Genomic DNA, 115,343 nt, shown 5'->3' on the forward strand with positions numbered 1-115,343 from the left:
CTTGAGTGTATTACAACCGGTATCTATAGTCCCCTCAATGGCTTTGTCACTGAACAAGAATATCAAACAATCATCAACGATATGCGATTAACGAATGGTTTAGCGTGGTCTATTCCTGTCACTTTACAGGTTTCTAAAGCTGATTCTGAAAAATATCATCTAGATAATGATATTGCTTTAGTTCATCCCAATGGTAATATCTTAGCCGTAATGACTATTACCAGCAAATTCAAACCAAATCAACACAATGAAGCTCTAAATGTCTATCGCACCGCTGACGAGAATCATCCTGGGGTGAAAGCAATACGGGCTGAGGGAGAAATTTACCTCGGTGGGCCTATCAACCTTATTAACACTATCCCTCAAGGAAATTTCCCTGAACACAACTTTACCCCAAAAATGACTAGAGAAGAGTTTGCAAAGCGTGGATGGAAAACTATAGTTGCTTTTCAAACCCGTAATCCTATCCATCGTGCCCACGAATACATTACCAAAATTGCTCTTGAGTTAGTTGATGGATTATTCATTAATCCCTTAGTTGGAATAACTAAATCTGATGATATCCCAGCCGACGTACGGATGCAGTGTTATTTAACTTTAATTGATAAATACTATCCCAAAAATCGTGTCTTCTTAGGCGTTTTTCCTGCTGCTATGCGTTACGCAGGTCCACGAGAAGCCATTATGCATGCAATTGCTCGTCAAAATTATGGCTGCAGCCATTTTATCGTTGGACGAGATCATGCAGGGGTTGGAGACTATTATGGCACCTATGATGCTCAACACATTTTTGAAGAGTTTCAAGAAGATGAACTGAAGATTCAAGCCATGAAATTTGAGCATGCTTTTTATTGTACTCGCACCAAAACTATGGCAACTGCTAAAACTAGTCCTAGCACTCCTGAAGAAAGAATAAATTTATCTGGGACTAAAGTTCGCAAGATGCTCAAAGAGGGTAAGACACCTCCTCCTGAGTTTAGCCGTCCAGAAATTGCTCAAATTTTAGTAGCATCAATGAAAGAAGAAGAAGCTCGTCCCGTCTCGTGAATCCTAGCCTGTAGAGAATTTTTGAAAAATCCAATTTTGTAAACCAAGTATTATAAATTGGTGAACAATAATGTTTAAAACTTTTATTCTGACTGTATCATTATATTTTCCAAATTCAAAAAACTCCATAAAACTTAGTTTTTTGAATTTGGAAACCCTAACAAAGTAAAGATTTTAATTCTTGCTTATTACAATTCTGTTATAAATAATGTAAAAAAACAGGAAGAAACTTTTATATTTTTTTCGATAAAATAAATTTAATTATATTTTATCGAATGAATAATTGATGGTTTTTAGTAGATATCAACAACTTTAACCCCAACTTTAATGTTTAGAGTAGTTCATGAACTTGATATGATTAGCAACGGTTGGCTGTTTGAATAACAAAAAAGTCTGAGCTATGCCAACCTGTAACTTTGAACCTCTGACTTGACGAATCTACTTTGACTACCTCTACTTTATTCCGAAAAGTCCGACTTTTAGATCCTTTCTCTAATACTGACACTATTGCTGATGTTCGGTTAACTGAAGGAAAAATCGAGGCTATTGACTCCCATATTGACTCTGTAAGCGCAGATACGACTGTCATTGAAGGACAAAGGTTGATTCTAGGCCCAGGTTTAGTCGAACTTTATAGTTATAGTGGCGAACCTGGATTTGAATATAGAGAGACTTTGGCTTCGCTTGCTGCTTCGGCAATTGCAGGAGGATTTACTCGTTTAGCTATCTTACCCGACACAATTCCTGCAATTGATACATTAGCTACTCTATCTTTTCTGCAACAAAAATCTACAACCCTGCAAACTGCTCCTAAACTTTATTTTTGGGGAAATTTAACTGTAGGAGGAAAAGGAAGAAAAATGACGGAAATAGCAGAATTGGCGAGAGGAGGGGCTTTGGGTTTTACTGATAATTATGGTATCGAAAATTTAGGGTTATTGCGACGTATTTTAGAATATACTAAACCAACAAAAAAACCAGTAGCCCTAGTTCCTGAATCTCACTCTCTTAAAAGAAATGGAGTGATGCGTGAAGGACCTTTATCTATTCACTATGGACTTGTAGGAAACCCTCAAATTAGTGAAACAACAGCTATTGCCGCTATTTTAGAGATGTTGACTATCGTTAATACCCCTGTCCATCTTAGGGGAATTTCGACCCATCGAGGAGTGGAATTAATTGCCTGGGGGAAGGCAAGAGGCATACCCATAACTGCCAGTACCTCTTGGCTAAACTTATTGCTAGATACCAAAGATCTCGCTAGTTATGATCCAAACTTACGATTGGAACCACCGTTAGGCTGTATTAAAGACCGTCAATCGCTTATAAATGGGGTAAAAATGGGGATTATTGATGCAATTTCTGTTAATCATCGATCTTATTCTTATGAAGAAAAAATGGTCCCTTTTGCACAAGCTCCCCCAGGAGCAATCGGACTAGAATTAGCCTTGCCACTTTTATGGGAAAATCTAGTCGCTAGTAAAGAATTAACTCCTTTACAATTGTGGAGAGCCTTAAGTAATAATCCTCAAAAGTGTTTAGGACAAGATTTAACTTCTTTAAAGGTTGGAAACTCCGCAGAATTAATTCTTTTTAATCCCCAAGAATTATGGACAGTAAACTCATCTAGTCTTCATTGTTTGGGTAAAAATACTCTCTGGTGGGGTCGTAAAATTAGAGGACGAGTTGTCATGTCAGTAAATTCACTGACTCAAGATTTTGATAAACATCATAGGCAACATCGGTGACGTAGGTTATCTATAAGAGCTACACAATCATATGTACAACACACAATTGTAACTGGCAAATAGGGCTTCAGAAAAATAAGACATTATTTAATGCTTTTTCCCATATACATGGGGAAGTGTGATATTAACCTTAAAAAGCATCAACATAAATTGACAAATTACTCTAATGGTAGATATAGTAGTTGTTTGTATCTTATAGGTCTGCGGTTTTATCTTTTCTGTTACCTAAGCTTTATTGGGAAAGTTGTTCGAAGTAAGTATCATCGGAAATTTTTACGAAGGTGTATCGATTAGTTATCAAATCCATTCAACATCTGAATCAAAGGGTCAGTCTAAATCCTGAACAACAGCACTATTTAAGACGAGTGTTGAGATTGAACGATGGTGATAACTTTGTAGCAATGAACGGCCAAGGTCAATCCTACTTGGCACAACTAACAGAAAACTCGGCTCAAATTTTAGAAATCTTTAGGGAATCAACAGAACTCCCCATTGCAGTTACCTTAATAATTGCTCTTCCTAAAGGTAATGGTTTCAATGAAATTGTTCGTTGTTGTACTGAATTAGGAGTGACGACCTTAATCCCCATCATCAGTAAACGCACTTTGCTTAAACCTAGTTCTTACAAACTTGAAAGATGGCGTAAAATCGCTACTGAAGCAGCAGAACAGTCAGAACGTCAAATTGTCCCAACAATAACCGAACCCATTCCGTTTGACAAGATTTTAACGAGAATAAATAAAACTGCTATTGATTACTATATTTGTGTTCCCCGTAAAGGAGCAAGACACTTATTGACATATCTAGCTAATTCACCTCAAAAACCTATAGTAATTGCTACAGGATGTGAGGGAGGTTGGACACAAGAAGAAGTAGAAAAAGCAGTTATTTCCGGATTTCAACCAGTTACATTAGGTCGCCGTATTCTCCGTGCTATAACTGCTCCCGTTGTCGCCTTATCTTTAGTCACTTCTGCTATTGAACGAGAGCTTATGACAACTGAAACATAACTCAAATTTAATAATTTCTAAGTTTTGAAAATTTGTTAACAGATTAATTTAACCTTAAATTTATCGTTTGTTAATTATTATGCCAACACCTGTTGCGCTCTAGTTTTCTAGGTTTTTATACTCGAGCTTATCGTCGAAATGACTAATCATCAAAAATACTCTAAACCACACTAACTACAAGAAAAATTTAATTTTCATGTTTAACAACTTCAATAAACAGACATTTCCTGGATTTATCAAGTAATTCTAAATTCATATACAAAAAAAGTTCACTAGTCGGCCTTAATGTTTGGCTTATCTGACGTTGGTTAACTGGCGGAAGAAATGCTTTCAAGTTTTGGAAACTATGTAAAGATAGAAGTTAAGAAACAAGTTGCGAAGAAAACTCATAATTCCAGACTGTGATGAATATAATAATCTTCAGTTTATTTAAGACAAAAAATAATTTTCCCTAGTGATACTTGAGGAGTGACTAGTCAGAGAAGAACAGTCCATCTATAGTTAATTTAGTTTGGTGAATTTGATGAATAGACGATCACAATCTATTCTCTATGGAAAATCAATCTTTAACTTTAAAAACCCCTTCAAGTTCATATGTTCTAATGTAGATTTACTCCATCATAAATATCCTTCTAAAGATGCCGCTTCTCAGCTGTTTAGTGAATTAACCTTTGTTAAGAAGATGTCCTGAAAATAAGTCACTCAATTCAGTGCTATGATAAGTTGGATCGTGACGGTAACTTCAAATTACTTCCTGGTCTTGACGAAATAAGCAAAAACCAACTTTGAGACTTGTTAGTGGAGAAAGAAATGGAAATTCCCTGTTATCGCTCTGTAAAAAACATAGAGAAGTAGCTTAAAAATACTGATAGCTTATCGTTCCATGCCTGTGGACTAGTAAAGAGCTAACTTCCCAGGATAAAATGAAAGTTGAACAGCGTACTGTCTAGTATTGCGTAGGTATAACGGCCTATCCTAACAACTATGCACGACGACGACCTTAGCGTAATTGAGACGGCAGATCAATTTGGTGAACCATTAGATTTCTTAGACTCTGCTCGTTCTGAACTGCCGCCTCCTAACCCAGAGTTAATACTACCTTTGCTAACCGATCCAGATCCGTCAAAACGGATGTTGGCAGCGCGTGTATTCTGTGAACTACAAGATGAACGGGCAATCGCTCCTCTAATTGATCTGTTGCATGACATTTGTCCTCTAGTAAGAGTTAGTGCAGCCTATGCATTGGGAAAAAATACTAGTCCTGACGCAGTAGAAGCATTAATTGAATTATTAAAACAAGATTGGAATGGATATGTCCGTAAAGGCATTGTCTGGGCTTTAGGGAATGGAGGTGATCGCCGTGCATTAAATCCTCTAATTCATGCTGTTAAAACGGATATTTCGGCAGTACGTTTGTGGGCTGCCAGTAGTTTAGTCCAAATAGCTAAGCTAGAATATGAAGATGCTGTTGCAACTATTGCCCCTTTAATTGAAGGGTTAAGAGAAGATTCTGTGGCTGCAGTCCGTGGCAATTGTGCTTGGTCCATTGGTCAATTATGTCGAGAGATACCTTCTAACGTGGTTTATGCAAAGGCAATAGACGCTTTAATTGAAGCATTAACCGAGGATGAAGATTTAGGAGTTAAAGACGATGCTAGAAGTGCGTTGCTTAAGGTTGGCGATCCTAGGGGACTACAAATGATTGAAGAACTCGAACTTGAAGGACTAATTTGATTCATTTAAGTTATCGAATATAGATTGAACAGTAAGTAGTAAGGCTCAGGTTCATATTCAGTTTGAATATGAATTACAGTAGTCATATTCTATTGATGATACTCTGAATGTATTAATATTTGTTAACATAGAATTATTTATTATTGATTAATCCCAAACTGAAGTAGTAGGGGTCATCCTCGAGCATTTTGCAATGAAAAAACCTTTGATTTTAGGTATTAGTGGCGCATCGGGATTGATTTACGCTGTTCGTGCTTTGAAGTTCCTACTCGAAGCGAATAATGTAGTTGAAATAGTAGCCTCAAAAGCAGCCTATATGGTGTGGCAGGCGGAACAGGGAGTTAGAATGCCCACTGAACCGGAAGAACAAGCACGATTTTGGCGAGAAAAAACTGAAGTCCCCGAAAAAGGTAAAATTAACTGTCATCGTTGGAGCGATGTAGGAGCGACTATTGCTAGTGGTTCTTTTCAGACACTCGGAATGTTGATCGTACCATGTAGCATGGGTACAGTGGCTAAATTAGCAATGGGGTTAAGTTCAGATCTGCTAGAACGAGCGGCTGATGTTCAAATTAAAGAGGGTCGCTTTTTAGTGATTGTTCCTCGCGAGACCCCTTTTAGTTTAATTCATCTCAGAAATTTAACAGCTTTAGCCGAAGCTGGAGTCAAGATAGTTCCTGCCATTCCGGCTTGGTATCATAATCCAAAAACTATTGAAGATTTAGTAGATTTTGTAGTAGCTCGAACTTTAGATCAGTTAGACATTGATTGTGTTCCTATTACTCGTTGGCAAGGTTATTGATAAATCAACATCTTTACAAAAATATGAAAATAAGTATGGCGGAAAAAATAATTTAAAAATTGTATTTAAAGTATTTAATACATATTAGATGTTTCAGGAAAGATATATCATAGTTTATTTATAATCTTGTTTGTTAGACTATTAAAAATGTTTATTTGAGTGGTTAGCTAGCTTTATTCTTCTATTAAATTATTTTTTAACTTTTATGTTGAGCTAAGCGACAATAGTAACATATAAATAAATATTTATTTTAAAAGAAATAGAGATTTCACTTTATGCTAATTTTGTTATAAAAAATAAAGTGTTTACAACTACTATTTATTATGTATATCATATATAGTATTTTATATTTTTTTATATATATAAAATAGTAAATCACTATCTAAAGCTACCTATTTTTTATTAATCTGTTATTTAAATCTAAAATATACAAAAATAAATTTAATATATGACTATCAAAATATTCCAATAAACTTTCATTGTGTGTATTGTGCTAAATACTAGTTTTTATATATTAATTAAAACTATTTAATTTTAACATGAATTAGATTATATATTGTTATATGCAGTTTTTTATAAATAAAAGTCTAATAAACATAATATATTTATTAAGCGAGTCAAATAATTAATCTAAACAAATAGATATTTAAATTTAAAAATTAGAAAAATTAAATATAAGCAACTTATATAAATCTAACTATAAAAATTTTTATCAATAAATAAACTTATATAGAATTAATTAAGTATATAAATTAATTGTTAATTATTCAAGATTGACAATAATTATATCTATTTTATATAATAAATCTGGTTTAGTTGGAGTAATTAAGCTGTGTAGATAAATTTTTATCAATACGTATAAGTTGACTGTTGTTGGTTAATTAAAATTTTATAAGAAAATAAAAATATAATTAAAGTTAATTTATGATTACAAAAGATATAACGATTTTACATGACTATAGTTGATTGATTTATTTTAGTGTTTTTAACACCCTGGACTTTAATCTAATAATTATTAGATAATTGTGTTTATTGTACATATTTTTTTCTTATGTTAGAGAGCACTATATAGTGTTTAATTTACAATTTATAGGTTTAATACTTCTACTTTAGAATGTTTATTCCTTTACTATGAATCGTTAAAATCGAATAGCTATTTCTTGCTTGTGGTTTTATGAAGTAATCTATTCTATAGTAAAAAATTTTCGTTTACAATAGAGTGTCTTTATCATTACTTTATTTTTAGATAGACTAAATTTATGAGAATAAAATTGGAAACTATTTATGACTGATTTAGTTGAACAACTTCATATTATCAATGAACTTGCCGATGTTTCAGGAGAAGTTATTAATCAATATTTTAGAGAATCTAATATTGAGACTGAAACAAAAAAATTTGAACGTTCTTCTATAGTAACTATTGCTGATCGTGCTGCTGAAGAAGCAATGGTCAAAATTTTGCGGCAAAAAGCTTCAAACGATGGTGTTATCCGAGAGGAAGGAAAAAATATTCCCTCTCAGAACGGTCGTTATTGGGTACTTGATCCTATCGACGGGACTTCATCTTTTGTAAAAGGACTGCCTGTTTTTGGGACATTAATAGGGTTAGTGGATGAGGACTATGATGCTCCTCTGCTCGGTTGTATGAATCAACCTGTTTTACAAGAAAGATGGTTGGGAATACATGGAAAATTACCTACTTTAAATGGAAAAGTAGTAAACAATACATATAGTCAACAAACTGATGTCCACCTGGAAAATGTTTGTTTAGCCTCAACGACTCCTATGATGTTCGTCACTGAAAGACAACAGGAGATAGCGACTAGATTGCAAAATACTTGCAAAAGAATAGCCTTTGGTGGAGACTGCTACAATTATGTATCGTTAGCCAGTGGGTGGAGTTCTATGCCAATGGTCATCTTAGAGTCAGATCTTAAATACTACGATTTTTGTGCCTTAATTCCCATTATTGAGGGGGCTGGATGTGTTCTAACTGACTGGTCAGGAAATCCGCTAAATCGTCAATCTACAGAGGTTTTAGCAACATCTAATAAAACATTGCATGAAAAGGCTTTAAAGGTCATGAATTGTCAATACTAAAGTCTTTAATTTAATTCAAAATCTACCTGGCTATCTTCATAAAGGATAGAAGTCTATGGAAATACCCCAACCGATTTTTAACGGACTAGTTAATAGTAATAAAAGCATAGTATTTAAGACTTAATAGAATCAGTGTTTTATTTCTCTACTGTAAGTAGATTTCAATTTACTTACAGCAGGGTAACTTGTCGCAGACATAGAGGGGAGAACAACAAGCTTTATAAAAATTTTGATGTGAGATGCTCCATACACATAAATACTAAGAGTAGATTATAATCAGTACGTACTAATCAAATTTCTAAAAGAGTATGAGACATTTACAAAGTCCTGATATATTCCCATTTTAAGAATAAAAATTATTTGCAAAGGTTCCATTAGTAAACAGATGATAATAGTGAATGAAACACAAAATATTTATTAATATAAATATTTTGTGTTTGTGTCCTGCTTAAAAAAAAAGAGTATGTTTTTACATAAAAGCCACTGTCATATTTTGTAAATATTACGACCCTAATTTTAATCTAAATCTTGATTATCATATTTTGTAATATACTATTTTTTCACTAAATAGTAATTGAATAAACAGTAAAAGTCATTAATAATCAAATGCGGTCAAATGAAAGCACAGCTTGTATATTTAAAATATATAAATTTTTACTTATTGTATGTAAACAGTTTATGTGTTACTACTTCATTATTCATTGTCATTGCCACTAATAATAATTAGTCGTAATGACTCAGTCTGCATAGGTGTTTTATACAATTTTTAAACTTAATTATATTAAGAATAAAAGCTATAAATTTTTATTTAAAAACTATATAACTGCAAAACAAATTAAATAAAGAATAGTATTTTTAAATTAAATAATATTGGTTAAAGTAATTTAACTTTAACCAATAGTTTATTGGATCTATGTATATCTATTTAAACCCCTATAATAACTCTCTTATATCACTTTAGTTCTCAAGACCTTATACAAGAAAGTATTATGCATTACTTGTGTTTAATTTAACTTTTTAAGTTATACTCTACCTGTTAATTAATATATACACTGCTAAATAGCAAGCAAAAATTAGTGTCAACTTCTACGCCAGAAAAATATGTATTGAATTCTACTGTTATGTATTTAACCATGGATAAGCATGATATAAAGAGCAAGTTCTTATGGGTTTACGTAATCTGCGACTTTATAAAAGTGTATTAGGACATCCTAAGGACTTCTTTTAATATTTGACTTTAACATTCAGTAAAAATCAATAGGGTGTTCTTAAGTTCTGACTTGAATGTAACTATCCAACATAAACCGCTAATATTGGTTTATAACCTTAGAGTATTATCAACAGAATATGAATACCGTAGTTCCTCTTCAAACTGAATATGAAGCCGTTATCGGTTTAGAGACCCATTGTCAACTTAACACTAGTAGTAAAATTTTCTGCGCCTGTTCAACCGAGTTTGACAGTCCTCCCAACACGAATGTATGCCCGGTATGTTTGGGTTATCCAGGTGTTTTGCCTGTTCTCAACAAAGAAGTTTTAGCCTCTGCAGTTAGGTTAGGACTATCAATTAATGGAAAAATCGCTTCATATAGTAAATTTGATCGTAAACAATACTTTTATGCAGATCTTCCTAAGAATTACCAAATTTCTCAATATGATCTCCCCATCGTTGAACACGGTTCCCTTGAAATTGAATTAGTGGACAAAAAAAACAAAAAAGTAACCCGTAAAATTATTGGGATTACGCGTCTACATATGGAAGAAGATGCTGGTAAGTTAGTTCATGTAGGGAGTGATCGCCTATCAGGATCAACTCACTCCCTAGTAGATTTTAACCGGACAGGTGTTCCTCTACTCGAAATTGTTTCAGAGCCTGACTTACGTTCAGGACAAGAGGCAGCAGAATATGCCCAAGAGTTACGCCGTTTAGTTCGTTACTTAGGCATTAGTGATGGTAATATGCAAGAAGGCTCCTTACGCTGTGATGTTAATATTTCCGTCCGTCCTGTGGGACAAAAAGAGTTTGGAACTAAGATAGAAATCAAGAATATGAACTCTTTTAGTGCCATACAAAAAGCTATCGAATACGAGATTGAACGACAAATTAAAACCTTAGAAAGAGGTAAATCTCTATTCCAAGAAACCCGTCTTTGGGAAGAGAAAAATCAATGCACCGTTAGCATGAGAAAAAAGGAAGGCTCTAGTGACTATCGTTATTTTCCTGAACCTGACATCCCTCCTTTAGAAATATCTCTAGAGCAATTAGAAAATTGGCGGAAAACTATTCCTGAACTTCCTGCAAAAAAACGGAAACGTTATGAGAAAGAATTAGGTATTTCTGCTTATGATGCTCGTGTTTTAACCGATGATCGAGATATAGCTAATTTTTATGAAAAAGCCTTAGAGACAGGGGCTGATGCCAAGCTAGTTGCTAATTGGTTAACCCAGGATATTGCAGCTTGTTTGAATAGTAGCAAGTTAGATATAACTGAAATTTCCTTGAGTCCAGTTAATCTAGGAGAGTTAGTTCTACTTATTGAAAAAGGTACCATTAGTGGCAAGATTGCCAAAGAGATTCTTCCAGAACTATTAGAAAAGGGTGGATCACCAGAGAAAATAGTTAAATCCAAAGGGATGACCCAAATTTCTGATACGAAAGAAATTGAAAAAATCATTGACGAAGTCTTGGTTACTAATCCTAAGGAACTGGAAAAGTACCGTAATGGAAAAACTAAATTAAAAGGTTTTTTTGTGGGTCAGGTAATGAAAAAAACAGGTGGGCGAGCTGATCCTAAACTAACAAATCAATTGGTAGAAAAAAAACTGAAAGGTTAGATGTTGTAATATTTCCTATTTATAAATTGGGAGGACTATAAACTTTACCTTTTTAAAAAGTTATACAAATGTCCAGCTTAAATGCTTATTAGTTGATTCGTTAACTAAACATATATTCACGTAAGTTACATCAAAGTTTATATCTCTTCTTGCGGTTATATCCTGTTCCCAAAACAAGAACTCAAATCTTCATTAGGAAAGTATCAAAACTAAATAGTGTAGTTTAGCCTCTTAATCTGTTTTCTAATCTCCTTCTTAGTTTATTCAAAAGTACTTCACTTTAGATGAAACGTCTTAGATTGACATATAAACTTGGTACGGTGTCTGAATGTGTTATGCTAACTAATTTCTTCTGTTAGCAAACTCAGAACAAACTGAAAAATAGCTAGACTACATTATGTTGAGCCAAAATAAGAAGCAAGATTAGTATTTAAACTAGTCTGTTGTTCACATTATAGGGCTGGATTTTTTTTAGTAAAAAGTATATTTTATCGCTTGACAAAAGGCTATATCTTTGGAGTAAAGTTGACCACTATACCGAGTGTAAATGCTTAACGTCATTAAGTCTACCGGCTAGTCAAGAGTATTACAAATGGAGAAATATTTGCACTAAGGAATAGTGTATTTGAAAGTGTCTGTTTATTTACAATCCTCGTCTTCGGCTCTGTTGATAGGAGATATGTCAAAATAAAAAAATAAAATCAAATTCTAACCTGATATTTTGAACATAGTTCTATGAATAATTCTTTCCTTAACCATCTTCGAAGTCCTAAACGACCTGTTCTTGTCTTTGACGGTGCAACGGGGACTTCATTACAATCTCAAAATTTAACTGCAAAGGACTTTGGAGGGACTGAATATGAGGGGTGCAACGAATACCTAGTCCACACTAAACCAGAAGCAGTTAGAAAGGTACATAAAGGTTTTTTGGAAGTTGGTGCAGATATTATTGAAACAAACTCCTTTGGAGGGACTTCTATTGTCCTTGCTGAGTATAATTTAGCAGATAAAGCCTATTACCTCAACAGAAAAGCGGCTAAACTAGCAAAAAGTATTGCAGTTGAATATTCTACTCCTGAAAAACCTCGTTTTGTAGCAGGTTCAATCGGACCAGGAACTAAACTCCCTACCTTAGGACATATTGAGTTCGATACTCTTAAAAACTCATATGTTGAACAAGTAGAAGGCTTATATGATGGTGGAGCAGATTTATTAGTCATCGAAACTTGTCAAGATGTATTACAAATTAAAGCGGCTTTAAACGCTGTCGAAGAGGTTTTTTCCAAAAAATGTGGCCGTTTACCAATCATGGTTTCGATCACAATGGAAGTAATGGGAACAATGTTAATAGGAACAGAAATAAGCGCTGCGCTAGCTATTCTAGAACCCTATAAAATAGATATTTTGGGACTGAATTGTGCTACTGGTCCCGAACAGATGAAAAAACATATTAAATATTTGTCCGAACATTCTCCTTTTATAATTTCTTGTATACCCAATGCTGGACTACCTGAAAATATTGGTGGACAAGCACATTATCGTTTAACTCCAATAGCATTAAAAATGGCGTTAATGCACTTTATTGAAGATTTAGGGGTACAAATTATCGGAGGATGTTGTGGAACTCGCCCTGATCATATTAAAGCATTAGCAGAACTTTCTCATAGTCTTCTACCTAAAGAACGTCATCCCCATTATGAGGCTTCTGCTACATCAATTTATAGTGCACAACCTTATCTTCAAGATAATTCTTTTTTAATTATAGGAGAAAAATTAAACGCTAGTGGCTCTAAGAAGTGTCGTACTTTACTTAACCAAGAAGACTGGGACAGTCTCGTGTCTTTAGCAAAATCTCAAGTGAAAGAAGGAGCACATATTCTCGATGTTAACGTAGACTATGTGGGAAGGGATGGAGCTAAGGATATGCGCACATTAGTGTCCTGTCTTATTAAGAATATAACCTTACCTTTAATGCTTGATTCAACGGAATGGCAGAAAATGGAAGCGGGTTTAAAGGTGACCGGGGGTAAATGTATACTTAACTCCACTAACTATGAGGATGGGGAGGGACGCTTTCTCAAAGTATTAGAATTAGCGAAGAATTATGGCGCAGGAGTTGTAATAGGAACCATTGATGAAGAAGGAATGGGACGTACAGCAGATAAAAAATTTGAGATTGCAAAACGGGCTTATAATGCAGCAATAGAGTATGGAGTACCTGCCCATGAACTTTTCTTCGATACGTTAGCATTACCTATTTCTACGGGGATAGAAGAAGATAGGGGGAATGGAAAAGCAACCATTGAATCTATCAAACTTATCCGAGAAGAATTACCAGGTTGTCATATTTTACTAGGAATTTCCAATATTTCCTTTGGATTAAATCCTGCAGCTCGACAAGTGCTAAACTCTATATTTTTATATGAAGCAATGCAGGTAGGATTAGATGGAGCAATTGTTAGCGTAAATAAGATATTACCTCTCACTAAAATTGAGCAAGAACATCAAAAAGTATGTCGAGATTTAATTTATGACTTACGAGAGTTTGACGGAGATATATGCACCTATGATCCTTTGACTAGACTAACAGAAATATTTATAGGTAAAACCACCAAAAAGGATATCACCAAAATAGCTAATTTATCTATAGAAGAGCGATTAAAACAGCATATTATTGATGGAGAAAGATTAGGTTTAGAAGAAACTTTAAAACAAGCATTGAAGCAATATAATCCTATCGATATTATTAACGTGTTTCTTCTTGATGGAATGAAAATAGTGGGTGAGTTATTTGGTTCAGGACAAATGCAGTTGCCCTTTGTGTTACAGTCCGCCCAAACTATGAAAGTAGCAGTGGCTTACCTAGAACCTCTCATGGATAAAGAAGAAAATAATAACGATAGTGGAAAAGGCAAATTTATTATTGCAACTGTTAAAGGGGATGTTCATGATATTGGAAAAAATTTAGTTGACATTATTCTTTCCAATAACGGCTATAAAGTGATTAATCTGGGGATTAAACAACCAGTTGAAAATATTATTCAAGCTTATGAGAAGCATAATCCTGATTGTATTGCAATGAGCGGTCTCTTAGTAAAATCAACAGCGTTTATGAAAGATAATTTGGAAATATTTAATGAACATGGAATTAGTGTTCCTGTAATTTTAGGTGGAGCTGCTTTAACTCCAAAGTTTGTTTATGAAGACTGTCAAAATACTTATAATGGTAAGGTTATTTATGGTAAAGATGCCTTTGCTGATTTAGCATTTATGGATACATTAATGCCAGCAAAGTTAGTTAATAGCTGGAATAATTTACAAGGCTTTTTAGGAAAATTCGAAGAAAAGAATAGTCTATTTCAGAAGGAACGAGGAGAAAAAACAGCAGAAAAGATTGTTGGTAAAAATAGTAAATATGCCTCCCAGAAAACCTCACAAATTATTGATACAAAACGATCAGAAGCCGTAGAAATAATAGAACCTGTCACCCCTCCTTTTTGGGGAACTAAAATTTTAAAACCAGAAGATTTAAACTTAAGTGAAATCTTCTGGTTTTTAGATTTACAAGCATTAATTGCAGGTCAATGGCAATTTCGCAAGCCTAAAGAACAATCACGGGAAGAATATCATCAATTCTTAGCCAAGAAAGTTTATCCAATTTTAGAAGAGTGGAAACAAAAAATTATTACAGAACACTTATTGCATCCTACAGTAGTATATGGTTACTTTCCCTGTCAGTCTGAAGGGAATAAATTGTTGGTTTATGATTCGAAGATCGTACAAAACCTAAATAATAAAATTCCTGAGAATATAGATCCTATTTGGATAATTGAATTTCCCCGCCAAAAATCTGGTCGCCGTTTATGTCTTGCAGATTTCTTTGCCCCTAAGGAATTGGGGTTAGCTGATGTATTATCAATGCAAGCAGTTACCGTAGGGCAAATTGCAACAGAATACGCACAGAAACTCTTTGCTAACAATGATTATACAGATTATCTTTACTTTCATGGTATGGCCGTTCAAACTGCTGAAGGATTAGCCGAATGGACACACGCCAAAATTCGTCAAGAATTGGGTTTTAGAGAGAAAGAGCCTGATAATATTCGAGAAATATTACAACAGCATTATCAAGGTTCACGTTATAGCTTTGGGTATCCTGCCTGTCCCAATATTCAAGATCAATATAAACAATTAGACGTGTTAGGATGCAAGCGTATTGATATGTATATGGATGAAAGCGAACAAATTTATCCTGAACAGTCTACAACTGCAATCATTACTTATCATCCTGTTGCCAAATATTTTAGTGCATAAGTTAAATATTTGACTGTGAATCACTTAAAACGTATACCGCTTTATCATCGTAATTCAAAAAATTTGTAGATCATCGATTTAGTGTGCAATAAACTGAAAAAATTTCCAAGTTTAGGACAATATCCTATCTAAAAGTTAATGGCTATCAGATGGAATAAACACCAATTAAGGAATAAAGGATTGAATATCTATTATGATGATCAATTTTTGGATTAATTGTTAACTCATTGAGTCAAAAAAATAGGACAAGTAGTTAGGTTAAACTTTTATAGAGAATAATGGGCGATCACTTATCAATAATCTATTTGTAGACTACCATTATAATTAATATTAATAAAGAGGAAGATACTTTAAATTTACTATCTGAATATTTAAAAATTAACTGCGCCGCCATTGTATCGCGATATTTCGTTCTTAAAAACATAAATATAAAAGATAGTTGCTTGCATGTTTTTTAGTCATTTTCAATATATTATTTTAATATAAATACTTATAAAACCTAATTTTTTTAATAAAATAAAAACATTATACTAAACATAAATATACTTATGTTAGTCTAAGTTTAAAATATTTATTATCCTAACTTGGTAGTTTAAATAGCTCATAGTGATAGAGAAAAAATAGAAAATTAACACTAATTTTTTAGATTATAATTTTTCTAGATAAACTATATTACCTAATAAAATTTTTGAATGGACTATCTTTATTAAACTTAGGGTAACTATTATTTAATAATATATTTAGCCCGAAAACTAATAAACCTAAATAACAATATATTGTTATTTAGGTTTTAAAAAAATAATCAAAATAAATAAAAGCAATTATTCTGTTTTTATTGCTAAGCATATTGTTGATTGATATAACACTGTCTATTAAAATATGATACAGATAATTAAGGTTAACTATTTTTCAGTGATTGAGTAAGCCTTAAAAATATTAAATAAATTTAATTTATACAATATAAATACTCTAAATATTTATGCTAAATATAAAAAATTATATATAACTACTTCAACAAGCTTAAAATTTTACCTGATTTAATTTAAATGACATTATTAGTTGGACACAAAATCAAATCTATTTTAGATATGATGTCTTGTAGCATACTTTATTTACATTTTAAACAGTCAAAATTAAAACTATATGATATTTATTTAATTAATACATAGATACATTATTGTCTTTGACAATAATGTATCTATGTATTATGGCTAAGTTTCATTGAATATTATCTTTAATATAAAAATAATTATTGTGTCTGTTTATTTATATACCAGCAATATTTTTTAAATTTTTTATAGATTTCTTGATCAATTAATCTTTCTTTCATCTACTTATTCTAAATAAATATCAGTACCAAAGAATAGAGAATATTCTTTAAAGAATGGAGAATATACTTTTCATCCATTAAAATAAATTTGTAAAGTAGTCCTTCTCTACTTAATTCATAGCAAAATAAGACAATGCAAACTTTGGAAAACTACCAGTTTCGTACATCTCCTAATTCTGGCTTCGATACGATTATTCACCGTCGCAAAACTCGTCCCATCTCTGTAGGAAACATTATTATCGGGGGGGGTCATCCCGTTGTGGTGCAATCAATGATTAATGAGGATACCCTAAATGTTGAAGGAGCAGTCGCCGCTATTAGGCGTTTACATGAGATAGGCTGTGAAATCGTCAGAGTCACTGTTCCCAGTATAGTCCACGCAAAAGCTTTAGAACATATTAATAAAAAACTTATTCAAGTTTATCAGAGAGTTCCTCTAGTAGCTGATGTACATCATAATGGCATGAAAATTGCCCTAGAAGTTGCTAAACATGTAGACAAAGTTCGTATTAACCCTGGATTATATGTTTTTGAGAAACCAAATCCTACCCGTGGAGAATACACTCAGACTGAATTTGATGAAATTGGCGATAAAATTGCTAATACATTGAATCCCTTGGTTACTTATTTAAAAGATCAAGGAAAAGCTCTGCGAATTGGGGTCAATCATGGCTCTTTGGCTGAAAGAATGTTATTTACCTATGGAGACACCCCTGAAGGAATGGTAGAATCTGCCCTAGAATTTATCCATATTTGTGAATCTCTAGGTTTTTATAATATGGTTATTTCTCTCAAATCATCCCGTGTTCCCGTGATGTTAGCTGCCTATCGCTTGATGGTTAAACGGATGGACGATTTAGGAATGGATTATCCTCTACATTTAGGCGTTACAGAAGCGGGAGATGGTGAGTATGGACGAATAAAATCTACTGCCGGAATTGGAACTCTCTTAGCTGAAGGTATTGGGGACACTATTCGCATTTCTTTAACTGAGGCTCCTGAGAAAGAAATTCCTGTTTGCTACAATGTTCTCCAAGCCCTAGGACTACGTAAAACTATGGTAGAGTACGTTGCTTGTCCTTCGTGTGGAAGAACTCTATTTAATCTGGAGGAAGTTCTTCATAAAGTACGAGAAGCAACCAAACATTTAATAGGGTTGGATATTGCAGTAATGGGTTGTATTGTTAATGGACCTGGAGAAATGGCTGATGCAGACTATGGTTATGTTGGAAAACAAGCCGGGTACATTTCTTTATATAGAGGACGAGAAGAAATTAAGAAAGTTCCTGAATGTCGAGGCGTTCAAGAATTAATTGAATTAATAAAAAATGATGGCCGCTGGTTTGAGCCTTAAGCAAAATACCTCTAATAATCTTGGAGACTGATGAGAATAATAACACTGGAAATTAAGTGATTAAACAGTGACCATAATCAGTTCCTCGAGCTAATGGCTTTGATGAGTAAGTAGGAAAATTAAAATCTCTGAGATTCTTACCTTGTAATTTTTATATAAGAAGTGTTATCATGTTCTTCCGTGTTAAAAGTTAGCATTAATTAGACACTAAGCAATCTGTTGTAGGAAACGACCGTGGCCAACTCGAAGTCTGCACTTAAGCGTATTAATATTGCCGAACGAAATCGACTGCGTAACAAAGCGTATCGCTCGGCACTGAGAACTTTGATGAAGAAACACTTTAAAGCTGTAGAGGAATACGCGGCAAACCCCACCTCTGATAATCAAACAGTTGCTGATGAGTCCTTATCAGCAGCCTATAGCAAAATAGACAAAGCCGTTAAACGGAGAGTTTTACATAAAAATAATGGGGCTAGGAAAAAAGCTCGCTTAGCCAAGGCTCTCAAGGAAGTTGCTACAGTTTCTTGAATGGGTTGTTGGGTTCAAACAATCGATAAAAGATAAGACAAGAGGGTTAGGATAAATCAAAACCTGCACTTCCTTACTAGGCTGAAAATAACTGTTTTTTCTAGTCTAGGAGACTTAACTGAGCAGCCGACTTACAATTAACCAGATGCAACTTATTGATACCCATGTTCATATCAACTTCGAAGTTTTTAAGCAAGACCTCGATTTACTCCAGTCCCGTTGGCAAAAAGCTGGGGTGGTTCATCTGATCCATTCTTGTGTTGAGCCCAATGAGTTTAAGGGAATCCAATCTTTAGCAGATCGTTTTCGAGATGAACTGTCCCTCAGCATAGGGTTACATCCACTGGATGCTCATAAATGGACGGTAACAACCGGCGAAGAGATTCTTGCGACAGCCCGGTCAGACCCAAGAGTGGTAGCCATTGGAGAAATAGGGCTGGACTTTTATAAAGCAAATAATCAGGACTGGCAAAAGCAAGTGTTGGAAGCTCAACTGGCTATTGCTCACCAGCTCGATAAACCAGTTATTATTCACTGTCGGAATGCTGCTGCTGATCTTCGAGAAATCTTGGAGTCATTTTCTAGCAATCAAGGTCCGTTACAAGGAGTAATCCACTGTTGGAGTGGAACTCCAGAAGAGACCAAATGGTTTTTAGATTTAGGATTTTACATCAGTTTCAGTGGCATTGTTACATTTAAGAACGCTGTACAACTGCAAGAGAGTGTATTAGTTGTGCCAAGTAATCGCCTTCTAGTCGAAACTGACTGTCCCTTCCTTGCTCCCGTACCCAAACGGGGTAAGCGTAATGAACCATCCTACGTCCGTTATGTCGCCGAATTTTTAGCCCAATGGCGGAGGGTATCCTTAGAAAGTCTAGCTCAAAGAACCACCCAGAATGCCTGCCAACTATTCCAATTATCGATAGCTCACTAAGTGTTGATAATAAATAATTAACTCGGTGATAAAGCGCAATGACTAATTCAATTCATAACTATGATTTACTCCCAGACTTGATCGAAATTCAAAGATCAAGTTTTATGTGGTTTTTAGAAGAGGGGTTGATCGAAGAGCTCAACAGCTTCTCTCCTATTACAGATTATACTGGGAAATTGGAATTGCATTTTTTAGGAGAAAACTATAAACTTAAACAGCCAAAATATGATGTTGATGAAGCAAAACGACGTGATAGCACTTACTCGGTGCAGATGTATGTGCCAACTCGTTTGATCAACAAAGAGACTGGAGAAATTAAAGAGCAAGAAGTATTTATTGGGGACTTACCCTTAATGACCGAGCGGGGGACCTTCATTATAAATGGAGCTGAACGGGTAATTGTTAACCAGATTGTACGGTCTCCAGGAGTTTATTACAAAGCAGAAACAGATAAGAACGGACGGCGCACCTATTCGGCTTCCTTAATCCCTAACCGTGGAGCTTGGTTGAAGTTTGAAACCGATAAAAATGGTTTGGTATGGGTTCGGATCGATAAAACACGCAAACTGTCAGCTCAAGTGTTACTTAAAGCCATTGGACTAAGCGATTCAGAAATTTTGGACTCTCTACGTCATCCTGATTTTTATCAGCAAACTTTAGATAAAGAAGGAAATCCTAGCGAAGAAGAAGCCCTGTTAGAATTGTACCGCAAATTACGTCCTGGAGAACCTCCAACCGTAAGTGGAGGGCAGCAACTACTTGATTCACGCTTTTTTGACAGCAAGCGGTATGATTTAGGACGAGTGGGGCGCTATAAACTAAATAAGAAGCTACGTCTAAATACGGCTGACACTATTCGTGTTTTGAGGGCGGAGGATATTCTGTCTGCGATCGATTACTTAATAAACCTAGAATTTGACGTTGGCAGCACAGATGATATCGATCACTTAGGTAATCGTAGAGTCCGCTCTGTGGGAGAATTGCTACAAAATCAGGTGAGAGTTGGGTTGAATCGTCTAGAAAGGATTATCCGAGAACGGATGACGGTTAGTGAGTCTGATAGTCTCACTCCTGCTTCTTTAGTTAATCCTAAACCTTTGGTAGCTGCTATTAAAGAGTTTTTTGGCTCTTCCCAACTGTCTCAATTTATGGATCAAACTAATCCTCTAGCGGAATTAACTCATAAACGCCGGATATCTGCCCTAGGTCCAGGGGGATTAACCAGGGAACGAGCAGGCTTTGCTGTACGAGATATTCATCCATCCCACCACGGTAGAATATGTCCTGTAGAAACGCCTGAAGGGCCAAATGCTGGGCTGATTGGCTCTCTAGCAACCTATGCTAGAGTCAACTCCTACGGATTTATCGAAACCCCTTATTATAGGGTAGAAAATAGTCGAGTACGACGTGACTTAGACCCAGTGTACTTGACCGCTGACGAGGAAGACGATCTGAGAGTCTGTCCTGGAGATGCAGCCACTGATGAAGATGGCAATATTTTAGGTGATACGGTCCCAATTCGTTACCGTCAAGAATTTTCTACTACTAACCCAGCTCAAGTAGATTATATCGCCGTCTCTCCAGTACAGATTGTCTCAGTAGCAACTTCTATGATCCCTTTTCTCGAACATGACGATGCAAACCGAGCTCTGATGGGGTCAAATATGCAACGTCAAGCGGTTCCTTTGCTACGGCCAGAACGTCCTCTAGTAGGAACTGGATTAGAAGCCCAAGCAGCGCGGGATTCAGGAATGGTGATCGTCAGTCGCACCAATGGAATTGTCACCTATGTAGATGCTTCAGAAATTAGAGTTAGAGTAACAGGACCGGAGAACCACGATAAATTAGGAGATGAAATTATTTATCTTCTGCAAAAATATCAACGGTCCAATCAGGATACATGTTTAAATCAACGTCCATTGGTTTATGTTGATGAGGATGTTGTCCCAGGACAGGTGTTGGCTGATGGCTCAGCTACAGAGGGGGGAGAGTTAGCTCTTGGACAAAATATTCTTGTCGCTTATATGCCTTGGGAGGGCTATAACTATGAGGATGCCATCCTAATTAGTGAGCGACTGGTATATGACGATGTTTACACTAGTATTCACGTTGAAAAGTACGAGATTGAAGCTCGACAGACTAAGTTAGGTCCGGAAGAGATTACTCGAGAAATTCCCAACGTAGGGGAAGATGCCCTAAGAAGTCTTGACGAACAAGGAATCATTCGTGTAGGGGCTTGGACAGAGGCTGGAGATATTTTAGTGGGGAAAGTGACACCTAAAGGAGAATCAGACCAACCACCAGAAGAAAAACTTCTACGTGCAATTTTTGGAGAAAAAGCTAGAGATGTGCGGGATAATTCTTTACGAGTTCCTAACGGAGAGAAAGGCCGCGTAGTTGATGTACGGGTATTTACCCGTGAACAGGGAGATGAATTACCCCCCGGTGCCAATATGGTTGTTAGGGTTTACGTAGCTCAAAAACGGAAAATTCAAGTTGGGGATAAAATGGCAGGTCGTCACGGAAATAAAGGAATTATTTCCAGAATTATGCCTGTTGAAGATATGCCCTATCTTCCCAATGGTCGCCCTGTAGATATTGTGCTTAATCCTCTAGGAGTTCCCTCAAGAATGAATGTTGGTCAAGTTTTTGAATGTCTACTAGGTTGGGCCGGGGAAAATTTAGGAGTTAGGTCTAAAATTATCCCCTTTGACGAAATGTATGGAGCCGAAGCATCACGAAATACCGTTCATGGTTTGTTAAAAAAAGCCTCACAAAAACATAAGCGAAGTTGGATTTACCAACCAGAAAATCCAGGAAAAATACAGGTATTTGATGGACGAACAGGAGAACCCTTTGATCGTCCAGTTACTGTTGGTCAAGCCTATATGTTGAAACTGGTTCACCTGGTTGACGATAAGATTCATGCTCGCTCAACTGGTCCTTATTCCTTAGTGACTCAACAGCCTCTCGGAGGAAAAGCCCAACAGGGAGGGCAGCGATTTGGAGAAATGGAAGTATGGGCTTTAGAAGCCTACGGTGCGGCTTATACTCTTCAAGAATTATTAACTGTTAAGTCTGATGACATGCAAGGACGGAATGAAGCCCTCAATGCAATCGTAAAAGGGAAGCCTATTCCTGAACCAGGAACCCCTGAATCCTTTAAAGTATTGATGCGTGAATTACAATCCTTAGGACTAGATATTGCCGTTCATAAGGTGGAAACTTCGGCTGACGGGACTAGCCGAGACGTTGAAGTGGACTTAATGGTAGATGCTCAGCGTCGTACCCCGAATCGTCCTACCTATGAATCATTAAGCACCGAAGATCTTGACCTTAAAGAAGAAGAAGCCTAAACAGTGAATAGTAAGTGAAAATTGACTAACAGGGCAATCTAACACTTAACTATCAACTATCAACTATTAACACATCAAAAAATATGACATTCTATAATCACATCGTTGATAAAGGTCGTTTGAAAAAGTTAATTGCCTGGGCTTACCGGAATTATGGGTCTGCGCGAAGCTCTCAAATGGCTGACAATTTGAAAGATCTAGGATTTCGCTATGCTACTAAAGCTGGAGTGTCGATTAGTATTGATGATTTAACGATTCCTCCTACCAAAAGAGGGTTATTGGATAATGCGGAACAATCAATACGTATTACCCAGGATCGCTATGCAAAGGGAGAGATTACTGAAGTTGAACGCTTTACCAAAGTAATTGATACTTGGAATAGTACTTCAGAAGAACTTAAAAATGAAGTAATTAAAAACTTCCAAGAAACAGATTCCCTAAATTCAGTGTATATGATGGCATTTTCCGGCGCACGAGGAAATATGAGCCAAGTACGTCAATTAGTGGGGATGCGAGGCTTAATGGCTGATCCTCAGGGAGAAATTATTGACTTACCTATCAAAACAAATTTCCGAGAAGGGTTAACTGTAACAGAATACGTTATCTCTTCTTATGGGGCACGTAAAGGCTTAGTAGACACGGCATTACGAACAGCTGACTCAGGTTATTTGACTCGTCGTTTAGTAGATGTTTCCCAAGATGTGATTGTGCGGGAAGTAGACTGTGGAACTAAACGAGGACTGAAAGTGGTTGCGATGAAAGATGGTGATCGCGTTAAGATCCCCCTAGTAGACCGTCTATTGGGACGGGTGTTGGCTGAAGATGTTATCGTAAAGGGCCAAGTATTAGCAAGGCGCAATCAGAGTATTGACCCCGAGCTTGCAGCATTGATTAGTGAGCATACTGACGAGGTTATGGTAAGGTCACCTTTGACATGTGAAGCAGCTCGCTCAGTCTGCCAACATTGCTATGGTTGGAGTCTAGCAGTTGGTCGTCTTGTGGATTTAGGAGAAGCAGTGGGCATTATTGCCGCACAATCCATTGGAGAACCAGGAACGCAACTGACCATGCGGACATTTCACACTGGAGGTGTCTTTACGGGAGAAGTTGCCAGAGTAATTAAAGCTCCTGACAAAGGAACCGTAACTTGGGGAAAAGGATTGAGCACCCGTAAAGTACGGACTCGTCATGGAGACGAAGCCTTTCAAGTGGAAATTGCAGGGGATATCATCTGGACTGCAGAAGATTCTGGTAGAACAGTAGTCAACTCCATTACCCCAGGCTCTTTTATCTTTGTAGCTGATGGAACAGAAGTTGGCTCAGATCAGCTATTAGCAGAAGTAACTAATGCACGGATACAAAAGTCAACTGAACGGGCAACTAAAGATGTAACTACTGATTTGGCAGGAGAAGTACTTTTTGCCAAATTGATGCCAGAAGAGAAGACAGATCGCCAGGGTAATAGCACTCGTATTGCTCAACGGGGGGGGTTGTTGTGGGTACTGTCAGGACAAGTCTATAATTTACCGCCAGCGGCAGAACCTGTTGTTGCCAATGGAGATAAAGTCAAACCGGGAACAATTTTAGCAGAAACAAGATTAGTCTCAGCTAGCGGAGGCGTAGTGCGCACCGCTACTGGTAGTCGCGAAATTGAGATTATCACGGCCTCAGTTCTATTAGATCAAGCCGAAGTAAAAATAGAAGGTTCCGGAGGCCGAGAACAATATGTTATTCATACAGCTGATGGACAACAATTTTTATTGTTGGCAGCTCCTCAAACTAAAGTACAAAATCATGCCATTATTGCTGAACTGATTGATGATCGTTATCAGACCAACACTGGTGGAATTTTACGCTATGGTGGCATTGAAGTATCCAAAGGAAATCGGAAGACAGGGTATGAAGTCACTAAAGGAGGAAGTTTGTTATGGATTCCTGAAGAAACTCATGAAGTTAATAAAGATATTTCATTACTCTTATCTAAAGATGGACAGTTTGTTGAAGCAGGCACTGAAGTCGTCAAAGATATTTTCTGTGCCAGCAGCGGGGTAGTCGAAGTAGTTCAAAAGAATGATATTCTCCGAGAAATTATTATTAAGCCGGGAGACTTTTATTTTGATGTTGACCCAGATAAGGTTGGCATTGAAAATGGCACATTAATTCCTCCAGGCACTCAGGTGTTACCTGATGTTACTACTGAAAGATTATGTCAAGGAGAATGGATTGAAAGCCCTGATGGATTGGGATTACTGCTACGTCCAGTTGAAGAATATTTTGTTTCAGACGAACCACTAGCTCCTTCTCAAGGTTCTATTAATGATGATCAGGGACGGACTATTGAGTTACTTCCCTGTCAAAAACTATTTTTTAAAGATGGAGAACGAGTTAAGTCGGTTGATGGCACCCAGTTGTTAAGTACTCAGCTAGTCTTAGAAATTGATCGGAAAGAATTAGAACATGGAACAAATCTCGTCGCTGATATTGAACTAAAGCCTGATGAAAATGCTGACTGTCAACGATTACAGTTAGTTATTTTGGAATCTTTGGTGTTACGTCGAGATCTTGATAGTGATCCTCATGGAGGCAAGATTCAAACCAATGTACTGGTATCCAACGGAGAGCAAATCCCCCCTGGGGCCGTAGTGGCCAAGACAGAAATTCAATGTACCTCTGTTGGTGAGGTCAGAGGAATAAAACAAGGAATTGAAGCGATTCGTAGGATTTTGGTAGTCCGCGATGAAGACTTAGAAACCATTGTCATTAAGGAAAAACCTGTCGTTAAGGTAGAAGACCTAGTTGTGGCTGATGCAGAGTTAGCTAGCGATGTTACCGTACATTCATCTGGACGGGTAGTAGCTATTTCCCAAATTAAGGATGGTCCTGGCTTCGAAGTTGTTTTACGTAAGGCTCGGCCCTATAGGGTTTCTCCTGGAGCTATTTTACATATTGACGATGGAGATTTAGTACAACGGGGCGATAATTTAGTCCTATTGGTGTTTGAACGTTCTAAAACTGGGGATATTATTCAGGGGCTACCTCGAATTGAGGAATTATTGGAAGCTCGTAAGCCGAAAGAAAGCTGTGTACTAGCTCGGAAACCGGGGATTACTCAAGTTGAGTATTCAGATGATGAAATGGTGGACGTAAAGATTATTGAAGATGATGGAACGATCAGTGAATACCCAATTCTTCCTCCCCAGAATGTGATGGTATCTGATGGAACTCGTGTAGAGGTCGGTGATCAGTTAACCGATGGACCAGCGAATCCCCATGAAATCTTAGAAGTATTTTTTAATTATTATGTGGACTTACTGGGAGTTTATGAAGCGGCCCTTAAAGGATTACGAGCTGCTCAAAAATTCCTAGTAAATCAGGTACAAATGGTTTATCAGTCTCAAGGAATTGATATTTCTGACAAGCATATTGAAGTTATTGTTCGTCAGATGACTGCTAAGGTTCGAGTAGACGACGGAGGAGATACCACTATGTTACCTGGAGAGCTGGTTGAATTGCGTCAGATTGAACAAGTAAATGAAGCAATGGCTATCACAGGAGGTGCACCCGCCAGATATACTCCAATTCTCTTGGGAATTACCAAGGCCTCGTTAAATACAGACTCGTTCATTAGTGCTGCTTCTTTCCAAGAGACAACGAGAGTCTTAACCGAAGCAGCAATAGAAGGTAAATCTGACTGGTTAAGAGGACTCAAAGAGAATGTGATTATAGGTCGTTTAATTCCAGCTGGAACAGGTTTTCATACCCATGAGGGTCTTTCCATGAGAGATATAGAAATCGATTCAGAACGATTATCTCGTTCCACTTCATATGACAATTGTGAGGCAGAAAAACCTTGCTCATGGGATTCCGTATCTTTCTCCTCGGACTCTAGCTATAACGAATCGAGTCATTTATTAAAGCCTAATTTAGAGGAAGTAGACGAGCATATGGTTCTTGATGATAATATTGCCCGTGCTTACACTAAATCTGAGACCCCCTGGGAACTTGATTCTGATATTTCTGATACTCCTTGGGAGCTTGATTCTAATCCTACAGAGTAGGGATACTTTAATTTACATGAATTAAACCTATAGATTTTGTTAAATCCCCAATTTTAACCTTCAGAAAAATTAAGGTTCCGAATTGGGGAGTTTCTTCTTATAAAAGCTAGATCAAAATAAAATATTATCGTGAATTTTAAAAATAGAAAAATTAGGGAATTACCAACTTTTCAGTTAGTAATTAGTGTTTAGACAAAAAATATAAAATCAAGTAAAACACTAATGTGATTTTAATGTAGCATTAAAGGTTAAGTTAAAATGTAAAGGATCAAAAATAGAAAATCATCAAGATAAAACAATCGATCATTATCAGGCAGTTGTTCTTAAAGAGGTGGAAAAGATTATGACGAATCCTGGAAAGATATTATTAGTCGATGATGAGCCTGGAATCCGTGAATCAACACAAGCTTACCTGGAATATGATGGAAACTTTAAAGTTAAAGTTGCTAGTAATGCAAATCAAGCCTGGGAACTGATTGAGGAAGATATCCCAGATTTGGTCATTTCTGATATTATGATGCCGCAAGTGGATGGCTATCAATTTTTGCAAAAACTACGCGAAGACACTAGGTATCAGTCTCTGCCCGTCATTTTTTTGACAGCTAGGGGAATGACTTCAGATCGCATTCAGGGATATCAGTCTGGTTGTGATGCTTATTTATCTAAACCCTTTGATCCCGAAGAATTAGAAGCCATTATTAAAAACTTGATTGAGCGTCGAAAAGTCAGTATTCAATCAAATAGTGAGATGACAAAACTAGAAGAAATTGCTCAGGAGATTCGGGAACTTAAAGCGCAAATTATTCAAAAACCTCATTTAGTAACTACTCCTTCTCCCCTTAAAATTGAATTAACACCACGAGAACAAAGTGTTTTAGATCTTGTAGCGGAAGGATTAATGAATAAAGAGATTGCTGTTCGTTTAAATACAAGTGTAAGGAATGTAGAAAAATACGTTAGCCGTTTATTTAGTAAAACAGAAACCAATGGTCGAACAGAATTGGTTCGTTTTGCCCTTAAACATGGTTTAACTAATTGAGGTTCAATTATTCATTAAAATTGAACTCATCCATAGCTTTTTTAAAATTTTATACTTTCTATTTACCCAGAAAAGTTTTATTAATTGATGATTACCCTTTTTTTAAAGGAGATACTTATTTGAGTGTGAGATATTTATCATTGAATGTTATCATTTCATACAATCGTAAACTTCATCGATTTATGTTGTTTTAACGTTAATAACAAATAACTAGTCGAAATAAAAGTGAAAAGTGCCAGGAGGCGGATTTGAACCGCCGACACGAGGATTTTCAGTCCACTGCTCTACCAACTGAGCTATCCCGGCAACTAACTTCGTTGACCTTTTACAGGCTAACAAAAACCTGAGCTAATTGCAAGAGGAAAGATAAAATTTTTTGCATTCAATCCTTCAAGCTTATCCGTGCCTAATTATATTTTATGTTCCAAGAAGCACACGATAACAAATCGGTCCAAGTCTTTTTTATTTATCTAGGATAAAACAACCGCCATTATTTCATGGTTCAGATTGAAATTATCCATTAATCTTTTAATGACTTAATAAATTATTTTTGATGAAATATAATAGACTATTACTAGAAAAAGTATTTCGACCTAGCGATTAAAAATAAAGTATCAATACAAAATATTCAAGAATTTACTATTGACAACTCGAACAACTAAAAAATAATGTTCATAAACAGTACCTGTGAACATTATTTTTTATAAGCCAACCAACTTATAGTGAAATTAATTTTATGAAATCAAATTCTATAGATGGATGTAAAATAGCTATATTACCCTAGAATATAGGGCGAGCCAATAAAAAATTTGTGAATTTATTTTTACATTTGGATAATCTTGTCTGTGACACTCAACATATTAATTGTTAAAAACAAGAGGTAGATTCTCGTCATCTTTTTTACTCTTTATTATATAGCTTATTGCTAACCAATATATGTACATATTGTTGATATTTTTCTTTACATAAATAGTAAATCAACTAGTATTTTGCTAAAAAATACTAGTTGATTTACTATTTATGTGCTAGTTAATACTCGGTTATTTAGGCTAATAAGATATCCCTTATAAAGGGTATTAAAAAAGTTGTAGGTATTTATAGACAAAAATATTTCATGCTAAAAAATATGCTACAACTATATCATTATATATGATAAATTTTGACATACCTATTTTTAATAACTATGTCCTCTGTAGGAATTAGTTATTAAAAACCATTACACTTTAGCATACGGTATGTTATGAGATAATTAATTATTGTGAGTTGTAATTAATTATCTCATAATTAGCTAATTAAAATTACTTTATTCTTAAAAATTACTTAGTAAAGTCAATTATAATATCCTAGTTTTATAAAAACAACAAAAGATAAAATGAAACTTTTATTACTCAACGGCATTAAGTACCTATTTTTATAACTTAAATAATTTACGGTATTTTATATTATTAATTGAAATAATAATTAAGTTTATTAGTTTTTATAAACGCATTAGTTATACTCAACTTATCTAAACTACAAAATCAAGATGAAATATACAGTAAATTCTCAAAATATTAAACAAAACAACCATTTTTATAGCCTAGATAATCGTGAAGTTTTCAAGGCTTATCCAGTGCTAAAATGGGCAGGAGGAAAAATGCAGTTACTACCACAAATCCAAAAGCAATATCCTTTAAAGCTACAACAAGGTTTGCTTACAACTTATATAGAATCTTTTGTTGGAGGAGGATCAGTTTTTTTTGATGTATACCATAAGTTTAATATTAAAAAAGCTTATCTTTTTGATCAAAATATTGAGTTGGTTATTTTATATAAAGTTATTAAAAGTAATGTTGAATCTCTCATTGAGAGATTATCAAAAATTGAGAAAAATTATTTAAACTTGACGGAAAAAAAAAGAAAAGATTTTTACTATCAGTCTAGAAATGATTATAATACTTTTGATAAAGAAGTTGATACCAACATTTATAATAAAGATTGGGTAGAACGCGCAGCTCTAACAATTTTCCTTAACCATACTTGTTTTAATGGATTATATCGAGTAAATCGGAAAGGTTTATTTAACGTTCCAATGGGAAAATATAAAAGACCTAATATACTTAATACCAGTAATATTAGGGCTGTCAGTCAAGCATTTAAGGTTGCAGAAATTAAACAATGTGATTTTTCTGAAGTACTAAAATATGCAGATAAAACTACTTTTATTTATTATGATCCTCCGTATCGTTCCATTAGTAAAACTGCTACTTTTAATGCTTATAATTCCTTGGACTTTAATGATAATGAACAACAACGCTTAAGAGATACTTTTATGGAAGTATCTCGGCAAGGAGCTTACCAAATGTTGAGTAACTCTGATCCAACTAATTATGCTGAAGATTTTTTTTTCGATGAGTTGTATCAAAAATTTAATATTCAACGTATTTTTGCCTCACGGAGGATTAATTCAAAGGGGGATAGGCGTGGCAGAATCAGAGAGATACTTGTTACAAATTATTCAGACTATATCAATAAAACTTGATTCTCATAAATATTGAATCTGGAAATCTTATACAAACTGTTCTAAATAAACTCAGTTAGGATCTTAAATTTAGTAAAAAAGTAGCAATTGACTCAGTAAATTAGATACCAAACTAATTATAGTTAGCAATAATTTAGTAAATAACTTTGTGAATTTATTTTTTTAAATTTTTACTCAAACGTAAAGGTTAATAGAAAATTAAAGTGACTGTCTAAAACTAGAATAATGTAAAAAATAAAGTGTCATTAATTCCAATAGTAATTACACTGAATATCTTACTTTTAAATTTTAAAAAAGAAATAAGAATAGATAAAGTATAGCTTTCATTTTATTAGAAGACCTATTTTTTTTGACTATTTAACTTAATCATGAATATTTTGAATTCATGAGAATATTCGAGATGACTTGTAAACGCCACTCAGTCAAAATTTATGATCCTAGCTACAAAATAACTTTTACAGAGGAACATAAACTTCTCGAGGTAACAATTCAGTTTGCCACTAGTTTAAATCCTTACCAAATTTGTAAATAATTTAGTTTGGTAATAATTACAATAAAATTATAAATACTCCCTTGTTGACTCTATTTGCAACAGACATGAAAATTTAACAGAAAAAGTCCTGAATTTATTAGTCTAATACTCCTTAAGAAGTAACAAATTTATTAGTTAATTGGATGGGTATAGTTACAATCATATAAGGGTCAGCGTTCAATTTATATGGTAGTATAGGCATACTCTAATGTTAACAGCTAAAGTGGTTATTTATTCTCGATATTTACTAATATTTGTATATCTGCTGCTCTTAATTTTAATTTCGAGATAATAGTATGAGTTATTATTCAGTGAATAATAACTCATACTATTATCTCGACTTAAGAGAATTTTTAAAATTGTTCTCTTTCCAAATATTGCAGAGTTCAATAAAATTTAAGAAACACTATTTTTGCCTAAGTTACTTTTATATCAGTATATTCATAAGTGTCTTTTTATAACTAGATTGGGTGTAATTTTTTTTAACGTTAAATTAAATTTACGTTTAGAATAATTAATTTTTATATCCTATAAATCTTGGGGCTAATTATTGAGTGACAACACAATTATTGTTTGATGAACGCAATTCTAAATATACCAACAAAGCATTAATATCAGCAGGATTAACTCCTCCAATACGAGAAGCTTGTCCTAAAGTTAAAGGTTTATATTTAGCTAGTTTTTCCCTAGATTCCATTGACAATGTTTCAATACTCATGTAGTCCAAGTTAGTTGGTAATTGACGATTACTATGACGACTAACTTGATCAATTTGGTTTTGTTGGCGCTTTAAATAACCTGAGTATTTAATATCTATTTCTGCTCCTTGTTTTTCTATTAAATTAAGTTGAGAATTCCCTAAACCATAGCGATCTAAATCAACATAATGAAACCCAGGACGGCGTAACAAATCTGCTAACGTGATTGAGCCCTTAATCTTTTGCTTAGTTTCTTTCTCAATAGTTATGCCAATCTCATCTGTTTCTTTAATTCTTGTTTTTTGGAGGCGTTTTTTTTCTATGACAATACTATCCTGCTTTGTTTGAAAAAGTTGCCAACGACGATCATTGATTAATCCAATTTCTCTACCTAATGGTGTTAATCGTTGATCTGCATTATCCGATCTTAAAATCAAACGATATTCAGAACGAGAGGTCAGCATTCTATAGGGTTCTCGTAGATCTTTTGTACATAAATCATCAATTAAAGTCCCTAGATAACTTTTCTCTCTTGGGAAGATGATCATCTCCTCATTTTTAACCAACTTAACAGCGTTAATTCCTGCTACGATGCCTTGGGCAGCCGCTTCTTCATATCCCGTTGTTCCATTAACTTGACCAGCACAAAATAATCCTTCAACTTTCTTTGTCATCAAAGTCGGATAACATTGGGTAGCAGGAATATAATCATATTCCACCGCATAAGCAGGTCGCAATATCTCGCATTTTTCTAACCCTGGAAGGGTTCTTAACATCGCTAGTTGAATATTTTCAGGAAGTCCAGTAGAAAGTCCTTGAATATACAATTCAGGAATATTTCGTCCTTCGGGTTCAATGAAAATTTGATGACTCTTCTTATCTGCAAACCGAACAATTTTATCTTCAATAGAAGGACAATAGCGAGGTCCTTTAGAGTCAATAAATCCACCGTAGATTGGAGACAAGTGTAAATTATCGTTAATGAGCTGATGAGTTTTGACTGTGGTTCGAGTCAAATAACAGTTCATTTGTTCACGTTCGATCCAAACTTCAGGATCAAAACTGAACCAGTGTACTTCCTTATCAGGAGGCTGAGATTCCAAATTATCATAATCTACTGAGCGTTTATCCACTCTGGCGGGGGTTCCGGTTTTAAGTCTTCCAGTTTCAAACCCCAATTTATTCAAAGTTTCAGAAAGTCTTACTGCTGCAAATTCTCCGGCTCTTCCTGCCTCCATAGATTTATTACCAATCCAAATACGGCCTCTTAAAAAGGTTCCGGTAGCTAAAATAACTGCTTGTGCGCCAAAACAAGTTCCAAAATAGGTTTCAACGCCAATAACTTGATCATTTTTTCCTAGAATTAAATCTGTCACTATTCCTTCACGAATAGTTAAATTATCTTGATTCTCAACAATTTCTTTCATTAATGCTGAATATTCCCGTTTATCTGTTTGGGCGCGCAATGCCCATACTGCAGGACCTCTTGAGCTATTCAGAATTCGTTTTTGTAAATAAGTGCGGTCTGCCATTTTGCCTATTTCTCCCCCTAGTGCGTCTACCTCATGAGTAAGTTGAGACTTTGCCAATCCTCCCACTGCAGGATTACAAGGTTGCCAAGCGATCTTATCTAAGTTGAGAGTTAGCATTAGGGTACGACATCCACAACGTGCACTGGCTAAAGCTGCTTCGCATCCTGCATGTCCAGCGCCAACAATAATGATGTCAAAGATGTCTTGGAAGTCAATAGTCATTAGATTTACGAAAAAATACGGTCTCTTTCTCCTTGACCTATAGAATAACAAACTTTAAGATTTATATTATCCATTAGTAGTTAATTAATAATCGTTAAATCTATTTTCTGCTAATAATATCTATAAAAGTATGATTAAACTATTTTTATAAATACTATTTTAGTATGTAATGAGATAAGTTTATAAGTTGAATTTTGGAATATTTTATGAAATTAATTAGGTTTTGAATCTAATTAATTTAGCTTGTAATTATTTTTTGTCCTTCGTATTAAGGATAAGACTTGGCAAAATTTATATCTAAGGTTAAGCTCTAAACGGAATCCAAAATATGACCTAATTTTTTTATGTGGTGTTGAGAACTTGATGAAAGCACAGACTTCCCAATTTCAAGCCCTTCCCTGGGGACTACTCTGGGAATTTTTGTTAATAACTAGTGCCTTAGGCACTTCTGCTGGACTAGGTTTTGGGGCTGCTATAACGTTAAATCGCCCTGCTGAACCTGGGGGGACTGTTTTACATTCAGAACAGTCTTTTCCTCCTCGCCAGGATTGGCCAATTGGCCAATCTATAGAACCTAAGCCTATTTCACAACGTTAGATTAAAAGTCAATAATGGTCAACAGTCGTTTATCCCTACGCTGTGTAAACAATTTAGATTTTTATCGAAAATGAGCTGATCAGTAGACAAAAATTCAAAAATCCAACTAAATTTTGAGAATTAATGAGGTCCTCTAACGATTTTCTACTCTCAAAATTTTTCTGATAAGCTTAAAGTAACTGAAAAGCTCTAAAAGGTAAAGCAGTAATTGCATCCCGACTCACTTGTTTGTTTGTATACGATATTTTATTAAGTAAAAATAAGTTATTTATCCTCAGGATTTCTTTTGCAAGGTCGGACAATGATGTAGTCTAATCCACTTTTATGTACTATCTTTTTTCCTAGTCATTTCCCTGTCAAAACATTGTAAGGTCAAGTATTTATACTGGTAAGAGAAGGTATTAATTTCAATTAATATTTAGCCTATATAGATATATAAAATATCTTAAATCAGACTAGGATAAGTTTAGGTATTTAGTTTTAATAAAAATGGAATTTGATAGATGTATACTTTAGATATAAAAACCTCATAAAGATCCAAGATGTAATATTGATTATCCCCAAAATAGCTTCACATATTTTTGTCTTACTATATATTATTTTATAAGATATTTTATTTGCCTTTTTAAAAATATCATTTATTTTAGATTATTTAATGCCTGGAAATAAAAATATAAATTTATCTAAAATCCAGATTTATATTCTATTTCTTGACAACAATTTATAGTTAATATTTTTATAATCCAGAAAATGTATTGACTTCTAAGTAGATATTTTATCTTTTTTTAGCATGTTTAACTTATGTTTAAATAATACAAAAAAGAGAATTATTTTAGTCTACAATAGAAATACAAACTACATTTTTTTAGCTTAATTTTCAATATACAATATATTGAAAATTAGAGAAAACCTGAATGGTTAATTGATGAGAAAATAATTATGTGCTAATTAGTTAGTTACCAAAAAAATTTAACAATAGTTCAGTTTAGATACTATATAGCTGTTAAAAAGATAAATCGATTATTTTTACAACTAAAAATAATACTCCTTGATTAATTTACTAAGATTACCGTTCACTCACGGTAAAAGTTATGTCTATTCTGGTTAATTTCATTATTGCTCCATGTTTTGTTTGTAATATAGTTTCTTTTGAAAAAAATATAGTATATTTCAATTTTTATATTAGTAATAGACTATTGCTCACTATAATTCATTTATTATTTGTGATTTATAACTATTAATTCTAATACTTTAAATATAGAAAAGTTATAATAAACGGAACATAAAAATTTATGTCTTGTTCTTAGTTAGAGATTAAATAAAAATATTAGTTTCTTCTAAACTAGCTATATTTGTTATTGAAATATTCTTTCACTAGAATAAGTGATAATAGAATATAGAAATTTATGACCAATTATATTATGGCTAGAGATCTACGAAAATTTATTAATCAACTTGAACAACGAGGACAATTACGCAGAATCAAGGCATCAGTTAATCCCGACTTAGAGATTGCAGAAATATCTAATCGAATACTGCAAGCAGGAGGACCTGGACTCTTATTTGAAAATGTTAAGGGCTCCGATTTCCCTGTGGCTATTAACTTGATGGGAACTGTAGAACGCGTCTGTTGGGCTATGAATATGGAAACCCCTCAAGATTTAGAAAATATGGGTAAAAAATTAGCTATGTTACAACAACCAAAACCACCAAAAAAAATTGCCGAAGCGATTGATTTTGGTAAAATTCTTTTTGATGTAATTAAGGCGAAACCAGTTAAAAGTTTCTTTCCTCCCTGTCAACAGATAGTAATTGATGGGGAGAATCTAGACCTAAATAGATTGCCTCTAATTCGTCCTTATTGTGGGGATGCAGGCAAAATTATTACGTTTGGACTAGTTGTTACTAAGGACTGTGAGACTGGAACTCCTAATGTAGGAGTTTATCGTTTACAGTTACAATCTAAAACCACAATGACGGTGCATTGGTTGTCTGTCAGAGGTGGGGCGAGACATCTTCGAAAAGCAGCAGAAAATGGTAAAAAATTAGAAATTGCGATAGCTATAGGAGTTGATCCCCTAATTATCATGGCTGCAGCTACTCCTATTCCTATAGAGCTCTCAGAATGGTTATTTGCAGGACTATATGGAGGATCAGGCGTAAGGTTGACAAAATGTAAAACCCTAAACTTAGAAGTTCCAGCAGATGCAGAATTTATTCTAGAGGGAACTATTACTCCAGGTGAAGTTTTACCTGATGGGCCTTTTGGAGATCATATGGGGTATTACGGTGGAGTCGAAGACTCCCCATTAGTTCGTTTTCATACTATAACCCATCGTAAGGATCCCATTTATTTAACAACGTTTAGTGGTCGCCCACCTAAAGAAGAGGCAATGATGGCCATTGCATTAAATCGTATTTATACCCCAATTTTACGGCAACAAGTCTCAGAAATTACAGACTTTTTCTTGCCTATGGAATCATTAAGTTATAAAGCAGCAATTATATCCATTGACAAAGCTTATCCTGGACAAGCAAGAAGAGCGGCTTTAGCTTTTTGGAGTGTATTACCTCAGTTTACTTACACTAAGTTTGTAATTATTGTAGACAAAGACATTAATATCCGAGATCCTCGTCAAGTAGTTTGGGCAATTAGTTCTAAAGTTGACCCCTCAAGAGATGTTTTTATCCTTCCAGCGACTCCTTTTGATACTTTAGATTTTGCGAGTGAAAAACTGGGGTTAGGAGGCAGAATGGGGATTGATGCTACCACAAAAATGTATCCTGAAATTGATCATGAATGGGGAGAACCTTTAGAGTCTGATGGAGAGGTATCTGAAATAGTCAATCATCGTTGGATTGAATATGGCTTAGAGGATATTATCCTAGATAAAGTTAATGACAACCTATTTGGTTATGACATTAAATAAGTAGGAGATTTTGAACAACCATAAATATAGTATCAATTGTTACTTATGTCTATTTGTAATAAATTAAAGCAAGAATTATAGTATCTTAATTTATATTTTTTATACCGAACGTTTATTTAGATATAAACGTTCGGTATAAAAATTTTAGCACTTACTAATATAATAGTATCAATATATGCATTAAGTAACTATCAAAACTAATTATATATATTTAATTTTATGGAAATTATTTTGTTTTTTTTCAGATTTATTAAAGTATTTATATAGCCATAAAAAAAATAGATATAAAATTAAAATATTTTTTTAATTTTATAAATACTAATTAATGAAATTATTATCTCTATAGAACATTAACTGAATATCAAATATTTAAATACAGAAATAGGAAAAATTAAAGTTAATAAGAATCTATAAAGAATTAACACTAAAGTTAGTGGTCATAAGAGTATTAGTCGTGGTTATAAAGCCTCTAATATTACTCAGTACAAAGCTAATCTTAGCTTAAAAAATATATGCAAACCTATTACTAGATATGATGGAGATAGCTTGGAGTTTGGTGGAAGAATAAAAATTTTAGAAAAATAAATTTTCAGTAAAATTATACGAACAATTATTCCGTCTTTTTAGACTAGTTGTTTCAATACTTTACTAGGTAAAAGTCAAAAGTATTAACCTAAAAATACAAAGTTTTTAGATATTTATTGGCTATCAATTTATAATATATAGTTTAGAATAGCAATTAAATACTTAAAAAATCTAAGTTAATATCTACTATAAAATACTACCAAATAGGTTTTCCTGAACGATCATAAACCATGATATCCCATTGACCACCCTGAGCAATCTCAAAAGCAATACGGTCACCATTTGCATTAATTATAGGATTACGAACTTCTACTTGCAGGTTTTTAGTGAGACTACGTTTTTGTTGATTTTGGCGATCATAAAGATAAATATTTGATTGTCCCTGACGACTAGTTGCAAAAACAATATAGCGGCCATCTTCAGAAATTGAAGGGTGAGAAGCCACTTCATCGAAAGAATTTAGTCCTGGTAAATCAATCAAATGTCGTTTTTGCGCATTAAATAAATAAACATCCTGAGAGCCATTACGATCAGACACAAAGATGATGTAGGAAGAAATTACTTGGGGCGTTAATTCTGAGGCCCGACTATTTAATCCTTGTCCCCCCATATCAATACTAAAATGCAGGAAACGGGGATAACCACCACAACCTTTTAAAAAAGTGGCTAAAATTGCACTTAGGATTAGAATAAAATACTTCACTATTTAAGGGACAACAACTGAAGCACCATCAGGAATATCTAACTCTATCAAAGGACCGCGATCAAATACTTCAATGTCCCACTGGCCGCGCTTTGCCGTTTCAAAAACAATGTAGCGTCCATCAGGGCTAATATGAGGATTTCTTACCCAACTCTGATATCCTTGGGTCAACAATTCAGCATGTCGGGTAGCACGATCATATAAAGCAACATCTGGCTGTCCTCGAATACTAGAAACGTACACGAGATAACGCCCCGTTCGGCTCAAACTGGGACTATCGAGAACAACATTTTTGGGGTTTAGTCTAGGTAGATTAACTAACTGTTTTCCCCACAAATCATAAAGTAAAATTTGATTAGTACCATCACGATTAGAGACTAAAGCTAACCAACGTCCATCACCACTTAGAGCTGGTTGGACATCATTATAGCGGCTATTCAGCTTACCCAAAGCTTGGGAATGGTTAACAAGATTACAAGAATTCAGTAGAATCGTTGAAACCAATAGAATCAAGTAATACAAAAGAAAATATAGACCAAACCTTTTATTTGCTAGGAGTTTGGACTGATTCTCCAGGGCCACTTTTATTGGTCTACTTTTCACTCAAACTAACCGGGATTAACGATAGGAATAGGAAAGAATAGAATACTAATTATGATCATGATGATCACTTTTTGATTCTTGATTGGTATTCGATTGCTTTATTTCCTCTTCTGATCGGTGTTGTGATTGATCAATGGGATGATAATCTACATAGTCATCTGGCGCAGTTTTCTCGGATGGATAATTAGAATAATAGTTTCGCTCAGATGAAGAATCTAGAGGAGGTTGTCCAGGAGGTATAGGAGGAGTTTTTGGCGATTGACTGTTCGGACGAGGACGACGGGAGATATTCCGTTCTTCCCACATGTCAGAGGAATCATTCCAGGCGTCATATGATTGAGAGGAAGGTGAGCTGGTGCGACGGGGACGACGTTGACGAGTTGGTTCACGATCACTATAGGACTGACTTGAACGACGAGTCCCTCTAGAACTACGAGGTTCTTCATACCCTCTTAACCGGCGGTTACTAGTGTATTTTGTCTCTTCTTCGTATGGTTCGAGTCGATCTAATTCAGCTTCTGTGTAGACGCGAGTTTTACTCACCCGACGCTCATTATCCACAATTGGAAAATTTCGTTTAGCTTGTTCTGTTGTTGCACCTCGTAGTCGAATAGTTTCTACTGCAAAAAATATTGCTGAACCGGTCAAGAGAAATTGCCCAAACTGCAAAATAGGATCAAGTCGCCATCCCTGAAACAACAAAATCAAGCCACATAACAAACCTACTGCCGCAAAAAATATATCATGATCTCTCGATAATTCAGGGCGGACGGATCTTAGAAAATATAAGCCAGCCCCTGCCACTGCCAGGAATATACCAAGAATACTAGCCGAATTTAACCCAAAATTTACCATTACCCCTCTCTATTTTCCATCTCTATAGTAGCGATTTTTGATAAAGGATTTCCACTTCCCATTTTTAGGACATCTAGAGAATACCCCTATCTTTAAAAAGCTAATATTTTGATTGGGACAAATGTTTTTTATAAAAACCTAATCTTGCTACTTTAGCTGATAAAAATTGAACCAGCTGTGATAAGAACAACAACGATGATATTTCTCAAAACCACACTCCACAAGAAGTCTTTTAACAGAATACCATATAGTCTTATGCTTTTTGCCAGTTTGAATACATTCTTTATTTATCTTAAAAGGCTTCCAAGTAATTATATTAAGGAATTTACTGCGCAAAGACTACTTAAATTAGAAGGGAATACGAAGTTAGCACAAATTTTTTTAGAGACAATTGTTGATTAGATTATCTCTCGGCGATGGGAGACCATTTTTGTTCACTCGGCCCTGTGTATATGGATTTAGGACGAATAATGCGGTCTTGTTCAAGTTGTTCAAAACAATGAGCCAGCCAGCCCACCACCCGGCTAATTGTAAATGTACTAGTAAATAGGGGCGTAGGAATATCAAGTCCATGCAAAACTAACGCGGTATGATATTCAACATTTGTTTTGATACTTCGATGGGGTTTGTATTCTTTGAGTAGCCTTAAAGCGATTCTCTCAACATCAATCGCAAGAGTCCAGAATTCTGAGAGATCTTTATGGTGCCAAAGATCTTCAGCTACTTCTGAAAGGAGTACAGCACGCGGATCTTTGACTCGATAAATACGATGACCAAAACCCATTAGACGCTCTCTACTTTCAAACTTATGGCGTAAGTATGATTCTATCTCCGAAAATGTTTTAATTTCTAGTAACATGTCAATGACTGGACCTGGCGCACCACCGTGAAGGATTCCCTTTAAAGCACCAATAGCTGCAGTTATGGCAGAGACAAAATCTGAGCGAGTTGACATCACTACTCGTGCCGAAAAAGTAGATGCATTGAGTCCGTGTTCCACCACTGTATTTAGATAGATTTCTAACCCCCGAATATGTTCAAGAGAAGGCTCCTCTCCCGTAAGCATATAGAGGTAATTGGCTGCATGACCTAATGCAGGATGAGGATCAATTATAGTTTTATTATTAATTAATCTCCAATAAGTAGCAGTAATTACAGGAATTGAGGCGATTATCTTAAGTGCACCACTAATTCCCTCTTTATCCATACGATGTGAATGCATATCCATTGAGAGGCAACTTACTCCAATACGTAAAGCTTCTGTTGGCTCAATCTCATTTTCAGCTGCACTCTTGAGAACATCTAATATTTTGGGATCAAGATCTCGATAATCTAACAACTTCTTAGTTAGTAGATTCAATTCACCTTGAGTAGGGAGATGGCTATGCAGCAATAAAAAAACAATCTCTTCAAAGGAAGCATTTATAGCAAGTTCTTCGAACGGAAACCCTAATATAATTAACTTACCTAACTGCCCATCGATCTTACTAAGGTGATTGGGAATATTGTCCATATACTTCAAAAATCTGACTAACTGAAATAGACATTATATACATCACAAACCTCCATACAGTTTAGCATAGTCAAATTATATATCCATCACCTTGGATCAAAAGCTTCGAAAAGCTTACTTGTTGTATATCAATAATCTTTGCTTTAGTTAATTAAGATTCGCTATTAGAGTAGTTTATACATCCTTGGCAAATAGTTTTTTAAGACGACAAAAGCAGCGGCGCATGATTGTAATTTCTTTACAAATCACCTTTTAACTTGAATATTAAAAATAATAGTTACTGTGGATCTAATTTTAAGACAGCCATAAATGCTTCTTGGGGAACGTCAACTGTTCCAATAGACTTCATCCGCTTCTTTCCTTTGGCTTGTTTTTGTAATAGTTTCTTTTTGCGAGAAATATCTCCTCCATAACATTTTGCCAACACATCTTTTCGAAGTGCAGGAATATGCTCGCTAGCAATAACTTTTGTCCCAATCGCCGCCTGAATAGGAACTTTAAACTGATGACGAGGAATCAACTCTTTGAGCTTTTCTGTTAAAGCACGACCTACAAAATAGGCTTTATCTCGGTGGACAATCATAGCCAAAGCATCTACTCCATCTCCGTTCACAAGAATATCTAATTTAACTAAGGGGTTTTCTCTATAGCCAATTAAACAATATTCCATACTTGCGTAACCTCGTGAGCGCGACTTTAACTGATCAAAAAAGTCAGTGACTACTTCAGCTAAAGGTAACTCATAAGTCAAGGCAGTTCTTGATAGAGTAAAGTAGCGCATATCCTTAAATACCCCACGACGACTTTGACATAATTCCATCAATGTTCCTACATAAGTTTCAGGGGTAATCATTTCTACTTGAATATAAGGTTCTTCAATTTTCTCTTGTTTTTGAGGTGAAGGAAGTAAACTGGGATTGTCAATTTCAATAATTTCTCCATCAATAGTGGTAATACGATAAATTACTGATGGTGCGGTAGTAATTAGGTCAAGATTGTATTCTCTTTCGAGTCTTTCTTGAACAATTTCCATATGAAGCAATCCCAAAAAACCACAGCGAAAACCAAACCCCATCGCACTGGAGGTTTCAGGTTCATAAGACAAAGCCGCGTCATTAAGTTTAAGTTTATTTAAGGCTTCACGCAGATCCTCATACTGATCTGCATCGGTAGGAAATAGTCCACAAAAAACCATTGGTTTAGCCTCAGTATAGCCTGGAAGAGGTTTTTCTGCGAGTTTTGTAGCTAAAGTAATCGTATCTCCAACTCGTGCATCTTCTACTGTCTTAATAGCTGCCGCCAAATAACCTACTTCTCCAGCGTGCAGACTATCCACTTGCACCTGGCTAGGAGAAAGGACTCCTAACTCGTCGATATTGTACTCTTTACCAGAAGCCATCAACCGAATGCAATCACCATTTTTAACAGTTCCATCCATAACGCGGAAATAAACAATAACTCCCCGATAAGGATCATAATAACTATCAAATATTAAAGCCCTTAAAGGCTCGTCTACCATATCTTCTGGAGATGGAACTAGATGAACAATAGATTCTAAAATCTCATCAACACCCACCCCATTTTTGGCAGAGGCTCTTACTATATTACTGCAATCAAGACCAACTACTTCTTCAATTTCGTTAGCCACCCGTTCAGGTTCAGAGCCTGGCAAATCAATTTTATTTAAAATAGGAATAATCTCTAAGTTATTCTCCAAAGCTAAATAAACATTAGCCAAAGTTTGGGCTTCTACCCCTTGGGAGGAATCTACTACCAGTAAAGCCCCCTCACAAGCTGCTAAAGAGCGAGACACCTCATAAGAAAAGTCCACATGACCAGGAGTATCAATAAGGTTCAGAATATATTTTTCTCCATTCCTGGCCGTATAACTCATTCGAGCTGTTTGTAATTTAATCGTAATTCCTCGTTCCCGTTCTAGATCCATATTGTCAAGGAATTGCTCTTTCATTTGCCGTTGTTCCACCGTTCCAGTGTCTTGCAACATGCGGTCAGCTAGGGTCGACTTACCATGGTCGATGTGGGCGATGATAGAGAAGTTACGAATATGAGAAACAGGAACGTCGGTCATATAGTTAGTTTTTAGTGGGAATGAATTTAGTAAAATCGAGAGCTTCTTCATTATTTATTGTAATAGTGATTTTGCTAAATGTAGCTAGGTTTTTAGACACAATTCTGTTTATGTTGCTGTGCTGAGAAACCTCTTTTTGCCTTTCAGATGGCTTTTAGGGTCTAAATATGGATTTATTATTAGTTAAGGACAGATATCAATCGACTGAATGATTGAATCCAATATTCTAAGCTAGGGTGAGCATTATGATTGTTTGGTTTGTTGAAGATCTTAAGCGAAGGCAATTTGATTTTTACTATTTTGTGTTTGGTGAGTTTTAAGTGCCTATTTGTATTGACAAATCTGAGAATAATTAGAATAGGATAAGAGATGTTGATTATAAAAAATCAATTATCTTTGGAATGGAATAAAATAAAAACAGTCGAGATAATTAAAATTTATTTATAATGAAAAATAAAATAAACATAAAGTCATAAGTTTTAATATTTAAATTTTTATATAAACAATATGAATTCACGTCAAATATCTATAAACTAGTTTTTCTAAAAAAACGAAAGTATTTTAATGAATCAGTACATGGTATAATAATAAGAGTTCAACAATTTTTTTATTACAATCCTAATTTTATATTAATTTGACTCATTTATCCTGTTTGTTTTTTACACTATCGCTATTTAGTAATAAGCAAATAAAAACATAAAATATAAGAGTAATAAAATATACTTTGCTTTTATACCTTAACTATATGCTTAGGAAGATGATTTAAGAAAAAATATAATATGATGAGAGTGGTAATTAATCGAGATTGTAAAAAAGTAATAACAAAGCTTTATTTAAGCCAAACGTTGAAGATAAGTAATGGTTTTTGAGGTTACCATAGCTTAATCAGGAATTGAATAAATAGAAGTATAGATAAGGTGTTTGAAAAATTTAGGTAAAAAAACTTTTTAAAAGTTTGTGCTGGACTTAATTGTTTAGTAAAATCCAAGTTTTATAAGTCCCAAAATTAGTTTGAGTATATAGGAATAATCTCAAATTAGTTTTTGTATGTGTCATCAGACTTGATATTAATCTACAAAAATTATCATACTTTTGGAGTAGTCTTAGATAATTAGGGACCGAACTAGTAGAGTTTTGCAGATTAGTTTCATAAAAAAAAATATATCTTAAGTATATTTTAAAATATGTTGTTGGGCGAAATTAAAGTATTATTGTTAATATCCAATCAACTGGCTTTAATTCGAGTGTCTAAGCAAATAAAATAGATGCTATTAAGCATTGATTTTTTTCGAATAAATTGAATAAAGTTGATTTAGTAACGGTCTTTCTAATATCCCCGGGAAAAGAGCAAGTGACTTTAGAATAATCGCTTGATTGTTCGGTGTTATTATAAATAATAAAGGATAAAATTTGATGGCTTTTAATTCCCTCAATCACTTAGTAATTGTTTTAACTCAACAACCTGAATGGGCGCGATATAAGCGATATTATCTCCTATACAAATATTGGAATGAAGTGATTGATCCCAAGATTGTTTCCCATGCTCGACCTTTATACATTCAGAGAGATTTACTATGGGTGGCTACTTCAAGTGCAGTTTGGGCTCAACATTTATCATTACAACGTCACCTTTTCCTCAAAAATATTAATGCTAAGTTTCCTGAAGAACCTCTGATAGATATTCGTTTCTCATCGGCTAGGTGGCATGACTCTCAGCTAATTGCAGATACTTTCATCGAATCATCTCATCCGAGCCATATTGATTTCCAGGTGTCTTTGTCTCACACTAATTCTCATAACTTAATAACTCCAGCAGTAGCTTTCCAACGTTGGACTGAGTTAATAAAAATGAGAGCACAGGGCATGCCATTATGTCCTCAATGTCGTTGTCCAACACCTCCTGGTGAAATAAAACGCTGGTCGCTCTGTATGCATTGTGCTACCCAAAAGTGGCAGACTAATTATCCTTATTCTCAGTAGTTTCACTTAAGTTTAAGAATTATTGTTCAAAAGTTTATTAAAGATAAACTTACAAATATGATATTGTCGATTACTCTTGATTTCTTTTTTTATACTTATTATCTATTAGTCTATCGAAGTAAGGAACTATATTATTCAATTGTAAAGATTAATATATTATTGAGTTTTAGAAATTACTAAAACTCAATAATATACAGAAGGCTTACACTCTAGTAAAATGCTTAATAAATTGTGAAGTAAAAACTTTTACTAAATATAAACAGATATTATTTCCATCTAAGAATGATATCTGTTCAGATTAAACATAAATTTTAAGCATAATAACTTTGGCTTATTAAAGGATACGATCCTTGGCTTTATCAGGATGCATTTTTAAGTTAGATTAATAGCCAAAGGTTAAACATTAACTTATAAAGATAGGATATGATATGACTTTTATATTGACTAATGATGATGGGATCGATTCCCCAGGGATTCGTGCTTTGTATAATGCCCTGGGAAGACAAGGAATTATTGTTGCCCCTAAAGAACAACAATCAGGCTGTGGTCACCGCGTCACGACTAATAAACCTATTCATCTCAAAAAACGGTCTGAGAGCGAATATGTTGTTGATGGAACCCCTGCAGACTGCACTCGCCTAGCCTTGACTCAAGTGTCTAAGAAAACAAAATGGGTGCTATCAGGGATCAATTCTGGAGGAAATTTAGGGGTAGACATTTACATATCAGGAACAGTAGCTGCAGTTAGGGAAGCAGCAATGCACGGTATCCCAGGAATTGCAATTTCCCATTGGATTAAGCGACCTTTAGCCATTGATTGGGACTTGGCGACAAAATGGACAGCTAAGGTGCTAGAGAAACTGTGGAGTTATCCTCTATCTTCTGGCAGTTTTTGGAATGTCAATTTACCCCATTTAGAGATTGGTTCTCCAGAACCGGAAATTGTATTTTGTGAAAGGAGCACTCATCCTTTACCGGTAGACTATTGGGTTAAAGGGGAATTTTATCATTATCAAGGGGAATACATTAAAAGACAGCGATCGCAAGGTACAGACGTAGATGTTTGTTTTTCTGGCAACATTACAGTAACATTGGTTAACATTTGACTTTGAAGTTAACCATCGTAAAAACCTCTCTATCCCACTCAGTATTATTGATATTGTCAATTCTGCCATAAAGAATTCTTGAAATTATAGATTGTTAAGCATTTTCTGTTTTATCTTTTCAAATCTTATTTTAGAAGAATCGTACTTGCCAAAAATCACTATAAGTGGATTCGCCCCTAAAAATAGAATCCTAGTAGTTTTTGCTGATTAAATAGGGATACCAGTAAAAAATTTATTTACTAATCATGTTAGTAGGTATTTTCTGTTGTAGAAAATATATTATGTATATATAATTTGTATATATTTTTTATATCTTAATATTATTATCTATTAAGTGTAAATACTTTAAGAGTAGTTTTTGCTGTTATTAAATTGCTTATAATTTATTTAACTTAATTTAATTTAATTAGAATATCTTCTTTTGTTTAAGCCTGTAAAAGGCTAGGAATTTATTTGTTTCAACTATACTAATAAGTATACAATTGCTATACTATAAATTTATAGTATAGCAATTGTTATTGTGTGCTAACTCTAAATATTAGTTGACAATTAATATATACTATGTTTATAGTTATGTTCTAAATAGATTAAATTATTTATTGAGAATCTAAAAAATATTTGCTTTTAGATAAACAGAATTTAAATTAAATAGCAAAAATTTTTTTCTAAAATTATGATAAATAAATTACTATAATTCTATATTTTGTTATTTATATAAAATAATTAAGAAATTAATGTAAATCAATAGTATTACTATTGCAATACTATGACTATAATTATGTTTAGAATTTATTATTTATAAAGATAAATATAATTTTTCAAGTCACAATTTTTCCAAATTGAGATCTCCACTAGCAAGTTAAAGAAATAGGAAATATGTTTTGGCTTAACAGTTTTTTAAATTTTGATTGAACTATTGAGATAAATATTAAAAATAGTCAGACTTAATAAACCTGACTATTATACAATAACAGCCTTGCCGTTAACCTTATCTAGGGTAGGTAATCAATCTACACCAGTTTTTTAAGTAAATTACTGAAATATTATGTATACATTATTTTAATTATTGTTGATATATTCTTTTACTTACTATGTAAAATAAAACAAAACAAGCTAGGATTAACGTATTCATAAAAATCATCGTTTATGAAGATGGGGTGGGCTATGCCCACCCCATAAGGCTAAATTGCTACATCTGCTCGTTTAAATGCTTCATCGAGAACTTCTGACAAAGTAGGATGAGGATGAATATTAAACGCTAAATTTTGTACAGACTGATGTTGAGCAATCGCATTTGCTGCCTCTTGAATTAAATCTGAGGCATGGGGACCAATAATGTGAACTCCCAAGACTTCTCCTGTACCTTGATGATATACTACTTTAGCGATACCATCAGTTTCTCCTTCTGCTAAAGCTTTAGAATTACCTTTGAAATGAGTTTTAACAGAAGCTATTTTAAAGCCTTCTCTTTCCCCCAATTTTCTTGCTGCGGGTTCAGTTAATCCAACATAACTAATTTCAGGATGAGTAAAAGTAGCAGCCGGAATGCTACGGTAATTGACTGTTCTATCTCGCCCACAAATATTTTCTACCGCAATCATTCCTTGTCCTGAAGCAGCATGGGCTAACATCATCTTGCCTGTTACATCTCCTACAGCCCACAAATGAGGGACAACTTTCCCGTCTAATAAAACTTCTAAGCGATCATTAACGGGAATAAATCCTTGTTGAGTTTCAATACCGATATTTTCTAATCCTAAGTATTTCGTTGCAGGAATACGTCCAGTCGCTACTAAACAAGCATCCACTTCTAGAAAATCTATAACTTCTTTTGTCTTTGCATCAGTTAACTCAATTGTAACAGGAGAACCTGGGATAACTTTGCTGGCAAATACACCAGAATATATTTCAATATCACGGGGTTTAATTAATATCCGTTCAGCAATTTTTGAAATCTCTGGATCGAATCCTGGCATCAAATCATCTAATGCTTCAATCATGGTTACTTCACACCCAAGAGCCGTATAGATATCAGAAAATTCTAACCCAATATAACCACTACCAATAATTGCTATCCACTGAGGTAAACTTTCTAATTTAACGGCTTCATCACTAGTGAAAACAGTTTTGTGATCAATTTCAATACCGCGAGGGGTGAAAGGAATTGATCCAGGACACAACACAATATCTCTTGCAGTGATAAATTTTTCTTCATCATCAGCTAACACACTAATTTTTTGGTTGTCAATAATTTTCCCCCATCCTCTGATGACGTCAACCTTGAGACGTTTTAAAGTCTTGGTGAGATCACCCTGAATTTTATTGACTAAATTAGTAGCATGATCTGCAATTGCTTCTCGTTGAAAAACCACTCCATCAACTTGAATTCCCAAACTACTGAGATGATGATGATTTTGTAACTCTCTTACTCTTCCTGATGCGGCAAGTAGGGCTTTAGATGGGATACACCCCCGATTAACACAGGTTCCTCCGATATCTTTTGCCTCGACAATAGCAGTTTTTAGTCCACAGTTAACGGCATGAAGAGCTGTTCCATGACCTCCTACTCCTGCGCCAATAATGACTAGATCGTAATCAAACTGATCACTCATAAATATATTCCCCTTGAAATACTATTGATTTTTAGTCTAGAGTAGTTCGGGTAAAAGTGACACAGATTTAATAGTTTTACCTCTACAACTAATTCTATAAAATGAAATGTTAGTGTAATTAAAGTCAATAATAATCTTTATAATTTATTTGAATATTTTTACTATATAAGTTTACTTATATAGTAAAAATATTCAAATAATACTTAAGTATAAAATATAGATTTAGATAGAACTAAAGTATATAAGATATGAAATTAAAATTAAAATACTAAATACTATTTCTGGATAAAATATTAACTGTAATACCTAGAATTACTTACAGCTTTATAAAGAATTATTTTACAAACAATCTTTTAAGCTTATAAGACAAGGTGTATTTTTAATATATAAAGACTACTAAAATATAGCAAAAACAGCGTATACTAGTTAATATAATATTATTATTTTATTCAAACAATATATTGTTTGAATTTACCATTTTACTTGATTATCAAATTGATATTATTTGTGCTAAGAATATTAATTTATATTAAAAATATTAATTTGTGTTAACCTATCAATAGACTGCATAACTATAAATTATTTTGAAAAAAAGTTTATAGTATAGTTCTGCGATATATTAGTCTTTATTTATTCATGTCTTGTATCTGTCTTATATTTTATTTTTATATTAGGTTGATCTCTGCTCTTTCTAAAATATTTTAGAAAGAGCAGAGATCATAGATCGTGTTTTACAAGTCATTAGTTATTATTGATAGTAGTTCTAGTCTTAAATACTGATTTATGAAAATAGGAATTATCGGACTGGGTTTAATTGGGGGATCATTAGGGTTAGAATTACGTGATCACGGACATACCATTCTAGGAGTTTCCCGCAAAGAAAGTACCTGTCAACAAGCTATAGAAAGGGGAATAGTTGATGAGTCCAATATTAGTCTGCAATTACTCAGTAATGCAGACATCGTTTTTATTTGTACTCCCATTGGACTAATTATTCCTATATTGGAACAGTTAATTTATCATTTGAAGCCAGAGACTATTGTTACTGACGTTGGTTCAGTTAAAATGCCAATTGTAGAACAAGGTTCTAGGTTATGGGATAAATTTATTGGAGGACATCCCATGGCTGGAAGTGCAGAACAGGGTATAGACGCAGCACAAAAGAATTTATTTAAAGATAGTCCCTATGTTATTACACCAACCCAAAACAATCTTTCTAAAGATGTTGAGACACTTAAAACTATAGTGAATGAACTGGGAGCAAAAATTTACACTTGTACATCAGAAAATCATGATTATGCGACTGCTTGGATCTCTCATTTACCAGTTATGATTAGTGCTAGTTTAATCAATGCCTGTTTAGCAGAAGAAGAAAATTTGACTTTTAAATTAGCTCAAGCTTTGGCTAGTTCAGGATTTAGAGATACCAGTAGAGTTGGTGGGGGAAACCCTGAATTGGGAATCATGATGGCACAATACAATCAAAAAGCATTATTGCGGTCACTCTCAGAATACCGTAAACAGTTAGATCAGATTATTAATCTAGTTGAAAATAAAGATTGGAAAAGATTAGGCTATCTATTAGAAAAAACTAAGCAAGGAAGAATTGATTTTTTATAAACAAGCTCGGACAAAAATGAAATAAAAATAATACACTATAAGAATTTAATTATTTTTAGCTGATTAGTATTTACCTTTATGAAATATTTGCTGTTATCATCAATAACTAACAAAATATATTATTGTTATAAATGTAGATCAAAAATCATAATTGCTCATAAAAATCTCTTGATAGCTTTAAACAGTAATTAATAATAATTAAAGATTTCAAACTAATTAATCTTTCTGGTATCCTATAAAAATAAATCCAGCAAAGTAGTTAGAAAAAAAATCAGAGCTCTTTCAAGGAAACCTGTACAGTAGATCAAAGTTATTTTTGCCGATATCATAACTGACATAAACGATTTGGATGAGTACACTAACTTTGACATTATCTCTACTTGACTTTGCCTCTAAGTTCCCTCTGTTAACCACAGTGACTGAAAGTGAGGCTGATGGCGCATTAGTTTTAGCAAGTGCTCTTTTGAGTTTAGTGGTTATTTATTTTGCCAGTAAACTCGGAGGGGAAATCTGTTTCCGGATAAATCTTCCCCCTGTATTAGGGGAGCTCGTTGGAGGTGTGGCTGTCGGAGTTTCAGCTCTAGGTTTATTAGTCTTTCCTGAAGGGGGGACAACTGCCAACGACTCAGTCCTCATGCAATTTTTGCAGCTAGCTGTGGATTTAACCCCTGAAGGCGTACAAGCCATATTTTCGGCTCAAGGAGAATTCATTTCTATCTTGTCTGAATTAGGGGTCATAATTCTACTATTTGAAATCGGTTTAGAATCGGACTTAAAAGAATTAATTCGTGTTGGACCCCAAGCAGTGATTATCGCCATTGTCGGTGTTGTTACTCCGTTTATTTTGGGGACATTAGGGTTAGTTTATCTATTCAACGTTCCCGTAATTCCTTCTGTTTTTGCTGGGGCTGCTTTAACTGCTACTAGTATTGGAATTACAGCAAAGGTGTTAGCCGAAATTGGACGTTTAAGTTCCTCAGAAGGACAAATCATTATTGGAGCGGCTGTTTTAGACGATATCCTAGGAATTATCATTCTGGCAGTTGTGGGTAGTTTAGTTAAAACTGGTGAAATTCAAGTAGTCAACCTTATTTATCTTGTTCTCAGTGCCGCGGCCTTTTTAATAGGAGCTATTTTAATTGGCCGATTATTAAGTCCTCTCTATGTTAGATTAATTAACGAGATGAAGACTAGGGGGCGACTTCTGTTAGTTTCTTTAAGTTTTGCTTTTGTTTTATCTTACATCGCCCAAGTGATTCAACTTGAAGGAATTCTTGGTTCTTTTGCAGCCGGCTTGATCCTTGCAGAAACGGAAAAACGTAAAGAACTTGAAGAACAGATTGTTGCAGTCTCTGATATTTTTGTGCCGATTTTCTTTGTCTGTGTGGGGGCAAAAACAGATTTAAGTGTCTTAAATCCAACTATTCCTAGTAATAGAGAAGGGTTAATTATCGCAGCTTTCCTAGTTACTGTGGCGATTATTGGTAAAGTGGTCACTGGATTTACTATTTTTGGACAACCTCACCTGAACAAACTCGCCATTGGTGTTGGTATGATTCCGCGAGGCGAAGTAGGATTGGTGTTTGCTGGAGTAGGGTCTGCGAGTGGAGCACTAACTCAGTCCACCGAAGCAGCTATCATTATGATGGTTATCCTAACAACATTTATTGCTCCTCCTTGGTTACGAATTGCTTTTAAAGAGCTAGTTCCCACAGCCAAAGAAAAAGAACTCAGTTCCTAACAAAGACTATCAAGGTTTGTTAACAATATATTTAAGTTATCCGAAACCTAAATAAGAGATTTTACGTCCTTTGGATTTGGTGGAGCAAGCCTTTACAACAATAAATGGCACCTTTGATTATTAATGGGACAGCTTAAACCGCTAACTGGAGTAAGTGAGGAGAATCTCTTTTCTTGATCACTTAGATCTATGTGATGTATGTCGTCAGTGTTAAAAAATTAGGTAAAACAAAGTCAAACTACTAAAACTTCTAATTTATCTGTTGTTCAACTCTATAAATCTCTTTAACCGACGTTCAGTACCACCCCCAGACTCAACGAGAGAATCGTTATAATCTCTTAAACCCGTCCGACAGCCACCTTTGTGTCACAGGAGCAATCATTGTGAGATTTCACTGGCTATTACTGAGTATCCTAAGTACATTACTGTTTGCCCTCCCAGCACAAGCAGGAAGGCTTTTATATTGGCGTTTTGAGTCAAACGATAATCGCTTAGTTTTTACCACTGACTCTCAAGTTCAACCTAGAGCTCAATTGATTCCTAATCCAACTCGTGTTGTTCTTGACTTACCTGGAATTATTTTAGAGCGTCCTAGTGTTAACCAAACTATTGGGGGAACGATCAAAAGTGTTCGAATAGGACAGTTCAATACTCAAACTACCCGATTAGTAATTGAACTAGCCTCAGGATATACTCTCGATCCTCAAAAGGTTACAGTCAAAGGAATTTCTCCTACTCAATGGACTGTAGATCTTCCTACACCCCAACGAATTGCTCGTCCATCAACTTCTACCTCTTTACCTTCTGGTTCTAACCCCGCGCCTCTTCGTCCTCTCTCTAGTCCTTCAATTCGGACTTCTAATGATTTTCAAGTGACTCGTAGTGGACTCTTCATTAGGCTAGAACGCAATGGAAGTAACAGTCAAATTCAAGTGAATCGTAGTGATGATCGAAAAACTATTGAATTTATTTTGCCAGAAGCGTCCCTTCCCCAATCACTGCTTAACCAAACTCAGTCAATCAATAAGTATGGAGTCAGTGAAATTCGATTTGAGCAAACTAGAACTTCACCCCCAGAAGCTCGCATTACGATGTGGGTGGCTGAAGATAGTCCCAACTGGCAAGGCTATTATTCCAGGTTAGGGGGATTAGTTCTTCTACCTAAAGGAGGTATTTCTCAAGTCAGAAATTTAACTTCTCCTGATCTGCCGACTAACGATAATCCTAGTAACTCGGTTTCTCTGAGTCAACTGCCAACTATTTCTGCAATTAAACTGACTAACAACAATACTCAACTGTTAATTCAGTCTAATAAACCTATTAAAGGAAATGGTAATCTTAACCGGCTTACAGGAGTGTACACTATTAATATTCCAAATGCCCAACTAGCTGAACCGGTAGTCGACCCACAGTTGGGGAGAGACAGTCCCATTTACGAGTTAAAAGTTCGTCAACTCGATCCTAAATCGGTAGAAATTTTAGTCAAGCCATCTTTAGGGATTCGCTTTGGGAGGCTTAATCAGCTTAATCAGCAGATATTAACTTTAGATGTTCATTCCTTGCGGGACCTAACTGTTAGCCCTGGGACTAAGCCTATTAACATTCTACCTCCTGCAAATGCATCCGTACCTCCAATCACCTCTTACCCTTCTAATTCCCTTTCCAGGGTTCCTAAGGGACAGGTTCTTGTTGTTATTGACCCCGGCCACGGAGGGAAAGATCCAGGAGCAGTAGGAATCAGGGGATTACAGGAAAAAAACATTATTCTTCCCATTTCTTTAGATGTTTCTCGTTTATTACAAGAGCAAGGGATTCAAGTTGAATTGACCCGCAGTGCAGATTATTTTGTCAGTTTACGAGGACGGGCTGATTTAGCTAATCGAGTAGGAGCTGATATTTTTGTGAGCATCCACGCTAATGCGGTTGGTGGTGGTCGTTCTCACGTTAACGGCATAGAAGTTTTTTATCATGGACATCGAGATTTATCAGAAGCTATCCACAACAGTATCGTCCGTAATGTTAATGTTGATGATCGTGGGGTGAAAAAGGGGCGGTTTTATGTTCTAAGAAAGTCAATGATGCCAGCTTCCTTAGTTGAAGTCGGCTTTGTCACGGGGACTGAAGACAATCGTAAATTGAGTGATCCTGCTTATCGTCTGAAAATGGCTAAGGCAATTGCCCAAGGAATTTTGGATTATATCCAACGAAAAAGACTTTAAGATATATTTATCTTACCAAAATATATTTACTTCTCTGAAGATTCTGTGTTTCAATTATGAACAACTCAAAGTGTGGTGTGTTAAATTGTCTATGAATAACGTTCAAGATAGTCCCATTGGCGTTTTCGATAGTGGCGTAGGGGGACTGACTGTTTTGCGGGAACTTTACCAACAGTTACCCCGAGAATCAATTATTTATTTTGCAGATACCGCTCGCTTGCCTTATGGAAATCGTCCTGGAACAGAGATTTTAAAATTTGTTCGGGAAATTCTCATCTGGATGGCTCAACAAAATGTTAAGATGGTCATCATGGCTTGTAATACTAGTTCGGCCTTAGCATTAGAGACCGTTCGCAGTGAATTCAGTTTTCCAATTTTAGGAGTTATTCTGCCAGGAGCAAGAGCCGCAGTCAAAATAGGTCAACGTATTGGGGTAATTTCTACCCCGGCAACGGCTAAGAGTGGTGCTTACCGCCAGGCAATTCAAGAAATTAATCCTAACGCTCAAGTATGGCAAGTAGGGTGTCCTGAATTTGTTCCTTTGATTGAACAAAATCGGATTTATGATCCTTACACGAAACAGGTGACTCTACGGTATGTAAGCCCACTACTGGATCGTAACATTGATACCTTAATTTACGGATGTACCCATTATCGCCATCTTGCTCCCATTTTTCATGAGATTATTCCTCCAACTGTTAACCTTGTCGATCCTGCAAGTTTTGTAATACAGTCGGCTGAAAAAGAGTTGAAATTAATGGGTTTATACCGTAATCGCAGTGCTCACCCCACCCGTTTTTATGTCAGTGGTTGTCCTAACACTTTTTCGAAAATTTCTCAACAATGGTTAGGTTACTGCCCAGTTGTTGAGCCAGTTTCTCTTCCAAAAATAGTAAGGTCTTCTTGGGCTCGGGAAGAAACGGAAGTTCTTGAATAAAAAAGGATTGGCTTATGAAAATACCTTTATATACACTTACCAATCCTAGACAGATTAGTCAATCTTCTTACTCGACATTCATCACTCGATTGATTAATTATTGTTTATAAATCTATTTATCCTAAATCACGACGAGGTGGAAACATCCACTTTTCCGTCCGCTTAGCAAGGATGAGTAATCCGTAAATCATCAATAAATAGAGAGCAGCGAGAAGCACAGTAATCACAGGCATTTTTCGTTATTGGTCTTTTGTTGCTAAGGTGGACATGGAAGTAAAGTCAATGACGTCAGTGGTCATGATAGAGTCGTCTGGATATTTAACGCCTTAAGGGTACTACCGTTAAGCGATAGCAGGACAAAAACAAACATTCCCTCTTTTCTCTTTGAGGATATTTGCCTCCGAGAGTAAACGGGTTTAAAGATTTATTTAGGATAAACTTAGGTCAATCTCCCCCAATTGCTCGACACTCCATAAACCATTCGAGTCAACATGTCTAAGTAACTAGTTGGACAAGGAATTCAGCTGAATCATACTGACATGAACTTCCTCAGTTAAGGAGATACTTCTGAGGAGTTTGACAATTGAGAAGAGAGGAAATCCTTAAAAACCCTTATTATTTAGGCTAACATAAGAGATTAGGTTAGGTTAGTTTTTTTAAGGGATTTTACTGAATTAGCTAAGGTATTTAGTCAAAAAAGTAGACGACTTCGTTTCCTTGTCTGGAAAGGTTGGCTTATTATGAATATAAGGATATGTAAACTTTCGTAACTGATACGCCAGGTTTGGCTGACCCATGATAACAAGTACCTCTCTCTTTGCTACTGTTGACGACGATCTACGCCTCCTAACCGATAATCTTAAACAGTTGGTCGGAGCCCGCCATCCAATCCTAGGGGCAGCAGCTGAACATTTGTTTGATGCTGGGGGAAAACGTATTCGTCCGGCTATTGTTCTTTTAGTTTCACGGGCGACTTTGTTGGATCAAGATCTGACTCCTCGTCATCGTCGGCTAGCGGAAATTACTGAGATGATCCACACGGCAAGTTTAGTTCATGACGACGTGGTCGACGAAGCCGAATTACGTCGTAACGTCCCCACTGTTAATAGCTTATTTGATAATCGCATTGCTGTCTTAGCTGGCGATTTTTTGTTTGCTCAGTCTTCTTGGTATTTAGCTAATTTAGATAACTTAGATGTGGTTAAACTATTATCTAAAGTTATTCGTGATTTTGCTGAAGGAGAAATTCTCCAAGGAATTAATCGCTTTGACACCAGTCTTACCCTAGAAGCTTATTTGGAAAAAAGCTTCTATAAAACAGCTTCACTAATAGCCAATAGTGCTAAGGCAGCTGCGGTGTTAAGCGAGACTTCACCTAGTGTTAGGGAACATCTTTATGCTTACGGACGAAACCTAGGACTAGCCTTTCAAATTGTCGATGACATTCTAGATTTTACAACTCCAACAGAGGTTTTAGGAAAACCAGCAGGTTCCGATTTGATTAGTGGTAATCTTACTGCTCCTGCTTTATTTGCTATGGAGGAAAATCCATATTTAGGAACTTTGATTGAACGAAAATTCAGTGAAAGAGAAGATATGGAAAAAGCCTTATCTATTATTAATCAAAGTCGAGGAATTGAACGGTCACGGGAGTTAGCGTCCCGTCATGGATACCTAGCAGTTCAACATCTTTCCTGTCTCAAAGATTCTCCCTCTTACCAGATTTTAAAAGACTTGATAGACTATGTGTTGAGTCGTCTTTACTGATTTTCTTAACCTATTGAAAGTAAACCTCTTCTCTTGGTTCTTTGATTATCATTTAGGTCAAATTTAGGTCGAATATTTTCTAAGAGTGGACCCGCAAAATTAATTAAAGACGGCTTGTTGATGGAGCCATGGCTACTTCCTTCTCGTGATAACCTAATATTATAATTATGTATTAATCCTTCTATGTTATGTTTGAATTCTAAGTCTACAAAAGTTAAATTTTAGTGGATTCAACAAAAGAATTGTGGGTGATAACTAGCTAATTGGTTCAAGGTTAAAGATCTAAGTCAAAGTCTATAACAACGTATTTTGCCCTTATCCTAAGAGCATGAGTTTAGTTCTAATAATTATTCCACTTTTTAATATTTGTTTAGGGCTATCTATTTAGTTCCATTAATTAGTGCAAGGAAGTGATTTAGGGATCGATTAGAAACCTAAAAATTGCTGGCAAGACTCGTCCCCGATGCTATTATATCAACCACTCCCTTCAGATTTTCTTTAAGAAAGTACTAGTTAACTAGTTGGAGAACCACCGTCATCTATTGGCGCAGACTCTTCTGGAGCTACAGTAGACTCTCCTATCGGAGCTGCTACTTTGACCATGGCATGGCGTAATACCTGTTCCCCTACAAGGTATCCCCGCACCAACTGTTCGATTACTGTTCCTTCAGGATAATCATTAGTACATTCTCTTAACATAGCTTCGTGATATAAAGGATTAAAGGGTTCTCCTTCAGGACGCATAGGGGCTACACCTAAACGTTTAAGACTCTCTACAAGATTTTTATAAACTCCTTGATAGCTTTTATGAATTCCTAACTCTCCATCGTTAGCAGGTTGGATTTGTCCTCTTGCCCGTTCAAAGTTATCAACTACCGATAGTAATTCACTGATAGTACGGCACTTAACTTGGATTTCCAATTCTTTTTTCTCTTTTTCAGTTCTTTTGCGGAAATTATCAAATTCTGCTGCTAACGTGACGTAACGTTTCTTCAGAACCTCGGACTGTTGATCTTCTTTTGTTAGTTTTTCTTGTAGGACTTCCACTTCCTTAGTTAGAGTGGCTATAATCTGTTCTGAAGTAGGTTCTTCCTGAACAGATTTAAGTTCAGATGTTACCGATTCTGCTGTTACTGATTCTAAATCAGCAATCTCGGAGGTTATTGTTGATTTTAGTTTGTTAGTCGCTTCGGTTTGGGTTTCTACGGAATAACCACCAATATTTTTTGATGATTCAGAAGTTTCTAAAGTTTTTCCTAGCTGCTGTTGCTCGTTGTTCATAGTAAGTTTTCTAAATTCCTATAGAGAAGATCAGACTCAATGGTCTCTTGTCTTCTTTTAAGGATCATATTTTTTTGAGGTATCTTCTTACCAGTATAAAGGACTCATTGTGACATTCTTGAGAAGTTACTATCTCAAGTGTAAACTCGAGATAGTAACCTCTTTGTCCTTATAAGTTTTTATTAATAGAATGACGCATTATCAAGTAATTAAGACAACAAAAGCTCCTACCCCTGTTGGTCCTTATAATCAAGCGATTGCTGCTAATGGTAAGTTTTTGTTTCTGGCTGGGCAAATTGCCTTAAGTCCTGAAACAGGAGATATTGTTGGGCAAGGAGATATTGTTCTACAAACTCAACAAGTTATGGCTAATATTAAGGCAATTTTAACTTCAGCTAAAGTAAATTTGAGTAATGTAGTTAAAACAACTGTTTTTATGAGTGATTTAAGTGAATTTAATTCTATGAATCAAATTTATGCTCAATATTTTGATGAGTTGACTGCTCCAGCTCGTTCTTGTGTGGAAGTTTCTCGTTTACCAAAAGATGTATTGATAGAAATTGAATGTATTGCAGTTATTGATTAAAATCTATTCAAGATATTATGAAAAAAAAAAATTAAAAAAATCATATTATTCTAACAAAATTTTCCTATAAATTTGAGTACAAATATGAAGATTTATAATTAATTGAGAGATATCATTATTTTTGTTTTGTAACATAAACAATAACAACATAAAAGTAGAAACTTAAGACTCAATTAAAATACCAGTAATTTAAGTAAAAGTATTAGTAGAGATGTACGGATAATACTTCAATTGACAAAAAACTTCTCTACTAGCTATGATTACTTTTAATATTTAACTGTTTTGAATATATATATTTACTTGGGTAGTATCATGCTAAAAATAAGCATTGTTTATCAAAAATATAAAAAATTATAAAATAGATTCTAATTAACAACATTAATTATTAATGCACTTAAGAACTAATTTTGCGTAATTATTATCTATTACAGACTCATAAAAATTCAAATTATAAATTTTTTAAGAAGTCTAAACAGCCATTCTATGTCAATTTCGTGTAAGATCAAACTTTGGAGATAAAATTTCTGTCAGTAATAATTATGCCAGCTAAAGTCAAAAAAGGATCTTTTGTTCGTACCGTACGTGACAAACTTGAAGATAGTTTGGAAGCAAAATCCAGCGATTCACGGAACCTTCCTTCCTATATTTTTAAAAGTAAAGGGGAAATTCTTGAGTTAGACGATGAATATGCACTTGTTAAATTTTATACCCCAGTTCCGAATATTTGGTTGCGTCTCGATCAACTAGAATTGGTAGATTAGGGTTTATTTACCTGAAATATAATATAAATCCCTCTTGTTTTTTCGTATCTTGATATAGGCAATATCGGCGGAACTTTAGCCTGACTTACTTGTAAAAAAAGCCCGCTGATGTTGTCTCTATTAATATTATCAAAATCATCGAAAGTTGACTTCAAAAAATAGCCCTTAGTGTTGTGGTTGTCTAAAGTCTTAAATGACACGATAGTTAAAATATCAATAAGTATAAAATTATGGTTATCAACATATAGTTATTAATTTTCAAAAACAACGGTAATATCTTTGATTGTTTGAATACATTTTGTAGAAATACAAAATGTATTCAAACAATCAATTACAAGTAAGAAAAACTTACATTACATTTATGATTTTCGTCTCTATTTAATCTTTTTAAAAAATATTGAAAATAAAATTAGGACTCACTCCCAATTCCTATTTATGGGGTATCATAATGTTTAATTAGTTTTAAATATTACTTTGATGAAGTAATAAAAAACTCCAAATATCATAAATAATTATGTCCGTATATAAAAAATAACTATATCTCTTAAGATTGGAATTCGATAAACTATAATCAGTGTATAACAGAGGACTAATCGTGAATAATATATATTTACCGTTTACATATTACAACGAGAAAATCTTCATTCCAGTAAGTCTCCTATCCTTGACTTGAATAATTTAATTAATGAGAAATGTAATTATGTTATCTTCAATCCTCCTCCTGAAATAAACAATCTCCATCCTCTTTATGAGTAGTAGGAGGAACTATTGGAATAGTTCCATCAACTACTTTTTTGATAGCTGTTTTAGGATCAGTTTCACTGGTAATATAAACTGTAATTCCCCGACGACTTAAACGTTCTGTCAATCCTTCTCCTGCTTCTCTGGTAATTAACACCATCTCATTAACTCGATGGGGGGTAATATCATCAGTATGAAGATCATGAAAAGTTGGTTCTGTATCAGGAATTTCTAACTTTTCTAGTAAAGTTATTTCACCCTCCTTATCAATTTCATATACCAAAAATCTGCGAGCACGCCCAGTCTTACCTGTAATAGTCTGAAAATTTTGACTAACAACAGCAATCTTCATTAGATTTTTTCTCCAGAGTCTATAGTGGTTGACATCTTAACATAAAATTCTAATGAAGATTCAATAAGAAAGATAATGTATAATAAGAGATTATGGAAAAGATTATCCTTGTAATTAATTAAGCAAAGACAGATTATTAAGGGTGATACTAATAATTTAAATAGTTATACTTTATTTATTAAACTAGGTTGATATTTAGTTGAACAACTGAAGCTATTAGCTATGTAAATTACTTTTTGATATAGCTCAAATATTTAAATTATTAGTATCAATTATTTTTCCTAGTAGAAATCAGTCTTTTTTGTCAAAAAACTATCTATTAGTGTACTAGCTGCGATAATATAGTTTCTTTAAAAAGGGATTATATTATATTTTTGTAGAGTAATTAGATTCTTATATCAATAACTAGTTATTGTAATTATCGCTATAAATCAATAATTAAATATCAGATTTTTTGGTAATTTTATAACCACCTAATTGGGAAAAAAGTTTCTATAATATTGATATGTTAGCTAAACTAAAAAATGTTATCATTTAATATATTAAGCTTGACTATCACTATCAAGGTTTAAACATTCTATTCCTAGTTATGATTATAAATATCAACAGGTTGTTGTGATTTTAAATATCTTTATATTTTATAAATTTAATTGTCAGATAAATGCTAAATAAGTATTGATTGATACCAGTATATTTAAAAATTAAACTTCTATAATTAAACAACAGTTATAATTAAACAATAGTAACTCTTAAAGTGAAATAATAACTAAAAATTTTATCTATTCTAGAAATGAAAGTAAGAATGACATATAAAAACAGAATAATAAATAATAAATAGCTTAGATTAATTTTTTAAAAAATATAGAAATATTGAACTAATTTAATATAGAATAAAATATATTTAAATAAAAGCTTTAACCTCAACAATGACAATTAAAAGTAAATATTTTTTAAATTATTGAATAAATATTATACAAAGTACTTAGAAAAATAAAGTCTAAGATTAACAGTATCTAATTGCAAGCAATCAAGAAAAAATAGGTGCTATAAAAAACTAACTTCTTGACAAAAGTATTAATCAGGGGGCATTTTTATCCTTAAAATATAAAAATTATAGATATTCGACATATTAAATCAATTACTATCTCTACAGACTTTACAATAAATTATTAAGAATGTAAACAATAACAATATAACTTCTAGTAAGAATACTTAAGTAAATAACGTTAATTTAACGATAATTGATGGCTATTTGTTTACAATTAATTAATTGATTTTTTATGATATGATTAATATTATCTAATAATAATTTTAAAAAAACTAATATTATCTAAATAAAAATTAGGTAGATATGATAAAAATTATTCACTTATCTGACATTCACCTTGGTAGTGGACTTACCTATGGACATCTCAACCCTAAAACAGGTTTAAATACCCGTTTTGAAGATTTTATACAAACATTAAGTCTATGTATTGATCGAGCATTAGAAGAAAAAGTTGATCTTGTGCTATTTGGAGGAGATGCATTTCCCAATGCTACTCCTCCTCCTTATGTTCAAGAAGCTTTTGCCTTTCAATTTCATCGTCTGGCTGATGCAGATATTCCTACAGTATTATTAGTCGGAAATCATGATCAACATTCTCAAGGCGATGGAGGTGCAAGTCTTTGTATTTATCGAACATTAGAGGTTCCAGGTTTTATTGTAGGGGATAGTCTTAAAACAAGTAAAATATTGACTAAAAATGGAACAATTCAGGTAATAACTCTACCTTGGCTAACCCATTCTACTCTGGTGACTCGTCGCAAAACTGATGGCTTATCTTTTGAAGAAATTCAGCGTTTATTAATTGAGAGTTTGACTTTAGCTTTGGAAGGAGAAATTCGTAAACTTGATTCAAAATTTCCGACTATTTTATTGGGTCATCTAATGGCAGATCGCGCTAATGTTGGAGCAGAAAAGTTTCTCGCTGTTGGCAAAGGATTTACCATTCCTATGTCTTTATTGATTCGTCCTGAATTTGATTATGTTGCTCTTGGCCATGTCCATAAACATCAAAATTTAAATCCTACTAATGATCCTCCAGTAATCTATTCAGGTAGTATTGAACGGGTGGATTTTAGTGAAGAAAAAGAGAACAAAGGTTATATACTTTTAAAAGTAACTAAAGAACAAGTTGATTGGCAATTTATCCCTCTCCCTAGTCGTAATTTTTATTCTATCAATCTTAATGTTTCCGAAGAATCTGATCCTCAACTGGCCATAATTAAAGCTATTCGAAAAAAAACTATAAAAGATTCAGTAGTACGATTAATTTATAAACTTCGTTCTGAACAATTAGAATTAATTAATACAAGAGAGATTTATGAAGCATTAAAAGAGTCTCATAGTTATACCATTAGACCAGAATTAATAAGTCAACTATCCCGTTCTCGTTTACCAGAATTAGGAGCAGGAAACACGCTAGATCCCATATCTGCTCTACAAGCTTATCTAGATAATAAAGAAGATCTCAAAGATATCGTTAAAGATATGTTAGAAGCAGCTGAACCTTTATTAAATAATGACGATCCCAATTTAGGTTTATCAGTCAAACAGACAATTTTACCATTGAGTGAACAATAGGTATTTAAATTCAGTTAACGGTAATTTAATTGATATCTAACTAGTCATAAATACTAAGCTCAATAAGTATCAAAAGGCTCAATTCCCCTTTTTTTGTACTTTAGGACGGGGAAATTTAGAAGTGGTGGAGAAGTGTTTTATTGGTTCATTAGCCATTGCTTGTTTCATAAAGTCTCGCCAAATAGGAGCGGCATTACCACCTCCTGTTACTCCTCGCCCTAAAGTACGGTTAGCATCATCTCCTACCCAAACTGCTGTAGCCAGTTGAGGAACATAGCCTACAAACCAAACATTACGTTCTGAATCTGTAGTTCCTGTTTTACCTGCGGCAGGACGATCAATCTTAGCGGCTCTTCCTGTTCCACTTGTAATAACTCCCTGTAAAACTGCCGTTAAGTTAGCCGTCGCCCAGGGATCTAGAACTAATTGGGGTTTTGGAGTGTTGTCTAATAAAACATTACCGAGACTATCTGTAATTCGAACAATAGCCGTGGGCTTAGAGTACCAACCATTATTAGCAAAGGTGGCATAGGCTCCTGCCATTTCTAAGGGAGTGACATCTCCAGCCCCTAAGGGAAGAGAAGTCACTGCTTGTAACGGACTTTTAATACCTATACGACGACAGATTTCAATAACTTTACTGACTCCAACCTTACTCCCTATAATTACTGCTGGAACGTTACGCGATTGTATCAAGGCTGTTCTAATTGGCATAGGTCCCTTATAATTCCCTCCATAGTTTTTAGGGCTATAAGTATTTTTTCCATCACGGAAACTTACAGGATTATCATTGACAATGGAGTCGGGAGTAAATTTACCACTAGCAAAGGCAGTATAGTAGACAAATGGTTTAAAAGAAGACCCAGGTTGGCGGCGAGACTGTGTAGCACGATTTAATTGACTTTTGTTGTAATCAACTCCTCCCACAATCGCTTTAATAAAATGAGTACGAGGATCAACGGCAACTAAAGCAACCTGTAGATCTTTGGCAGAAATTCCCCATTGCCGTAGGTTACGATAACCCTTTTCCACACTCTCTTTAGCTTTAAGCTGAAGATAATAGTCAACGCTAGTTTGAATTCGCATCCCCCCTTTTAATGTAACTTCCTGTCCGAATTTATCTTCCAACTCTTCCATAACAGTGTCAGTCACGTAGGGCAGTTTGCTGTTCTGCCATGCCGTGGGCTTACCTATTCCTAAAGGTTCTTTTTTAGCGGCTTCAGCTTTTTGAGCAGAAATCCATCCTAGATCCCGCATTCTGTCTAACACCATTGCTTGTCTTTGTTTGGACTTGGAGTAGTTAACGAAAGGGCTGTAGGTCTCTGGAGCTTGAATAAGTCCAGCCATCAAAGCTGATTCAGCTAAGTTTAACTCAGATGCTGGTTTATTAAAATAACTTTCGGCTGCAGTTTGCGCCCCATAGTTATTGTGACCCCAATAGATGTTATTGAGATACATTTCTAGAATTTTATCCTTGTCAAAAACCTGTTCTACCCGAAGAGAAAGAACTGCCTCAGAAAGTTTGCGGTTAAAGGTCCTGTCTGTTGACAAAAAGATATTTTTGACTAACTGCATAGTGATGGTAGATGCTCCTTCTACTACACCACCACTTTTATAGTTCACCCAAAGTGCACGAGCAATACTTGTAAGGTTAATTCCGTGGTGATAATAAAAGTGACTATCTTCAATCGCTAATACAGCTCTTTTTAATTCAGGAGACATATAGTCCAGGGTGATCACTTCTCGGTTAGCTTCCTCGTGAAGTCTTGACAGGAGCCGTCCTTTGATATCGTAGATATAAGTGGTTTCTGGTGGGGCATAATTATTTAGACTCCGAACGTCTGGGAGGTTACGAAAGCTAATAGCAAGTCCAACAAGCCCTCCTGCAACTATAGAACTAGTCAATAAAGAGAGGCTGAGGACAGTCCCTCCAGCCACCTTTATCACCCCTTGCCTAAAGGAGGCTTTAGGCGAGGGGGGCCTGTTTGGATTGGTTTGTTGTCGAATAGTGCTAGACGACACGATAGTTTTACTTCCTCACTCCGAGTATAAGTTTATGATATTAGCGGGAGACCTGGCATAAACAAGGTTTTTTATAAGTGGCTTATAGGAATTTGGCCGAGATTCAATCCCCTAGTCTCATTTATTATGCCCTATACCCGAAATAAATTCCTAGTATTGTGTCTGCATACAAAATTTTCTACCATGTCAAGCAAGTTTTTTTAATGGGGGGTTTAATCATGTCCACTGTGACAATTTCAGTTCCGGCAACGACAGCTAATTTGGGACCAGGGTTCGATTGTATCGGAGCTGCTGTCAACCAATATAATTGCTTTAAGTTTAGTCCTATTGAGACGGAGACCTCTGATTTGGTTATTACTATAACGGGGAAGGAAGCCTCAAGAGTGACTTGTGATCACACCAATTTAGTTTATAAATCTTTCCTTAAATTCTATCAATATCTGGGACAAACACCTCCTAAGATTGCTATCAACATTGAATTAGGGGTTCCTTTAGCTAGAGGGTTGGGGAGTTCGGCCACGGCTATCATTGGTGGTTTAATGGGAGGAAATCAGCTAGCTGGTGAACCTCTTTCTTTATCCGAGATTATGAAATTAGCAATCACTATTGAAGGTCATCCTGATAATGTGGTTCCTGCTTTACTAGGAAATTGTCAATTATCCGTAGGGAAAGCAGAAAATTGGCAAATTTGTCCTATTGCTTGGCATCCTGATTTAATTCCTGTAGTAGCTATTCCGGATTTTGAACTATCTACTAAGGAGGCAAGAGCTGTTTTACCTGCCCATTTAAACCGCGATGATGCCATCTTTAATATTGCCCATCTGGGATTATTGATTAAAGCATTGGAGACAGGAAATCAAGACTGGTTAACGATGGCGTTGAATGATAAACTCCATCAACCTTATCGTCAAACCTTGATCAAAGGCTTTAATTCTGTAAAGACAGCAGCTCTATCTGTGGGAGCTTACGGGGTTGTTATTAGTGGAGCAGGACCTACAGTCATTGCCCTAACTTCCGCTGATTACGCCGATAGAGTATCCTCCGCTATGACTGATGCATGGATGCGTATAGGGATTAAGTCCAAAGCGCAACCACTATCGATCGATCTAGATGGTACTAGGGTTATTATCTAAGACAATGCGGATGGCGAGACTTGAACTCGCATGGCTAAAGCCACACGCCCCTCAAGCGTGCGTGTCTACCGATTCCACCACATCCGCATAATGATAGCTTATATATACTATCATGATCAAGGGCTAAAATACAAGAGCATCTTAAACCATTTCTCAAATCTTCTAATTAGTTATCAGGGAAAAGAAGAAAAATCAAGAAAATGTTAAAAGAAGAGGCTAAGGTTGACCCTCTATCAAAGAACCCTGTCATAATCTTTACACAGGGGACCTTGTATTTATCTCAAACCAAAGAATCATGAGCATTTCCATCAAACAATTATGTGTCTATGTTGCATTCCTTACTGTAGGTGGCAGTCTCGGATTGTGGAGAAGTCATTACACAAATCAACCTTTGAGCACCCAGACGGTTCAAAGCTCTCCAGTGGTTCCCAAAAACCTAACCCCTTTATATTTTCCCTCTAGATCTTCGGGATTAAATAATCTTAATTTTATTGCTAAAGCTGCCCAAAAAGTCGGACCAGCAGTAGTTCGTATTGACTCGGCTAGATCAGTATCCAGTAGTATTCCAGACTCTTTTGAGAATCCTTTATTTCGTCGTTTTTTTGGAAAGGAGATTCCGATTCCAAAGGAACATATTGAACGGGGAACGGGCTCAGGATTTATTCTTAGCGAAAATGGACAACTATTGACAAACGCCCACGTAGTTGATGGAACAAAACAAGTTAAAGTGACTTTGAAAAATGGTCAAATCTATCGGGGACAAGTATTAGGAATTGATAAGATGACTGATCTGGCTGTAATAAAAATTGGAGCTACGGATCTGCCAACAGTTAAATTGGGAACGGCTGAGAATTTACAACCTGGAGAATGGGCAATCGCTATTGGAAATCCCTTGGGATTAGATAATACTGTGACAGTAGGAATTATAAGTGCTTTGGGGCGTTCAAGTTCGGAAGTTGGAGTTCCCGATAAGCGATTAAGATTTATTCAAACTGACGCAGCCATTAACCCAGGAAACTCAGGAGGTCCTCTTCTTAACTCTCATGGGGAAGTAGTGGGGATTAATACAGCAATTCGTGCAGATGCTCAAGGATTAGGGTTTGCTATTCCCATTGAAACAGCCCAACGGGTAGCCCAACAATTGTTTGTTAAAGGGAAAGCTGATCATCCTTATTTAGGTATCCATATGGTTACTTTAGATAAAGAGTTACAAAAAGAACTTAATCAAGAGAATAAATTGGATTTCGAAGTTACTGAAACTAAAGGAATTTTAGTAGTTCGTGTAGTGAGTAATTCTCCCGCTGCTGATGCAGGTTTTCAGCCTGGAGATATCATTTTAAAAGTTGGAGGTCAATCAGTAGAAACTGCGACAGATGTCCAGGAACAAGTCGAGTTAAGTTCTATCGGAAAAATTCTTAACATAGAGGTAATTCGTCAAGGAAACCCTCATCCTGAAACTTTAGTCGTATACCCAGAATCTTTCCCCATCAATAATTAATATTCAATATTTTCACTATTATTTAATGGTGGATTGTGGTAATTTAAAATATTCCAGTTTATTGTTTATACTTGCCTAGTCCACCTTATGGTATTTAGATTTGATATTTAAGCAAAATATAGTTAGATTTACAATTATCGTAGATAACAAACACTAATAATTAAACAACGACAATCACTTAATAGGTAAGTATAATATGATACTTACTCATTTCTTAACTTTAAATTCCAAAGGAGTAATTAGAGTAAATAAGTATAAGCAATCAGTTAATTCGTCAGATTAATTAGATAAGTACACTTTATTATTCATTAATCGCTTCAAAAATAAATACTGACTACTTGAATATTTTATATATTATTTCCAATAACATTAAATTTTATATTAATAAATATAACTAGTTAAAAGTATTATCCACAAAGCTTTAAAAATATTTTTTAACGTATATTAGTCTATAAATAATTAGTACTAAATCTTTAAAAATTAGTGTTACTATAAGATTGATAACAAGTTTTGATATAAAAAATTTATTAGGAGTCTAATTTAATAAACTATGAGGAGTAATCACTATAGAAATGTTTTTACCAATTCAAATTTTTAGTAAGGTAATTCGAAGAAAAAAATACATTTTTAAGATTTAGACTGGGGTTTATATTTACAGTACAGCTCTCAATAAATACTGCTGAATCCTCTGCTTATCTTTTCATATAACTTATACTTTAAATCAATCAATAAACTAAACATATTGTAGTGGTTTATAAAGTGGATATAAATCAGATTAAATTCAGCAGTTCAAAAGCCTCCAAGATATTGAGTTTGCAGTCAAGAACTTTAAATTTTTCAAAAAATTTTTCAAAGTCTTTAATTTAACCCAGATGATTACTATTATTTTTTTATTTACTTGTCTTAGTTGATGAAGTTTTTTTATTTGTTTTGCAAGGAGTGGTTTTGAGAAAAATAGGAACCGTAAAATGAAATTGACTTCCAAGATCTTTCCCCTCTGATTCTGCCCAAATTTTGCCACCCCATCCTTGGACAATCTGGCGGCAAATAGCTAAACCTAATCCAGTTCCTCCTGTACTACGTCGTAATGCCCCTTCTTCTTGATAAAATCGATCAAAGACTGTTTCTAAACAATTGGGCTCGATCCCTCTCCCCGTATCGGCTACAGTAACTTCTAAACTATTAGAATCTGTGCTATTGACTTCGATGGTCACGTTTCCTTTAGAACTGGTAAATTTACAAGCATTGTCGAGTAATTTAGCTAACAATTCCACTAGCCATTCCCCATCTACTTGAATTAAGGGAAGTTCAGAAGTTACTAAATTTTTAATATTAGGTAAATTGCTATTTCGGTTACGGGACCTAACATTACTTAGAGATAGTTCAACACATTCAGCTAAATTTAAGGGTTCAGTATGCCATTTCACTCGTCCACTTTCTAATTGGGAAAGAGTCAGAAAATCTTGGACTAGCTTGCACATGCGTTCAGTATCTTGTAAGGCGGTATTGAGCATTACTTGACGCAATTCGGGGGACATATCAGGCTCTGTAGCTAAGCTTTCTAAACAAATTTGAATAGTAGATAAAGGAGTACGTAATTCGTGTCCAGTAATAGCTACTAAATTAGAACGGGTGTGATCAAGAGCTTCAAGTTGTTTATTAAGGTCTTGTAGATTAGCATAAGCTTCTGCTTGAATTAGAGCAACACCAATTTGAGTAGTAATTGCATTAACCAAAGCCACATCTTCATCTCTCCAGTCCGCAGGATTCGGTCCACAGTGATGTAACTCTAACATTCCTAATAGTCTTCCTCTATAAAGAATAGGAACTAGTAACCAAGATGAAATTGAACACTTAATGATAAGGTTTTGAAGAGATTTTAAATCCGAATTAGACTTTATTTTATTGAAAATTCGTGGATCATTATTTGCATCCTCAACCATCAAAGCGTCACGTAACTCTATTACTTCTTGAAATAAGGGATTATTGTGTAAAGGCCAAGTTTTTCCTTTAAGGGAAGTAATACCAGCACTTAAAAATTCATGTTGAATTGTTACTGTAGAATCAGTTTCTTGACAACGGTAGACAAGACAACGACAACCCCCCAAACCTTCCCCTAGTTTCTGAACAGCTAAGTGTAGAATTTCTTCAGGATCCAGTGAACGTCGAATAGCACTTGTAACCGAGTTAATCAGACGTTCTTTATGTTCTTTAGAAGCTAGAGAACGGTTGGCCTTGAGTAGTTCATATTGACCAGCTTGTAGATAGCTAACTAGACGTTGTACAAAGGGCTCAGGGTATCTATCAGGACAATCCCATGTCGAATTATTAATCTCTTTTTGCTTAAGATTTTCCTCTCTTTGTTTCAAGATGGTTACTGGTAAATACTCCTGACGAGCTTGCTTGATTTTTGTTTTTAACTCTGGTCTATAGGTAAGAATACGCCGTAATAAAGTGTCTGCAGCATGTTGACTAACTTGACGATCAAATGTCCAAATTCCGTCAAAACGTCGGCTATTATCCATAGCTGAATCAACATTATTATAAGTATCATTATGATTTATTCCAATACGTTCTTGACACACTAAACAGCTTGCATAATCCTGAGCAATAACGATTAAATTCCATTCTTGAACCAAACTATCAGTTGATTCAAAGGCGATCTTTTCATAAAGCTCAGAACTATTTTTAAAGTCAATTTCAGGGACAGTCAATACATAAACCTGATTTGTTTTTTGAGCAATTCGCCGATACCGTTGGGCTTCTTGCCGATAAAATCGTTCTTTTTGAAAACTAGCAATAACTAGAGGATAACCTGAGCCGGCTAAGATTTGATCTTCTATAGCATGAGATAAAGCTGTCAAGGAAGCCTTGAAATACATTTGAGGTCGCCAATAGGGAAAAATTTGCAACAGTTCTGTTAAAACTGATATTGAGTTGCTCATCGATGTCTTTTTGATATCTCCTGGCAAAATCGATGTCATACTGCCCTTATCGCCTTTATATTGCAATTAAAGGGCTTTAAAGAATGGTATTAAACTATAAACAGGAAGTCTATATTTACAGTTACCCCTCATTGTAACTGGATTACTATAGTGGCTAACAATCATATCACTAGGATTCACTGAACTCTATGTCCATAACCTAGATCAATTATTTTGTCCTTAAGCTTTATTTAGAGACTATTCTTTTAAAGAGAATTAAAATATTCTCGTTGTTAAATCTATGAGTAGTCCTAATTTAGGAGGATTTTTCATTTAGCCTAGAAGATATATAATTACTCTTCAATTAAATACAAATTCCAGTATGGCTTTCTATCTTTCTACTCCAAGAACTTTTTCTGCACACTTTTGCTTTTAACACACTCTCAAAATAGCTAAATCTTCTTAAAATTTTTTCGAGACGATAATACTTGTTGAATTGATACTTTCATGACTTTAATATTGAAATTTTAAAAAAGTTGTCATTATTTTTTAATTTTTTATGTGAAATCAGATAATTCATCAGTAGTGATCATAAATATCAAGAAAAACTGACAGAATAACTTCCCAAAGCCTGATAAATTCGTCAATGACCTTGCAAATTAACGATCTTACCCCTTGACTATTTCCCCTAGTGTTTTGTTACATGAAATTGAACAAACGACCCCTATAGTATGAATTTTATGAGTCAACCGTTATTTACATATAATTCTTCAGACTTTACTAAGAACTATATATAGTCCAAATTATAGGAGAATATATCTCATGGCACAAGAGCAACTACTGTTAGAGAAGATGACCTTTAGACAGCTACGTAGAGCAGCTAGTAAATATAATATTCCTCGTTATGGCAGAATGCGCAAAGCACAACTATTATCTGCCCTAAAACAACAACTTCAAGAACAAACTGTTCAACAACCAAAAATAAAAAAAACAATAATAAATCCAACACTTGTTAAGGAGAAACAAAGAATGGAAGCATCTAAATTTGAAATAGGTCAAGATAACATTGTAGAAAGAATTTTATCATCTGTGGATAACGAACTTAGTGATCCATTATCACCTGCAGATGACGAACTTGGTGATCCATTATCATCTGTGGATAACGAACTTAGTGATCTATTGTCACCTGTAGATGACGAACTTAGTGATCCATTATCATCTGTAGATGACGAACTTAGTGATTTACCTGACGGTTATGGAGAAAGCCGTATTGTCATTTTGCCCCGTGATCCACAATGGGCTTATGCATACTGGGATGCCCCCAACAGTTCTAAAGAAGAATTACGTCGCCAGGGAGGACAGCAGTTAGCTTTACGTCTTTACGATGTAACTGATATTGATCTTAATTCTCAAAGTCCCCATAGTGTCCAAGAATACCTCTGTGATGAATTAACACGGGAATGGTACTTATCGATTCCGGTAAGTGATCGTGATTATGTTCTCGATATTGGTTATCGTTGCTTCGATGGACGCTGGTTAATTCTCGCTCGTTCAGCGTCTGTTCATATCCCCCCTATTTACCCTTCTGATTGGGTAGAAGACATATTTGTTACCGTCAATTCCAATCAAGAACTCCAAGACAAGATGGTTTACAATTTGGTGTCTCCTGCTCACCCTAAAATGACACTAGGTAACAGCCTTGTCTATAACGAAACTTTTGACACAGCAAAAGGAGTGAACAAAACTTTTGATACAAAAAAAGGAGTGAACAAAACTTTTGATACAACAAAAGGAGTGAACAAAACTTTTGATACAACAAAAGGAGTGAACAAAACTTTTGATACAACAAAAGGAGTGAACAAAACTTTTAATACAGCAAAAAGAGTAGAAGATAAGTGCATAGAAGATTACGTGTTCGGTTCTATACAACACGTCGCAGGATCGGAGGTTAACTCCTATGTTCATCAAGAAGTAGTTAGTTCTTATGTCTTTCCCCCTGGCATCGGAACGTGGGCAGTTCCCTCTGCTTCCGGACTGAATCCTTCTAACATGTCTGGTGTAGGATTAGGAGTTTCTGTTTCTGCATCGTCTGAAAATCCTCGTAAGTTTTGGTTAGTGGCTGATGCTGAGTTGATTGTTTATGGGGCTACTGAACCTGATGCCACTGTTACCATTGGAGGCCGACCTATTGAACTAAATCCTGATGGGACTTTCCGCTTTCAAATGTCTTTCCAAGACGGTTTGATTGACTACCCTATAATGGCTGTAGCTGTTGATGGAAAACAAACCCGTTCTATTCAGATGAAGTTTAATCGTGAAACCCCAGAAAATATTACTAACACAAGGGAAAAGTCCGTCTTGGATTGGTTTTCAATTTAGTCAATAGTCCGAGACGATAATTAATCACTTTGTTTATTTGTCTATTTGTCTATATTCTTACAAGTTAGCCAACTTGACTGCTCCTGGTAAGTTTATCAGGGGCCTATTATTGAATAATAAAGAAACTAAGAATTTCTTTAAAAGAAGACTATCTACTCAAAATTCTATATTAAGATGGAGACAATATTAATTTTTTTTAAGAAATGTCGATTCCAATTTTAGTATTTGATGTGGCTTTAGTTGCCTGGTCACTTCACTTGATGCAAGAGGCAGTTGACCAACAAGAATTCTCTTTAATGCTTGCAGGAATTTTAGTAGCTATGTCCGCTGTGGCAATGCTGGTAGTGTATTTTCTAATGGGGAATTGTTTAAGTTATCTAATTCAAACTCATTGAGACATCCGAAAAATTAGGACACAACTACATATTGCTTTTGAATATGACAAATATAATATATGATAATTCATTTTCTACTCTAGCAAAAGTCTGTTATTTAACACGTCTATCATATTTAATTTAGTTATGGTGTTATATTTTAATCAAGTTACTAAATACAATATCTAAAGTATTTTCTAGTAGGGGGTAATTTTGTCTGGCTCAAATCTCAGGAAGTTTGCATAAACCTTAAATTAATAATCTCAAATAATTAATATTAGAGCCAGATGAAATTACCCCATCAACGATGGCAAGTTGCTGCTCCTAGTCCCAAACGAGTTATGCAGCTGGTCCAAACAACAGGGCTATCTCCTCTAATCGCCCAAGTCATCATTAATCGGGGTATTGAGACTCCCGGTGCTGCCGAAATATATCTTAATCCTGAAGTCCAAACTCTTCCTTTACCTTGGGAAGAATTTCCTGATTTAGAAATCAGTGTGAAACTCTTAAAAGATGCGATCGTCACAAAGAAAAAAATTACCATTTGTGGGGACTATGACGCCGACGGAATGACTAGTACCGCCCTGTTATTACGCGCGTTAAAACACTTAGGGGCTGATGTTGACTATAAAATTCCTAATCGAATGAAAGATGGTTATGGCATTAATGAACGTATTGTGGAAACTTGTGCCCATGAAGGAGTGGGGTTAATTTTAACGGTAGATAATGGGATTACAGCGTATGAACCAATTCAACTAGCAGTAAAATTGGGGCTAAATGTGATCATTACTGATCACCATAATCTTCCTAAAAAATTACCTCCAGCCAATGCGATTTTGAATCCTAAATTGTTAAGAGAAACTTCTCCTTATTATGGATTAGCAGGAGTTGGTGTGGCTTATATTCTAGCAGTGACAACAGCTCAAAATTTAGGGTTACTCAAAGGCTTAGTAGACCCATTATTAGAACTATTCACCTTAGGAACCATAGCAGACCTAGCCCCCCTCGTTGGGGTTAATCGACGTTGGTTAAAACGGGGTTTACGTAAGCTTTCTCAGTCAAAATTAGCAGGAGTTCAGTCCCTTATGCAAGTTGTCGGAATCAGTGAGGAACAAAAACAACTTAAACCTGATGATATTGGGTTTCGCTTAGGTCCAAGAATTAATGCAGTTGGACGTATTGGTGAGCCTCAAATAGCAATTGAGTTATTAACTACTGATGATTGTGAAACCGCACTAAAAAGAGCAATGCAATGTGAACAAATTAACAGTAAACGTAAGTTTATGTGTGAAAAAATTGAACTAGAAGCCATTAATTTAGTAGAAAATACCCCAATCTGTTGGAAACGTGATCGCATTTTAGTGGTAATTAAATCTCAATGGCATCATGGAGTTATCGGCATTGTAGCCTCCCGTTTGGTGGAACGTTACGGAGTTCCAGTTTTCATTGGAACTTATGAACAAGATTCGAGTAAAATCAGAGGGTCTGCACGAGGGATTAAAGAGTTTAACGTAATTGAAGGATTGAATTTTTGTCAAGACATTTTAGAAAAATATGGAGGACACAAAGCCGCAGGTGGATTCAGCTTGTCAGCCGGCAAATTAGAAACTTTTAAACAGAGATTGAGCACTTTCGCTCATCAATGCGTAAAAGAACAACATCTCAAACCTTTAGTGATGATTGACTCTCAAGCTGATTTTAAACAATTAACTATTAACTTATATCAGTCTATAGATCAACTACAACCCTGGGGAATTGGAAACAGTACTCCTGTTTTTTGGACTCCTGATGTTTATATTGTTGAACAGAGAATAATAGGCAAAAATCATCTTAAATTAGGTATTTCTCAGGAAGATTGTAATCAAGTAGAGATGAGAGGTATTGCTTGGCGCTGGGGTGAGTATTTTCCATTACCTAAACGAGTTGATATTGCCTATAAGTTAACGGAAAATCGCTGGTATGGTAATTCTAAAATTGAATTAGAAATCGTAGGAATACGGTTGCCTTTATCTCCTTTATATACTCTGAATCATGAACTAGAAATCTTTCAATATCAAGGACGAAACTACCAATGTAGTTTTTCAGCCCATGAGAAAGAATTAAGAATCAAGAATAGTCAAGGAAAGATATTATCTGTTAAAAAAGGGCAACGAAAAGGATGGTTAGGAACGGAGAGAGAAAACTCTCAGCAAGTTGATATTACCCAACCAGCTTACTTTAATCTAATTAAAACAGCTATGGAAGTTTTAGGTTTATGATTTCTCAATTTATTCCAATTATGTTGCGTTAGGCAACTCAATTATCATTTGATACGATTCAGAGTTCAGGTTGAATTGCGGAAATAAAATATATAGTCTTTTAAGTTAATACCTAATATTTTTTAATAAAGTATAAAGAAAAAAGATTAAAGAACAGTATTTAGTTATAATCTTCATCAAGTGGTTGATTTCACAGTTTTTAAGGAACACTTATCTATCAAGAAGTGAGTTAACTAATTTTCAAAGGTAAGTGGGTGAGGATACACAAAACTATTTCGGATTATTATTCCTGATACATTATTTTAGATTCCTGTATTTGTAGTTTCCTTAAAAAATTGCTTGTTTTTAAACTCTTATAAAGAGATCATATCCATGTCCATAACCTTAAATGATGCTAATATCAAAGCTGCTTTAGCTGTCATTGACTCTGATGGAGCTACCCTAAATGAAAAAATTGAGATGTTGATTGAAATGGCTGGAGGGCTACAGAAAAAGCCTAAAAGTCCTCAACAACTCGAGAATGCAATTTTCCTTTACAATCGGGGCTTAGAACTATGCACTCCCGATTATCCTTTACTGCAGGCAAGATGTTTATCTGGGATGGGAACTGCATTACGAACAATTCCCACAGAAGGAGAAATACTACTCTTGGAAGCGAAAAATGCTTATGAAACTGCTCTTCCTATACTTGAAAAACATGCATCTCTTGAAGAAGTTGCTGAGCTACACATGAACATGGGAGTCGTGCTACAAGAATTAGTCCCCTTTCAAAAAGCAACTATGCAAGATGCTATAAAAGCTTATCAGAAAGCAGCTAAAATATTTACTGGAGAGAATTATCCTCAAGAATTCTCTGTATTACAAAATAACATTGCAATTGCATATCTCTCAATGCCTCTAGCCCTAAACAAAGAAGAAATGCGTCAGGCTATTGCAGTTCAATCTTTTGAAGAGGCCTTGAAATGGGTTACGTTAGTCAATTATCCTAACGAGTATGCAATGTTAAAAAATAATCTTGCTAATGCTCTACATCATCTTCCGACTGCTCATCCAATAGAAAACAACTTGAAGTCTCTAGCTGCCTACGATGAAGCTTTAAAAGTTCGTAACCTTCAAGATACCCCTATTGAATGGGCTAACACAATCTCAAATAAGGCAAGCGTTCTATCTAATTTACCTGACGATGTTGAACATGTCGAAATAGGTAATTATAACAATCTAATGCAGGCTAAGAGTTACTATCAAGAAGCCAAAAAAGTGTTTAGTAAACATGGACAATGGAAACAAGTGGAAGTTGTAAAAAATGCGTTAGAAGGTTTAGAAATGCGACTTGAGAGTCAATACAGTAGTTCAACTTGTTCAAAGGAGCTTAATTCACATGACTGAGATTTTGAGTAACTTGGGAGTTAATCCAACCTTTTATAGTCTTTTCGTGAACCTAAAAATAGGAGAGATAAACCTCGAAACAGGATTACTTTGGTTGGCAATATCTATGATAATTTCTATCATTGGTGGAGCTATTGGCGGAATGTTATTGGCAGGGAAAGATATTGGCTATCAACTGTCGGCTATGCTAGGGAGTTTATTAGGTCCTGCTGGAGTTATTCCAGTTGTTACTGTTGGACTTGTTTTTTTGAAATATCACATTATATAAGGATAAATAACAATGTTAAAACTAGTTTGGCATTCTACACAGCTATTTTTTAAGGGAAGGTTAATCCGCAACTCTCAGTATGTTTACAAACAAATGGTTTCTGCTTTTTTTATTGGAAGCTTATTGTTTATCGGGCTAAGTAAAATGGAGATCAGTTTAGCTTTTACTATTATGGTATCTAGCCTATTGACGGGGATGCTCATGCCTTTCTTACTTAAAGATATAAAAATGCAGTAATTTTTTATGTCTAGTTTTTTGGACTCCATATTGAATAGTAAAGAATCATTCTATATAGATTATTAGGTGTTGCCCGTAAATAGATCTACCCCTGTATATAGAATAATCTCCGTGAACGAACAATACCTGAAATAGAACAGCGCAGCGTGGTCGTTATTCTATTTCAGGTATTGTTGATTATAAAATATTAACACTATCATAAGTTGATTCAATCTTTAACTCTACTCTTAGACGAGTGTATTTAACAAATATTAAAAACCACCTAACCAGAATTAAGGATTCATAATGGGGACATAGAATTGGTAGCAATTGACTCACCTGATATAGTTAATTATAAAAATAATATTTATTTTAGTTGTTTACTGTCTTACTCCAAAAGATAGGTTAGATATATTCAGTAATTGTCAATAAAATATCCAATAGAAGAATCTTACTAATGACAATTGACTAATTAAAGTTTATTTAAACCAGATAAGATAATAAAAAATAATCGTTGCAATCATTTGGCAATATCTTTAGATACTAGAAAGGATGTAGACGGATTGAACAATATAGTATGTTAGTCTGATTTACATCAAAAGAGTTTTTAATGATAATTAAACTTTTAAGTCATATCATAATTGATGTTATGGGATTATCCAGCGAATTGTACTGTTAACTTTATAAGTTTTTGGAGTTAAAAATTAATTAAATTATTAATTCAATCAATTTTCTTTTCAATCAATTTTCTTTTCAATCAACTTTCTTTTTAATTAACTTTTGCTTATTCTCAATATCTTGTACTTTAATTTATGCAAATACAGTATTAAAAACACAATAAAACTAGATAAATATAATATTTTATCTAGTTTTATTGTGTTTAAATTCCAAATATTTTGTCCTTATAAGTATAAGTTGTTTGCAGTAGAAAAGATAACTTATAACGTGTCAGATAAGTCGTGTTAATGATATTGATATCTACTCCGTCGAAAATTTGTAGCCACTCACCCGCTTCCCCTTATCATAAAAATAATTGGGAAAAAGATTCAAGGAGCAAGAATGACGCAACCAGTAGAACCACATAAGGTACACTATTTGTCTAATCAGGAAAATCGTTCACTGTCCCAACGTTTTCAGGAAATAGTGGCTATCGTCGAAACCATAGCTTCTGATTGCAACGGCAATACTCATGATTTGCTGTCTTTATTACGTATTTTAGAAACTTTACACCGAAAAATCCGATCAGATTTGTTTGAACCTTCCTTACCCGATACTCGTAAAAACTTTTATGAAGTTCTAAAAGATATTGAAGAAACAGGAGGTTGGCCCTATATTGAACGAATGGAACTAAAAAAATTTCTTGAACATTGGTACAATTCGACCTCTTCCTAAATTTCGATGAAGGGAAGATTTCGAGACCAGCCCATTGACATTTCACTAAATGACTTGTTTTCCCTTATCTTGGCAAAGAAGTCTTTACAAGGGACAATAGATCGCAGTTACCATCTCAATTAAATTTAAGTCTCTTTTGTGGATAAAGTTCGCACTGTTTCCGATACTAAACGGGATTTCTACACCCATCACACCCGACCCATAAACTCTATTTACCGTCGTTTTATTGAAGAGTTATTGGTAGAGATGCATCTGCTCTCAGTTAATGTAGATTTTCGTTACGATCCTATTTTTGCTCTAGGGGTTGTCACTTCTTTCGAGCGTTTTATTCAAGGATATCAACCTGAAAAAGACAAAGATTCTATTTTTTCAGCTTTATGTCATTCAGTTGGAGGTAATGCTGAACAATATCAGCAAGAAGCTCAATCTCTCTTGACTCAGGTTCAAGGGATGTCGATTTTAGAGTTCATGGAGATTCTCAAAGTTGCCAGTTCACGAATGCCTGGTGATGGAATACTAAGTGAAATATTTCAAGCGATTGCCCAGAATGCTCAATTTAAATATAGCCGTCTATTTACAGTAGGCTTATATACTCTAGTAGTGAAAATCGCTCCCAATCTAGTTGAAAATAAGGAACAACGCAACCAGATTTTTGACTTAATATCTGAAGTATTTCATTTGTCTTCAGAAAAAATAGAAAAAGACTTGGAGCTCTACCGTAGTAATCTAGATAAAATGGAACAGTTACTTGCTGTTACTGAAGATATGCTCGAAGCGGAACGAAAAAAACAAAGAAAAGCTATACAACAAACACAGATAACTGATTCTTATATTAATTTAACTAATGATCATCAGGATGATTCAACTAATTCATAATGGATGGATTCGTCCAAAAGTTAAGTTCAGCTTAACTTAGGAAAAGGGAAAAGGGAAGAGTTTAGAGAATTTGATAATCTTATCATCGTTAGATTTTTAATATAAAACTGCGATTATTAGTTTAGATTTTTACTTTTTTCTAATCCCTAATTCTTATATATCTGTTTCTCAACTATAGTTAATACTAAAACTTGGTTAAAAAAATCGTCTTTTTCGAATTGCACTCCTAACTTTACTAATAAATTGTTGCTTCTCTTATCACCTATTTTCTATTAATTACTAGGGCAATTTAACCCCTTCATCATATTCTATAAAGTAGATTAGGATTTTGTAAAAATTTAGTTTTTCAAAAAATAATTTATTTGATATTGTATTGGAAAAGTTTTAGAGAACCAATTTATATTGTTCCTGACAACTTGTAGTGACTATTTATTCTGGTAACAGGTATAAGTTCTTAATTTAAAATTTTTACGTATTAGTTGATTGATAAGTAAAACACTCAGAAAATATAAGATGTGAATACTAAATTGATACTAGTTAGTCCAAATCATAGTTTTTACATTGAAGAGTATGTGACTATTTTTCTTAAAACTTATCTTCTATTATGATAGTGAATGATAATAAATTAGAATTGTTAAGTTCTTTTGAAGAAAAAGCAAATCAGACTTTAGCTGACAGTCAATTTTATTACAATAAACAGTGATTACGTGATAAGCCTAAAAACTGAAGATATAATCTTTTGGTTCAAAGGATGTGAGGAGATTAATTGAGGATTTTATTATTCATGAATGCCACTCAAATTATCCATTTTAGTGTACTGGCTTACAGTTTATATCAATGGTTTCCAAAATTGTTTTCTGAAAATCAATTTTGGTTGTTTTTTGTTATTCCCATTATTGTAAGCCTGCCATCGATCAGTTCTGCCCAAAGTTTAGGAACTTTACCTCCTCCCCCTCCTCTCCGAGTTCCTGAAAATGCACTTCCTCACATTTCTAATGAACCGGCTCCTAAATTCAGTAGTTTCATTCCGACTACAGTCACTCCAGCTAAACTTATACCCCCGGACAGTGTCCTTGAATATACTTTTCAATCTCCTACTAGTCCTCGGTCTTCTTTCTCTATTACTCCTAGAGGCTCGGTTTTGCCTTTCCAATATAACAAGACTTCTAGTCTCTATCGGGTAGAGGTTATTGGGAAGAATATATCGGTGTTATCTCAAGTTAAAACTGTGGAACCTCTAGCGTTTATCCGTCAAAATGAGGGAGTTATCCATGCAGGTATATTTAAACAGTCTCAACAAGCTCAAAAAAGAGTTGTTGAATTGCAACGTAAAGGGCTATCTGCAAGTGTTGTTCAGGTTTATAAAAGTCAAGAAGGGCCTAATTAGATAGGCAAAATTGCAAAACGGCATTTAGTGCATTGTCAGATTGACTATACCGGAGGTCAATGTATATTGACCCCTCCTTTTTTTGTTTTTGTCTTAGGAACTATGTCCTGTTCACTTGCGTGACTTATCTGGAGAAATTTTGCCGAAAAAATAAATTTTTAGTAAATTTAGGTCTATTAAATTTCTAGAAACTTTAACAAAAAATATATTAACTATAATGTTTTTATCTTAATCTTTGTGACAATTATCTACTATATGCTTATTCATATAAGTTGACAAAAATCATGTTAATCTTACTTTCATCTAATTTAATTGTCACCGCAATAATCAAGATCTCAGTTCATTTCCGTGATAAACAAACTGAACCTATCCACGAAATAAGCTTGCACTCCAAATTCTTCTAGACTTTGTCTAAAAGAATTTGGAGTGGTAATTGTCTTTTCGTCTTTAATACTGAATTATTGGGGTAGTTCAAATCTATAGTAGCTAATAGCTTTCAACTTTTATCAACCTTTTCAAGAGAAGTTTATTGTTTCTCTTCAATTCTGGCTAGTAATTTGATAGCCTCGTTACATATAAGTTCATGACAGTGAGCGTTACTAGCTATTAGTCCTCCCCACTTCCTAACATCTCCCTCGTTATAAGTCAAAAGTGTACCATCAAAGTTGGTGATTTTTCCTCCTGCTTCTACCAAAATTAGTTCTGGAGCAGCAAAGTCCCAATCTTTAGGCGCAGACTTACCAGATAAAGAGACGTAAACATCAGACTTTTGTTCAAGAATAGTAGCAATTTTGTACCCAATACTTCCCATGTAATTACAACTTTTTATTGGTAAACTATCGATTAGTTTCTGAAAACGATCATCACGATGGTTCCGACTCACTACTAGGAATAAGTCTTCCATTTGATTGCGTTCCGAAACCCTAAGAGGTTTAACTGTTCCATCAAGAGTTTCTACAAAAGTCCCCTGATTTTTTGCTGCAAAATATAGTTTTTCAGCCTCAGGGACGCTAACTACAGCAACAATAGGACGACCTTTATAGGCTAAGGCAATATGTAAAGCATATTCTCCAGTTTTATCGACAAAATCTCTAGTTCCATCGAGAGGATCAATGATCCATACCCAGTCTTGACGAATAGGCTCGGTTCCCTGATAAGTTTCTTCACTAAGATAACCGAAGCTGTCAGTATTAAAAATTCTTTGTAGTTTCTCCAAAATATAATAGTTAGCAGCTAAGTCAGCAGAAGTAACTAGATCGCCTTGTTTATCTTCATTAATGTCTAAATTTCCTTGGTTAACTTCTCCTCGGTAGTAAGAACGAAGGAGCTTGGCAGCGCCCCAACCAACATAGCGAACAATCTTTACAATTTCTTCTAAATTTTTTACTTGTATATTTTTCAATATAACCTCAACTGTACTTTTTGTAGTTCTTAATCGTGGGAAGATGCTGTATTTGTCTTAAAATTTTTTTAGTTTCTTGATAAAGAAAATAATTTACCTGTTTTTTAAATAATTTTGCCGCAATTTTCAGGTCTTTAATAGCTTCGGATTGATTATTCAAAACTAGGTAAACTTTAGCGCGTTCAAAGTATACTTCAGCTAATTCATTTTCCAGACTTAAGGCATAGTTAAAATCAGCAATTGCTTGAGAATAGTTGTATACTTTAATATAGGCAATGCCTCGATTGTAGTAGGCTTCTGCATTATAAGCATTAAGGCGAATCACTTGAGTGAAATCGGCGATCGCTCCTTGATAATCCCTTTTAATCCCTTTTTCCATGCCTCGAATCATAATTTCTTCAAGGTTGTGAAAATCGTTGGACTGTTGACTCAGAAAATAAACTTCCTGGAGGAAGCTGTTGGGAATACTGTATTCTTGCATGATGGATAAACCAATTAAAATTCTAATACAGTTCAAATAACATAAACTCATTATCACCAGGGTATAAAAGATAGTTTTTCATAGGCAATACTAACCACTTATGATTTTTAGCACACCTGAGAGTTCGTAGAAAGGGCAACTCATTGACTGTAGTCAGACTACACTAACTTAACTCAAATGTAATAAGTTGAGTGTTGATTAAATTACAAAATTTAAGCCACTTATTGATAATAGTTCTTAAATGGGTTCTCATTTGATCTGTTTTATCTGACTTGATGTAAAAAAGGTTGAAATTTAATTCAGGAGTAAACTTTTATTTAGTAGTGGACATAGCAAAATTCAGCAATCTTAATATTCATTAATATTTAAGATTACTGAATTTATTCTAGAAATTAGCCCTTATTAGAGAAAGATAAAGATTGATTAAAATAATTACGACAAATTATGGGGATTTAATACCCATAATATAAATGTTAATATATTTATATTTTTTAGAGGTAAACTTCTACTATACAAAATTAGTAAAAAACGTCTCTATTGGAGACTAATATTTAACAAAAAAAGTTCAACTCAGTATCATAACCATCTTTAATTATTTTCAAGACAATTAACTTTAGCTAGTTAATTGTCTTGAAGTATATTTATACTAATACATATTTTAATGATTAGAAAAATAAGCATCTATTTTTATTGAAAGTTACTAACTTTATTAGTCTTTTCTTCAAAGTATAACCCCGAGAATAATTTAATCATAGCATTGAAGCTGAAGAAAAAATAAGTTTTACTAAATGTCTAATTTATATTGAGCTTAGTATATAAAAAAGTTAGATTTTGTATCTATAAATAAGGGGAATTATTTCCAATTTCTAAAGGTTACAGTTTATATATTGACTAGTTTAAGAGATTGATAATTACTTAGCTAAAAACTCTAATTTATCTAAAAAATTATTCTGGACAGTTTTCTAGATAAAATTTAAAATTTAAAATTTAATAAATAATTAACAATCAAATCTTTCTCAAAGAAAAAAAGAAAATTTGTAAAATATATTTTGATCTTAGTTTTTATTAAAATATGGATAAAATAAGTTTAGCGTATTACAAAAGTAACGAAAATAAATTATATAAAAACTATAGTTATCCCAACATATTATGATCATAAATTGATCATAATATGTTGGCAAATATTCATAAAACGATCTTGTTCTCTCCACTAGATAAAAACTAAGGAGTAGGTCTTTTCGTGCAAAAGGGATCATGTTCTTCATTAAAAAAATAATATACTGTCAATTATTGACTATAAACTGCAGATGATTATAGGTTTACAATAAAATATTGTATACTATGCTACAGATTAAAATATTTATCTCAAAATTTGTAACAATAATTCTATTTCCTTCAGCATTAGCGGTGTTAAACTTACGTTTGCTGTGAATTTGAGAATGAACAATGGATTTAGAATATCCCGACGATCTAAGATACTTAGATTCCCATGAATACGTTCGTTTGGATGGGGAAATTGCTACTATTGGTATTAGTGCTTATGCGCTCGAACAACTTGGAGATATAGTATTTTTAGAGTTACCTGAAGTAGGTGATGCTATAGAGGTTGGTGAGGTTTTTGGGGCAATTGAATCAGTAAAAGCAGCTGAGGATCTTTATCCTCCTGTATCAGGAACCGTGGTAGATTGCAACGAACAAATGCTTGAGACTCCTGAACAGATTACTGATGATCCGTATGGAGACGGATGGTTACTTAAAGTTCGAGTTGAAAATCTTGATGATGACTTAGAAAACACTTTATCCGCTAGTGAATACCAAGCTCAAGTAGAAGGAGGAGAATAACATCATGGACATGTTGCTTTACTACAAATGAACCAATACAAAGGTGTTCTCCTTAACAAGAGCACCTTTAAACCAACTCAAATTGAAGTGTTGGCTATAAATAATAGAGGCTGTAAAAGCTACTGGGGTTTGACTACTACTAGCTAATATTGTGAGCTTAAATTAAAAGTCATAATGCTTACTTTTCTTGCCGTTAACCAGATATCAGTTGTAAATCAAGCCCCTGATAAAATATATGTAAACCACGGTTATCATTTAAAGATTAAACGACCAGAATAACTGTGAATAGCTATAATACTGTTAAGTTTTTTCCTATCTGAATTTATAATTGTTGATCTAAGACTTGGCTTATTAGTTTCCTGTACTAAGTGAAAAATGACTAAGCTTTCATATATGGCAGAAAATACTGTAATATCCAAAATACATCCACAACTCCTAGTATATTAAATTGGTGTATAAATTATGTTTTCTTCTACTTAAAAAATAAATATATAACTGTAGGTTCTACTGATTGCTAGAAGCATTCTGTCAGATAAATATTTTTAATTAATATTGTAATAGCTATGTCATTTTGCTTCATATATTAAATATATTTAGTTTCTCAACATATTAGGAACTATTCACTATAATTTTGTAGAAATTCATTTAATTTTCATAGATTTTAAAATCTATGAATTTATTATATCTACTTTGATTTTATTAAAAATTGAAGTAATCTTTATCATAAGATCACTTTCTAAGCTAGAAATAATAGACTGTTATTTTATTTTACCTCTGTCAATTATTGTCTGTTTGTTTTAAGATATCTTCGGCTGACAGACCACTTCCTTGATAGCCAAAATACCATAATGCAGCTGCGGCTTGAGCGCGAGTTACAGTCTTTTTCGGTTGAAATAAAATTGTATAACCAAAAACACGGCGGACGTTTCCCCATTCTCCATTTTGAAAATCAGCATATAACCCCCGTAATCCTATAGGCTCAATTTGAGTAGTATCCTGAAAACCCCAAGTTTCTCTAATCCCATCAATAGAAGCTTTAGGTAGACTTTTTCCTATATCTAAAGTAACTTTCCAGATGATTAAATCAGACCGTGTTAACAACGCGTCAGGACGAAATAAGAAAATGTTATTGTCTCCTGTAAGATGTGAAGAAATTAATCCTGCCTCGGCTAATCCTTGAATTATGAGAAAATCAGCGTCATTTGAAGGAACGTCAGTAAAAGCCGGTTGAGCATTTTTTAATCCTAGACGGATTTGTTGTTCGGGGTAATTTTGATAAAATCTATTTTTGGCGCTGACCAACCATCGTGCATATTCTCGACGGGTAATCGGTTCATTAGGCTTAAATTGATCATTTTCTTTAGCAGTCAAAAGACCTAAGTTTGCTAAATCTTGAACGTAAGAACGCAAAGCTTCAGGAATTTGATTAAAGTCAGAAAAATTAGTAAGTTTACTAATAGTAGTTGAAGTCTGTTTAGAAGGACTGTTATCTGATTTAGTTGTATTAACTTGTTTATATTCTAGGGTAAATTCCGTCGTTGATTTTCCAGGGAATATAGACAATCTAATTTTTAGATTATCGATTTGAGCAACTAATGAATTTTCTTGAGATTCAGAGGAAAAATGCTGAATAATTTTCCATTTTTGTGATTTTAATTGCTGTAGATAAAAATTCTTGATTTTTTCAGTAGAGTCATCAGTTTTCCATCGAACTGCTCCATTTGCTTGTGTAATTTCTTGAGTGATTTCTTCTAAAGTGGCTTGAGGATATTGGGGGATTTTTGAGGGAAAATTGTCAAAAAGTTGAATAGTTGATTTTTGGGAAGATTCTAAATTTTTTGTAAACCTAGGATTGGCAGAAAATCTACCTTCCAACCCTTCAATTCCACTACATGCTGTTAATAATCCTATTAAGGTAACTAAAATACTATAATGTATCACAATCATAAGCTTAAACAATATGTCAATATGTCTGAAATTTAAGAGTTTATTTATCTAGATTAACGCATTACAGCCACAGTAGAAAAAGTATATATCATATTACTTATAAGTATCTAAAATATATTTTTTGTCTCGAGTCTTAATGTTTTATAAAGTAGCTTAAACAAGAAGCAAACAACTTTAAGTACAATTTATTAGAATGAATATATTGCACATTTAGCTCTACAGTTCTATATTAAAAGTCGTTACTCATATAATGACATATACATTTTTTTCTATTTAAAACATCTACATATAAATCTAACTTTAATTTAAATCAATCCAATATATCTTAATTTTATTCTGCTGTATTAAAAATTTAACTGATTGGAACTAGAAGCCTTATCTCAACCTCGGCTTTAAAAATATATTTTATTCGTGCCAGTTTATCTCTTTTTTATAAAGATAAAAAAGAGATAAACTATTTTAGGGGATTTTATTTAGATATTAAACTAGTTATAAGAAATTTTATCTAATTATTTCTATTTATAAATATTAGTAAATAATTATCTCATAGACAGAGAACAATATTTTTTTACTTGTCTGTTTTGTATCCAAAATAATGATAATTGCAAAAAACTTTGATCTTAAACAATAACAACTTTAAGTAATAACTTTCCTGGTTTTAAGATTTTATATTAAATCTTAAAAGTCAAACTTTCAATGAGATTATACAGTGTAGTTTGTTAATAATTAATTATCATTTTAGCGCTTAAAACTCTTTCTATAAAGAAAGTATTTGGATTCAAAATAAATTTCTTTACTTCAATACTAAGCCATAAAAACATTTGTACTAATTGCTTAGTGACTATTAAGTCTACATCATAAGTTATCGAATTTGTTCTTAGTCCATTTGAACCGTTGTATCTTATGCCTGCTTTATTTCAAACTGTTGTATTAAGCTTAAACTAAAAAATTTTTATTTTAGACAGATTTTATAAAAGAATAAACGTCTTAATCACAATACTCTTTTGATGGTTTCTTCCATGTTAATAACCTCTATCAGCCGATATAATCAACACATAATATTATTTTTGGCAAAATTTTTTTGAAAATTCAGTCAGTATAAATTAAGATATTAAGTACATCTACTTAAAAAAATATAAAATTAGGGCAACTTTCTTTCAAATTATTTGACGAATACTGTAAACAATCTGTAATAATCTAAAAGGGCAGTGTATTTCAAAGTCCCTATTCATTGACAGAACTGTTCAAAATTGAAACAACATCGTCAGTGAGTACTCCGTCAGCACAATTAGAGGTAAGGCAATTTTGACGATACAAGCCGATGTTATTAGTAACAATCTGAGTTGTATGGAAATGTGTCCCCGGAAAATTTTCGGACAGGTCTTTAGGTAGATCATATTTACTATGGCTAATCAGTGCTGAGTCAATGAGTTTTTTAAAATCAATCAATGGAGGTCCATCCTATGCCCATTCGTCTATATGTCGGTAACTTGCCCAAAGAACCTATCGAACGCCAAGCATTGCAAGAAATGTTTGTTGATGCTGGCGAAATTATGTCCATAAAAGTAATTAAAGATCGCAAAACGGGAAAATGTCGAGGGTTTGCTTTTGTTACTGTAGCCACCGATGAATTGGCCGATGCTTTTATAGAAAAATATAATGGTCAATCTTTTATGGATAGCCCTCTTAAAATTGAAAAAGCTTTACCAAGAGCTAAAAATACAAGTAAAGAAGAAAAACAAGAGGATAAAGTTTCCCCAGCTTCAGTTCCATCTCCAAAATCATCAGTAAAAAAAGGTAGTACAAAAAAACGGTCCCGTACTCAAAGTAGCGGGAGTAGTTCCTCAGGAGATAGCTTTCAACCTGACCCTCGTTGGGCTGATGAGTTAGCTAAGCTTAAGGAAATGTTGGCTACTTCATCCAATTAGATAAATATTAAGGTAAAAGATAGGTTCGCAAACAATGGTTGATCAAGTCATTACTTATCCTCTATTGTTGAGGTTGAAATCTAAAAACTCAGACAAATAGTCTGCCGTTAAGGAGTTTAGCCATGTCAATGACCAATGATCCTGTTGTGCTCATGAAACAAGAGGTGGGGAAAGCCGCCGTTGCCCGTGTTCAATCTGATTCTATTGTCGGGTTAGGCACAGGCTCGACCACAGCCTATGCCATTGAACACATTGGAGAACGTCTCAAGTCAGGAGATTTAAAAAATATTGTTGGGGTAACGACTTCTTTTCAAGGAGAAGTCCTAGCCAGAAAATACGGTATTCCCTTAACTACCCTTGATGTGATTGATCACATTGACATTGCAATTGATGGCGCGGATGAAGTTGATACGCAGAAAAATTTAATTAAGGGAGGTGGTGCTGCTCACACCCAAGAAAAAATAGTAGACAGCTTAGCCAGATTTTTCATTGTGGTAGTTGATAGTAATAAGCTAGTAGATAAATTAGGCTCGACTTGTTTGTTACCGGTAGAAGTAATCCCCAAAGCAGTAACTCCTGTTATGCGTCAATTAGAACAAATGGGAGGAAAACCAGAAATTCGAATGGGAGTCAAAAAGGCTGGACCTGTAATTACAGATCAGGGAAATTTGATTATTGATGTCAACTTTAAAGAGATTAACGATCCAGAGAATCTAGAAGTTACTATTAACAATATTCCAGGGGTATTAGAAAACGGTTTGTTTGTTGGTATAACTGATTCGGTCTTAGTAGGAGAAATTATTAATGGTAAGCCGGTAGTACGAGAACTATAAACTATAATTATTTTTTCTTAATTGACACGGACCCCCTATTTTTTACAAACGAGAGGGTTCGTGTCAGGTTATTTCTTGTTACAATGATTTCATATAAATGGATGGTCCTTATAAAAGAGGATCGAAATCTTTGACAGACATTAAGTAAATTTATTGGTATTTGGCTTTACTCCTTGTAAGAAATAGGATAAAAGAGAAAATACCCCGGCTGTGAATTACCCTATTAGTACGATCTTCGATCTAAGATAGTAGTTCAATGGATAGATAATCAGATTTATTAAAATAATTAGCTCTATCAAAAGTTTGTAGGCTAACTGAGAATTTTGTAGAAATTATAGAATATAATGTCCGAATATAGGGTACGTTAGACGCTCAAAGATTTGAATTTTTGCTACGTGGTACGTACAAGTATTAAGTTTTTCGGTAAAGGGAAAGGTAGACAGTAAAATATCTTCATTGAAAACTAATTCAGGACCATTGCTGTTAAAAACTGATATTAAATTTCACTTTTTTGGTGAGATCAAATAATCTCTTGCCACGGACAAATAAAAGAAGTTTGGGAGAAGACCATTCACACATATAAACTGTTTACTTATCTTTTGAAACAGGTGAGGGATTTATATGTAGAAATATTGTTTAACTAATGGTTAGATTTTACAAATCTAGCAAGAAATAGTTCTACCTATTATTCTAAATAATAGATAGAACTATTTTAAGATCTTAATGGTAATCATTTAATTAGATAGTTTTACGGTAGCGCGGCATTGCTCCCATAAGATCGATATAATTTTATCTTCTGTCTCTTTTCTTTATAGTTTATTGGCTAGGTTAGGGAGGTAATGCCTTAATAAATGCTGATAGCAGAATGTTTTCAGTGGATTTAACCTACCTATCTACAGCAAAATAGAGTAGAGCCGGATAAAATTTTCGAATAGAAAATCATGGTTATAGTTCAATATTCGGTTAAGCACAGTTAAAATCTGTATTTGATTTTACCTTGAATTAAAAAATCATTTATAAGCTAAATTTCCTGTCAAACTAAATGCACGAACTTCAGTAATTTTAACATCAACAATTTGACCTTTTAATTGGTTAATATCACCCTTAAAAAAAGTCAAACGATTGCCCTGAGTTCTACCCATTACTTGACTTTTGTCTTTTGGGTTTTTTTCTTCTACTAGTATCTTTTCTATACGTCCTAAATACCGTTGTGATCTTTCGGCGGCTTTTTGTTCTACTAAATAATTGAGACGTTGTAATCTATCATTTTTAATATCTTCACTTAATTGATTTACCCACAAGGCTGCAGGTGTTCCAGGGCGAGGAGAATAAGCTGCCGTGTTAAGTTGATCAAATCCAATATCGGAGACTAATTTTAAGGTATTTTTAAACTGTTGTTCTGTTTCTCCAGGAAACCCTACAATGGCATCAGCACTAATGGAAGCATCAGGCATGTAATCACGAATTTTAGCAATAATTCGGCGGTATTTCTCCTGAGTATAGCCCCGTTTCATCGCTTTAAGTATCTCATTATCTCCTGACTGAAAAGGAATATGAAAGTGTTCACATACTTTAGATAATTCTTTACAAGCAACTATTAAACGTTCAGTAAAATAACGAGGGTGACTTGTGGCGAAACGAATACGTTCAACTCCAGAAACATCATGGACGGTATAAAGTAAATCTGTTAAGGTATGTCGACGTCTCCCTGTTTTTAACACTCCTGGTAAGTCTCGTCCGTAAGCATCGATATTTTGTCCCAAGAGGGTAACTTCTTTGTATCCTCGTTTTCCTAAGATTTTCATTTCTTTTAAAATCTCTTCTGAGGTTCTCGACTGTTCCGTCCCACGTACATTAGGAACTACACAATAAGTACAACGTTCATTACAGCCATATATAATATTAACCCAAGCAGTGATTGTACTTTCTCGACGGGGTTTTGTGATATCTTCAACGATATGGATAGGTTCAGTTGCGATTATTTGACTTCCATCGGAGACTTGTTGTAGTAAATCCCCTAGACGGTTAGCGTGTTGCGGTCCCATGATTAAGTCTAATTCAGGAACCCTACGTAAAATTTTCTGTCCTTCTTGTTGTGCGACACAACCTGCTACTACTAAGATTAAATCTGGGTTTTGGTGTTTTCGTTTAGCTTGTCTTCCTAGGTAAGAATAGACTTTCTGTTCGGCACTATCTCGAATAGTGCAAGTATTATACAGAATTAAATCAGCATCGTTGGGGTTGTCTGACCAAATAAACCCCATATCTTCGAGGATACCTGCCATGCGTTCCGAGTCAGCTCTATTCATCTGACAGCCAAAAGTAGTTATGTGGTAGTAACGTTGAGAAGGGGTCATAATGTAGTTTGCAGACCAGATGTTTTCTAGACTAGTCCTTCATTATAAGCCACCATTCACACCATCTGCCCTAGAAGCTTAAATAAATAGACCACATTGAAATTAGACAGTACTCAAATTAACTTTTAATTAAAAATATTAACAACCAAAATGAAAAAAATTTGATAAATATAATAGATTTTAGAAAATTATTCTTAATATTTGCCTTGGATATAGTTTTTTACTAGTGCAAAATCCATCTAACTTATAAATATTTTTAATATCGGTAATTTAAAGTTACCATAATTAAAGTAAGCAAAATACCTGTTCCTATTCCTATTGTTCACAGAATTGACTGATTTGGTTCAAAGATTGTTTTCTTACAAAGAGTATAGTTTATGAGTGTCTTGATAATAGGAAAAAATTTGAGTAGTCTGTCACCATAATATCTTAGGTTAAGTACCCAGTAGAAAGTATCTTAGAAACGAGAATAATTGCCTCAAAACAGAAGTAGAGAGTAGGACTATAGCCTACTCTCCAACAAATTAACCGAATCAAATAGGAAAGAAAGAATCACATAGTTGGAATATTCTTCCCATAAAATATGAGCTTATTCCACAACAGGAGGCAATTCTTCAACAGCAAGTTCAGGACCCCCAATTCCTTCGGCAATACCGCCAGAAAGGCCAATTTGGAATTGGGTTAGGGTTGTAGCTGCTTGCTGTGCGTTTTCAGGCTTGAGGGTGAAAATTACGTTTCTAGTAGACGCATTTTCAGGATCTTGAGAAAGGAATATTACCCGTTCTCCATTAACTCTTCCCACCAAGCTAGATTCGCTGAGTTGTGCTACTTGTTCGGGGGTAACTAAACCAAAGGCGTAGGAAAGATTGGTTAAGCGAGCACTAACGGTTTGACAACGACTTTCAGGAATGTAAGCTCCATCAGGATGACTGGAAGGCAGGGTTGCTGTCCAAACCATCATAGGCTGTCCATCCAGACCATAATTAGCAGAGATATCCTCTGTGGTATAAACAGGGTAGTGATCAGGATCCATTGTCTCCCGTACTGCTTTTTCCACAGTTGCGTAACTTCCATCCCCTTGAGCTTCACAAGAAAAAACAACTTTTTCTTGAACATGGGGAATCACTGCGCGGTTGCTGTCCCAATCCACAGTAGAAGGAAATCCTTCCGAAACCATGTTATACTGAGGGTATTTAGGATGAGCTTGGGCTCCAGAAACTGCGCTTAGTAAGCCGAAGGTGGCTAATGCACTTGCCGCAACAACTTTAACTGAATTGTTAACCATTTTGACCTCCAAAAAGTGTAAGAAGCAGTGATTAATAGCTACTGCTATATTTTTATAGAACTTCCCATTAGCTAAAAGGCTCTAGGAGAGCTCCACTTCCTCACCTCACACATTACATCGTACAGGTCGTTAACCTACGCCCCTTGTCTATAACTATAATCATCTTAACCTTATAATTATGTTCAAAGTTTACAATCATAGCATTATTTTACAATTGAGTTGAAAAGCTAAGATTTATTTTCTTAATTCAATTATATTGAATATAAGAAAAGCGCAGAGTTTGATTGTGGCGTACAACAAAGGAAATACTTAGAAAAATTAATATTAGCTTTATAGTTCAATAGAAAGAAAATAATATTTAAGAGTTACATTGAGTTCAAACTGGGAAAAAACCTTATGCAAACTAAACTTGAGCAATTAGCTGTTTATCAAGGACAATTTGGAGACTTTACTATTACTCAAAATGATCGCATAGAGGTCATCATCTATCGTTTAGGGTTATGCTTTGCATCTCTCAACTTTGCTATTGCTACTCTGTCAGTATTGATTATTAGGGGACAACCCTGGGTACTAAATTTACTAACCCCATTATTCATAATGTTTACAGTAGGAGTAGGAATTAGTTTGGTAACTATTCACATTTATCTTCGCTCTCTTCATCGACTATTACAAGTATTTTGGGTAATTGGGACGATCATGACATTAATTATTGCTCGGCAAAGTTCTGATCCTTTAGCCCTGTTTGTCTACAATCACCCTTCAACTCTATTCGGAATTGGTTTTACTTTTGCTGCTTTAACAGGGATCTTTTTTAAAGAAGCCTTTTGCTTTAATCGTTTGGAAACTAAGTTTCTATCCCTTTTAGTTCCTAGTCTTCTATTAGGTCATTTAACGGGGATTTTACCGGTTATAGTCGAAGAAGTTTTCTTGGCTAGTTGGGGATTATTGTTCATGATTTTTAGTTTACGGAAAGCAATTCAATCTATCCCTTCTGATATTGGTGATAAATCTGTATTTGCCTATCTTAAAGAACAACGTTCTATATAATTTTATTGGTAACAAATAGGTCAGAAACGAAGTTGATTTTTAACTATAATTAACTATTTAAGGCTAGTTACATAGTCATATTCTAGAAGAGTGGCATTAAAATACTATTCATATTAGCTTATTTTAGAGATTAACAAGTAAAAAAGTTACCTTGTTAGGATTGTAGTTAAAGACACATAGTCTAATACCGTGAATATTGTATCTTACCATCGATGAGTATATAAAATTTACATCTTGTGCTGTATTTTAATTTTAAAAATATACAATTTTAACACTTCTAATTATGTGTTTATCAACTACAGACATTGTTTCAGTGATTTTGTACTATCGTAATGAAGTCCCAAATATAAGTTTTTAAGATAAAGGTATAAATATGTTTTTAACAGTCTGCAATAGCGATTTTTTAATCTATGGTATTACCGTCCTAATTTTTATCGATGCCTGACTAAAAGTACTGAAAATTAGAGAGTTTTTAAGAGGGGAAAGTCAATACAATAAATCACCCTTGACATTGCGGGCAAAAGTGAGTGGAACGCCCCCCCAATTTTAAACGCTCGATAGCTCTTCCACAAATTCGACAGGGTTTTCCTCTACGTCCATAGACCCAAGCCGTTCTACCATAATTACCATTGATTCCCGTTACTCCTCGAAAATCACTAAAAGTTGTTCCCCCTTTTTTAATAGCGTCTTTTAATACTTCAATGATTGACATTTTTAACTTTTGAAGTTGTTTGTATTCTAAATTTTTAGCCACTATAGTAGGTCGAATACCACTTTTAAATAATGCCTCATCTACATAAATATTTCCTAATCCCGCCACGATGCCTTGATCCAATAATAGGGTTTTGATATTGCATTTGCGAATTCTTAATTTTTCAGCGAGATAGTCTACAGAAAATTCTTTAGAAAAAGGTTCTGGACCCAATTTTTTTAGTCCTGTAATAACCGTTTCTAATTTTTTGTTTGGGGGAACAAACCATACTCTACCAAAAGTACGGATATCAACAAAACGTAATTCTTGACTCTCACCACAAAACAAACGTAAGCGCGTATGAGTTTGTATTGGTTCAAGTTTGTTCAACCATAATAACTGACCGGTCATTCTCAAATGAATACCTAAAAAACCTCCATTTTTACCAGAGCCTTTTCTCAATCTTCCTAATAAATATTTTCCCCTTCTTTCCCATCTGTCAATGGTGACATTGGTGATATTGGACCAAAATTCTGTAACTGATAAAGGATAAGCAAGGGTACGACTTAATAATACTTCACCCCCCTTGATTTTTGTCCCTAAAGTCAATTGATTGAGACCTTGACGAACAGTTTCTACTTCAGGAAGTTCTGGCACAATTTTATTCTAAACAAATATGGTCATTGACCATATTATAGTACAGCTATAGTACTTTTGTTTAAGAGTATTCCCTTTATATTTTTCCTTAGTATTCTAAAAAATAATTTATGCTACAGTAAAAGCTAATTTTTGTCCTTAGATGATAGAGCTAGATTATATATATAATATTTTGCTCAAAATACCAGGATTAAAAAGCAAAATTAGACAACTTAAGTTATAAATTTGAGTGATTGATTTTATCCGGCTTCGGTTAGGAAATACATTATCAGCTTTAGCTACCATAATTACCTATTTGCTGCGTAGAATCTATTTACTTCTAAGAATCTAATATAAAAAGTATTTTTTTAAGGAATTTTTTTAAAGAATAATTTTATGTTTAAAAAATTGGTCGAAAACTAGGCAGTTGCAGCAGAAAATCAGCAGTTAAGAATGACCTGAATAGGTTAGGTAGTTTAAAACAGATACCTTTTCATGGTATCATTGCTGACGGTTCGCTATTGGTTTCATGGATTGATCCTAATAGCTTAATCTGCCTGAAACTATGCCTGTAATTGATCGTCAAACCCCGACGGCTGAAACCGTTTTACCCTCAGTTAATCCCATGAGAGATTATTATCAGTTGCAACGCACTTTGTTGTTATTGAGTTTATCTCTGACAGGGGTTATTTTTATCTTTGTCTGGATTGCCTATTCTTTAGACGTAGCTCTTAACTATTTGGTAGGAGCTTTTGTCGGTATTGTTTATTTAAAACTGTTAGCCGAAGATGTAGCGCAACTCGGTTTAGTCAATAAACGAATGGGAACTAGAGGGATAGGATTGTTTGTGATTTTGATTTTTGTGGCTAGTCAATGGCATAGAATGCACATACTCCCAGCTTTCCTGGGGTTTCTGACTTATAAAGCCGCCATAATTACCTATATGCTCCAAAGTGTTTTGACACCAGGATCTGAGCCAAGGTATTAGGGCCTCGAGGAAATTAACCATTCTCGTATTCTGATTAAGTAAATAAATCTCACCGAATGACAATGTTAGATGGTTTGAGTTTTGTACAAACATTTCCTCTTGCTTCATTAGAGGTCGGTCAGCATTGGTACTGGGAAATTGGTAACTATCGGGTACATGGACAAGTATTCATGACCTCTTGGTTTGTCATTAGCCTCTTGGTGATCGCATCCTTAGCTGCTACTCGAAATGTGCAACGTATTCCCAGTGGAATGCAAAATTTCATGGAGTATGTTCTGGAATTTTTGCGAGACCTGGCTAAAAACCAATTGGGAGAAAGGGAATATCGGCCTTGGTTGCCCTTCATTGGAACCTTGTTTCTATTTATCTTTGTCTCCAACTGGTCAGGTGCGTTAGTTCCTTGGGCGTTAATTGAAATACCAAAAGGAGAATTAGCTGCTCCTACCAACGATATTAATACTACCGTTGCGTTAGCACTACTAACTTCTCTAGCGTACTTCTACGCTGGTCTAAGCAAGAAAGGATTGAGCTATTTTTCCCACTATGTAGAGCCAATTCCAGTTCTTTTACCCATTAAAATCTTAGAAGATTTTACCAAACCCTTATCCCTAAGCTTTCGTTTATTCGGAAACATTCTCGCTGATGAATTAGTGGTAGCAGTATTGGTCTTCTTAGTACCTTTGTTCATTCCCTTACCCATTATGGCCTTAGGGTTGTTTACTAGTGCGATTCAAGCCTTAGTATTTGCTACCTTAGCAGGAGCCTATATTCACGAGGCGATTGAATCTGAAGAAGGACATTGATCAAGCATCGTAAATTGAATAGGATCTGTTATTGAAATATGCCCAAAACATAGGACAATATCAGATGGGTTCATTTTTACAATTCAACATTGAGAATTGCTGAACTCTTCAAGCACATAGGGGTTGACTAGTGGGGCTTTTTTCTCCGAGAATTCAGAGAGTACTCCGCCGTACGAGGATGGAGCCGGCTTTGACTTTTGGTCAATAACTACTCATTGCTTGGGAACGTCACCCTCTGTAGTTGTTCATCTAAACAACTCACTCCAAAATTTGTACTGTCAATAAAAAAGGAAGAATCACAATGAATCCAACTATTGCTGCTGCTTCAGTTATCGCTGCTGCTCTTGCCGTCGGTTTAGCGGCTATCGGACCTGGTTTTGGACAAGGTAATGCTTCTGGAGAAGCAGTTGCCGGAATTGCTCGTCAACCAGAAGCAGAAGGCAAAATCCGGGGTACTTTACTTCTAAGTTTAGCGTTCATGGAATCTTTGACCATCTATGGTCTAGTTATTGCACTTGTTTTACTTTTCGCTAACCCCTTTGCATAAGCGGTTTTGAAACAGTAGAGACGCGTGCTATGTGAAGGCAAAAAGCGAAAAGAGACGATACGAGCTTTACTGCTTTTACTAATGTCAACTTAGATAATATCGGGTGTAGTAAATCTAGCAAGTTCTGTATTAACCTAGTCACTTGTGACTTCAATCATCGTCTCGTCTCTACTGATTTCTCCATCATGCCAACCAAAGATTTGTTAGCCTATTGGATTTTTTTGTTTTGACTAAAATATCAATGGGAACCGTAGAAAATGTTTGATTTTGATGCAACTATGCCTTTAATGGCTTTGCAATTTGTTCTCTTGACGGTTGTCCTTAATGGGATTTTTTACAAGCCCTTAAATAAGGCATTGGACGAGCGGGCAGATTATATTCGTCAAAAAGAGACTGACGAAAAAGAACGTTTGGCTAAGGCTAAGGAATTAGCGCAAGAATATGAAATGCAGCTTGCTGATGCGCGTAAGCAGTCTCAAAAAGTAATAGCTCAAGCTCAGGCGAACGCACAAAAAATTGCAGCCCAATCTTTTGCTAATGCTCAACGAGAAGCTCAAGAAGAAAAAGAAAAAGCCGCCCAAGAAATAGCCAAACAACGCCAAGAAGCACTGGGTGTTCTAGAACAACAGGTTGATGTCCTGAGCCGTCAAATCCTAGAAAAACTTCTAGGGACTGAATTTGTAAATTAAATCTACCATCGATTGAGTTTTCACTAGCAAAATACGTATGATCGATTCTTTTTTTATATTAGCTACAGAAGCCCATGAGGTTAGTACAGGCGGGTTCGGTTTAGATTTTAATCTTCTGGAAACGAACTTTGTGAACCTTGCTATTCTCATTGTACTGTTGGTGTTCTACGGCGGCAAAGTTTTGGGAAATATCCTGAATGAACGGCGATTGCAGATTGCTAATGCTATTCAAGAAGCTGAGGAGCGTCAACGCAAAGCAGCCACTGCTTTGGGAACAGAACAACAAAAATTGACGCAGGCTCAAGCTGAAGCTGAACGAATTTATCAAAGGGCTAAGGATAGAGCCACCACTCTAGCCAGCGAAATTGCTGAAAGAAGTAGGCAAGATATAGAACGTCTTAAAGAAACGGCTGCAGCTGACCTCAGTAGTGAGCAAGAACGAGTTATTGCTCAATTGAAAAAACAAATTGCCCAAATGGCCCTTAATAAGGCGGAAAACCAACTCAAAGAACAGGTCAATGAAGATATGCAACACCAATTAATTGACCGTAGTATTACTCAATTAGGAGGTTAATTAATGAAAGGTTCCCTCGTTAGTATTGCGATTGCTGAACCTTACGCTCAGGCGTTAATGTCAGTAGCCTTAAGCTACAATCTCACCGATGCCTTTGGGAAGGAATGTCGGTCTTTACTTGCCTTATTGGAAAAATCTCCTGATTTGGAAGAATTTATTGCTTCCCCAGTAATCAAAGAAACAGATAAAAAAACTGTTTTGAGACAAATGATGGGGGAAGAAGCTAATCTTTATCTACTCAATTTTGTAATGTTATTGGTGGATAAGCGGCGGATTATCTTCCTTGAACAAATTTGCCAGCAATATCTTAAGCTTTTACGCAAGTTGACCAATACTGTCTTAGCCGAAGTTACTTCAGCTAAAGAATTGAACAACGAACAAAGTGAGTCTGTAGCAAACAAAATCGGAGAACTTACTGGTGCGAAAGGCGTGGAAATCAAAACAAAAATTGATCCTGATTTGATTGGGGGTATCACTATTAAAGTAGGGTCTCAAGTTTTTGATGCCAGCCTTCGAGGACAACTACGCCGTGTCAGTCTTAGCCTAGGCGGTATCGCTTAGGTGATTTGTGTTTCATTGTATTCATTCGACTTCTAGAACAATTAAACTATGGTTAGCATCAGACCCGACGAAATCAGCAGCATTATTCGCCAGCAAATTGAATCCTACGATCAGACTGTCACGGTTTCTAATGTAGGAACCGTGCTTCAGGTAGGTGATGGAACTGCCCGTATTTATGGCTTAGAACAAGCCATGGCGGGAGAACTCCTCGAATTTGAGGATGGAACTATCGGAATCGCTCTCAACCTTGAAGAAGATAATGTTGGGGCCGTGTTAATGGGAACCGGTCTCGATATTCAGGAGGGAAGTACCGTTAAAGCCACCGGAAAAATTGCCCAAGTTCCTGTGGGGGAAGCAATGATAGGACGGGTGGTTGATTCCCTAGGTCGCCCTATTGATGGTAAAGGAGATATCAATACTTCTGAAACTGGCTTGATAGAATCAATGGCTCCTGGAATTGTTGCTCGCAAATCTGTTTGTGAACCAATGCAAACGGGAATTACAGCGATTGATGCAATGATCCCTGTAGGACGGGGACAACGAGAATTAATTATAGGTGATCGCAAAACAGGAAAAACAGCAATTGCGATTGATACTATCATTAATCAGAAGTCTGAAGATGTGATATGTGTCTATGTGGCAATAGGACAAAAAGCATCTACTGTTGCCCAGGTAATAGGAACCCTCGAGGATAATGGCGCGATGGATTATACTGTCGTCGTTGCCGCCAACGCAAATGATCCAGCCACATTACAGTACCTAGCTCCCTATACAGGTGCCACTATTGCTGAATACTTTATGTATAAAGGCAAGGCTACCCTAATTATTTATGATGACCTCTCCAAACAAGCTCAAGCTTACCGTCAGTTATCTTTATTACTAAAACGTCCTCCTGGTAGAGAAGCTTATCCTGGAGATGTATTCTACATCCACTCTCGCTTATTAGAACGTGCTGCAAAACTGAGTGATGAGCTTGGTGGAGGGAGTATGACGGCATTACCAGTGATTGAAACCCAAGCGGGTGACGTTTCTGCTTATATTCCTACCAACGTAATCTCCATCACTGACGGACAGATCTTTCTTTCTAGTGATTTGTTCAACTCAGGTTTCCGTCCAGCTATTAATGCGGGTATTTCGGTAAGTAGAGTAGGGTCTGCGGCTCAAACTAAGGCCATGAAAAAAGTTGCTGGTAAATTAAAGCTAGAATTGGCACAATTTGCTGAATTGGAAGCTTTTTCCCAGTTTGCCTCTGACTTAGATGCTGCGACTCAGGCCCAACTGTCACGGGGTCAACGGTTACGTCAAGTGTTGAAACAACCCGAAAATTCTCCTTTAGCCGTGTGGGAACAGGTAGCAATTTCCTATGCAGGCTTGAATGGTTATCTTGATGAAGTTGCTGTGGAGAAGGTGCCCGAATTTACTATGGGACTACGGAATTATATCAAGACCAGTAAAACTAAATTTACTGAGATCATTGGAGCAGAGAAAAAGCTCACCGATGAAGCAGAAAGCCTCCTCAAAGAAGCTATTGGGGAATATAAACAGGCTTTTGCAGTGTAATTTACCATAAGTTAGTGGTTAGTCATTCTCTGATCAGATAAAAGGAAGACTAACCACCCACTACCTCTTATGAATAATTAATCCAAAAAAAATATGCCTAACCTCAAAGCTATCCGTGATCGGATTCAATCCGTCAAAAATACAAAAAAAATTACCGAGGCTATGCGTCTGGTAGCTGCTGCTAAGGTTCGCCGTGCTCAAGAACAGGTAATGTCTACTCGTCCCTTTGCTGATGATTTAGCTAATGTTCTTTATAATCTGCTCAACCGTCTCAAGTATGAGGAGGTCGATTTACCCCTATTGAAGCAAAGACAGGTGAAAACTGTAGCGATAGTTGTTGTTACAGGTGATCGAGGATTATGTGGTGGCTACAATTCTTATGTGATTCGTCGTGCAGAACAACGCCAAAAAGAATTAGAAGCTCAAGGACTTGATTATTGCTACATAACTATTGGACGTAAAGCGACCCAATATTTTTCCCATCGTAATGCCCCTATCTTAACTAAGTATACGGGATTAAATCAAATTCCTACAGCTGACGAAGCTGGGTCTATTTCCGATGAGTTACTATCTTTATTCTTGTCAGAAACAGTTGACCGAGTGGAGTTAATTTACACTCGTTTTGTTTCTTTGATAAGTTCTCGTCCTGTGGTTCAAACCTTATTACCATTAACCCTTCAGGGATTAGAAGTTGAAGATGATGAAATATTTCGCTTAATTACCCGTGAAGGGAGATTAAGTATGGAAAGGGAGACAGTCGTTCAAGAGCTCGAGAGCTTCCCTCAAGATATGATCTTTGAACAAGATCCTCTGCAAATTCTTGATTCTTTGTTACCTTTGTATATTAATAACCAATTACTCAGAGGATTGCAAGAAGCATCGGCAAGTGAATTAGCAGCTCGGATGACGGCGATGAGTAATGCGAGTGATAATGCTGGTCAGTTAATTGGAAGTCTAACGTTGTCTTACAATAAAGCGCGTCAAGCAGCAATTACTCAACAGTTAATGGAAGTGGTTGCCGGTGCTAATGCTTTGTAGGAATTAATTATTAGAACAATTCGACACTCTTCTGAGCGTTTAGAAATTTTTCTAGACGCTCGCTCTTTTAAAACAAAGAAAACACCTGAGGGACTCTATTATCTTGATGATACAACTTCATAAGTTCCCCTTTGATTTTTAACTCTTATATATATAAAAGTTGAAAATCAAAGGAGAACTTATATTTATTTGAATAAATAACTTTTTCCAAACTATGATGCATACAACAGCTATTTAAATTAACTGGATAAATTGACTATTAATTTTATATATTAGAATTATAAATATTAAATACTAATTATAATTGATGATATCAACATCCCCATAAATATTAAACAACAAATCTCATATATAATCTCGTTAAAAGCTAGTAAAACCTAATCTGAGAAATTATAAGACTCAAATAGAATCTCTGATTTAGATGGGATAATTAACGTCACAATATACAATATGAAGGGATAGTTCTAAAATAAAAACAGTTATGACTGTAGTAAATTCAGAAATTGACATTGCCAGTTATATTGATCATGCTTTGCTTAGTCCTACAGGGATTACTCAAGAAGTAGAACAGTATTGCCAACAAGCTAACCAATTTAGCTTTCCCTGCGTTTGTGTGTATCCCTCAATGGTACGTAAAGCAACCGAATTACTTAAAGGAAAGCAAACTCAAGTTTGTACAGTGATTGGTTTTCCTACAGGAGCAACTACCTCAGCTGTTAAACTCTATGAAGCCCAAGAAGCAGTAGAAAATGGGGCAACAGAACTCGATGTGGTAATAAATTTAGGATGGTTAAAAGCTGGACTTTCTGACAAGATCTATCGGGAAATTGCCGAAATTTGTTCAGAAACAAAACAAACGGTAAAGGTTATTCTCGAAACTAATTTATTAACAGATACAGAAAAACAACTTGCTGTCGAAATTTGTATGGATGGAGGGGCAACTTATTTAAAGACTAATACCGGATGGTTCGGGGGAGCAACAGTTGCTGATGTAAGTTATCTTAAGCAACTTGTTAGGGGACGAATAGGTATTAAAGCTTCTGGGGGTATTAGGACTTTTGAACAAGCTTTGGCTTTAATCGAAGCAGGAGCAACTCGTTTGGGAACTTCTTATGGAGTCGACTTAGTGAAACAACAACGCGAACTGACTCGAAACGTCTAGAGAACTTTAACAAAATCTAATGAGTCAATGAGTCGAACTTATAAAACTACAGGGATTGTTTTAAAACGAATACCTTTTAAGGAGGCTGATCATTTAGTAACAATTCTTTCCCCAGAATTCGGTTTAATTCGAGCAGTAGTTCCAGGGGCAAGAAAACATACATCGAGACTAAGCGGACGTAGTGAGTTATTTGTGATTAATGATCTGTTAATACTAAAGGGACGATCACTTGATCGGATTATCCAAGCCGATACCTTAAACTCTTATTCTAGATTGAGTAAAGATTTAGGTAAATTAGCTGCTGGTCAGTATCTAGCTGAATTTGTATTATCTATAGCTTCTGATAAACAACCTCAAAGGGAACTATACGAACTCATCAACGAACATTTACATCGTCTTGAAAAAATCTCGTCCAGTCATAGTTTACATAGTCATTTAGCCCAAGGGGTGTTTCATTTCTTAATAATTGCGGGAGTTATGCCTCAAGTTCACACTTGTTGTTTGACTGGTGAAACGTTGTCAGTAGACTTTAATAACCCTCATTGGCGAGTAGGGTTTAGTTTTGAAGAAGGAGGTTTGATTAAATTAACAAATCCAGAATTTTCTTTATCAACTCAACAAGAATCACCTAGGATACCCCAGTATTTAATTAACTGGCAACTCAATGCCGTAGAACTTAGTCTTTTGCAACAATTAGTTCACTTTGATCTCCCGCAACCAACAAAAATATTACCTCCAGATTATCTTAATGATTCTCTGCCCACAATGTGGGTTCGTATTGAACATCTGTTACGTAATTATGCTCAATATCACTTAGGGGCAACTTTTCGGTCAGCCGATCTCATAGATAGTTTATCTTCATTGGAGTTTTAGAATTGAATAGAATTGTATGATTAACTACAAAATTAGTTGTTATTTCTGCAGCCATGTCTAGGAAAACTTTTATTTCTAAACCCTAACTTCTACCATTTTTGTCTAAAAAACTGTCAACCTAATTCTATGGATCGTCAATCTATCTCCTCTAAGCCACCAATAAATCAAGGATTTGTCCCTATTCTGCAGAACCCAAATTTTTTAACACTTTGGGTTGGACAAATTTTTTCTCAATTGGCTGATAAAGTTTACCTAGTTTTGATGATTGCTTTAATTGCTGGTAACTTTCAGGGAAAAAATCAACCTATTAGTGGTTGGGTATCAGCAATCATGATTGCTTTTACTATTCCAGCGGTTTTATTTGGTTCCTTGGCTGGGGTCTATATAGATCGGTGGTCAAAAAAGGGGGTGTTAGTTATCTCTAATTTTATACGAGGGATATTAGTTTTTGTGATTCCTCCCTTAATCTGGTTATCCCAAGACAAAACCTTAGCACTATCTGTTGCTTGGCTCCCTGTCTGGTTACGACAGCGGCAATTTCAAATTCAAGATGAGTTTTTTATTCCTTTAGGATTTTTAATTATCCTAACGTTAACTTTTGTAGATTCAACTATTACCCAATTTTTTGCTCCAGCAGAACAAGTTACTATTCCCTTAATCGTTGAACGTCGTCATCTGCTTTCGGCTAATTCTCTCTTTACTACTACTATGATGGCTATGACCATTATCGGGTTTGCTATTGGAGATCCTTTATTAGAATTGGCTGCAACATTAGCTAAATTTGCGGGATTATCTTGGGAATTCGGTAAATCCTTAGTTGTTGCTTTATCCTATTTGTTAGCGGGTTTGATTTTAATTTTTTTAAGAACAGGAGAAAAACGAGAACACTATAAAAAAGAACGTCCCCATGTATTTAAAGATATTCGTGATGGTTTTCATTATCTTAATAATAATCGTCGAATTTGCAATGCTTTAATTCAACTAGTAATTCTTTTTTGTATTTTTGCCGCATTATCAGTATTATCTGTCAGAATATCCGAAACAATTCCAGGGTTAAAAGCTGAACAATTTGGCTTTTTGTTAGCTTTTGGAGGACTAGGAATGGCTTTTGGGGCAGGAATTTTAGGCAACTGGGGGGAACAGTTCCGTAAAAATCAATTAGGATTGTGGGGATCTTTGGGAATGGCAGTTTCTTTGGTGGGGTTATCCTTATCCATAGATAGTTTGTGGTTAACCCTATTAATGACCGCATTTTTAGGCTTATTTGCAGCTTTTGTCGGAGTTCCAATGCAAACTATTATTCAATCAGAAACTCCCGCGGAAATGAGGGGTAAGGTATTTGGTTTACAAAATAATGCAATTAATATTGCTTTATCTTTACCTTTAGCTTTAGCTGGTATTGCAGAAACTTTAATAGGGTTAAAACCTGTCTTACTTATCTTAGCCGGATTGGCGGTTACAGGGGGAATTCTCACGAGGGATATCAGGAAAAATAGACTTACTGATTAAAGATAATGGTTATCTTTTAGCTACATACATAGTATGTTTTATGTCGCCCGGATCGTTTTCTCTAGAGCAGAGAATATTCTTTATGAGTTAAAACGGCAAATTCTTTATATATTATTTTATTTTTATATATTTTATTGCTTTTTTTAACTTTTTTTAAAAGTTAAATTTTTTATTAATTATATGTCGCAATATCAGAACTATCTGCTGATATTCATATATTTAATTGAGTAAGATTTTAGAAAATATTTACAAAGATATATATTTATTTTTATCAAATAACTAGCAACAAAATTAATTTATAAATCTATAAAATTTTATCGTTTAGTATGATTTGAGTAGATGTAATAATCTAGAGTTTTCTTAAACAACTAAGAACGAATAAAACAGATACAATTTACTCTAATCCTTCAATTTTGTCATCAATCTCCCGATATAGATTTTGTAAGTTTTCTAAGTTCTCTACTGAAGTTTTCCAGTAACCTCGCCCATTTACTTCCAATAAAGTAGATACTATTTTGCGAAAAGAATTAGGGTTTAAATTCATCAGACGTTCACACATTTTTTTGTCTTCAATAAATGTCGTATTCACGTTTTCGTAAACCCAATTATCTACTGCATCAGCAGTTGCAGACCATCCCATTGTATTAACTAAACGCTTAGAAAGCTCTCTGACTCCCTCATAACCATGAGATAACATTCCTTCGTACCATTTAGGGTTTAATAACTTAGTACGTGTATCTAAACGTACAGTTTCTGTAAGAGTGCGAACTTGTGCATTAGCAGTGGTCGTATCAGCAATGTAGGAAATAGGTTTTTTCCCATCTTCTCGTAAACTGGAAACAACTTTTGTGGGATCAGAATCAAAATAATGTGAGACATCCGTTAAACTTATTTCTGATGAATCTAAATTTTGAAAAGTAGCATCGGCAGTTCTTAATGCAAATTCAAATATCTTGCGGTTATCTTTCATAACCCCTGGATTATCAGAATCAAAAGCAAAACCTTTTCGGTTGAGATACATATTTTGTAACTCTTTTTCTTCCTCCCAACTGCTATTTTCTACTGCTAAATTTATGTTAGAAGAATATGAGCCAGAAGCGTTAGAAAATACACGAGTCGCTGCTGCACGAAGGTTAATTCCTAATTTATCTGCTTGCTCTAGAGCGTGTTTACGAATATAGTTTATCTCGATAGGTTCATTCGCTTCTGCTGCCATTTTAACTGCTTGGTCCAATAAATTCATTTGGTTAATGAATAAATCACGAAAAACTCCAGAACAGTTAACTACTACATCAATACGCGGGCGTCCTAATTCTTCGAGAGAAATTAATTTTAACTTATTAACCCTTCCCAAGGCATCGGGAACAGGCTTAACCCCCACCATCCACATGATTTGTGCCAGTGATTCACCGTAAGTTTTGATATTGTCAGTTCCCCATAAAACACAGGCAATAGTTTCAGGATAATTCCCTCCACTTTTATTTTTTTGGCGTTCCAATAATCTGTCCACAACTACTTTAGCAGATCTAACTGCTTCTAAAGTAGGAATAGATTGGGGATCTAATGCATGTATATTTTTTCCAGTAGGTAAGACATTTGGATTACGAATTAAATCTCCCCCAGGTCCAGGTAAAATATATTCTCCTTCTAATGCTTTAAGCAATCCTTCTAATTCGTTATTAGCACAAATTTTTTCTAAACAAAATCCTAGGTATTCAAATAAGGATTTCAATGCTTCTTGGTCAATATCATTATATCCTAATTGATGCAGAGTTTCTACCCAAGGACACTTTCTACTCATTTTAAAAAAACTAAGTTTAGAAGTAAAGGAAACTCGTCCATCTGCATTTGTTTGTGCTTGAACTAACGAAGTAACAGCTTTATGAGTAGAAAGTGTAATTTGTTGTAGCAATTCAACGTCTTCTAAGACTCCACGGTCACTGTTTTGATAAATTTTCTCGATATCCCGTCCTAAAGTATTAGCAATAATACGAGGTAAAGAAATAATGTCTTCTTCTTTACGATCTAAAGAAGCAATATTAACTAAGGTTGCAATCGCTTCTTCTGCAGTAGGAGGTTTGCCAATAGTATGAAGTCCACAGGGTAATAAACGAGATTCAATTTCTATCAATTTTCTATAAACAGAGCCGATAATATTATTATGTTGTTCAGACGTCATGTCTTTAGCATCGATATCAGGCATTTCAATATCCTGATCCAAATTTACTAGGCGACATTTGTCCATGATTGCATTAACAATGGCAATTCCCCGACCACTATCTTTAAGAGTTTGATAAGAACTAATTAATTCGCTTAATTCTTTTAAACCCCTGTATAACCCTGCATTCTCGGCAGGAGGAGTCAAATAAGATATAGTTTCCGCATAACTACGACGTTTGGCAATAGTTGCTTCACTAGGATTGTTTGCAGCATAGTAATACAGATTGGGAATTGTGCCAATAAGAGTATCAGGATAACATTCCCCCGACATTCCCATCTGTTTTCCTGGCATAAATTCTAATGATCCATGGGTTCCAAAATGTAATACTGCATCTGCTTTCCAAACTTGGTTTAAATAGGTGTAATAGGCTGCAAATCCATGATGAGGACTAGCGGATTTCGAAAATAGTAGCCGCATGGGATCCCCTTCATAACCAAAAGTTGGTTGAACTCCAATAAAAATATTACCAAACTGTTTTCCATAGATTAATAAATTTTGCCCATCACTATTTAAATTACCTGGAGGAGGACCCCAATTTTCCTCTAATCTAACTGAATAAGGAGTTAACTGCTTATACTGTTCAACAGGCATACGATAGGCTATGTTTAACTCTGGGGATGTATATTCTGCTTGCGCATCATGAATCACTGTTTCCATTAATGCTTTAGGAGATTTAGGTAGATCTTCTATCCAGTAACCATTGTCTTTTAATGCTGTCATTACCTCATAAATAGATCCAAAGACATTCAAATATGCAGCGGTACCTACATTCCCCTTGTCAGGAGGAAAACTAAACACAGTAATAGCCACCCTTTTCTCTAGTCTAGGTTTTTTCCGTAGATTAGCCCATTTTATTGCGCGTTGGGCAACTGCCTCGATGCGATCTTGCAGTGCAATTGCTTTTCCCGTATTTCCGTCCCGGCCTGAGAGGACAATAGGTTCGATCGCTCCATCTAATTCAGGGATAGCTATTTGTAATGCTACTTGAATTGGATGTAATCCCAAATCACTTTCTTCCCATTCTTGAGTAGTTTGAAACACAAGAGGTAGCGTACACATATAAGGACGGTTAAGGCGTTTTAATGACTCAATTGCCCTAGGATGGTCTTGACGAGCTGGTCCTCCGACTAAAGCAAAACCAGTCAAAGAAACCACTGCATCGACAATAGGAATTATTCTCTCCCCTTTACTATGATCTAAAAAATAAGCATCTACCGGCTTAGAAAAATCTAACCCTCCTGAAAATACAGGAAGTACTCGCACTCCCATGGCTTCTAATTCCTGTACTGTAGCTACATAATGTGCATCATCTCCTGTTATTAGGTGAGTCCTTTGTAAAATCAAACCAATACAAGGAGACAAAGAGTTTTTCAAGTTATCGGAAATATCTATGCGACTGTTGAACCAGCTTAAATAAGAAGAAACATCCTTAAACATTTCCACCGATAAGGGGTGCCAAATTCCCATGTCAGGATAGACTACTGGATCCTGATACCCAATGGTTTTATCTTCGAGAAGACCTGGATAAGAATATTTATGAGCCAACATTACCAGAAAATTTTCTAAATTTTCTGAAGACCCTCCCAACCAATATTGGAAACTCAACATAAAATTGCGAGCATCTTGAGCTTTTTCTACTGGAAGATACTTCAAAACTTGTGGTAAAGTCCGCAATAATTTCAACATAGCGTCTTGAAATCCTACACTAGAATTTTCCTTCCGCCTACGCATAAATTGTGCGATTACATTCTTAGACTGTCCCAACTGAGCCATAGAAAAGCTGCCCAATTTGTTTAAGCGCATTACCTGGGGCATAGAGGGAAAAACTACTACAGCATCTAAATTATCTCGATGGGGTTCCACTGCATCCACCACTTTATCCGCTAAATCTTCAATAAAAATTAAAGAAGCAATAAACAAGTTAGTGTTTGCGACATTACGCTTAAATTCTTCATAGTTTTCAGGATTTCTGAGTTCTTCAATGAGGTAGCCACTAATTTCTATAGCCAATTTAGGGTTGTTCTTATTGATTGCTTCAACAGCAGCTGAAAGGGAACTTTGATACTGTGGTTCTAAAACAACATAGACCACCTTTAACAAAGAACGACCATTAACTGCCTCTGGAATGATATGGCGAATGGTGGACTTTACGTGAGTAAACATTTATTACGGTACTCCTTAGTTTTAAGATGGTCTAAACACTGTAAACTCTTAAATTCAGAGTTATAAAAAAAATTGATAAGTTCTATATGTGTTTCTACCAAAAATAGCTATCAAACAGGCAGTTTTTCAAACATTTGACATATTTTGTAAAGAAATATAGAATATTTCTTTACAAAAATCGATATCCTAACAATGGTAATTACTCTTTTCTTGTTTATACAAGTCAAGTTCATATTCATTGATAGATTTATCATTTAAATAATTAAGCCTACATCATCATTACTATGATGCTTTAGTAATTTATTTGATAAGCTTGAAGCAAGTGTGAATATAGAAGATCTTTAATCCGTATATAAGAAATTAAAATATTTTACTAATTTTAGTTAATTTAACATATAAAAAATTCTTTGTTTAGCCAAGTATTATTAACCATAAAATGGTAATGTATAGTAGTAATTTCAAGTAATATTTATTTTTTTTAAAAGCTAGTTAAAATTTATTTATTGATAAAACAATAAAATTTAAGTACAATCCCTCAGCTTTAGTCTATTTCCTTTAAATTATAACTAGTTGTTATTTTGAGTTAAAAACTTCATTGAAATTTAAATATTTTCAAGTATCCATTACTGGGTAAATATAGCAAATAAAGTATTTAAAATTTTAGAAAATATTAATTAAGTAATTTAACATTACTCTTGATGTTTATATGTAAAGCCAATGTCATAACCGATATAATTTGACGACCGTATTTTTTATCTATCTGATTAAAACAGAGTAATAACTATAGTATTATGCTCAAAAAGATTCACAAATAATGATAAAATTTAGTCTGGCATAAATTTAACTGCCTATTAAAATACTTAAAGAGAAGGTTACTTTATGATTCATGATATTTTCATGCCTGCACTCAGTTCCACTATGACCGAGGGAAAAATAGTTTCTTGGACAAAGTCTCCAGGGGACAAAGTGGAAAAAGGAGAAACTGTCGTTGTGATTGAATCAGATAAAGCAGATATGGATGTGGAATCTTTTCATGAGGGTTATCTGGCTACCATTTTAGTAGAAGCTGGGCAAGAAGCTCCCGTAGGAGAAGCGATCGCCTTTGTAGCAGATACCCAAGTAGAAATCGCTCAAGCACAGCAAAAAAACTCCTCGCTCTCAACACAAGTTCCTCAAAAAAACTCTCCAACTGTAGTTTCAATCTCCGCGCCTGAATCAATCACAATACCAGCAACAACTTTATCAATAAATACTTCTAAAAACAATGAAGATTATAATACAAATGTCCGTATAATTGCTTCGCCACGAGCGAAGAAACTAGCTAAAAAGTGGAACATTGATCTCACAACTCTTCAAGGTAGTGGACCCTATGGACGCATAGTTGCTGAAGATGTAGAAGAGGCTACTGGTAGTTCCTCAATTTTAACTACTACTCCGACTTCATCCTCTACAGCTCAATCTACTCCTACTCCGAGTGTGTCGCCGACTCCTGTATCTGTAATCTCATCAGGAGAAACTGTTCCTCTCACTATCCTACAAAAAGCAGTAGTACAAAATATGATGGCGACAGTGCAAGTTCCTACTTATCATGTAGGTTATACGATTACTACTGATGGTTTAGATAAACTCTATAAAATAATTAAACTAAAAGGAGTGACTATGACTGCTTTATTAGCAAAAGCAGTGGCTGTTACCCTTCAAAAACATCCTTTAGTCAATGCTAATTACAGTGACCAAGGAATCCACTACAATAGCTCGATTAACGTTGCGCTGGCAGTAGCAATGCCTGATGGGGGATTGATCACTCCTGTTCTACAAAATGCTGATCAGGTCGACATTTATTCTTTGTCTCGCACTTGGAAGGATTTAGTAGAACGTGCCAGATTAAAACAATTGCAACCTCAAGAATATAAAAATGGAAGTATTACTATCTCGAATTTAGGAATGTTTGGAGTGGATCGTTTTGATGCAATTTTACCTCCAGGGCAAGGAGCAATTTTAGCTATTGGAAAATCTCATCCCCAAGTAGTAGTAACCCCAGAAGGATTGACCGGAGTCAAACATCAGATGGCAGTAAATATTACCTGCGATCATCGAGTAATTTATGGAGCACACGCAGCTGCATTTTTGCAAGATTTAGCTAAGTTAATCGAAACCGACGTTCAATTACTGACAATGTGATCAACAATTAGTAAGGGGGAATTATACTCCCCAATTCTAATTTTAGTTTTTTTATAAATCTACCAAGTTAAATTTATTGTTCTGTCCACAACTGTACTTGTTTAAATAATGTACTACAAAGCTTATTTTTAGTTTGTCTTGAATTGGCGTCATAGGAGTCAGGCACTAATTCATAGCTTAAGTCATTAAACTTCGTTGTTCTTAATACAGTTGAATATTTCTGAGTTATTTCAACATACATTTGAGTAATTTATCTGTTCTGAATGAAATTATTTGCCGACAATATAATCATTACATTTTGAGTTCTCATCTTTTATGTTTTTAATTACCAGTCTTTTTGGGTTGAATAACTATGCCACTTTTGCCAAGCTGCTTTCAGTCCAATCACAACTCGGTGGCTTCCCTCTTGAACAAGACCGACCTGTTTTTGGGTTTGGCTTAAAGTGATATCAACTTTTCTGGCTACATCTGAAGCATTTTTAACCCCATTATGAAGCTCATCTGTCAATTCCGTAATTTCTAATCCTGTCAGACGAATAGATTCTAGGGCAGGGGGAAGTTCACGATTGAGAGTATCACAAAGTTCTTCTACACTGCGAGCTGCTTTTACCAACTCTATATAAACAAGTACAGCAACCATCAAAAATACTGTCAAACTGACAGTTACCAAAAGCAAAGAAAGTCCAAGCCAAAAAATAGGGTTAATCACGCTTGTTTACCTGAAGGAGATTTAGCAGGGGGGACAGAATCCATAGTTATCTGTGACGGAGAACTTTGAGAGCCTTTAAAATTCTCCTGACTTGCTTCAAGCCCAGCTGCTATTGTGTCTTTAAGTCTTGCCAGAGTGTCATTCCAATTCTGAAGTGCTGACTCTGACAGTCGATCAGCTTGTAATTGCACTGTCGTCGATAGATCTTCAGCCATCTCCGGTAAAGCATCTGCTGATTTCTTGAGAATACGTCTTGTTTCCTTCCCTGAACGAGGGGCCATCAAAATGCCGGTTACTGTCCCCAGTACCCCACCAATAACTATCCCTAGGACTAAAATACTACTTTTGTTATTATTAGACATTGCTATCTGCAAAATTTTAGTAATTGTAATTTTATTCTAAAGTCAAACCTTAGGACTTGATGAGCAATGTCATAATGATCCTAAGTAATAGTCAACATCGGGAGATTAGGGCTTCATGGCGCGTTTAGCACTACTGAGCGTATCGGACAAAACCGGAATTATCGATCTTGCTCAACAATTGGTTCATAAATTTGACTTTGAGTTAATCAGTAGTGGAGGAACGGCAGATATATTACAAGAAGCCCGACTTCCGGTTACTAGAATTAGTGATTATACCGGGTCACCAGAAATCTTGGGGGGACGAGTTAAAACCCTACACCCTCGGATTCATGGGGGCATTTTGGGACGACGAGATTTATCTCAAGATGGACAGGAGATGGAGTCTAATCAAATTCGTCCAATTGATTTAGTGGTCGTCAACCTCTATCCTTTTGAAGAGACAATTGCTCAAACCCATTTTACAATGGCTGAGGCTATTGAGAAAATCGATATTGGTGGACCAACCTTATTGAGGGCAGCATCCAAAAACTTTACCCATGTTACGGTTTTGTCTGATCCTCGATATTACAATAGCTATCTACAGGAGTTAGAACAAAACAACGGGAAAGTTTCCCTGACGTTTCGTCAAAACATGGCAAGAGAAACCTTTGCTCTAACTCATAGTTATGATGGAGCAATCACCAATTATTTTATGACCCTTGCCTTAGAAACACAGCCTCCTTTGCCAAGTCGTTTTACTCTTTCAGGGGCTCAATTCCAGTCTCTTCGTTATGGAGAAAATCCTCATCAAAGTGCAGTCTGGTATCAAACTGGAACTCAAGCATCGGGATGGACTGAGGCGGTTAAATTGCAGGGTAAGGAGCTAAGTTATAATAACTTAGTGGATTTAGAAGCAGCGCGGCGTATTATTGCTGAATTTAACTCTAAAGAAGCAGCTGTTGTC

The 115,343-nt window shown here is 34.9% G+C and carries 78 protein-coding genes and 2 tRNA genes (2 of these 80 running past the window's edge); 57 read left to right on the forward strand and 23 right to left on the reverse strand.

What is annotated here, in order from left to right:
* The 15 genes from sat to OXU93_RS03655 form a co-directional block, all read left to right on the forward strand.
* On the forward strand, positions 1 to 1,047 hold the 3' portion of the coding sequence (gene sat, locus OXU93_RS03585) for a sulfate adenylyltransferase (RefSeq protein ID WP_267384516.1). Its footprint begins 132 nt before the window's first position; only the last 1,047 of its 1,179 coding nucleotides appear in the window; its start codon lies beyond the left edge, outside the window; the stop codon is at positions 1,045 to 1,047.
* Positions 1,048 to 1,490: 443 nt separating this feature from the next.
* Positions 1,491 to 2,795: a dihydroorotase gene (locus OXU93_RS03590; RefSeq protein ID WP_267384517.1), complete on the forward strand. Its 1,305-nt coding sequence runs from the start codon at positions 1,491 to 1,493 to the stop codon at positions 2,793 to 2,795.
* A 281-nt stretch (positions 2,796 to 3,076) separates the two neighbouring features.
* Positions 3,077 to 3,805, forward strand: a complete 729-nt coding sequence (locus OXU93_RS03595) for a 16S rRNA (uracil(1498)-N(3))-methyltransferase (protein WP_267384518.1) — start codon at positions 3,077 to 3,079, stop codon at positions 3,803 to 3,805.
* 523 nt (positions 3,806 to 4,328) lie between these two features.
* On the forward strand, positions 4,329 to 4,496 hold the full coding sequence (locus tag OXU93_RS03600) for a hypothetical protein (RefSeq protein WP_267384519.1): 168 nt from the start codon (positions 4,329 to 4,331) through the stop codon (positions 4,494 to 4,496).
* 293 nt (positions 4,497 to 4,789) lie between these two features.
* Entirely contained in the window at positions 4,790 to 5,539 is a 750-nt protein-coding gene (locus OXU93_RS03605; RefSeq protein ID WP_267384520.1) for a HEAT repeat domain-containing protein, read from the forward strand.
* A gap of 193 nt (positions 5,540 to 5,732) precedes the next feature.
* Complete coding sequence (locus OXU93_RS03610; RefSeq protein WP_267384521.1) at positions 5,733 to 6,341, forward strand: flavin prenyltransferase UbiX; 609 nt, start codon at positions 5,733 to 5,735, stop codon at positions 6,339 to 6,341.
* Positions 6,342 to 7,625: 1,284 nt separating this feature from the next.
* A complete protein-coding gene (locus OXU93_RS03615) occupies positions 7,626 to 8,441 on the forward strand; it encodes an inositol monophosphatase family protein (protein WP_267384522.1) in 816 nt (271 codons plus the stop codon).
* Between the two features lie 1,347 nt (positions 8,442 to 9,788).
* Positions 9,789 to 11,276: an Asp-tRNA(Asn)/Glu-tRNA(Gln) amidotransferase subunit GatB gene (gene gatB, locus OXU93_RS03620; protein WP_267384523.1), complete on the forward strand. Its 1,488-nt coding sequence runs from the start codon at positions 9,789 to 9,791 to the stop codon at positions 11,274 to 11,276.
* Positions 11,277 to 12,011: 735 nt separating this feature from the next.
* Positions 12,012 to 15,590 carry a methionine synthase gene (metH, locus tag OXU93_RS03625; RefSeq protein WP_267384524.1) on the forward strand — a complete coding sequence of 1,193 codons (3,579 nt, stop codon included), beginning with the start codon at positions 12,012 to 12,014 and terminating at the stop codon, positions 15,588 to 15,590.
* A 1,463-nt stretch (positions 15,591 to 17,053) separates the two neighbouring features.
* Positions 17,054 to 18,274, forward strand: coding sequence for a (E)-4-hydroxy-3-methylbut-2-enyl-diphosphate synthase (gene ispG / locus OXU93_RS03630; protein WP_267384525.1), 1,221 nt, complete (start codon positions 17,054 to 17,056; stop codon positions 18,272 to 18,274).
* Positions 18,275 to 18,508: 234 nt separating this feature from the next.
* Complete coding sequence (rpsT, locus tag OXU93_RS03635) at positions 18,509 to 18,802, forward strand: 30S ribosomal protein S20 (RefSeq protein WP_267384526.1); 294 nt, start codon at positions 18,509 to 18,511, stop codon at positions 18,800 to 18,802.
* Between the two features lie 145 nt (positions 18,803 to 18,947).
* Positions 18,948 to 19,736: a TatD family hydrolase gene (locus OXU93_RS03640; protein ID WP_267384528.1), complete on the forward strand. Its 789-nt coding sequence runs from the start codon at positions 18,948 to 18,950 to the stop codon at positions 19,734 to 19,736.
* A gap of 38 nt (positions 19,737 to 19,774) precedes the next feature.
* Entirely contained in the window at positions 19,775 to 23,092 is a 3,318-nt protein-coding gene (gene rpoB, locus OXU93_RS03645; protein ID WP_267384529.1) for a DNA-directed RNA polymerase subunit beta, read from the forward strand.
* A gap of 83 nt (positions 23,093 to 23,175) precedes the next feature.
* The gene (locus tag OXU93_RS03650; protein WP_267384530.1) at positions 23,176 to 27,150 is read left to right on the forward strand and encodes a DNA-directed RNA polymerase subunit beta'; all 3,975 of its coding nucleotides are present in this window, start codon (positions 23,176 to 23,178) and stop codon (positions 27,148 to 27,150) included.
* 343 nt (positions 27,151 to 27,493) lie between these two features.
* Positions 27,494 to 28,189 (forward strand): response regulator transcription factor, encoded by a 696-nt coding sequence (locus tag OXU93_RS03655; RefSeq protein ID WP_267384532.1) that lies wholly within the window; start codon positions 27,494 to 27,496, stop codon positions 28,187 to 28,189.
* 233 nt (positions 28,190 to 28,422) lie between these two features.
* Here OXU93_RS03655 and OXU93_RS03660 read toward each other — a convergent pair.
* Positions 28,423 to 28,495 (reverse strand) — tRNA-Phe (locus OXU93_RS03660).
* Between the two features lie 1,219 nt (positions 28,496 to 29,714).
* Between OXU93_RS03660 and OXU93_RS03665 the strand changes: the two genes are divergently transcribed.
* Both OXU93_RS03665 and OXU93_RS03670 read left to right on the forward strand, forming a co-directional pair.
* A complete protein-coding gene (locus OXU93_RS03665) occupies positions 29,715 to 30,710 on the forward strand; it encodes a DNA adenine methylase (protein ID WP_267384534.1) in 996 nt (331 codons plus the stop codon).
* 400 nt (positions 30,711 to 31,110) lie between these two features.
* Positions 31,111 to 31,242 (forward strand): hypothetical protein, encoded by a 132-nt coding sequence (locus tag OXU93_RS03670; protein ID WP_267384535.1) that lies wholly within the window; start codon positions 31,111 to 31,113, stop codon positions 31,240 to 31,242.
* Positions 31,243 to 31,789: 547 nt separating this feature from the next.
* Here the strand turns inward: OXU93_RS03670 and mnmG are convergent.
* Complete coding sequence (gene mnmG / locus OXU93_RS03675) at positions 31,790 to 33,694, reverse strand: tRNA uridine-5-carboxymethylaminomethyl(34) synthesis enzyme MnmG (RefSeq protein WP_267384537.1); 1,905 nt, start codon at positions 33,692 to 33,694, stop codon at positions 31,790 to 31,792.
* Positions 33,695 to 34,057: 363 nt separating this feature from the next.
* Between mnmG and OXU93_RS03680 the strand changes: the two genes are divergently transcribed.
* Both OXU93_RS03680 and OXU93_RS03685 read left to right on the forward strand, forming a co-directional pair.
* On the forward strand, positions 34,058 to 34,291 hold the full coding sequence (locus OXU93_RS03680; protein ID WP_267384539.1) for a hypothetical protein: 234 nt from the start codon (positions 34,058 to 34,060) through the stop codon (positions 34,289 to 34,291).
* Between the two features lie 1,421 nt (positions 34,292 to 35,712).
* Complete coding sequence (locus OXU93_RS03685) at positions 35,713 to 37,221, forward strand: UbiD family decarboxylase (RefSeq protein WP_267384777.1); 1,509 nt, start codon at positions 35,713 to 35,715, stop codon at positions 37,219 to 37,221.
* Positions 37,222 to 38,002: 781 nt separating this feature from the next.
* Here the strand turns inward: OXU93_RS03685 and OXU93_RS03690 are convergent.
* The 5 genes from OXU93_RS03690 to lepA form a co-directional block, all read right to left on the reverse strand.
* Positions 38,003 to 38,512, reverse strand: a complete 510-nt coding sequence (locus OXU93_RS03690) for a TolB family protein (protein WP_267384779.1) — start codon at positions 38,510 to 38,512, stop codon at positions 38,003 to 38,005.
* Entirely contained in the window at positions 38,513 to 39,013 is a 501-nt protein-coding gene (locus OXU93_RS03695; RefSeq protein ID WP_416378785.1) for a TolB family protein, read from the reverse strand.
* 144 nt (positions 39,014 to 39,157) lie between these two features.
* Entirely contained in the window at positions 39,158 to 39,967 is an 810-nt protein-coding gene (locus tag OXU93_RS03700) for a Ycf66 family protein (RefSeq protein WP_267384541.1), read from the reverse strand.
* Between the two features lie 403 nt (positions 39,968 to 40,370).
* Positions 40,371 to 41,480: a citrate/2-methylcitrate synthase gene (locus OXU93_RS03705; protein ID WP_267384543.1), complete on the reverse strand. Its 1,110-nt coding sequence runs from the start codon at positions 41,478 to 41,480 to the stop codon at positions 40,371 to 40,373.
* A gap of 277 nt (positions 41,481 to 41,757) precedes the next feature.
* Entirely contained in the window at positions 41,758 to 43,569 is a 1,812-nt protein-coding gene (lepA, locus tag OXU93_RS03710; RefSeq protein ID WP_267384544.1) for a translation elongation factor 4, read from the reverse strand.
* Positions 43,570 to 44,982: 1,413 nt separating this feature from the next.
* Here lepA and OXU93_RS03715 point away from each other — a divergent pair.
* Together OXU93_RS03715 and surE are read left to right on the forward strand one after the other, a co-directional pair.
* A complete protein-coding gene (locus OXU93_RS03715; protein ID WP_267384545.1) occupies positions 44,983 to 45,549 on the forward strand; it encodes a DUF721 domain-containing protein in 567 nt (188 codons plus the stop codon).
* Positions 45,550 to 45,977: 428 nt separating this feature from the next.
* On the forward strand, positions 45,978 to 46,655 hold the full coding sequence (surE, locus tag OXU93_RS03720; RefSeq protein ID WP_267384546.1) for a 5'/3'-nucleotidase SurE: 678 nt from the start codon (positions 45,978 to 45,980) through the stop codon (positions 46,653 to 46,655).
* A 1,181-nt stretch (positions 46,656 to 47,836) separates the two neighbouring features.
* Here surE and lpdA read toward each other — a convergent pair.
* Positions 47,837 to 49,267: a dihydrolipoyl dehydrogenase gene (gene lpdA, locus OXU93_RS03725; RefSeq protein ID WP_267384547.1), complete on the reverse strand. Its 1,431-nt coding sequence runs from the start codon at positions 49,265 to 49,267 to the stop codon at positions 47,837 to 47,839.
* A 783-nt stretch (positions 49,268 to 50,050) separates the two neighbouring features.
* On the opposite strand from lpdA, the gene OXU93_RS03730 reads away from it, so the two are divergent.
* The 5 genes from OXU93_RS03730 (at position 50,051) to sds (ending at position 57,551) form a co-directional block, all read left to right on the forward strand.
* Positions 50,051 to 50,887 (forward strand): prephenate/arogenate dehydrogenase, encoded by an 837-nt coding sequence (locus OXU93_RS03730; protein ID WP_267384548.1) that lies wholly within the window; start codon positions 50,051 to 50,053, stop codon positions 50,885 to 50,887.
* A gap of 349 nt (positions 50,888 to 51,236) precedes the next feature.
* Complete coding sequence (locus OXU93_RS03735; RefSeq protein WP_267384549.1) at positions 51,237 to 52,628, forward strand: cation:proton antiporter; 1,392 nt, start codon at positions 51,237 to 51,239, stop codon at positions 52,626 to 52,628.
* Positions 52,629 to 53,011: 383 nt separating this feature from the next.
* A complete protein-coding gene (locus OXU93_RS03740; protein ID WP_267384550.1) occupies positions 53,012 to 54,847 on the forward strand; it encodes an N-acetylmuramoyl-L-alanine amidase in 1,836 nt (611 codons plus the stop codon).
* A 91-nt stretch (positions 54,848 to 54,938) separates the two neighbouring features.
* Entirely contained in the window at positions 54,939 to 55,784 is an 846-nt protein-coding gene (gene murI, locus OXU93_RS03745) for a glutamate racemase (protein ID WP_267384551.1), read from the forward strand.
* Positions 55,785 to 56,579: 795 nt separating this feature from the next.
* Positions 56,580 to 57,551: a solanesyl diphosphate synthase gene (gene sds, locus OXU93_RS03750; RefSeq protein WP_267384552.1), complete on the forward strand. Its 972-nt coding sequence runs from the start codon at positions 56,580 to 56,582 to the stop codon at positions 57,549 to 57,551.
* 513 nt (positions 57,552 to 58,064) lie between these two features.
* Here sds and grpE read toward each other — a convergent pair.
* Positions 58,065 to 58,832: a nucleotide exchange factor GrpE gene (gene grpE, locus OXU93_RS03755; RefSeq protein ID WP_267384553.1), complete on the reverse strand. Its 768-nt coding sequence runs from the start codon at positions 58,830 to 58,832 to the stop codon at positions 58,065 to 58,067.
* A 190-nt stretch (positions 58,833 to 59,022) separates the two neighbouring features.
* On the opposite strand from grpE, the gene OXU93_RS03760 reads away from it, so the two are divergent.
* Both OXU93_RS03760 and OXU93_RS03765 read left to right on the forward strand, forming a co-directional pair.
* Positions 59,023 to 59,418: a Rid family detoxifying hydrolase gene (locus tag OXU93_RS03760; protein WP_267384554.1), complete on the forward strand. Its 396-nt coding sequence runs from the start codon at positions 59,023 to 59,025 to the stop codon at positions 59,416 to 59,418.
* A gap of 539 nt (positions 59,419 to 59,957) precedes the next feature.
* Positions 59,958 to 60,179: an NAD(P)H-quinone oxidoreductase subunit O gene (locus OXU93_RS03765; protein ID WP_267384555.1), complete on the forward strand. Its 222-nt coding sequence runs from the start codon at positions 59,958 to 59,960 to the stop codon at positions 60,177 to 60,179.
* 709 nt (positions 60,180 to 60,888) lie between these two features.
* On the opposite strand, the gene OXU93_RS03770 is transcribed toward OXU93_RS03765, so the two are convergent.
* Positions 60,889 to 61,272, reverse strand: a complete 384-nt coding sequence (locus OXU93_RS03770; RefSeq protein WP_267384556.1) for a NifB/NifX family molybdenum-iron cluster-binding protein — start codon at positions 61,270 to 61,272, stop codon at positions 60,889 to 60,891.
* Between the two features lie 1,351 nt (positions 61,273 to 62,623).
* Here OXU93_RS03770 and sbcD point away from each other — a divergent pair.
* The gene (gene sbcD / locus OXU93_RS03775) at positions 62,624 to 63,898 is read left to right on the forward strand and encodes an exonuclease subunit SbcD (protein ID WP_267384557.1); all 1,275 of its coding nucleotides are present in this window, start codon (positions 62,624 to 62,626) and stop codon (positions 63,896 to 63,898) included.
* 78 nt (positions 63,899 to 63,976) lie between these two features.
* On the opposite strand, the gene OXU93_RS03780 is transcribed toward sbcD, so the two are convergent.
* Complete coding sequence (locus OXU93_RS03780; protein WP_267384558.1) at positions 63,977 to 65,920, reverse strand: transglycosylase domain-containing protein; 1,944 nt, start codon at positions 65,918 to 65,920, stop codon at positions 63,977 to 63,979.
* Positions 65,921 to 66,138: 218 nt separating this feature from the next.
* On the opposite strand from OXU93_RS03780, the gene thrB reads away from it, so the two are divergent.
* Positions 66,139 to 67,053: a homoserine kinase gene (gene thrB / locus OXU93_RS03785; protein WP_267384560.1), complete on the forward strand. Its 915-nt coding sequence runs from the start codon at positions 66,139 to 66,141 to the stop codon at positions 67,051 to 67,053.
* Positions 67,054 to 67,058: 5 nt separating this feature from the next.
* Here the strand turns inward: thrB and OXU93_RS03790 are convergent.
* Positions 67,059 to 67,140: transfer RNA gene (locus OXU93_RS03790), tRNA-Leu, on the reverse strand.
* Between the two features lie 208 nt (positions 67,141 to 67,348).
* Between OXU93_RS03790 and OXU93_RS03795 the strand changes: the two genes are divergently transcribed.
* Positions 67,349 to 68,551 (forward strand): HhoA/HhoB/HtrA family serine endopeptidase, encoded by a 1,203-nt coding sequence (locus OXU93_RS03795; RefSeq protein ID WP_267384561.1) that lies wholly within the window; start codon positions 67,349 to 67,351, stop codon positions 68,549 to 68,551.
* 890 nt (positions 68,552 to 69,441) lie between these two features.
* Here the strand turns inward: OXU93_RS03795 and OXU93_RS03800 are convergent.
* Positions 69,442 to 71,496: a DICT sensory domain-containing protein gene (locus tag OXU93_RS03800; protein WP_267384782.1), complete on the reverse strand. Its 2,055-nt coding sequence runs from the start codon at positions 71,494 to 71,496 to the stop codon at positions 69,442 to 69,444.
* An 801-nt stretch (positions 71,497 to 72,297) separates the two neighbouring features.
* On the opposite strand from OXU93_RS03800, the gene OXU93_RS03805 reads away from it, so the two are divergent.
* The 9 genes from OXU93_RS03805 to OXU93_RS03845 all read left to right on the forward strand — a co-directional run bounded on the left by OXU93_RS03805 (position 72,298) and on the right by OXU93_RS03845 (position 82,011).
* Entirely contained in the window at positions 72,298 to 73,854 is a 1,557-nt protein-coding gene (locus OXU93_RS03805) for a DUF4912 domain-containing protein (protein WP_267384562.1), read from the forward strand.
* Between the two features lie 203 nt (positions 73,855 to 74,057).
* On the forward strand, positions 74,058 to 74,249 hold the full coding sequence (locus OXU93_RS03810) for a hypothetical protein (protein ID WP_267384563.1): 192 nt from the start codon (positions 74,058 to 74,060) through the stop codon (positions 74,247 to 74,249).
* Positions 74,250 to 74,515: 266 nt separating this feature from the next.
* Complete coding sequence (gene recJ / locus OXU93_RS03815; RefSeq protein ID WP_267384565.1) at positions 74,516 to 76,486, forward strand: single-stranded-DNA-specific exonuclease RecJ; 1,971 nt, start codon at positions 74,516 to 74,518, stop codon at positions 76,484 to 76,486.
* Between the two features lie 372 nt (positions 76,487 to 76,858).
* The gene (locus tag OXU93_RS03820) at positions 76,859 to 77,872 is read left to right on the forward strand and encodes a hypothetical protein (protein ID WP_267384567.1); all 1,014 of its coding nucleotides are present in this window, start codon (positions 76,859 to 76,861) and stop codon (positions 77,870 to 77,872) included.
* On the forward strand, positions 77,865 to 78,140 hold the full coding sequence (locus tag OXU93_RS03825; RefSeq protein ID WP_267384569.1) for a hypothetical protein: 276 nt from the start codon (positions 77,865 to 77,867) through the stop codon (positions 78,138 to 78,140). Before OXU93_RS03820 ends, OXU93_RS03825 begins: the two co-directional genes overlap by 8 nt.
* A 12-nt stretch (positions 78,141 to 78,152) precedes the next feature.
* Positions 78,153 to 78,377 (forward strand): hypothetical protein, encoded by a 225-nt coding sequence (locus tag OXU93_RS03830; protein WP_267384571.1) that lies wholly within the window; start codon positions 78,153 to 78,155, stop codon positions 78,375 to 78,377.
* Positions 78,378 to 79,415: 1,038 nt separating this feature from the next.
* A complete protein-coding gene (locus OXU93_RS03835) occupies positions 79,416 to 79,748 on the forward strand; it encodes a hypothetical protein (RefSeq protein WP_267384573.1) in 333 nt (110 codons plus the stop codon).
* A 138-nt stretch (positions 79,749 to 79,886) separates the two neighbouring features.
* Complete coding sequence (psb29, locus tag OXU93_RS03840; protein ID WP_267384575.1) at positions 79,887 to 80,624, forward strand: photosystem II biogenesis protein Psp29; 738 nt, start codon at positions 79,887 to 79,889, stop codon at positions 80,622 to 80,624.
* 784 nt (positions 80,625 to 81,408) lie between these two features.
* A complete protein-coding gene (locus tag OXU93_RS03845) occupies positions 81,409 to 82,011 on the forward strand; it encodes a hypothetical protein (protein ID WP_267384577.1) in 603 nt (200 codons plus the stop codon).
* Between the two features lie 526 nt (positions 82,012 to 82,537).
* Here the strand turns inward: OXU93_RS03845 and OXU93_RS03850 are convergent.
* Positions 82,538 to 83,413 (reverse strand): 3'(2'),5'-bisphosphate nucleotidase CysQ family protein, encoded by an 876-nt coding sequence (locus OXU93_RS03850; RefSeq protein ID WP_416378786.1) that lies wholly within the window; start codon positions 83,411 to 83,413, stop codon positions 82,538 to 82,540.
* 7 nt (positions 83,414 to 83,420) lie between these two features.
* Entirely contained in the window at positions 83,421 to 83,894 is a 474-nt protein-coding gene (locus tag OXU93_RS03855) for a tetratricopeptide repeat protein (protein WP_267384579.1), read from the reverse strand.
* A gap of 1,446 nt (positions 83,895 to 85,340) precedes the next feature.
* Here OXU93_RS03855 and gcvH point away from each other — a divergent pair.
* On the forward strand, positions 85,341 to 85,736 hold the full coding sequence (gene gcvH / locus OXU93_RS03860; RefSeq protein WP_267384581.1) for a glycine cleavage system protein GcvH: 396 nt from the start codon (positions 85,341 to 85,343) through the stop codon (positions 85,734 to 85,736).
* A gap of 777 nt (positions 85,737 to 86,513) precedes the next feature.
* Here gcvH and OXU93_RS03865 read toward each other — a convergent pair.
* The gene (locus OXU93_RS03865; protein WP_267384583.1) at positions 86,514 to 87,683 is read right to left on the reverse strand and encodes an S-layer homology domain-containing protein; all 1,170 of its coding nucleotides are present in this window, start codon (positions 87,681 to 87,683) and stop codon (positions 86,514 to 86,516) included.
* 1,463 nt (positions 87,684 to 89,146) lie between these two features.
* Between OXU93_RS03865 and OXU93_RS03870 the strand changes: the two genes are divergently transcribed.
* Together OXU93_RS03870 and rpiA are read left to right on the forward strand one after the other, a co-directional pair.
* Positions 89,147 to 89,611, forward strand: a complete 465-nt coding sequence (locus OXU93_RS03870) for an RNA recognition motif domain-containing protein (RefSeq protein ID WP_267384585.1) — start codon at positions 89,147 to 89,149, stop codon at positions 89,609 to 89,611.
* A 122-nt stretch (positions 89,612 to 89,733) separates the two neighbouring features.
* Positions 89,734 to 90,444, forward strand: coding sequence for a ribose-5-phosphate isomerase RpiA (gene rpiA, locus OXU93_RS03875; protein ID WP_267384587.1), 711 nt, complete (start codon positions 89,734 to 89,736; stop codon positions 90,442 to 90,444).
* Between the two features lie 332 nt (positions 90,445 to 90,776).
* On the opposite strand, the gene OXU93_RS08685 is transcribed toward rpiA, so the two are convergent.
* The 3 genes from OXU93_RS08685 to OXU93_RS03885 form a co-directional block, all read right to left on the reverse strand.
* On the reverse strand, positions 90,777 to 90,941 hold the full coding sequence (locus OXU93_RS08685) for a DUF3370 family protein (RefSeq protein WP_416378792.1): 165 nt from the start codon (positions 90,939 to 90,941) through the stop codon (positions 90,777 to 90,779).
* 513 nt (positions 90,942 to 91,454) lie between these two features.
* Positions 91,455 to 92,801 (reverse strand): tRNA (N6-isopentenyl adenosine(37)-C2)-methylthiotransferase MiaB, encoded by a 1,347-nt coding sequence (miaB, locus tag OXU93_RS03880; RefSeq protein ID WP_267384589.1) that lies wholly within the window; start codon positions 92,799 to 92,801, stop codon positions 91,455 to 91,457.
* A gap of 589 nt (positions 92,802 to 93,390) precedes the next feature.
* Positions 93,391 to 94,086 carry a COP23 domain-containing protein gene (locus tag OXU93_RS03885; protein WP_267384591.1) on the reverse strand — a complete coding sequence of 232 codons (696 nt, stop codon included), beginning with the start codon at positions 94,084 to 94,086 and terminating at the stop codon, positions 93,391 to 93,393.
* Positions 94,087 to 94,482: 396 nt separating this feature from the next.
* On the opposite strand from OXU93_RS03885, the gene OXU93_RS03890 reads away from it, so the two are divergent.
* Complete coding sequence (locus tag OXU93_RS03890; RefSeq protein ID WP_267384593.1) at positions 94,483 to 95,133, forward strand: DUF2301 domain-containing membrane protein; 651 nt, start codon at positions 94,483 to 94,485, stop codon at positions 95,131 to 95,133.
* Between the two features lie 499 nt (positions 95,134 to 95,632).
* Here the strand turns inward: OXU93_RS03890 and OXU93_RS03895 are convergent, their stop codons facing one another.
* Positions 95,633 to 96,481: a DNA-formamidopyrimidine glycosylase gene (locus OXU93_RS03895; protein ID WP_267384595.1), complete on the reverse strand. Its 849-nt coding sequence runs from the start codon at positions 96,479 to 96,481 to the stop codon at positions 95,633 to 95,635.
* A 544-nt stretch (positions 96,482 to 97,025) separates the two neighbouring features.
* Here OXU93_RS03895 and OXU93_RS03900 point away from each other — a divergent pair.
* From OXU93_RS03900 to OXU93_RS03950, 11 genes are all read left to right on the forward strand, one after another.
* Complete coding sequence (locus tag OXU93_RS03900; protein WP_267384596.1) at positions 97,026 to 97,448, forward strand: ATP synthase subunit I; 423 nt, start codon at positions 97,026 to 97,028, stop codon at positions 97,446 to 97,448.
* Positions 97,449 to 97,504: 56 nt separating this feature from the next.
* Positions 97,505 to 98,251: a F0F1 ATP synthase subunit A gene (gene atpB / locus OXU93_RS03905; protein ID WP_267384597.1), complete on the forward strand. Its 747-nt coding sequence runs from the start codon at positions 97,505 to 97,507 to the stop codon at positions 98,249 to 98,251.
* A 301-nt stretch (positions 98,252 to 98,552) separates the two neighbouring features.
* The gene (gene atpE / locus OXU93_RS03910) at positions 98,553 to 98,798 is read left to right on the forward strand and encodes an ATP synthase F0 subunit C (protein ID WP_267384598.1); all 246 of its coding nucleotides are present in this window, start codon (positions 98,553 to 98,555) and stop codon (positions 98,796 to 98,798) included.
* Positions 98,799 to 99,055: 257 nt separating this feature from the next.
* Positions 99,056 to 99,487, forward strand: a complete 432-nt coding sequence (locus OXU93_RS03915) for a F0F1 ATP synthase subunit B' (RefSeq protein ID WP_267384599.1) — start codon at positions 99,056 to 99,058, stop codon at positions 99,485 to 99,487.
* Between the two features lie 37 nt (positions 99,488 to 99,524).
* The gene (locus OXU93_RS03920; protein ID WP_267384600.1) at positions 99,525 to 100,061 is read left to right on the forward strand and encodes a F0F1 ATP synthase subunit B; all 537 of its coding nucleotides are present in this window, start codon (positions 99,525 to 99,527) and stop codon (positions 100,059 to 100,061) included.
* 3 nt (positions 100,062 to 100,064) lie between these two features.
* Positions 100,065 to 100,622 (forward strand): ATP synthase F1 subunit delta, encoded by a 558-nt coding sequence (atpH, locus tag OXU93_RS03925; RefSeq protein WP_267384602.1) that lies wholly within the window; start codon positions 100,065 to 100,067, stop codon positions 100,620 to 100,622.
* A 48-nt stretch (positions 100,623 to 100,670) separates the two neighbouring features.
* Entirely contained in the window at positions 100,671 to 102,182 is a 1,512-nt protein-coding gene (gene atpA / locus OXU93_RS03930) for a F0F1 ATP synthase subunit alpha (RefSeq protein WP_267384603.1), read from the forward strand.
* Between the two features lie 93 nt (positions 102,183 to 102,275).
* Positions 102,276 to 103,220, forward strand: a complete 945-nt coding sequence (locus tag OXU93_RS03935; RefSeq protein WP_267384604.1) for a F0F1 ATP synthase subunit gamma — start codon at positions 102,276 to 102,278, stop codon at positions 103,218 to 103,220.
* Between the two features lie 481 nt (positions 103,221 to 103,701).
* Positions 103,702 to 104,382: a deoxyribose-phosphate aldolase gene (gene deoC / locus OXU93_RS03940; protein ID WP_267384605.1), complete on the forward strand. Its 681-nt coding sequence runs from the start codon at positions 103,702 to 103,704 to the stop codon at positions 104,380 to 104,382.
* Positions 104,383 to 104,409: 27 nt separating this feature from the next.
* The gene (recO, locus tag OXU93_RS03945) at positions 104,410 to 105,255 is read left to right on the forward strand and encodes a DNA repair protein RecO (protein WP_267384606.1); all 846 of its coding nucleotides are present in this window, start codon (positions 104,410 to 104,412) and stop codon (positions 105,253 to 105,255) included.
* A gap of 126 nt (positions 105,256 to 105,381) precedes the next feature.
* The gene (locus tag OXU93_RS03950) at positions 105,382 to 106,764 is read left to right on the forward strand and encodes an MFS transporter (RefSeq protein WP_267384607.1); all 1,383 of its coding nucleotides are present in this window, start codon (positions 105,382 to 105,384) and stop codon (positions 106,762 to 106,764) included.
* Positions 106,765 to 107,158: 394 nt separating this feature from the next.
* Here the strand turns inward: OXU93_RS03950 and OXU93_RS03955 are convergent, their stop codons facing one another.
* Positions 107,159 to 111,148 (reverse strand): magnesium chelatase subunit H, encoded by a 3,990-nt coding sequence (locus OXU93_RS03955; protein WP_267384608.1) that lies wholly within the window; start codon positions 111,146 to 111,148, stop codon positions 107,159 to 107,161.
* Between the two features lie 879 nt (positions 111,149 to 112,027).
* On the opposite strand from OXU93_RS03955, the gene OXU93_RS03960 reads away from it, so the two are divergent.
* On the forward strand, positions 112,028 to 113,329 hold the full coding sequence (locus OXU93_RS03960; RefSeq protein WP_267384609.1) for a dihydrolipoamide acetyltransferase family protein: 1,302 nt from the start codon (positions 112,028 to 112,030) through the stop codon (positions 113,327 to 113,329).
* A gap of 325 nt (positions 113,330 to 113,654) precedes the next feature.
* On the opposite strand, the gene OXU93_RS03965 is transcribed toward OXU93_RS03960, so the two are convergent.
* Positions 113,655 to 114,038, reverse strand: coding sequence for a DUF948 domain-containing protein (locus OXU93_RS03965; RefSeq protein WP_267384610.1), 384 nt, complete (start codon positions 114,036 to 114,038; stop codon positions 113,655 to 113,657).
* A complete protein-coding gene (locus OXU93_RS03970) occupies positions 114,035 to 114,400 on the reverse strand; it encodes a YtxH domain-containing protein (protein WP_267384611.1) in 366 nt (121 codons plus the stop codon). The genes OXU93_RS03965 and OXU93_RS03970 overlap by 4 nt, the downstream gene beginning before the upstream one ends.
* 115 nt (positions 114,401 to 114,515) lie before the next feature.
* On the opposite strand from OXU93_RS03970, the gene purH reads away from it, so the two are divergent.
* A protein-coding gene (gene purH, locus OXU93_RS03975; protein ID WP_267384612.1) for a bifunctional phosphoribosylaminoimidazolecarboxamide formyltransferase/IMP cyclohydrolase crosses the window boundary here: on the forward strand, positions 114,516 to 115,343 show its 5' portion. Its footprint extends 723 nt past the window's final position; only the first 828 of its 1,551 coding nucleotides appear in the window; the start codon lies at positions 114,516 to 114,518; its stop codon lies off the right edge, out of view.

Origin of the sequence: Cyanobacterium sp. uoEpiScrs1 (genome assembly GCF_947331815.1) — a bacterium.
GTDB lineage: Bacteria > Cyanobacteriota > Cyanobacteriia > Cyanobacteriales > Microcystaceae > Rippkaea.

Bases quoted from the DNA above. Each gene is read 5' to 3' on its own strand.
- OXU93_RS03600 (WP_267384519.1), top strand. From the start codon at position 4,329: ATGAATAGACGATCACAATCTATTCTCTATGGAAAATCAATCTTTAAC.
- OXU93_RS03605 (WP_267384520.1), top strand. From the start codon at position 4,790: ATGCACGACGACGACCTTAGCGTAATTGAGACGGCAGATCAATTTGGT.
- OXU93_RS03610 (WP_267384521.1), top strand. From the start codon at position 5,733: ATGAAAAAACCTTTGATTTTAGGTATTAGTGGCGCATCGGGATTGATT.
- OXU93_RS03615 (WP_267384522.1), top strand. From the start codon at position 7,626: ATGACTGATTTAGTTGAACAACTTCATATTATCAATGAACTTGCCGAT.
- gatB (WP_267384523.1), top strand. From the start codon at position 9,789: ATGAATACCGTAGTTCCTCTTCAAACTGAATATGAAGCCGTTATCGGT.
- metH (WP_267384524.1), top strand. From the start codon at position 12,012: ATGAATAATTCTTTCCTTAACCATCTTCGAAGTCCTAAACGACCTGTT.
- ispG (WP_267384525.1), top strand. From the start codon at position 17,054: ATGCAAACTTTGGAAAACTACCAGTTTCGTACATCTCCTAATTCTGGC.
- OXU93_RS03640 (WP_267384528.1), top strand. From the start codon at position 18,948: ATGCAACTTATTGATACCCATGTTCATATCAACTTCGAAGTTTTTAAG.
- rpoB (WP_267384529.1), top strand. From the start codon at position 19,775: ATGACTAATTCAATTCATAACTATGATTTACTCCCAGACTTGATCGAA.
- OXU93_RS03650 (WP_267384530.1), top strand. From the start codon at position 23,176: ATGACATTCTATAATCACATCGTTGATAAAGGTCGTTTGAAAAAGTTA.
- OXU93_RS03655 (WP_267384532.1), top strand. From the start codon at position 27,494: ATGACGAATCCTGGAAAGATATTATTAGTCGATGATGAGCCTGGAATC.
- OXU93_RS03665 (WP_267384534.1), top strand. From the start codon at position 29,715: ATGAAATATACAGTAAATTCTCAAAATATTAAACAAAACAACCATTTT.
- OXU93_RS03670 (WP_267384535.1), top strand. From the start codon at position 31,111: ATGACTTGTAAACGCCACTCAGTCAAAATTTATGATCCTAGCTACAAA.
- mnmG (WP_267384537.1), bottom strand. From the start codon at position 33,694: ATGACTATTGACTTCCAAGACATCTTTGACATCATTATTGTTGGCGCT.
- OXU93_RS03680 (WP_267384539.1), top strand. From the start codon at position 34,058: ATGAAAGCACAGACTTCCCAATTTCAAGCCCTTCCCTGGGGACTACTC.
- OXU93_RS03685 (WP_267384777.1), top strand. From the start codon at position 35,713: ATGGCTAGAGATCTACGAAAATTTATTAATCAACTTGAACAACGAGGA.
- OXU93_RS03700 (WP_267384541.1), bottom strand. From the start codon at position 39,967: ATGGTAAATTTTGGGTTAAATTCGGCTAGTATTCTTGGTATATTCCTG.
- OXU93_RS03705 (WP_267384543.1), bottom strand. From the start codon at position 41,480: ATGGACAATATTCCCAATCACCTTAGTAAGATCGATGGGCAGTTAGGT.
- lepA (WP_267384544.1), bottom strand. From the start codon at position 43,569: ATGACCGACGTTCCTGTTTCTCATATTCGTAACTTCTCTATCATCGCC.
- OXU93_RS03715 (WP_267384545.1), top strand. From the start codon at position 44,983: ATGGCTTTTAATTCCCTCAATCACTTAGTAATTGTTTTAACTCAACAA.
- surE (WP_267384546.1), top strand. From the start codon at position 45,978: ATGACTTTTATATTGACTAATGATGATGGGATCGATTCCCCAGGGATT.
- lpdA (WP_267384547.1), bottom strand. From the start codon at position 49,267: ATGAGTGATCAGTTTGATTACGATCTAGTCATTATTGGCGCAGGAGTA.
- OXU93_RS03730 (WP_267384548.1), top strand. From the start codon at position 50,051: ATGAAAATAGGAATTATCGGACTGGGTTTAATTGGGGGATCATTAGGG.
- OXU93_RS03735 (WP_267384549.1), top strand. From the start codon at position 51,237: ATGAGTACACTAACTTTGACATTATCTCTACTTGACTTTGCCTCTAAG.
- murI (WP_267384551.1), top strand. From the start codon at position 54,939: ATGAATAACGTTCAAGATAGTCCCATTGGCGTTTTCGATAGTGGCGTA.
- sds (WP_267384552.1), top strand. From the start codon at position 56,580: ATGATAACAAGTACCTCTCTCTTTGCTACTGTTGACGACGATCTACGC.
- grpE (WP_267384553.1), bottom strand. From the start codon at position 58,832: ATGAACAACGAGCAACAGCAGCTAGGAAAAACTTTAGAAACTTCTGAA.
- OXU93_RS03760 (WP_267384554.1), top strand. From the start codon at position 59,023: ATGACGCATTATCAAGTAATTAAGACAACAAAAGCTCCTACCCCTGTT.
- OXU93_RS03765 (WP_267384555.1), top strand. From the start codon at position 59,958: ATGCCAGCTAAAGTCAAAAAAGGATCTTTTGTTCGTACCGTACGTGAC.
- OXU93_RS03770 (WP_267384556.1), bottom strand. From the start codon at position 61,272: ATGAAGATTGCTGTTGTTAGTCAAAATTTTCAGACTATTACAGGTAAG.
- sbcD (WP_267384557.1), top strand. From the start codon at position 62,624: ATGATAAAAATTATTCACTTATCTGACATTCACCTTGGTAGTGGACTT.
- thrB (WP_267384560.1), top strand. From the start codon at position 66,139: ATGTCCACTGTGACAATTTCAGTTCCGGCAACGACAGCTAATTTGGGA.
- OXU93_RS03795 (WP_267384561.1), top strand. From the start codon at position 67,349: ATGAGCATTTCCATCAAACAATTATGTGTCTATGTTGCATTCCTTACT.
- OXU93_RS03800 (WP_267384782.1), bottom strand. From the start codon at position 71,496: ATGAGCAACTCAATATCAGTTTTAACAGAACTGTTGCAAATTTTTCCC.
- OXU93_RS03805 (WP_267384562.1), top strand. From the start codon at position 72,298: ATGGCACAAGAGCAACTACTGTTAGAGAAGATGACCTTTAGACAGCTA.
- OXU93_RS03810 (WP_267384563.1), top strand. From the start codon at position 74,058: ATGTCGATTCCAATTTTAGTATTTGATGTGGCTTTAGTTGCCTGGTCA.
- recJ (WP_267384565.1), top strand. From the start codon at position 74,516: ATGAAATTACCCCATCAACGATGGCAAGTTGCTGCTCCTAGTCCCAAA.
- OXU93_RS03820 (WP_267384567.1), top strand. From the start codon at position 76,859: ATGTCCATAACCTTAAATGATGCTAATATCAAAGCTGCTTTAGCTGTC.
- OXU93_RS03825 (WP_267384569.1), top strand. From the start codon at position 77,865: ATGACTGAGATTTTGAGTAACTTGGGAGTTAATCCAACCTTTTATAGT.
- OXU93_RS03830 (WP_267384571.1), top strand. From the start codon at position 78,153: ATGTTAAAACTAGTTTGGCATTCTACACAGCTATTTTTTAAGGGAAGG.
- OXU93_RS03835 (WP_267384573.1), top strand. From the start codon at position 79,416: ATGACGCAACCAGTAGAACCACATAAGGTACACTATTTGTCTAATCAG.
- OXU93_RS03845 (WP_267384577.1), top strand. From the start codon at position 81,409: ATGAATGCCACTCAAATTATCCATTTTAGTGTACTGGCTTACAGTTTA.
- OXU93_RS03855 (WP_267384579.1), bottom strand. From the start codon at position 83,894: ATGCAAGAATACAGTATTCCCAACAGCTTCCTCCAGGAAGTTTATTTT.
- gcvH (WP_267384581.1), top strand. From the start codon at position 85,341: ATGGATTTAGAATATCCCGACGATCTAAGATACTTAGATTCCCATGAA.
- OXU93_RS03865 (WP_267384583.1), bottom strand. From the start codon at position 87,683: ATGATTGTGATACATTATAGTATTTTAGTTACCTTAATAGGATTATTA.
- OXU93_RS03870 (WP_267384585.1), top strand. From the start codon at position 89,147: ATGCCCATTCGTCTATATGTCGGTAACTTGCCCAAAGAACCTATCGAA.
- rpiA (WP_267384587.1), top strand. From the start codon at position 89,734: ATGTCAATGACCAATGATCCTGTTGTGCTCATGAAACAAGAGGTGGGG.
- miaB (WP_267384589.1), bottom strand. From the start codon at position 92,801: ATGACCCCTTCTCAACGTTACTACCACATAACTACTTTTGGCTGTCAG.
- OXU93_RS03885 (WP_267384591.1), bottom strand. From the start codon at position 94,086: ATGGTTAACAATTCAGTTAAAGTTGTTGCGGCAAGTGCATTAGCCACC.
- OXU93_RS03890 (WP_267384593.1), top strand. From the start codon at position 94,483: ATGCAAACTAAACTTGAGCAATTAGCTGTTTATCAAGGACAATTTGGA.
- OXU93_RS03900 (WP_267384596.1), top strand. From the start codon at position 97,026: ATGCCTGTAATTGATCGTCAAACCCCGACGGCTGAAACCGTTTTACCC.
- atpB (WP_267384597.1), top strand. From the start codon at position 97,505: ATGACAATGTTAGATGGTTTGAGTTTTGTACAAACATTTCCTCTTGCT.
- atpE (WP_267384598.1), top strand. From the start codon at position 98,553: ATGAATCCAACTATTGCTGCTGCTTCAGTTATCGCTGCTGCTCTTGCC.
- OXU93_RS03915 (WP_267384599.1), top strand. From the start codon at position 99,056: ATGTTTGATTTTGATGCAACTATGCCTTTAATGGCTTTGCAATTTGTT.
- OXU93_RS03920 (WP_267384600.1), top strand. From the start codon at position 99,525: ATGATCGATTCTTTTTTTATATTAGCTACAGAAGCCCATGAGGTTAGT.
- atpH (WP_267384602.1), top strand. From the start codon at position 100,065: ATGAAAGGTTCCCTCGTTAGTATTGCGATTGCTGAACCTTACGCTCAG.
- atpA (WP_267384603.1), top strand. From the start codon at position 100,671: ATGGTTAGCATCAGACCCGACGAAATCAGCAGCATTATTCGCCAGCAA.
- OXU93_RS03935 (WP_267384604.1), top strand. From the start codon at position 102,276: ATGCCTAACCTCAAAGCTATCCGTGATCGGATTCAATCCGTCAAAAAT.
- deoC (WP_267384605.1), top strand. From the start codon at position 103,702: ATGACTGTAGTAAATTCAGAAATTGACATTGCCAGTTATATTGATCAT.
- recO (WP_267384606.1), top strand. From the start codon at position 104,410: ATGAGTCGAACTTATAAAACTACAGGGATTGTTTTAAAACGAATACCT.
- OXU93_RS03950 (WP_267384607.1), top strand. From the start codon at position 105,382: ATGGATCGTCAATCTATCTCCTCTAAGCCACCAATAAATCAAGGATTT.
- OXU93_RS03955 (WP_267384608.1), bottom strand. From the start codon at position 111,148: ATGTTTACTCACGTAAAGTCCACCATTCGCCATATCATTCCAGAGGCA.
- OXU93_RS03960 (WP_267384609.1), top strand. From the start codon at position 112,028: ATGATTCATGATATTTTCATGCCTGCACTCAGTTCCACTATGACCGAG.
- OXU93_RS03970 (WP_267384611.1), bottom strand. From the start codon at position 114,400: ATGTCTAATAATAACAAAAGTAGTATTTTAGTCCTAGGGATAGTTATT.